111 protein-coding genes, 1 tRNA gene and 1 pseudogene (1 of these 113 only partly in view) are annotated in these 115,343 nt (G+C 33.3%); 44 read left to right on the forward strand and 69 right to left on the reverse strand.

Going from position 1 to position 115,343, the window contains the following annotated elements; translation table 11 throughout:
- Positions 1–118 precede the first annotated feature (118 nt).
- Both BMY96_RS08770 and BMY96_RS08775 read left to right on the forward strand, forming a co-directional pair.
- Positions 119–2,503 (forward strand): ABC transporter transmembrane domain-containing protein, encoded by a 2,385-nt coding sequence (locus tag BMY96_RS08770; protein WP_092851392.1) that lies wholly within the window; start codon positions 119–121, stop codon positions 2,501–2,503.
- A 2-nt stretch (positions 2,504–2,505) separates the two neighbouring features.
- Complete coding sequence (locus BMY96_RS08775) at positions 2,506–3,765, forward strand: HlyD family secretion protein (RefSeq protein ID WP_092851393.1); 1,260 nt, start codon at positions 2,506–2,508, stop codon at positions 3,763–3,765.
- A gap of 93 nt (positions 3,766–3,858) precedes the next feature.
- Here BMY96_RS08775 and BMY96_RS08780 read toward each other — a convergent pair whose 3' ends face one another.
- The gene (locus tag BMY96_RS08780) at positions 3,859–4,224 is read right to left on the reverse strand and encodes a winged helix-turn-helix transcriptional regulator (protein WP_092851394.1); all 366 of its coding nucleotides are present in this window, start codon (positions 4,222–4,224) and stop codon (positions 3,859–3,861) included.
- A gap of 112 nt (positions 4,225–4,336) precedes the next feature.
- On the opposite strand from BMY96_RS08780, the gene BMY96_RS08785 reads away from it, so the two are divergent.
- Positions 4,337–4,951 (forward strand): FMN-dependent NADH-azoreductase, encoded by a 615-nt coding sequence (locus BMY96_RS08785; RefSeq protein WP_092851395.1) that lies wholly within the window; start codon positions 4,337–4,339, stop codon positions 4,949–4,951.
- A gap of 138 nt (positions 4,952–5,089) precedes the next feature.
- Here BMY96_RS08785 and BMY96_RS08790 read toward each other — a convergent pair whose 3' ends face one another.
- The 5 genes from BMY96_RS08790 to tamL all read right to left on the reverse strand — a co-directional run bounded on the left by BMY96_RS08790 (position 5,090) and on the right by tamL (position 13,305).
- A complete protein-coding gene (locus BMY96_RS08790) occupies positions 5,090–7,348 on the reverse strand; it encodes a polyribonucleotide nucleotidyltransferase (protein ID WP_092851397.1) in 2,259 nt (752 codons plus the stop codon).
- 358 nt (positions 7,349–7,706) lie between these two features.
- Entirely contained in the window at positions 7,707–7,976 is a 270-nt protein-coding gene (rpsO, locus tag BMY96_RS08795; protein ID WP_092851398.1) for a 30S ribosomal protein S15, read from the reverse strand.
- Between the two features lie 442 nt (positions 7,977–8,418).
- Entirely contained in the window at positions 8,419–9,276 is an 858-nt protein-coding gene (accD, locus tag BMY96_RS08800) for an acetyl-CoA carboxylase, carboxyltransferase subunit beta (RefSeq protein ID WP_092851400.1), read from the reverse strand.
- A 319-nt stretch (positions 9,277–9,595) separates the two neighbouring features.
- Positions 9,596–10,663: a class II fructose-bisphosphate aldolase gene (gene fbaA / locus BMY96_RS08805; RefSeq protein ID WP_092851402.1), complete on the reverse strand. Its 1,068-nt coding sequence runs from the start codon at positions 10,661–10,663 to the stop codon at positions 9,596–9,598.
- Positions 10,664–10,797: 134 nt separating this feature from the next.
- Positions 10,798–13,305 carry a translocation and assembly module lipoprotein TamL gene (gene tamL, locus BMY96_RS08810; RefSeq protein WP_175473544.1) on the reverse strand — a complete coding sequence of 836 codons (2,508 nt, stop codon included), beginning with the start codon at positions 13,303–13,305 and terminating at the stop codon, positions 10,798–10,800.
- A gap of 215 nt (positions 13,306–13,520) precedes the next feature.
- Between tamL and BMY96_RS08815 the strand changes: the two genes are divergently transcribed.
- Positions 13,521–14,240: a TrmH family RNA methyltransferase gene (locus tag BMY96_RS08815; protein ID WP_092851404.1), complete on the forward strand. Its 720-nt coding sequence runs from the start codon at positions 13,521–13,523 to the stop codon at positions 14,238–14,240.
- A 68-nt stretch (positions 14,241–14,308) separates the two neighbouring features.
- Here BMY96_RS08815 and porT read toward each other — a convergent pair whose 3' ends face one another.
- On the reverse strand, positions 14,309–15,040 hold the full coding sequence (gene porT, locus BMY96_RS08820; protein ID WP_092851405.1) for a type IX secretion/gliding motility protein PorT/SprT: 732 nt from the start codon (positions 15,038–15,040) through the stop codon (positions 14,309–14,311).
- A gap of 4 nt (positions 15,041–15,044) precedes the next feature.
- Positions 15,045–15,770: a bifunctional demethylmenaquinone methyltransferase/2-methoxy-6-polyprenyl-1,4-benzoquinol methylase UbiE gene (gene ubiE / locus BMY96_RS08825; protein ID WP_092851406.1), complete on the reverse strand. Its 726-nt coding sequence runs from the start codon at positions 15,768–15,770 to the stop codon at positions 15,045–15,047.
- Positions 15,771–16,087: 317 nt separating this feature from the next.
- Here ubiE and trkA point away from each other — a divergent pair, with 317 nt between their 5' ends.
- The gene (gene trkA / locus BMY96_RS08830) at positions 16,088–17,437 is read left to right on the forward strand and encodes a Trk system potassium transporter TrkA (protein WP_092851408.1); all 1,350 of its coding nucleotides are present in this window, start codon (positions 16,088–16,090) and stop codon (positions 17,435–17,437) included.
- 16 nt (positions 17,438–17,453) lie between these two features.
- Entirely contained in the window at positions 17,454–18,947 is a 1,494-nt protein-coding gene (locus BMY96_RS08835) for a TrkH family potassium uptake protein (protein WP_092851409.1), read from the forward strand.
- Positions 18,948–19,087: 140 nt separating this feature from the next.
- On the opposite strand, the gene BMY96_RS08840 is transcribed toward BMY96_RS08835, so the two are convergent.
- Together BMY96_RS08840 and BMY96_RS08845 are read right to left on the reverse strand one after the other, a co-directional pair.
- Positions 19,088–20,272 (reverse strand): pyridoxal phosphate-dependent aminotransferase, encoded by a 1,185-nt coding sequence (locus BMY96_RS08840; protein ID WP_092851410.1) that lies wholly within the window; start codon positions 20,270–20,272, stop codon positions 19,088–19,090.
- A gap of 34 nt (positions 20,273–20,306) precedes the next feature.
- Entirely contained in the window at positions 20,307–21,404 is a 1,098-nt protein-coding gene (locus tag BMY96_RS08845; protein WP_092851411.1) for a fatty acid desaturase family protein, read from the reverse strand.
- A gap of 141 nt (positions 21,405–21,545) precedes the next feature.
- On the opposite strand from BMY96_RS08845, the gene rsmG reads away from it, so the two are divergent.
- Positions 21,546–22,175 (forward strand): 16S rRNA (guanine(527)-N(7))-methyltransferase RsmG, encoded by a 630-nt coding sequence (rsmG, locus tag BMY96_RS08850; protein WP_092851413.1) that lies wholly within the window; start codon positions 21,546–21,548, stop codon positions 22,173–22,175.
- A gap of 14 nt (positions 22,176–22,189) precedes the next feature.
- On the opposite strand, the gene BMY96_RS08855 is transcribed toward rsmG, so the two are convergent.
- The gene (locus BMY96_RS08855) at positions 22,190–23,149 is read right to left on the reverse strand and encodes a tetratricopeptide repeat protein (protein ID WP_092851414.1); all 960 of its coding nucleotides are present in this window, start codon (positions 23,147–23,149) and stop codon (positions 22,190–22,192) included.
- 515 nt (positions 23,150–23,664) lie between these two features.
- Between BMY96_RS08855 and BMY96_RS08860 the strand changes: the two genes are divergently transcribed.
- Positions 23,665–28,563, forward strand: a complete 4,899-nt coding sequence (locus BMY96_RS08860) for a DUF8202 domain-containing protein (RefSeq protein ID WP_175473545.1) — start codon at positions 23,665–23,667, stop codon at positions 28,561–28,563.
- 296 nt (positions 28,564–28,859) lie between these two features.
- Here BMY96_RS08860 and BMY96_RS08865 read toward each other — a convergent pair whose 3' ends face one another.
- From BMY96_RS08865 to pruA, 3 genes are all read right to left on the reverse strand, one after another.
- Positions 28,860–29,927 (reverse strand): DUF6090 family protein, encoded by a 1,068-nt coding sequence (locus tag BMY96_RS08865; protein ID WP_092851416.1) that lies wholly within the window; start codon positions 29,925–29,927, stop codon positions 28,860–28,862.
- A gap of 168 nt (positions 29,928–30,095) precedes the next feature.
- Entirely contained in the window at positions 30,096–30,467 is a 372-nt protein-coding gene (locus BMY96_RS08870) for a nuclear transport factor 2 family protein (RefSeq protein ID WP_092851674.1), read from the reverse strand.
- Positions 30,468–30,684: 217 nt separating this feature from the next.
- Entirely contained in the window at positions 30,685–32,313 is a 1,629-nt protein-coding gene (gene pruA / locus BMY96_RS08875; protein ID WP_092851417.1) for an L-glutamate gamma-semialdehyde dehydrogenase, read from the reverse strand.
- Between the two features lie 153 nt (positions 32,314–32,466).
- Between pruA and BMY96_RS08880 the strand changes: the two genes are divergently transcribed.
- Both BMY96_RS08880 and BMY96_RS08885 read left to right on the forward strand, forming a co-directional pair.
- Positions 32,467–33,180, forward strand: coding sequence for an NRDE family protein (locus BMY96_RS08880; protein WP_092851419.1), 714 nt, complete (start codon positions 32,467–32,469; stop codon positions 33,178–33,180).
- Complete coding sequence (locus tag BMY96_RS08885; RefSeq protein ID WP_245750585.1) at positions 33,113–34,180, forward strand: DUF6695 family protein; 1,068 nt, start codon at positions 33,113–33,115, stop codon at positions 34,178–34,180. Before BMY96_RS08880 ends, BMY96_RS08885 begins: the two co-directional genes overlap by 68 nt.
- Positions 34,181–34,225: 45 nt before the next feature.
- On the opposite strand, the gene apaG is transcribed toward BMY96_RS08885, so the two are convergent.
- Positions 34,226–34,612, reverse strand: coding sequence for a Co2+/Mg2+ efflux protein ApaG (gene apaG / locus BMY96_RS08890; protein WP_092851421.1), 387 nt, complete (start codon positions 34,610–34,612; stop codon positions 34,226–34,228).
- A 169-nt stretch (positions 34,613–34,781) separates the two neighbouring features.
- Positions 34,782–36,032 carry a type IX secretion system plug protein gene (locus BMY96_RS08895; RefSeq protein WP_092851422.1) on the reverse strand — a complete coding sequence of 417 codons (1,251 nt, stop codon included), beginning with the start codon at positions 36,030–36,032 and terminating at the stop codon, positions 34,782–34,784.
- A gap of 161 nt (positions 36,033–36,193) precedes the next feature.
- Between BMY96_RS08895 and BMY96_RS08900 the strand changes: the two genes are divergently transcribed.
- The 6 genes from BMY96_RS08900 (at position 36,194) to nqrF (ending at position 42,274) form a co-directional block, all read left to right on the forward strand.
- On the forward strand, positions 36,194–37,549 hold the full coding sequence (locus BMY96_RS08900) for a Na(+)-translocating NADH-quinone reductase subunit A (protein WP_092851423.1): 1,356 nt from the start codon (positions 36,194–36,196) through the stop codon (positions 37,547–37,549).
- On the forward strand, positions 37,549–38,775 hold the full coding sequence (locus BMY96_RS08905; RefSeq protein WP_092851425.1) for an NADH:ubiquinone reductase (Na(+)-transporting) subunit B: 1,227 nt from the start codon (positions 37,549–37,551) through the stop codon (positions 38,773–38,775). Before BMY96_RS08900 ends, BMY96_RS08905 begins: the two co-directional genes overlap by 1 nt.
- Before the next feature lie 2 nt (positions 38,776–38,777).
- The gene (locus BMY96_RS08910; protein ID WP_092851426.1) at positions 38,778–39,524 is read left to right on the forward strand and encodes a Na(+)-translocating NADH-quinone reductase subunit C; all 747 of its coding nucleotides are present in this window, start codon (positions 38,778–38,780) and stop codon (positions 39,522–39,524) included.
- 1 nt (position 39,525) lies between these two features.
- Positions 39,526–40,170 carry an NADH:ubiquinone reductase (Na(+)-transporting) subunit D gene (locus BMY96_RS08915; RefSeq protein ID WP_092851428.1) on the forward strand — a complete coding sequence of 215 codons (645 nt, stop codon included), beginning with the start codon at positions 39,526–39,528 and terminating at the stop codon, positions 40,168–40,170.
- A 75-nt stretch (positions 40,171–40,245) separates the two neighbouring features.
- Complete coding sequence (gene nqrE / locus BMY96_RS08920; protein ID WP_092851431.1) at positions 40,246–40,965, forward strand: NADH:ubiquinone reductase (Na(+)-transporting) subunit E; 720 nt, start codon at positions 40,246–40,248, stop codon at positions 40,963–40,965.
- 1 nt (position 40,966) lies between these two features.
- Positions 40,967–42,274, forward strand: a complete 1,308-nt coding sequence (gene nqrF / locus BMY96_RS08925; protein ID WP_092851432.1) for an NADH:ubiquinone reductase (Na(+)-transporting) subunit F — start codon at positions 40,967–40,969, stop codon at positions 42,272–42,274.
- 70 nt (positions 42,275–42,344) lie between these two features.
- Here nqrF and BMY96_RS08930 read toward each other — a convergent pair whose 3' ends face one another.
- Entirely contained in the window at positions 42,345–42,803 is a 459-nt protein-coding gene (locus BMY96_RS08930; RefSeq protein WP_092851433.1) for a Na(+)-translocating NADH-quinone reductase subunit F, read from the reverse strand.
- Positions 42,804–42,911: 108 nt separating this feature from the next.
- Between BMY96_RS08930 and BMY96_RS08935 the strand changes: the two genes are divergently transcribed.
- Entirely contained in the window at positions 42,912–43,784 is an 873-nt protein-coding gene (locus BMY96_RS08935) for a DUF4846 domain-containing protein (RefSeq protein WP_245750587.1), read from the forward strand.
- A 45-nt stretch (positions 43,785–43,829) separates the two neighbouring features.
- Here the strand turns inward: BMY96_RS08935 and BMY96_RS08940 are convergent, their stop codons facing one another.
- On the reverse strand, positions 43,830–44,564 hold the full coding sequence (locus BMY96_RS08940) for a tetratricopeptide repeat protein (protein ID WP_092851436.1): 735 nt from the start codon (positions 44,562–44,564) through the stop codon (positions 43,830–43,832).
- Positions 44,565–44,994: 430 nt separating this feature from the next.
- Here BMY96_RS08940 and BMY96_RS08945 point away from each other — a divergent pair, with 430 nt between their 5' ends.
- Together BMY96_RS08945 and BMY96_RS08950 are read left to right on the forward strand one after the other, a co-directional pair.
- Positions 44,995–45,372 carry a DUF8840 domain-containing protein gene (locus BMY96_RS08945; protein ID WP_092851437.1) on the forward strand — a complete coding sequence of 126 codons (378 nt, stop codon included), beginning with the start codon at positions 44,995–44,997 and terminating at the stop codon, positions 45,370–45,372.
- A 15-nt stretch (positions 45,373–45,387) separates the two neighbouring features.
- Positions 45,388–46,362 carry an FAD:protein FMN transferase gene (locus BMY96_RS08950; protein WP_092851438.1) on the forward strand — a complete coding sequence of 325 codons (975 nt, stop codon included), beginning with the start codon at positions 45,388–45,390 and terminating at the stop codon, positions 46,360–46,362.
- 8 nt (positions 46,363–46,370) lie between these two features.
- Here the strand turns inward: BMY96_RS08950 and BMY96_RS08955 are convergent, their stop codons facing one another.
- Genes BMY96_RS08955 through gpmI form a run of 6 tightly spaced genes read right to left on the reverse strand, consistent with a single transcriptional unit; the run spans position 46,371 to position 51,123 of the window.
- Complete coding sequence (locus BMY96_RS08955; protein ID WP_092851439.1) at positions 46,371–46,739, reverse strand: DUF423 domain-containing protein; 369 nt, start codon at positions 46,737–46,739, stop codon at positions 46,371–46,373.
- A gap of 23 nt (positions 46,740–46,762) precedes the next feature.
- Positions 46,763–47,527, reverse strand: a complete 765-nt coding sequence (locus tag BMY96_RS08960) for a class I SAM-dependent methyltransferase (protein WP_092851441.1) — start codon at positions 47,525–47,527, stop codon at positions 46,763–46,765.
- Between the two features lie 5 nt (positions 47,528–47,532).
- Complete coding sequence (locus BMY96_RS08965) at positions 47,533–48,312, reverse strand: DUF3050 domain-containing protein (protein ID WP_092851442.1); 780 nt, start codon at positions 48,310–48,312, stop codon at positions 47,533–47,535.
- A 5-nt stretch (positions 48,313–48,317) separates the two neighbouring features.
- Positions 48,318–49,136: a type I methionyl aminopeptidase gene (gene map / locus BMY96_RS08970; protein ID WP_092851444.1), complete on the reverse strand. Its 819-nt coding sequence runs from the start codon at positions 49,134–49,136 to the stop codon at positions 48,318–48,320.
- A 39-nt stretch (positions 49,137–49,175) separates the two neighbouring features.
- Complete coding sequence (locus BMY96_RS08975; protein WP_092851446.1) at positions 49,176–49,580, reverse strand: BT0820 family HAD-type phosphatase; 405 nt, start codon at positions 49,578–49,580, stop codon at positions 49,176–49,178.
- A 28-nt stretch (positions 49,581–49,608) separates the two neighbouring features.
- Positions 49,609–51,123 carry a 2,3-bisphosphoglycerate-independent phosphoglycerate mutase gene (gene gpmI / locus BMY96_RS08980; protein ID WP_092851447.1) on the reverse strand — a complete coding sequence of 505 codons (1,515 nt, stop codon included), beginning with the start codon at positions 51,121–51,123 and terminating at the stop codon, positions 49,609–49,611.
- 253 nt (positions 51,124–51,376) lie between these two features.
- Here gpmI and BMY96_RS08985 point away from each other — a divergent pair, with 253 nt between their 5' ends.
- A complete protein-coding gene (locus tag BMY96_RS08985) occupies positions 51,377–51,784 on the forward strand; it encodes an ankyrin repeat domain-containing protein (RefSeq protein WP_092851449.1) in 408 nt (135 codons plus the stop codon).
- Between the two features lie 126 nt (positions 51,785–51,910).
- Here the strand turns inward: BMY96_RS08985 and BMY96_RS08990 are convergent, their stop codons facing one another.
- Together BMY96_RS08990 and BMY96_RS16120 are read right to left on the reverse strand one after the other, a co-directional pair.
- The gene (locus BMY96_RS08990) at positions 51,911–52,678 is read right to left on the reverse strand and encodes a M48 family metalloprotease (RefSeq protein ID WP_092851452.1); all 768 of its coding nucleotides are present in this window, start codon (positions 52,676–52,678) and stop codon (positions 51,911–51,913) included.
- Between the two features lie 94 nt (positions 52,679–52,772).
- Positions 52,773–53,219, reverse strand: coding sequence for a GNAT family N-acetyltransferase (locus tag BMY96_RS16120; RefSeq protein WP_092851454.1), 447 nt, complete (start codon positions 53,217–53,219; stop codon positions 52,773–52,775).
- 78 nt (positions 53,220–53,297) lie between these two features.
- Here BMY96_RS16120 and BMY96_RS09000 point away from each other — a divergent pair, with 78 nt between their 5' ends.
- Together BMY96_RS09000 and BMY96_RS09005 are read left to right on the forward strand one after the other, a co-directional pair.
- Positions 53,298–53,723 (forward strand): GNAT family N-acetyltransferase, encoded by a 426-nt coding sequence (locus BMY96_RS09000; protein WP_092851455.1) that lies wholly within the window; start codon positions 53,298–53,300, stop codon positions 53,721–53,723.
- A 54-nt stretch (positions 53,724–53,777) separates the two neighbouring features.
- Positions 53,778–53,850 (forward strand) — tRNA-Gly (locus tag BMY96_RS09005).
- 175 nt (positions 53,851–54,025) lie between these two features.
- On the opposite strand, the gene pepE is transcribed toward BMY96_RS09005, so the two are convergent.
- Entirely contained in the window at positions 54,026–54,733 is a 708-nt protein-coding gene (pepE, locus tag BMY96_RS09010; protein ID WP_092851457.1) for a dipeptidase PepE, read from the reverse strand.
- A gap of 110 nt (positions 54,734–54,843) precedes the next feature.
- On the opposite strand from pepE, the gene BMY96_RS09015 reads away from it, so the two are divergent.
- From BMY96_RS09015 to BMY96_RS09045, 7 genes are all read left to right on the forward strand, one after another.
- The gene (locus BMY96_RS09015; protein WP_092851458.1) at positions 54,844–55,644 is read left to right on the forward strand and encodes a carboxypeptidase-like regulatory domain-containing protein; all 801 of its coding nucleotides are present in this window, start codon (positions 54,844–54,846) and stop codon (positions 55,642–55,644) included.
- A 91-nt stretch (positions 55,645–55,735) separates the two neighbouring features.
- Positions 55,736–56,548: a carboxypeptidase-like regulatory domain-containing protein gene (locus tag BMY96_RS09020; RefSeq protein ID WP_092851459.1), complete on the forward strand. Its 813-nt coding sequence runs from the start codon at positions 55,736–55,738 to the stop codon at positions 56,546–56,548.
- Positions 56,535–57,341 carry a carboxypeptidase-like regulatory domain-containing protein gene (locus BMY96_RS09025; protein WP_245750588.1) on the forward strand — a complete coding sequence of 269 codons (807 nt, stop codon included), beginning with the start codon at positions 56,535–56,537 and terminating at the stop codon, positions 57,339–57,341. The genes BMY96_RS09020 and BMY96_RS09025 overlap by 14 nt, the downstream gene beginning before the upstream one ends.
- 94 nt (positions 57,342–57,435) lie before the next feature.
- Positions 57,436–57,906, forward strand: a complete 471-nt coding sequence (locus BMY96_RS09030) for a DUF6702 family protein (protein ID WP_245750589.1) — start codon at positions 57,436–57,438, stop codon at positions 57,904–57,906.
- A 109-nt stretch (positions 57,907–58,015) separates the two neighbouring features.
- Positions 58,016–60,280 carry a M1 family metallopeptidase gene (locus BMY96_RS09035; RefSeq protein ID WP_092851462.1) on the forward strand — a complete coding sequence of 755 codons (2,265 nt, stop codon included), beginning with the start codon at positions 58,016–58,018 and terminating at the stop codon, positions 60,278–60,280.
- Between the two features lie 98 nt (positions 60,281–60,378).
- A complete protein-coding gene (locus BMY96_RS09040) occupies positions 60,379–60,666 on the forward strand; it encodes a Sec-independent protein translocase subunit TatA/TatB (protein ID WP_092851463.1) in 288 nt (95 codons plus the stop codon).
- Positions 60,667–60,785: 119 nt separating this feature from the next.
- Positions 60,786–63,083: a response regulator gene (locus BMY96_RS09045; protein ID WP_175473546.1), complete on the forward strand. Its 2,298-nt coding sequence runs from the start codon at positions 60,786–60,788 to the stop codon at positions 63,081–63,083.
- Positions 63,084–63,124: 41 nt separating this feature from the next.
- Here BMY96_RS09045 and BMY96_RS09050 read toward each other — a convergent pair whose 3' ends face one another.
- From BMY96_RS09050 to BMY96_RS09080, 7 genes are all read right to left on the reverse strand, one after another.
- A complete protein-coding gene (locus tag BMY96_RS09050) occupies positions 63,125–63,769 on the reverse strand; it encodes an O-methyltransferase (protein ID WP_092851466.1) in 645 nt (214 codons plus the stop codon).
- On the reverse strand, positions 63,769–64,851 hold the full coding sequence (locus BMY96_RS09055) for an amidohydrolase family protein (RefSeq protein WP_092851467.1): 1,083 nt from the start codon (positions 64,849–64,851) through the stop codon (positions 63,769–63,771). The genes BMY96_RS09050 and BMY96_RS09055 overlap by 1 nt, the downstream gene beginning before the upstream one ends.
- A 43-nt stretch (positions 64,852–64,894) precedes the next feature.
- Positions 64,895–65,428: a 3-hydroxyanthranilate 3,4-dioxygenase gene (locus BMY96_RS09060; RefSeq protein WP_092851468.1), complete on the reverse strand. Its 534-nt coding sequence runs from the start codon at positions 65,426–65,428 to the stop codon at positions 64,895–64,897.
- A 141-nt stretch (positions 65,429–65,569) separates the two neighbouring features.
- The gene (locus BMY96_RS09065) at positions 65,570–66,352 is read right to left on the reverse strand and encodes an SDR family oxidoreductase (protein ID WP_092851470.1); all 783 of its coding nucleotides are present in this window, start codon (positions 66,350–66,352) and stop codon (positions 65,570–65,572) included.
- Positions 66,353–66,384: 32 nt separating this feature from the next.
- Positions 66,385–67,824, reverse strand: coding sequence for an FAD-dependent oxidoreductase (locus BMY96_RS09070; RefSeq protein ID WP_092851471.1), 1,440 nt, complete (start codon positions 67,822–67,824; stop codon positions 66,385–66,387).
- A gap of 12 nt (positions 67,825–67,836) precedes the next feature.
- Positions 67,837–69,129 (reverse strand): kynureninase, encoded by a 1,293-nt coding sequence (kynU, locus tag BMY96_RS09075; RefSeq protein WP_092851676.1) that lies wholly within the window; start codon positions 69,127–69,129, stop codon positions 67,837–67,839.
- A gap of 214 nt (positions 69,130–69,343) precedes the next feature.
- Positions 69,344–69,985, reverse strand: a complete 642-nt coding sequence (locus tag BMY96_RS09080) for a hypothetical protein (RefSeq protein WP_092851472.1) — start codon at positions 69,983–69,985, stop codon at positions 69,344–69,346.
- Between the two features lie 33 nt (positions 69,986–70,018).
- Here BMY96_RS09080 and BMY96_RS09085 point away from each other — a divergent pair.
- Positions 70,019–70,819 (forward strand): annotated as a pseudogene (locus BMY96_RS09085) (class I SAM-dependent methyltransferase).
- A gap of 107 nt (positions 70,820–70,926) precedes the next feature.
- On the opposite strand, the gene BMY96_RS09090 reads toward BMY96_RS09085, so the two are convergent.
- The 4 genes from BMY96_RS09090 to BMY96_RS09105 all read right to left on the reverse strand — a co-directional run bounded on the left by BMY96_RS09090 (position 70,927) and on the right by BMY96_RS09105 (position 74,942).
- Positions 70,927–71,943 (reverse strand): acyltransferase, encoded by a 1,017-nt coding sequence (locus BMY96_RS09090; RefSeq protein WP_139205234.1) that lies wholly within the window; start codon positions 71,941–71,943, stop codon positions 70,927–70,929.
- 154 nt (positions 71,944–72,097) lie between these two features.
- Positions 72,098–72,760 carry a peptide-methionine (S)-S-oxide reductase MsrA gene (gene msrA / locus BMY96_RS09095; RefSeq protein ID WP_092851475.1) on the reverse strand — a complete coding sequence of 221 codons (663 nt, stop codon included), beginning with the start codon at positions 72,758–72,760 and terminating at the stop codon, positions 72,098–72,100.
- Positions 72,761–73,064: 304 nt separating this feature from the next.
- Positions 73,065–73,844: a zinc ribbon domain-containing protein gene (locus BMY96_RS09100; protein ID WP_092851477.1), complete on the reverse strand. Its 780-nt coding sequence runs from the start codon at positions 73,842–73,844 to the stop codon at positions 73,065–73,067.
- A gap of 3 nt (positions 73,845–73,847) precedes the next feature.
- Positions 73,848–74,942: a Nif3-like dinuclear metal center hexameric protein gene (locus BMY96_RS09105; RefSeq protein WP_092851479.1), complete on the reverse strand. Its 1,095-nt coding sequence runs from the start codon at positions 74,940–74,942 to the stop codon at positions 73,848–73,850.
- A 126-nt stretch (positions 74,943–75,068) separates the two neighbouring features.
- Here BMY96_RS09105 and lpxK point away from each other — a divergent pair, with 126 nt between their 5' ends.
- A complete protein-coding gene (lpxK, locus tag BMY96_RS09110) occupies positions 75,069–76,067 on the forward strand; it encodes a tetraacyldisaccharide 4'-kinase (RefSeq protein ID WP_092851480.1) in 999 nt (332 codons plus the stop codon).
- Here the strand turns inward: lpxK and BMY96_RS09115 are convergent.
- The 11 genes from BMY96_RS09115 to BMY96_RS09165 form a co-directional block, all read right to left on the reverse strand.
- Positions 76,057–78,297 carry an ATP-binding response regulator gene (locus BMY96_RS09115; protein ID WP_092851481.1) on the reverse strand — a complete coding sequence of 747 codons (2,241 nt, stop codon included), beginning with the start codon at positions 78,295–78,297 and terminating at the stop codon, positions 76,057–76,059. The genes lpxK and BMY96_RS09115 overlap by 11 nt on opposite strands.
- A gap of 28 nt (positions 78,298–78,325) precedes the next feature.
- Positions 78,326–79,342, reverse strand: coding sequence for a type I glyceraldehyde-3-phosphate dehydrogenase (gene gap, locus BMY96_RS09120; RefSeq protein WP_092851482.1), 1,017 nt, complete (start codon positions 79,340–79,342; stop codon positions 78,326–78,328).
- 3 nt (positions 79,343–79,345) lie between these two features.
- Positions 79,346–80,224 (reverse strand): lipoyl synthase, encoded by an 879-nt coding sequence (lipA, locus tag BMY96_RS09125; protein WP_092851484.1) that lies wholly within the window; start codon positions 80,222–80,224, stop codon positions 79,346–79,348.
- A 170-nt stretch (positions 80,225–80,394) separates the two neighbouring features.
- A complete protein-coding gene (locus tag BMY96_RS09130; RefSeq protein ID WP_092851485.1) occupies positions 80,395–80,940 on the reverse strand; it encodes an RNA polymerase sigma factor in 546 nt (181 codons plus the stop codon).
- Entirely contained in the window at positions 80,931–82,043 is a 1,113-nt protein-coding gene (locus BMY96_RS09135) for a glycosyltransferase (protein WP_092851486.1), read from the reverse strand. Before BMY96_RS09135 ends, BMY96_RS09130 begins: the two co-directional genes overlap by 10 nt.
- A gap of 6 nt (positions 82,044–82,049) precedes the next feature.
- Positions 82,050–82,253: a membrane or secreted protein gene (locus tag BMY96_RS09140; protein ID WP_092851487.1), complete on the reverse strand. Its 204-nt coding sequence runs from the start codon at positions 82,251–82,253 to the stop codon at positions 82,050–82,052.
- Between the two features lie 211 nt (positions 82,254–82,464).
- On the reverse strand, positions 82,465–83,253 hold the full coding sequence (locus BMY96_RS09145) for an anti-sigma factor (protein WP_092851489.1): 789 nt from the start codon (positions 83,251–83,253) through the stop codon (positions 82,465–82,467).
- Positions 83,254–83,261: 8 nt separating this feature from the next.
- Positions 83,262–83,795 (reverse strand): RNA polymerase sigma factor, encoded by a 534-nt coding sequence (locus BMY96_RS09150; protein ID WP_092851490.1) that lies wholly within the window; start codon positions 83,793–83,795, stop codon positions 83,262–83,264.
- A 66-nt stretch (positions 83,796–83,861) separates the two neighbouring features.
- A complete protein-coding gene (murB, locus tag BMY96_RS09155; protein WP_092851491.1) occupies positions 83,862–84,875 on the reverse strand; it encodes a UDP-N-acetylmuramate dehydrogenase in 1,014 nt (337 codons plus the stop codon).
- Positions 84,875–86,065, reverse strand: coding sequence for a pyridoxal phosphate-dependent aminotransferase (locus tag BMY96_RS09160; protein ID WP_092851492.1), 1,191 nt, complete (start codon positions 86,063–86,065; stop codon positions 84,875–84,877). Before BMY96_RS09160 ends, murB begins: the two co-directional genes overlap by 1 nt.
- A 430-nt stretch (positions 86,066–86,495) precedes the next feature.
- Positions 86,496–86,912 carry a DUF1573 domain-containing protein gene (locus BMY96_RS09165; RefSeq protein ID WP_092851493.1) on the reverse strand — a complete coding sequence of 139 codons (417 nt, stop codon included), beginning with the start codon at positions 86,910–86,912 and terminating at the stop codon, positions 86,496–86,498.
- Between the two features lie 306 nt (positions 86,913–87,218).
- Here BMY96_RS09165 and BMY96_RS09170 point away from each other — a divergent pair, with 306 nt between their 5' ends.
- Positions 87,219–89,852 carry a valine--tRNA ligase gene (locus tag BMY96_RS09170; protein WP_092851495.1) on the forward strand — a complete coding sequence of 878 codons (2,634 nt, stop codon included), beginning with the start codon at positions 87,219–87,221 and terminating at the stop codon, positions 89,850–89,852.
- Between the two features lie 75 nt (positions 89,853–89,927).
- On the opposite strand, the gene BMY96_RS09175 is transcribed toward BMY96_RS09170, so the two are convergent.
- From BMY96_RS09175 to rsfS, 7 genes are all read right to left on the reverse strand, one after another.
- On the reverse strand, positions 89,928–91,025 hold the full coding sequence (locus BMY96_RS09175) for a hypothetical protein (protein WP_139205235.1): 1,098 nt from the start codon (positions 91,023–91,025) through the stop codon (positions 89,928–89,930).
- 68 nt (positions 91,026–91,093) lie between these two features.
- Positions 91,094–91,360: an acyl-CoA-binding protein gene (locus tag BMY96_RS09180; RefSeq protein WP_092851500.1), complete on the reverse strand. Its 267-nt coding sequence runs from the start codon at positions 91,358–91,360 to the stop codon at positions 91,094–91,096.
- On the reverse strand, positions 91,353–92,009 hold the full coding sequence (locus tag BMY96_RS09185) for a phosphatidylserine decarboxylase family protein (protein ID WP_092851502.1): 657 nt from the start codon (positions 92,007–92,009) through the stop codon (positions 91,353–91,355). The genes BMY96_RS09180 and BMY96_RS09185 overlap by 8 nt, the downstream gene beginning before the upstream one ends.
- Entirely contained in the window at positions 91,999–92,820 is an 822-nt protein-coding gene (locus tag BMY96_RS09190; protein ID WP_092851504.1) for a phosphatidate cytidylyltransferase, read from the reverse strand. Before BMY96_RS09190 ends, BMY96_RS09185 begins: the two co-directional genes overlap by 11 nt.
- 1 nt (position 92,821) lies before the next feature.
- Positions 92,822–93,430, reverse strand: coding sequence for an LUD domain-containing protein (locus tag BMY96_RS09195; RefSeq protein WP_092851505.1), 609 nt, complete (start codon positions 93,428–93,430; stop codon positions 92,822–92,824).
- Between the two features lie 122 nt (positions 93,431–93,552).
- Positions 93,553–95,517 carry an ATP-dependent zinc metalloprotease FtsH gene (gene ftsH / locus BMY96_RS09200; RefSeq protein ID WP_092851506.1) on the reverse strand — a complete coding sequence of 655 codons (1,965 nt, stop codon included), beginning with the start codon at positions 95,515–95,517 and terminating at the stop codon, positions 93,553–93,555.
- Positions 95,518–95,526: 9 nt separating this feature from the next.
- Complete coding sequence (gene rsfS / locus BMY96_RS09205) at positions 95,527–95,898, reverse strand: ribosome silencing factor (RefSeq protein ID WP_092851508.1); 372 nt, start codon at positions 95,896–95,898, stop codon at positions 95,527–95,529.
- Positions 95,899–95,992: 94 nt separating this feature from the next.
- Here rsfS and BMY96_RS09210 point away from each other — a divergent pair, with 94 nt between their 5' ends.
- Positions 95,993–96,724 (forward strand): biotin--[acetyl-CoA-carboxylase] ligase, encoded by a 732-nt coding sequence (locus BMY96_RS09210; RefSeq protein ID WP_092851510.1) that lies wholly within the window; start codon positions 95,993–95,995, stop codon positions 96,722–96,724.
- Here the strand turns inward: BMY96_RS09210 and BMY96_RS09215 are convergent.
- Together BMY96_RS09215 and pyrE are read right to left on the reverse strand one after the other, a co-directional pair.
- Entirely contained in the window at positions 96,721–97,116 is a 396-nt protein-coding gene (locus BMY96_RS09215; protein WP_092851511.1) for an SRPBCC family protein, read from the reverse strand. The two genes, BMY96_RS09210 and BMY96_RS09215, sit on opposite strands and share 4 nt — an antisense overlap.
- A gap of 79 nt (positions 97,117–97,195) precedes the next feature.
- Positions 97,196–97,840 carry an orotate phosphoribosyltransferase gene (gene pyrE / locus BMY96_RS09220; protein WP_092851513.1) on the reverse strand — a complete coding sequence of 215 codons (645 nt, stop codon included), beginning with the start codon at positions 97,838–97,840 and terminating at the stop codon, positions 97,196–97,198.
- 131 nt (positions 97,841–97,971) lie between these two features.
- On the opposite strand from pyrE, the gene BMY96_RS09225 reads away from it, so the two are divergent.
- From BMY96_RS09225 to BMY96_RS09235, 3 genes are all read left to right on the forward strand, one after another.
- Positions 97,972–98,553, forward strand: a complete 582-nt coding sequence (locus tag BMY96_RS09225) for an NUDIX hydrolase (protein WP_092851514.1) — start codon at positions 97,972–97,974, stop codon at positions 98,551–98,553.
- Between the two features lie 122 nt (positions 98,554–98,675).
- Positions 98,676–99,047: a hypothetical protein gene (locus BMY96_RS09230; RefSeq protein ID WP_092851515.1), complete on the forward strand. Its 372-nt coding sequence runs from the start codon at positions 98,676–98,678 to the stop codon at positions 99,045–99,047.
- A gap of 101 nt (positions 99,048–99,148) precedes the next feature.
- Positions 99,149–100,813 carry a SulP family inorganic anion transporter gene (locus tag BMY96_RS09235; RefSeq protein ID WP_092851516.1) on the forward strand — a complete coding sequence of 555 codons (1,665 nt, stop codon included), beginning with the start codon at positions 99,149–99,151 and terminating at the stop codon, positions 100,811–100,813.
- 152 nt (positions 100,814–100,965) lie between these two features.
- Here BMY96_RS09235 and BMY96_RS09240 read toward each other — a convergent pair whose 3' ends face one another.
- Genes BMY96_RS09240 through BMY96_RS09255 form a run of 4 tightly spaced genes read right to left on the reverse strand, consistent with a single transcriptional unit; the run spans position 100,966 to position 104,662 of the window.
- On the reverse strand, positions 100,966–102,504 hold the full coding sequence (locus tag BMY96_RS09240) for a phospholipase D family protein (RefSeq protein ID WP_092851518.1): 1,539 nt from the start codon (positions 102,502–102,504) through the stop codon (positions 100,966–100,968).
- Positions 102,505–102,512: 8 nt separating this feature from the next.
- Complete coding sequence (coaD, locus tag BMY96_RS09245) at positions 102,513–102,971, reverse strand: pantetheine-phosphate adenylyltransferase (protein ID WP_092851519.1); 459 nt, start codon at positions 102,969–102,971, stop codon at positions 102,513–102,515.
- A 44-nt stretch (positions 102,972–103,015) separates the two neighbouring features.
- Entirely contained in the window at positions 103,016–103,621 is a 606-nt protein-coding gene (locus tag BMY96_RS09250; RefSeq protein WP_092851520.1) for a zinc-ribbon domain-containing protein, read from the reverse strand.
- 60 nt (positions 103,622–103,681) lie between these two features.
- Complete coding sequence (locus tag BMY96_RS09255) at positions 103,682–104,662, reverse strand: D-alanine--D-alanine ligase (protein WP_092851677.1); 981 nt, start codon at positions 104,660–104,662, stop codon at positions 103,682–103,684.
- A gap of 455 nt (positions 104,663–105,117) precedes the next feature.
- Here BMY96_RS09255 and BMY96_RS09265 point away from each other — a divergent pair, with 455 nt between their 5' ends.
- Together BMY96_RS09265 and BMY96_RS09270 are read left to right on the forward strand one after the other, a co-directional pair.
- Positions 105,118–105,675 (forward strand): PASTA domain-containing protein, encoded by a 558-nt coding sequence (locus BMY96_RS09265; RefSeq protein ID WP_092851524.1) that lies wholly within the window; start codon positions 105,118–105,120, stop codon positions 105,673–105,675.
- Positions 105,676–105,677: 2 nt separating this feature from the next.
- Positions 105,678–106,712 carry an RluA family pseudouridine synthase gene (locus BMY96_RS09270; RefSeq protein ID WP_092851526.1) on the forward strand — a complete coding sequence of 345 codons (1,035 nt, stop codon included), beginning with the start codon at positions 105,678–105,680 and terminating at the stop codon, positions 106,710–106,712.
- A gap of 219 nt (positions 106,713–106,931) precedes the next feature.
- Here the strand turns inward: BMY96_RS09270 and BMY96_RS09275 are convergent, their stop codons facing one another.
- The gene (locus BMY96_RS09275; protein ID WP_092851527.1) at positions 106,932–107,648 is read right to left on the reverse strand and encodes a 3-ketoacyl-ACP reductase; all 717 of its coding nucleotides are present in this window, start codon (positions 107,646–107,648) and stop codon (positions 106,932–106,934) included.
- A gap of 172 nt (positions 107,649–107,820) precedes the next feature.
- Between BMY96_RS09275 and yaaA the strand changes: the two genes are divergently transcribed.
- Positions 107,821–108,579: a peroxide stress protein YaaA gene (gene yaaA / locus BMY96_RS09280; protein WP_092851528.1), complete on the forward strand. Its 759-nt coding sequence runs from the start codon at positions 107,821–107,823 to the stop codon at positions 108,577–108,579.
- A 51-nt stretch (positions 108,580–108,630) separates the two neighbouring features.
- Complete coding sequence (locus BMY96_RS09285; RefSeq protein WP_092851530.1) at positions 108,631–109,353, forward strand: hypothetical protein; 723 nt, start codon at positions 108,631–108,633, stop codon at positions 109,351–109,353.
- Positions 109,354–109,356: 3 nt separating this feature from the next.
- Here the strand turns inward: BMY96_RS09285 and BMY96_RS09290 are convergent, their stop codons facing one another.
- A complete protein-coding gene (locus tag BMY96_RS09290; RefSeq protein WP_092851679.1) occupies positions 109,357–109,491 on the reverse strand; it encodes a 30S ribosomal protein THX in 135 nt (44 codons plus the stop codon).
- A 101-nt stretch (positions 109,492–109,592) separates the two neighbouring features.
- Between BMY96_RS09290 and BMY96_RS09295 the strand changes: the two genes are divergently transcribed.
- The 4 genes from BMY96_RS09295 to BMY96_RS09310 all read left to right on the forward strand — a co-directional run bounded on the left by BMY96_RS09295 (position 109,593) and on the right by BMY96_RS09310 (position 112,116).
- Entirely contained in the window at positions 109,593–110,273 is a 681-nt protein-coding gene (locus tag BMY96_RS09295) for a uracil-DNA glycosylase family protein (protein WP_092851531.1), read from the forward strand.
- A 126-nt stretch (positions 110,274–110,399) separates the two neighbouring features.
- A complete protein-coding gene (locus tag BMY96_RS09300; protein WP_092851532.1) occupies positions 110,400–111,671 on the forward strand; it encodes a DEAD/DEAH box helicase in 1,272 nt (423 codons plus the stop codon).
- A 5-nt stretch (positions 111,672–111,676) separates the two neighbouring features.
- Entirely contained in the window at positions 111,677–111,892 is a 216-nt protein-coding gene (locus BMY96_RS09305) for a DUF6500 family protein (RefSeq protein WP_092851534.1), read from the forward strand.
- The gene (locus tag BMY96_RS09310) at positions 111,892–112,116 is read left to right on the forward strand and encodes a VF530 family protein (protein ID WP_092851535.1); all 225 of its coding nucleotides are present in this window, start codon (positions 111,892–111,894) and stop codon (positions 112,114–112,116) included. Before BMY96_RS09305 ends, BMY96_RS09310 begins: the two co-directional genes overlap by 1 nt.
- 10 nt (positions 112,117–112,126) lie before the next feature.
- On the opposite strand, the gene BMY96_RS09315 is transcribed toward BMY96_RS09310, so the two are convergent.
- From BMY96_RS09315 to trpB, 5 genes are all read right to left on the reverse strand, one after another.
- The gene (locus BMY96_RS09315) at positions 112,127–112,576 is read right to left on the reverse strand and encodes a tRNA (cytidine(34)-2'-O)-methyltransferase (protein WP_092851537.1); all 450 of its coding nucleotides are present in this window, start codon (positions 112,574–112,576) and stop codon (positions 112,127–112,129) included.
- The gene (locus BMY96_RS09320; RefSeq protein WP_092851538.1) at positions 112,576–113,862 is read right to left on the reverse strand and encodes an NAD(P)/FAD-dependent oxidoreductase; all 1,287 of its coding nucleotides are present in this window, start codon (positions 113,860–113,862) and stop codon (positions 112,576–112,578) included. The genes BMY96_RS09315 and BMY96_RS09320 overlap by 1 nt, the downstream gene beginning before the upstream one ends.
- A 96-nt stretch (positions 113,863–113,958) precedes the next feature.
- Positions 113,959–114,180 (reverse strand): hypothetical protein, encoded by a 222-nt coding sequence (locus BMY96_RS09325; RefSeq protein WP_092851540.1) that lies wholly within the window; start codon positions 114,178–114,180, stop codon positions 113,959–113,961.
- A 6-nt stretch (positions 114,181–114,186) separates the two neighbouring features.
- A complete protein-coding gene (gene trpA, locus BMY96_RS09330; RefSeq protein ID WP_092851543.1) occupies positions 114,187–114,951 on the reverse strand; it encodes a tryptophan synthase subunit alpha in 765 nt (254 codons plus the stop codon).
- A 119-nt stretch (positions 114,952–115,070) separates the two neighbouring features.
- Positions 115,071–115,343, reverse strand: partial view of a tryptophan synthase subunit beta gene (trpB, locus tag BMY96_RS16205; RefSeq protein ID WP_349267206.1) — the final stretch only. Its footprint extends 909 nt past the window's final position; 273 of the gene's 1,182 nt are visible here — the last part of the coding sequence; the start codon falls outside the window, past its right edge; the stop codon is at positions 115,071–115,073.

Genomic DNA, 115,343 nt, shown 5'->3' on the forward strand with positions numbered 1-115,343 from the left:
TATTCTACTAAAATCATAGATACCATGTGGAGAGTTGTTGCTAAAAAAACTTAAATAAAAATAAATACAATATATTTGAGGTACTTAAAAAATCTTTAGAATATAACAGTAGTTTTACATGGTAGATCAACAAATAAGCAACAACGATTGTGGTATAAGTACTGTAAAAACGGTTTATAATATTCTGCTTAAAAATGTAAGCCGAGAATATATAAAAGATGAAATGTTTTTTAATCAAGAAGGCTCTAGAATGAGTGATTTAAAAACATTTTTTGATAATAATGGCTGTGAATCAAATTTAACCCTTTTAGATGTTAATACAACTAAAAATAATACGGCCTATTTTAAAAATCTATTCCCGTTTATAGTTCCAATAAAACAAAAAAAGGAGTTACAATTTATTGTTATAAATGGAATAAAAAGAGGGAAGCTTAAGGTGTACGACTCCAATAGGGCTAAAACGTATTATATTAGTCTGCAAAAACTTAAAAAGTTAGCTTACTATTCTAATAAAAATATAGAGCAAATATCTTTAAATCAGCGTTTAGATAGTGTAATTAATCTTGAGCTTGAAAGCTATAAAATAGATAAAAATAAAGCTTTAAGAGAAAATGATGTTACTACATTATTTAATAAGTTAATGTATTTTGGATATTACCAAGAAAATTATCCATTTAGTAGTAAAAAACTGGAAAAAAGATTTTTAGAAGATTTAATTTTTGATCAGGATTTATTAGCTATTCCGGAGCATTTTAAAACATTAGGCTTAGAAAAAGGTGAAATAAAGGTAAAAGCACCATTGGTTTTAAGTGTAAAGGCCAAGGATAAAAGGCCTATAGTAACCCCAAATTATTCCCTTAGAGAGGAGAGTATGTATATAAAGTTACTTAAGGGTTTAAAATCGGATAAGAATTTATGGTATATATATGTATTTACAGCCATTTTTACGGCGGGTGTTACGCAACTAGCTGTTTTTATAAACCAAATATTGATAGATAAAGTACTTCCTAGTTTTCAGATAAATATTTTAATTTTATTTATATTAGGTGTAAGTGTTTTTCAAGTTTTTAATATAGTGTTATTACTATATAAAAAGTTTATTAGTATCCACTTAGGAAACATTTTAGATAAATACTTTTTGGGTACCTTCGATAAGAAATTAAATAGTTTTTCTATTCGATTTATTCAAAACTTTAGGCGCGGAGATTTAACAGAGCGATTAAGTGATTCTAGAAAGCTAAAAGATTTCTTTTTAAGATTTTTTACAAGGATTTTGGTCGATATTGCAGTGTCTATATACGCTCTTTTACTTCTGCTTTTTATTGATTGGAAACTAACAGGTATAGTGTTAATTGTTATGGTGCTTTTTTATATTTGGTATAGAATCATGACACCAATTTTAAAAACTATCGAGATGAAGCGATTTGCAAGTAAAGCAAATTATTTTTCTACAATGATTGAAAAAATTGAAGGTATACACGTTATTAAAAGCTTAAAAATTGAAAATGTATTCTCAGAAAAGGTAAACACTAATATTGATGAGTTAATAGCAATCCAAACAAAAGAGAGATATTACAGTATTTTTAACACAGCTATAGTATCGATAATAACCTTTTTTGCAGGCCTTACCATACTAACCTTATTGTCTAAAGATGCCATTTTACACCAAAGCATTACGTTAGGGCAAATTATTACGTTTTTAGCATTGTCTTCTAAAATATTTGGCTCTTTAAGTCGAATATTAACTGAAAATTCAACGTTGCAAGAAAACTTAGTTATTTTAAAAAGATATTTCGATTTTAATGAAAAAGTTAAAGTTCAAACTACAGAGAAAAAAATAACCAACGTAGAAATAGAAACTGTAGATTTTAATCATGTTGGGTTTGAGTATTTGCCGGATAAACCTATACTTAGTCACGTAAACATAAATATTGGAATAGGAGAAAAAATTAAGATAGAAGGGAAAAATGGGTCTGGAAAATCTACGTTTTGTAAAATTTTAGCCTTGTTATATAGTCCAAGTAAAGGTACCATTAGTATTAACGATGTCGATATTAAGTTATATGATAAAAGTGTTATTAGAAATAATGTGCTATTAGTAAGTAACGAAGATGCTTTATTTAACGAAAGTTTACTTTATAATTTAACGTTTGGTAAAGCCGTAGATAATATCAAGATTATTGAAATGGCTAAAAAGGTCGATTTTTACGAATTTATAATATCTAATACTGAAGGTTTAGCCTATATTATAAGTGAAAATGGTAAAAACCTTTCAACAGGACAACGGAAAAAAATATTACTACTTCGGGCTTTACTTAGTGAGGCACGTATAATAATGTTAGATGAAATTTTATCTGGAATTGACGCTCAATCAAAAGTGGTTATAGAACAAACCTTGATGGATTCTAAAAAAGCGTTTTTAATTATTTCTCATGAGGCATCAAGTCATATAAAATTCGATAAAACCTACGTTTTGGATAACGGAAAACTAATGCTACAATAAAAATGAGTCGATATAGCTTAGACAATAAAAAAATATATGAAACCCGAGAAATTAATTTTATTAAATTGTTTTTTAGGATATTATTGGTATTTATAAGTTTTGTTGTAATAGGAATGTTTATAGTTCCTGTTAACGATGTAGTGTCTTATAATTATGGTGAAATTATATCAAAAAATCCAGAAATTAATTTTAAAGCTCCCTTTGAAATTATACCAAAAAAAACCTATGTAAGTAAGGGAGATCGCGTTTTTAAGGGTGATACCTTAATGGAAGTTGATAATGCAAGTGGTGAATTTGTTACCCTTTTTCAGCAGAATAAGTCTATTGATATAGATAAACTAAATATAGAAGAAAAGGTCGAGTTTTTAAAAAAACAAATTGAATTAGATTCCATTCAGTATATTAATGACCGTAAAAATATTACCAACGAGTTAAGGAATATAGGGCAGCAAGCTTACTTATTAAATCAACAAATTAAAATTAAAAGAAATAAGCTAAGATCAGATTCGATTATGTATAACAAAGAAGTTATAAGCTTAATTGAGCTTAGACAAGCCAACGATGATTATTTAACTTCTAAGAGTAGTTATGTGAAAATTAGGAATCTAAGGAGTCAACTAGATGCTCAATTTAACTCATTAGAAAACGAATATTTACAGAGTAAAAATACTTTAGAAATTCAAATTTCCGATTTAGTGGCTTCTCAAAATAGATTAGACCAACAAAAGGTAAATGTAAACTCTAAGTTAGAAGTTAGAGAAAAATCTATAGATATTGTTCAAGGATTAAATAATAGACAATTTTTAATATCGAATTTAAATGGTGTTATTGTAAATGTGTTTACACAAAATCAAAATTTAAGTTTTATAAATAAAGGCGAATCTTTAATTTCTATAACACCAGATTCTGAGAACTTTTATGCCAGAGCTCGGGTTAAAGAGCAAGATTTAAAATATTTAAAAGAAGGTCAAATTACACATTTAAAATTAGATGCCTATTATTACTATCAATATGGGCCTATAAAAGGAACCTTAAGTTTTATACCCAATAGGAAAGAGGCGGATAATAATTTTTACGTGCTAATTGATTTACCAAAAAACCAAAAACTAAATTTAAGATCTGGGTACTCATTTAATGGCGAAGTCATTTTAGAAAAAATGAAAATGGGAAAGTATATTTTAAAGAAGGTTTTTGAACAATATGATACCCAAATGAGTGTGCAAGAAGTCCCTGCGCCTAAGCCAAGTAGTATTAGTATTTAAATAATACAATTAACTTTTTTCTAGATATACGTTTTTTTTAGTTTTTTTAAAACTATTTTGTTTATTGACGGTAGCCACGCACTTTCTGCATAATTATTTGTTTATTATTTTTTGTCTATGTGTTAATCCCCACTCTCTAACAGTTTCAATTACTTTATCTAAAGATTTTCCATAATCTGTGAGGCTATATTCGACTGTAATAGGGGTGGTTTTAAATACATCTCTATTAACTAAGCCGTTTATTTCTAAGTCTTTTAGTACTTTGGAGAGCATTCTAGGGGTGATTCCTTCAATTTGTCGTTCTAGCTCTTTAAATCTATGGTTTTTAAATGATAGAGCAATGATGATAGGTAATCTCCACTTTCCACCTAATAGATCAATTACATCTCTAACAGGAAGAATAAAAGTCTTGCACTCCGTAACAGTATAGGGGTTTGAAATATTTTTTGTTGTATCCATGTTAATTGTCCTTATGTGGTATTGCTATATTTGAGTATACCAGTATACTCGAATATAGTAATATACAATGTATAGCAAATTAATATAAATTTGAATAATAAATAAATATAAAATGAAAAAAACACTAATTGTTAATTATACTCCCCGAGTTGATTCCAATACTAAAAAAATGGTAGATTACTTTATTGAAAGTAATAAAATGAAAACAGAAATTACATTTCTTGACTTAACAGAAGAAACTCCAGATTTATTGCTAAAAGATAACTTAAATCTTTACGTTGCTAGAAATTTTGGAGGGGTAGCACTTAGCAAAGATCAACAAAACGTTTTGTCTAAAAATGATAAGATGATGACCCAATTGTTAGATACAGATTTCGTTGTTTTAGCAAGTCCTATGTATAATTTTACCATTCCAGCAACAGTAAAAGCTTGGTTTGATGCGGTAATACAGGCAGGCAGGACTTTTGCATATACAGATACAGGTATTAAAGGCTTATGTGAAAATAAACAAGCGTTAATATTAATGACAAGTGGAAGCGATTTTGATAGCGAACCGTATAATAAGGTAAATTTTGCAACACCTTTGCTATTAACTAGTTTTGGTTTTATTGGGATCCCTGCCGAGGCAATCAACTCATTTGGGTTAGTTCAATATGCAGATAAAGTCGAAGAAATGCTGGCTAATTCAAAGCGTAAAATAGATCTTTTGAGTAAAAAATGGTATTAAAGCCTTGTCCTTCTGTATAACTAAAGTTTGACTTCGCTAAAAATTTACAAGCTGTTTTTATGTTGATTCTAATAAAATTAGCAAAAAAGCCTGTTTCTTAATTGAAACAGGCTTTAATATATAGATTAGTAAAAGAAATTAATCTTCCTTTTTATCTTCTCTAGGTTTACGATCATCACGACGGTTATCGCGTCCACGATTATCTCTACCTCTGTTATCGCGTCCACCACGATTATCTCTAGAGTTGTCTCTTGGTGGTCTTTCAACATAACCTTCTGGTTTTGGTAAAATAGCTTTTCTAGACACTTTCTCTTTACGAGTACGTTTATCTATACCAAAGTATTTTACATCAAAAACATCGCCCATGTTTACAACATCGCTAACATTTTCTGTACGTTCCCAAGCTAACTCGCTTACGTGTAATAAAACTTCGTTTCCTGGAGCTTCAACATATTCTACTACAGCACCAAAATCTAGCATTTTAATAACTTTTACTTCGTAAATGCTACCAACTTCAGGCTTAAATAATAAAGAATCTATTTTCGCCATTACAGCATCAATACCTTTTCTACCAACACCTAAAATTTCAACAATACCTTCTTCGGTAACAGGATCTTCGTTAATAACAATAGTTGTTTCAGTTTCTTTTTGCATTTCCTGAATCACTTTTCCACCAGGGCCAATTAAGGCACCAATAAATTCGTTAGGAATACGTCTAGATACCATTGTAGGAGCATGATCTTTAACATCTGCATTAGGCGTTTCAATAGTTTCGGTAATTTTACCTAAAATATGTAAACGACCCTCGCGTGCTTGTTTTAAAGCATTTACAAGAATCTCGTAAGATAATCCCTTAACTTTAATATCCATTTGGCAAGCCGTAATACCATCTGCAGTACCGGTTACTTTAAAATCCATATCTCCTAAGTGATCCTCATCACCTAAAATATCAGATAAAACAGCGTACTTTCCAGATTCAGTATCTGTAATTAATCCCATGGCAATACCAGAAACCGGTTTCTTTAACTGTACACCAGCATCCATCATAGCCATAGTACCAGCACAAACTGTTGCCATAGAAGACGAGCCGTTCGATTCTAAAATCTCAGAAACTACACGAACTGTGTATGGGCAATCATCAGGAACCATACCTTTTAAAGCACGTTGCGCTAAATTACCATGTCCTACCTCACGACGCGATGTTCCACGAATTGGTCTCGCTTCTCCCGTTGAAAAAGGAGGGAAGTTGTAGTGTAAATAAAAACGCTCTTCGCCTTCGTAAGATGGCATGTCAATTTGGTTGGCTTCTCTACTTGTACCTAAAGTTACTGTAGCTAATGCTTGAGTTTCCCCACGTGTAAAAATTGAAGAACCATGAGTAGATGGTAAATAATCTACCTCACACCAAATTGGTCTGATCTCGTCAGTTTTACGTCCATCTAAACGTAAACCTTCGTTTAATGTTAAATCTCTAACAGCTGCTTTTTCAGCTTTGCTGTAGTATTTAGAAATTAATCCACCGTAATCTGCTTGTTCCTCTTCAGAGAAAGATGCAATAATCTCTTCTTTTATTTCGCCAAATGCAGCACTACGCTCATGCTTAGCAGAACCTGCTTGGGCAACAGCATATACTTTATCATAAGCCATATCGTGAATTTTTGCAGCTAAATCTGCATCCTCACGTTCTGGTTCATACTCCCGAACTTCTTTTTTACCAAATGCCTCAGCTAATTTTACTTGAGCAGCACATTGTACTTTAATAGCTTCATGTGCAAACTTAATAGCTTCAGTCATTTCCTCTTCAGAAATTTCATCCATTTCACCCTCAACCATCATTACAGAATCAGCCGAAGCTCCAATCATCATATCAATGTCAGACTCCTCTAATTGAGCACGTGTTGGGTTAATAACAAACTCTCCGTTTACACGACCAACTCTAGCTTCAGAGATTGGGCATTCAAAAGGAAAATCAGATAATTGAATAGCTGCCGAAGCCGCTAAACCTGCCATAGCATCTGGCATAACATCATCATCATGAGACATTAACTGGATCATTACCTGTGTTTCAGAGTGGTAATCCTTAGGGAATAACGGACGTAAAACACGGTCCACTAAACGCATCGTTAAAACTTCACCATCACTTGGTCTTGCTTCTCTTTTAAAGAAACCACCAGGGTAACGTCCTGCAGCTGCAAATTTTTCTCTGTAATCTACCGTTAATGGTAAAAAGTCAACATCTGCTTGTTTGTAGTTGGAAACAACTGTACACAAAAGCATACATTTTCCAGATTGAACAACAACAGAACCATGTGCCTGTTTTGCTAATTTTCCGGTTTCGATAGTAATTTCTCTACCGTCTCCTAGGTCAATAACCTCTTTAAAAACTTTTGGAATCATAAATTTTTTCTTGTAATTCAAGCATATTTATGCTTAAATTATGTTAAACAATGGTCGTTGTGTTGTTGTGTGTAGTTGTTGTGTGCGACAATTAAATGTCTGTTTGACCAATGAAAAACCTTTAGTCCCGAACTCGTTTCAGGATCTAGCTTCTTCTAAATGCGTTATTTAAACTCTTACGCTCGAGTTATATTATAATTTGGGCGCCTGCCTGCCTACAGGCAGGTTACCCACAAGGGGTCGGGCTTTACGTTTCAAGTCCTCGCTCCTCCTGCGTCGGGCTGTGGGCTTTACTCTACAATCCCTAACGCAAAAACAAAAAACCACGTTATAAAAACGTGGTTCTTTATATTTAAGTTTATTTTCTTAAACCTAATTCCTTTACTATAGCACGATATCTTAAAATATCTTTCTTAGTTAAGTAATCAAGTAAAGCACGACGCTTTCCTACTAATTTTACTAACGAACGCTCTGTGTTAAAATCTTTACGATTCTTTTTTAAGTGTTCTGTTAAGTGGTTAATTCTTTGCGTAAATAACGCAATTTGTCCTTCTGCACTACCGGTATCGTTTTTACCTTTACCGTGCTTTGCAAACATTTCTTGTTTTGCTTCTTTTGATAAATACATGCTAATATTATTGTAAATGATTTTTATGTACACGAAAGTTTTTCTTTCGAGCGGCAAATATAGTGAATAATTTAATGTTTCGAATAATTTGTAAAAAATATTTTTGTAACGTGTGTAATTTATTATGTAAAGTAATAGCTGTATAAAAAGTTGTTTTTAGTACAAACAAATTTACCTATATTACTAATAAATTAACTATGTACCCATTAATATATATAAGCTTTTGTAAAGCCCACTACTAATACTGAAGCAACTATAGTAAAACGCAATAATTGTATTTTTTGGGAGCTTTGGAAGCCTAGATCATTTACTGAATACTATACCTATCCTATTTACCTAATAATAAATTTATTGCTTAACACTATAAATTGTGATTTGGAAGATTTATACGGTGGTTTCTATCTGTATTATAAATTAATAGTCTTTGATTACAATGGTTAAGTTAATCTCTTAGTGGTTGGTTTAATATTAAATCTATATATTGGTTAACCTTATCTTTTAAGTCTTTACGCAGGGTTATAAAGTCTAAGAATCCGTGCTCTAATAAAAACTCTGAAGTTTGGAATCCTTCTGGTAATTCTTTTCCAGTAGTATCTCTTACAATTCTGGGTCCTGCAAACCCAATCAAAGCTCCTGGTTCGCTAATGTTAATATCCCCTAACATAGCAAACGATGCTGTTGTTCCGCCTGTAGTTGGGTCGGTACAAAGAGATATGTAAGGTAATCCTGCGTCTGCCAATTGCGCTAATTTTACCGATGTTTTTGCTAATTGCATTAATGATAATGCCGCTTCCATCATTCTAGCTCCACCAGATTTTGAAATAACCATTAGGGGCAACTTATTTTTTAAAGCATAGTCTGCTGCTCGTGCAATTTTTTCACCTACAACACTACCCATAGAACCTCCAATAAAAGCAAAATCCATACAAGCCACTACTAAATCTTTTCCTTTAGATTTTCCAACGGCACAACGCACAGCGTCTTTTAGGTTAGTTTTCTTTTGAGCAGCCTTTAAACGCTCTGGATATTTTTTAGTATCCTCAAACTTTAACGGATCTTTAGATTCTAAATCGGCATCTAATTCTTTAAATTTATTATCGTCAAAAAGGATTTGAAAATACTCTCTACTACCAATTCTAACATGGTAGCCGTCTTCTGGACTTACATAAAAGTTTTTTTCTAACTCTTCTGTATCTACAATTTTACCTGTTGGAGATTTATACCACAGCCCTTTTGGGGTGTCTTTTTTCTCTTCGGTAGTTGTTGTTATTCCTTTTGTTTTTCTTTTAAACCAAGACATAGTGACTTATGATTTTTGTATTCCTACTTAATAGGAAAGCTTTTTAAAATTTAGTTTGCTTCATGATATTCCTACTTTTGCCGAAATACCAATTGCGTTAGGGATTGAGGCATTTGTTGAGGCTCGCCCGATTTTTATCGGGAAGCGACTGCCGAAAGCCTGACCACAAAATTAAACTTTTTTTTAATTTTGGGGTAACGCCCTTATACTTTTATTAATTTTAATGTTTTAATGGCTTCAATTTTAGGCTTGTAAACCTAAAAAAGGTTCTGTAATATACAGAACCTTTTTTATATGCTTCTTGTAAATGGACTTTAATCTATAAAGTGTTTACATTATTTAAATCTTCGAAAGCTTTTTTAAGTCTAGCTACAAAAGTTTTTTCGCCTTCGCGTAACCATACTCTTGGGTCGTAGTGCTTCTTGTTAGGAACATCTGCACCATCAGGGTTTCCTATTTGCGCTTTTAAATATTCAGATTTACTTCCCATGTAATCGCGAATACCTTCCATAAACGCATATTGTAAATCGGTATCGATATTCATTTTAACTACACCGTAGCTAATTCCTTCGCGAATTTCTTCAACTGTAGATCCAGATCCACCATGAAATACAAAGTCGATATGGTTATGCTCTACACCATACTTTTTAGAGATATGCTCTTGAGAGTTCTTTAAAATTTTTGGAGTTAATTTTACATTTCCTGGTTTGTAAACACCGTGTACATTACCAAATGCTGCTGCAATTGTAAATTGAGGACTTACTTTACTTAATTCTTCGTAAGCGTAAGCTACTTCTTCTGGTTGTGTGTATAATTTAGAATCGTCTACATCGGTATTATCTACACCATCTTCTTCACCACCTGTAATTCCTAATTCAATTTCTAGAGTCATGTCCATTTTAGACATTCTTTCTAAATATTGCTTACAAATTTCAATGTTTTCTTCAATTGGCTCTTCCGAAAGGTCAATCATATGAGAACTGAATAAAGATTTTCCAGTTTCTTTGTAGTGTACTTCACTAGCATCTAATAAACCATCAATCCAAGGTAAAAGTTTTTTTGCACAGTGGTCTGTATGTAAAATTACTGGAACACCGTAGGCCTCAGCTAATGTGTGTACATGTTTTGCACCAGCAACGGCACCTGCAATAGCGGCTTTTTGTCCGTCGTTACTTAGTCCTTTTCCTGCGTTAAATTGTGCGCCACCGTTTGAAAATTGTATAATTACTGGGGCATTTAAATCTCTAGCAGTTTCTAAAACGCCATTTATAGTGTCCGACCCTATAACATTTACTGCTGGTAAGGCATAGTTATTTGCTTTAGCATGGTTAAAGATTAATTGAACGTCTTTTCCTGTAGCTACTCCTGGTTTTATGTTGTGTCCCATTTTTATATTAATTATAATTTTGATTTAACTTAAGTATCAAAAGTAATCAAATTTTAAATGATTTATGGACGTTTTCTAATTTGAAACAGCAAAATTCACACTAAAACGTTATAGTGTAAAGTAGTGTAATTAGCTTAAAATGGATAGTTTATACCTATATTATATACGGCGTTAGCAAAGTTATAATCGTTAAACCACCTGTTTTGATCTGTATAGGATGGGTCGTAAGTTTTAAAACCAATATCAAAACGGAATACGAAAAAACTAAAATCGTAGCGCAAGCCAAATCCAGAACCCACAGCAATATCTTTTAAGGAACTAAGGCTGGTAAAGGTAGCATTATCGTCTTCTACATTATCTAATACATTCCATATGTTTCCGGCATCTACAAATAAGGCGCCGTTTAAATCGCCAAATAAGTTAAAGCGCTGTTCTGCACTTACAGCTAATTTTAGGTTAGCTTCGTTAAACTCATTTGTGCTTTCTGAACTTCCTGGGCCTAAACCATACGCTGCCCAGGCGCGGTTATCGTTAGGACCACCACCAAAAAAACTCTTGGAAAACGGAATACTGTTAGAGTTGCCATAGGGTATAGCTATACCAAAAAAGGCTCGTGTTGCTATAGTATTTTTCTTGCCTAAATCCCAGTGCTTAATGTAATCTAGTTCTGTTTTTATGTATTGTGAATAGGCTACGTTAAATAGCTCGTATCTGTCGTCGCTATCCTTATTAAGTCCAAGCAGTTTGGAGGTGCTTGCCAATAAATTACCTGCTAACTCCAATTTAAATCGGAAAATAGAGAAATCGTTATCCACTAGGTTGGTACGATTATCTTGCGTAAAACTAAAGGCCGAAGATAAAATAAGGTTGTTTTCTGTTAATCGTTTTTTACGCTCGTCAATATTACTTACGGTTAAGTAATCGCTAGCATTGGTGGCTTCGTAGTTGGTGTCGCTTAATACTAAGTCTATAAACTCATCGGCTTTTTCTTCTATTAGCTGTTCGTTTTCGTTACCATCCAATTCTATAAATTCAGCTGGTGTATTGTAGCTTTCTAGGGCTATATCTTCTAAGCTGTTAAACGAACTGGTGTATATACTAAAATAATTTTCGGTTCTTAGGTTTCTAACATATTGAATGTTAAAAAGATCTAGCCGGTTACTAACTTGTTTGTTTGGGTACCAATTGTAGCTAAAATTGCCGCTAAAGGTTTGTTTATCTAAACCAATATTGGTTTGGCTTGTGGTTGCTAGACCAATGCTAGTACTAGGCGACATGTATTTTGGTATAATATTTTCGGTGTAAAAAGGCGAAAATATTCTTGGTATGGTTAGTTTTAAATCGGCTCCAAACTCATTAATATCAAAAAATGGGTCGCCATCTTCCCTTAAGTCTTTTGATGCTCCAATAGATGCTATTCCGGAAATAGCTAGGGTTTCTGCACCGCCAAAAATATTTCTAATTTGTAAGCTCGGGTTTAATGAAAAGCCAACGGTTTGAATATCGCTTTGAGACACGTCGGCACTAAAATCTAAATTAAACTTTTTTAAAGGTGTTAATCTAATAACGCTTCTTAATGTGTTATCTGGATTTTCAAAATATTCAATATTTGGATATTTAAAGGTGCGAAGCTGATTGATATAACTGTAAGTACGCGTTCTGTCTATATCTCTAAATACTTTACCTGGAGAAATAAATACAGCATCGGTTAGTGCCTTTGGTCGAAAACGCATCTTGCCATAGCTAAATAGCTTAAAACCGCCGTATGAAATAGAATCTTGAAATGGTTTGTTTCTATTCTCGAAAGTATAATCGGTTATAATTTTAACATCGTCAATATGATATACTTTAAAGGGTTCTCGCCTAATGGAATCTGCAGTTCTTATAGCTCTATCTTGAATTTTAATACCAACGTTAACTTTTTTATTGGTGCCAATAGTATCCATTTCGAAAGTAACGTAATCTTGATTAAAATGGTAAACCCCTAGGTTTCGCAACCTACTAGAAATTCTTTCTCGCTCTTGCTCGAAACTGCTGGTTCGGTATTGTTCGCCTTGAACTATAAGGGCTTTATCTTGAATTTTTTTATAAAGTGAATCAATAATTGGCGATTTCACCGTTTTTACTATAGAATCTATTAAAAATGCAGGTCCAGTTTTTACGGTATAGTTAACTTGAGCATGTTTGTTATCGTTTCTTTCAATATCAAAGTTGGCCTTTACATTAAACCAACCGTTACTAAAGTAGTAATCTTCTAATCGCTTAGCAGAGCGTTTTGTTTTATCTTCACTTAAAATGGTAGGAGCTTCTCCAGTTCTTTTTAACCAATTATTAAACCCAATAGCAGATTCTTTTAGTTTATCAATTTGCTTTTTGGAGTACTTTTTCTCTAATCGAGCTCTACGATTCGGTTTTTTATCTAACCAAGCTTCAAAAAGGGAATCTCTATTAGGTCGTGCTGTGTTGTAAATATGTAATTTTAAAGGTATGCCTAAAATTTTTCTGTTGGTATGTTGGTATAAAAGGTTGTTTATCTCTTCGGTATTATTTTTTTTATCATTTACAACTATAGATGTTTCTGTAAGTAAATGTTCATCTTCAGCAACTCTTTTTGTGGCATCGCAGGAGTAAAGCAAACTCATAACAAGCGTAAGGTGTAAAATATTTAAGAGTTGTTTTTTCAAATGCGTAATAATTAAATTAAAAGTGATAGGTTAAACGTTTATATTCCATAAAGGAATCTTAGTTTAAGCATCAAAAATACATTATTTTAATCTTAAAAAATATTTAAATAAGTAGACTATTAACGTATCTTATTAATAATTTCTTTTCTTTATAAAAAAATTATGATACTGGCATGCTTTCTAAAAGTCAAATAAAATTAATAACGAGTTTAAAGCAAAAAAAATATAGACAACAACATGGTTTTTTTGTTGTTGAAGGTGTTAAAACGATAACCGAACTGTTACAATCTCATTTAGAGCTTTACAAATTATATACAACGAAGCCTTTCAATATTAATGCCAAAGATGAAGAGCTTGTGTCCGATCAAGAATTAAAACGCATTAGTTTTTTAACTACTCCAAATACAGCATTGGCCATATTTAAAATACCAGAGCCAAAACCCATTAGCACGACTGGTTTAATTGTGGTACTCGATGCGGTTAGAGATCCAGGGAATTTAGGTACCATTATTAGATTGTGTGATTGGTTTGGAGTTACAGAATTAGTTTGTAGTAAAGAAACTGTAGATCGATTTAACCCCAAGGTGGTGCAGGCTACTATGGGTTCTATAACACGTGTTAATGTGAATTATGTAGATTTGGTTCCGTTTTTAAAAACCAGTAGTTTACCTGTTTATGGTGCTTTTATGGACGGTGAAAATGTTTATAAAAGTACGTTGCCTAAAAATGGAATATTAGTTATGGGTAATGAAGCTAATGGCGTATCCAAGGAAGTAGAAGCGGTTATTACCGAAAAAATAGCTATTCCTAGATTTGGCGAATTACAAGCCACCGAAAGTTTAAATGTAGCTACAGCAACAGCAATTTTATTAAGTGAGTTTAGAAGAGGATAAAAAAGGGTACGACCTATAGTAGCAGCTTGCAGATAAGAGCGAAATGCCTATAAATTTAAACCAAGCTTTTATTGAAAAGTAAAATTAATAAACACACCACGCGTTTGCATCCCTGCAATATTGGAGGTCCAAGGGCTATTAGGATCTTCGTCTCTTACTAGTTCGTCATTAATTCCAAAAAGGCCACGTATAGAGGGTGTGAATTTAAAATTATACAAATAGAAATCTATACCGAAACCAAGCTCGTAAAACAATGAGTTTTTTGTCGTTCTAAATTGTCCGTTTTTATTATCCTCGGGGTTATCCTCGTTACTAGATAAGTTTAGCGCCGTAGAAATACCACCAACAATAAAAGGTTTAAAGTTGTTAATACGTTTGGTCGATACTTTTAGTAAAAGCGGCAAGTGTATGTAGGTTGATTTTACTTCTCTAATAAAATCGGAATCCTTAACATTTGGCTCACCTTGAAACCACTCTGCACCATAATAAAGCTCTCGAGTAGTAATTAATAGGCCTGGTTCTAAACGAAGATCTAAAAACTCGTTAATTCTAAGATTTCCAATTAAACCCACACTAAAACCGGGACTCTTTTTTACATAAATATCTCTTAAGTCGTTTTTGTAATCAAAATTAAAATCGTAGCTATTAATACCTAAAAAATAGCCCCAACGTAGTAGGTTGTTATCTGTAGATCCTCGACCTTGGTTGGCATCGTAACTAACTTTTTCTTTTTTAAAAAGTTGAGCGTTAGAGGTTTCAACGATACATAAAAATGATATTAATGCAAAAAGGTATTTCATATAATTACTTAGATGATTTATAAATTGTTGCCACACCTAAAGTTTGTGGAAAATCTTCAACATTTATAAACCCAATATTACGTAAAATATTGTTTAGAGCTTCTCCAAAAGGAAAAACAGATGCCGATTCGCATAAATACTTATAAGCACTTTTGTCTTTAGAAAAGGCTTTTCCTATTAATGGTAGTATGTTTTTTGTATAAAAATTGTAGCCTTGCTTAAAAGGCGTTTTTGTTGGCATAGAAGTTTCTAAAATAACAAAAGTACCGTTTGGTTTAAGTACTCTGTAAATTTCTTTTAAACCATTTTCTAAGGTTTCAAAGTTTCTAACACCAAAAGCTACGGTAATAGCATCAAAAGAATTATCATCAAAAGGCATGTTTTCAGAATCTCCTAAAACCATTTCAATTTTAGAATCTAATCCCTTCTTAGTTACTTTTTGCTTTCCTATTTCAAGCATGCCACTACTAATGTCGAAACCTACAATTCTAGAGGCATTAGTTTCGGCAAGATTTATGGCTAAATCTCCTGTTCCTGTAGCAATATCTAAAATAGAATCGGGGTTAGCCTCTTTTACCATTTTAACCACTTTTTTTCGCCACTTAATATCTATACCAAAAGAAATTACACGATTTAACCCATCATAATCTCCCGATATGGTATCAAACATTTTTGTAACCTGCTCTTTTTTTCCTAAGTCGCTGTCCTTGTATGGCTTTACTTTTGTCAAATCTTAAAAATTTTGATGCAAACCTACATAATTTATTTTTACTTTAATATATCAAATTAAGTCAAAATAAATAGTTTAGGTTATCCGAAGCAAAAATATAAAATAGAAACTCTTGAGGAAAAGATAAACTATTAGAAAAGTAAAAGATAACAGGATTATAAATAATTAAATTAATGCCCATTTATGATCGAAGTTCTATTTTGTAGTATATTTGTGGTACTTTTTTATGAATAAGAAAAAATAATAGAAGCACTTTAGTTTGATATATAAGGCTTTAGTTTTTTATTTGTAATCATACCATTTAAAAATTTAAACGAGTGAAAATAATTATTGCTGGTGCTGGTGAAGTTGGATTTCATTTAGCAAAATTATTGTCTTACGAGTCTCAAGAGATTACTTTAATTGATACCGACAAAGAAAGTTTAGCCTACGCCGATACGCATTTAGATATAAAAGTTATTCGAGGCGATTCTACCTCTATAGCTATTTTAAAAGAGGCACGTGTAGAAAATTGCGAGCTTTTTATTGCCGTTACGGCAAGCGAAACCACAAATATTACCATTTGTGTTTTAGCAAAACAATTGGGCGCTGCAAAAACCATTGCACGAATTACAAATACCGAGTTTATTCATCATAAAGATGAGGTTGGATTTACCAAATTTGGTATTGATGAGTTAATTTCGCCAGAATCTTTGGCTGCTGCCGAAATTGAGTTGTCTTTAAAACAATCGTCATTTAATGATACTTACGAGTTTGAAGATGGGGCATTAACCATGATTGGTTTAAACCTATCTAGGTCTGCGGCGTTTGTGGGTAAAACAGTAAAAGAGGCAGCTAAAATTTTCCCAGAAATTCATTTTGTTCCTATTGCCATTCAACGCTTTGGTACGCAGTATACTATAATTCCTAGGGGAGATACCAAATTTAAAAGAGGCGATAATGTTGTATTTATAACTTCGGAAGGCGGAGGCGAAGAGCTTTGTAAACTCACCGGAAAAGCCAATAACGAGATAAAAGACGTTATGATTTTGGGGGGAAGTAAAATTGGTTATAAAACAGCTAGAGATTTAAGTAATAAAGGGTTTAACGTAAAGCTTTTAGAAGCTAATAAAGAACGCGCTTTTGATATAGCCGACGATTTACCTAACGTTTTAGTAATACAAAGTGATGGTAGAAATGTAGACTTGCTAGACGAAGAAAATATTAGCGATATGGATGCTTTTATTGCTGTAGGGGCTAATTCTGAAACCAATATTATGTCTTGTTTAGTGGCAAAATCTAAAGGCGTAAAGAAAACGGTGGCGCTTGTAGAGAATATGGATTATTTCGAGTTGTCGCATTCGGTAGGTATTGAAACCCTTATCAATAAAAAGCTATTGGCGGCTAATAACATATTTAGGTACATTAGAAAGGGCCAAGTAGTTGCCATGACTAAGCTTAGTAATATGAATGCCGAATTATTAGAGTTTGAGGTTAAAGCCTCTTCTGCTATTTGTAACAAGTATATTAAAAAAATTGATTTTCCGCGTTCTGCAATTATTGGCGGTGTTGTTAGAAACGGTAAAGGTGAAATTGCTTTGGGTGATTTTAAAATACAAGAAGGCGATAGAGTGGTAGTTTGTAGTTTATTACAATCTATTAAAGGTGTCGAAAAATTATTCCGTTAAAATAGTGAGAAATTACATGAAGCTTAATTACAAAATCATTTTCCATTTTTTGGGGTTGCTCTTGCTGTTTAATGGTGGCTTTATGCTACTATCGGCCTTAGTAAGTCTAATTTATAAAGATGGTGTTACTTTTCAATTATTTCTTTCTGGTTTAGCCACTTTAATAGTTGGTGGTATTACCATGTTTTTTACTAGAGATCATTGCAAAGAAATGAATAAGCGCGAGGGTTATATAGTGGTTAGTTTTGGGTGGATTATCATGTCTTTATCGGGAGCTTTACCTTATATTTTTACAGGAAGTATTCCTGGTTTTACAGATGCATTTTTCGAGACTATGTCTGGCTTTACAACCACAGGTGCTTCTATTTTAAACGATATTGAGGCTGTGCCAAAAGGGGTCTTGTTTTGGCGTAGTATGACGCATTGGATTGGTGGTATGGGAATTATTGTTTTAGCTATTGCCATATTACCGCTTTTAGGTATTGGAGGTATGCAGCTTTTTGCAGCCGAAGCACCAGGGCCAAGTGCAGATAAATTACATCCTAGAATTACAGATACTGCCAAACGCTTATGGCTTATTTATTTTGGCTACACAGCAGCTGAAACCTTATTGTTAAAGCTTGCCGGTATGTCTTTTTTCGATGCTATAAACCATGCCTTGTGTACACTGTCTACAGGAGGGTTTTCTACTAAAAATGCTAGTGTTGCCTACTGGAATGGCGATCCCGTAATTCAATATATTATCATTCTTTTTATGTTTTTAGCAGGTACAAACTTTGTACTAAGTTACTTTGCATTTAAAGGCAAAGTGCAAAAAGCCATCCAAGACGAGGAGTTTAAACTCTACTTTAAGTTTGTGGCCATTTTTACAATAATAGCAGCAGTTATAATTTATTTCAGGGCAGATATATCGCAATCTAGCATTGCGCACCCAATGGTTTGGGGACGTGCAGAAAGTGCTTTTAGGCACGCGCTGTTTCAAGTATTATCGGTAATAACAACAACCGGTTTTGTAACGGCCGATTATACCTTATGGACACCCTTTTTAGTGGTTTTCTTTTTCGGGCTTATGTTTCTAGGAGGTTCTGCCGGAAGTACCTCCGGAGGTGTAAAAGTAGTACGCCATTTAATACTTATTAAAAACGGTTTTTTAGAGTTTAAGCGTACACTGCACCCAAGTGCTATTATTCCGGTGCGTTATAATAAACGTGCTATTTCTGGCGATATCGTTTTTAATATCCTAGGTTTTTTTATACTGTATATGTTATCGTTTATTATAGGTTCGTTGGTGTTCTCTATGATGGGAATCGACTTTAAATCTTCAGTAGGTTTAGCGGCCTCCACTTTAGGAAATGTAGGTCCTGCTTTAGGCGATTTTGGACCTGTAAATAATTATGCCGCATTACCAGCACTAGGTAAGTGGTGGGCCTCCTTTTTAATGCTTATTGGACGTTTAGAGCTGTTTACGGTACTTATTTTACTTACGCCTTTTTTCTGGCGTAATAGATAATAATTTGTCTTTAGTTATATGGGCGCCTGCATGCCGGCAGGTGCCCAAAAACTTTATGTTAACGTATTATCCAAAAAAAAAGACCTGTCAGTTTTTTAAAACTTAACAGGTCTGAATTAAATATTTAAAAAGGGGTGTGACTAGCTTACAACCTCTTTAATACGTTTAATAGCTTCGATAATTTGTTCTTGCGAAGCGGCGTACGAAATTCTAATACAATCTGGATTTCCAAAAGCTTCACCAGTTACAGTTGCAACAAGGGCTTCTTCCAATAAGTATAAAGAAAAGTCGGTAGCATTGTTTATTTTCTTACCACGTAATGTTTTTCCAAAAAAGTGAGTAACATCTGGGAAAATGTAAAACGCGCCATCTGGTGTGTTAGCTTTAAAGCCTTCAATATCGTTTACTAATCCTAATATTAAATCGCGACGCTCTTTAAACTCGTCTATCATGTATTGTACGCGAGAAGGCGGCTCGTTTAAAGCTGTAATTACTGCGCGTTGTGCAATACAGTTAGCACCACTTGTCATTTGTCCTTGTAATTTGTTGCAGGCTCTTGCAATTTTTTCTGGAGCACCAATATAACCAATACGCCATCCAGTCATTGCAAATGCTTTAGATACACCGTTTACTGTAATGGTATTGTTGTACATATCTTCAAATTCAGCCATACTAGCGTGTCCTTCGCCATAGTTAATGTGCTCATAAATTTCATCTGAAACCACATAGATATCTGGATGTTTTACAAGTACATCGGCTAAAGCTCTTAATTCTGCTTTAGTATAAACAGACCCACTTGGGTTGCAAGGTGAGCTTAACCAAATCATTTTTGTTTTTGGCGTAATAGCTGCTTCAAGTTGACTAGCAGTCATTTTAAAATCGGTATCTATAGATGTTTTTACTTCTACAGGTACACCATCGTAAAGCTTTACAATATCTGCGTAACTTACCCAGTACGGGCAAGGTAAAAGCACTTCGTCTCCTGCATTAAGCATAACGCCAGCAACGTTGGCTAAACATTGTTTTGCTCCCGTAGAAACTACAATTTGAGCTGGTGCGTACGTTAAATTGTTATCGCGCTTAAACTTAGTAATTATAGCATCTTTTAATTCGCCGTAACCATCAACAGGTGTGTACGAGTTGTAGTTGTCGTTAATGGCTTGTATAGCAGCGTCTTTTATAAAATCGGGAGTGTTAAAGTCAGGTTCTCCTAAACTTAAACCAATAATATCTTTTCCTTCGCCTCTAAGTTCTCTTGCTTTGGCTGCCATTGCTAAAGTAGCAGACGTTGCCATGTTTAAAATTCTATCAGATAGTAATTGCATTGTTAGTTATTTTGTTTAATCGGTAAGTGTATAATTAAGCTAAACTTGGTTTTTGTCCTAGCGTTTTTAATTGATTGTAATGTTCTGCAACCGCTTGCATAAACGTATTGTATTCATTGTAAGGTAAACTAAATTCTTGTGCAGTTTCCTTAACAATCTTTGCTAATTTACGGTAATGGATATGACTAATATTAGCAAATAAGTGGTGCTCTACTTGCCTGTTTAATCCGCCTGTATAAAACTCAACAATCCAACTTTTAGGAGAAAAATTAGATGTTGTAAATAATTGGTGAATGGCCCAAGTGTTTTTCATATTACCTTCAGCGTCTGGTAAGGGCATTTCTGTATTAGGCATAACGTGCGCCAATTGAAAAATAACACTTAAAATTATTCCAGCTGTATAGTGCATAGCAATAAAGCCTATTAAAACTTCCCACCATGCAAAACCAACAGAAATAGGTAAAACAACCCAAATACTATAATACACTATTTTACCTATAATTAGCTTTGTCCATTGCGTTGCAGGATGCGGTAATTTACCGTAGGCTAATTTGCGTTTAAGGTAGTTGTAAGTCTGAATAAAATCTGTTGTAATGGCCCAATTTGCAGTTAATAAACCATACAAAAAGAAGGCGTAATATTTTTGATATTTATGAAATCTAAACCATTTAGCATGTTTTGAAAAACGTATAATTCTGCCCGCATCAATATCCTCATCATGTCCTTGAATGTTAGTATAGGTGTGGTGTAAAACATTGTGCTGTACTTTCCAATTGTAGTCGTTACCGGCTAGAATATAAATGCTGCTTCCCATTAATTTATTAACCCATTTTTTACTAGAAAAAGAGCCGTGGTTAGCATCGTGCATAACATTCATGCCAACACCTGCCATTCCTATTCCAACAATTACCATTCCTAGTAATTGTGCCCAACCTGGTAGGCTATCTATGGTTAAAATTAAAACTGCAGGCACTATAAGTAATGCAAACATTACTATGGCTTTAATGTATAATTTCCAATTTCCGGTACGTTTTATTTCGTTTTCCTTAAAGTAGTTGTTAACCCGCTTATTAAGGGTCTTAAAAAACTTTGCTGGGTCTTTTCTTGAAAAAGAAAGCGCTTGTTTATTCATTGTATTGTTTTTAAATATGATAAAAATATAAAATGCTTCTCATACCTACGGCAAAGATAGGTATAAACCATTTGAAGTAATAACGTTTTTTTGTAAAAAAATGTGTGTAAAAAGTATACTTTTGTTTAAAATTTAACTTTCATGGAGCTTATATTAAAGTATTTTCCAAACCTTACGGAACACCAAATAGAACAATTTATAAAGCTTGAAGACTTATATCAAGATTGGAATTTGAAAATTAATGTGGTATCTCGAAAAGATATTGATGAGTTATACCTACGCCATGTGTTGCATAGTTTAGGTATAGCAAAAGTTATAGAATTTAAACCGGGTACTAAATTGTTAGATGTTGGTACAGGAGGTGGTTTTCCTGGTATTCCTTTGGCTATTTTATTTCCAGAATGTTCATTTCATTTAGTAGATAGTATAGCAAAAAAACTAAAAGTTGTCGATGAGGTTGTTGCTGGACTAGGCTTAACTAATGTTAAAACAACACATAGCAGGGTAGAGGAGATTAAAGATAATTACGATTTTATAATTAGTAGAGCCGTAGCTGCAATGCCAACTTTTGTGCATTGGATAAAAGGTAAAATAGCTAAGGACCAAAAGCACGATCTTAAAAACGGAATTTTATACCTAAAAGGAGGCGACTTAACCGAAGAGTTAAAAGATTATAGAACCACAACTATTTATAACCTAAGCGATTATTTTAAAGAAGATTTTTACGAAACCAAAAAAGTAGTGCACTTGCCACTTAAGTATAGAGGTTAGTTTTTTTAAGCTTTCTACTTAAGCTTAGCTAACTCCACCACTACATTATTAAAGTAATAATATTGGTTTTGAAACCAATACGTATTGGCGTATTGCTTGATATTATTAACATCATTAAGTGAAAGAATGGCGTTGGCCCTGTCGTAAGCTTTTTTAGCATTTACTAAATCATTATTTTTTAGATATGCCATGGCTAAACCTAAGTATGCATCAAAATCCATGGTGTCAAAAGAAATGGCTTTTGTGAAATCTGAAATGGAGTTGTTAAAAGCTCCTAAAAATAAGTTCGATGCCCCTCTATAAAAATATCCAAAAGCATTGTTTCTATTAAGTCGTAAGGATCTTGTTAAATCGCTCTGTGCTTCTTTATAATATTTAATATCCATTAAAAAAGCACCTCTATTATAATAGTTGTCGGCACTAGGATCTATAGCAATAGCCATGGAGTAATCTTCAATCGCGGCTGTGTTTTTTTCAATGGCCTTATAGGCTATGGCGCGTAGGGCATAAATATTAGGATTGTCTGGAACTTGTTTTATAATAGTAGTAAAATCTTCTATGGCTCTGTCAAATTCACCCAAATCCAATTTTACACAGGCTAAACTATATAAGGCATCAATAAAATTTTCATCTAGCATATAGGCCTTAGCATAATCTACTCTAGCGCCTGTAAAATCTTTTAAGCTGTATTTGGAGTTACCACGATTGTAATACGTATCGGCATCCGGTTCTATAACTATAATTTTAGAGTAGTCTACAATGGCTCCACTATAATCGCCCAAATCATTTTTGGCCGCAGCTCTATAGAAGTAAGCGTCTAAGTTTTTAGGCTCTTCGTCTATAACTTGATTAAGTAGTTTTATTTTTTCATTAAGATCCGTGGTTCTTAATGCTTTTCTCAATACCTTTTTAGCTTGTCCAAAATTAAGCAACGGTATTACGACAATAATAAGGAGTATTAGTTTTTTCATCATTAAATTTTAATCCACAAATAACATGCCGTTTTACTTGCTTCAAGAAATCTTAGTGAAGATAATTCAAATTTTATTCCTAAATAAAATTATTTACAAAAAATAGACAGATTGTTGTAACTCTTATTTTAAAAATAAGTATAGCTCTTTTAATTTTGAGTTTTTATTTTCACTACTAGTTTTTATTTTTTTACGGGTATAACATTTCAAATTATTCTACCAAAAATTTACAAAGTAAAAAGGCACAACGTTAAAAATTTTTAAATATTGTTTAATGTATAATTTAGACCATTAGACAGAAGTGTTTGTTTTTTGAAAAAGGTGGTTTTTAGATGTTTTACATTTTTAGTTGTAAATCGACGAAATGCAGATAATTAGAAGGTTTTAGCCTACAAAAAAAATATATTTTTGCATTTCATCGAAAATACTTACATAATATCGCAATTAAAATGTAAATTTGTTTAGCTGCTTTTTATAAGTTAGTTAGTCTCTCAGTATTACAATAACCTAAAATGTATATGATGATGAGATGCGAAAGACCAACCTATTTTCCTCAATTTACCTTATTGTTTGTTGTTTCTTTTTTAAGCTTAACTAGTAATGCTCAGGTAGCACAAGTTGAAGTTATTGGAGGTGCAATTGTAACAGAAGGATCCACTTTAACCATTACAGAAGGTAATAGTTTAGATTTTAGAATTACCAATGCAGAGTTGGCTAATTGCGATTATCTTAAAATTCAAGATGTAACGGTATCTAACACTGCAGATTTTGAGGTTTCTCCAAATAATCCTACAGCAAATATTAAGCCCTTAGCCTGCTTAGGAGGTTATAAATTTCTTGATTTTGAAATTAACACGACTAGTTTTGTATGTGGTACTAAAAGTACGGTCGTAACCATAGAAGTTAGTAACCAACCAAACTTTACATTTACGCTTCAAATAAATGCATCTCCCGAAATATTTGTGCTAGGAGGAAGTCCTTATGCAGATATATATCATGGTGATACAGTAACATCGGCTCTTAACGGAACTTTTTTTGGTATTGTAGATAAAGGAACTTCCGTTACTAGAACTTATGTTATATCTAATATAGGGAGTTGTAATTTAGATGTACTTTCTCTTGCTAGCTCTAATAGCGATTTTGTTGCTTCTGCAATAACGCCTATACCAGCAAACAATATTAACCCTTATAATTCCATTGCGTTTAATGTAACTTTTACAGCTCCTTTAGTTGGTTCTGGAACACAATCTAGTGTTATTAGTATTGGTAATACTGGAAATACGACATTCACATTTACGGTAAAGGCTGATTTATATGACCTTAGTATTCCTGGTCCTGGAGGTATTCTTGCCGAATTTAGACTTTGGTTAAAATCCACTCGTGGTGTAACTGAAACGGCATCCAAAGTATCTGTTTGGGCAGATTTAGGAACAAAAGGTAAAGATGCTACACAGCCAATAGCAGATAAGCAGCCCACTTATTTAGATACAGAGGCCGATAATATTAATTATAACCCGGTAATAAAGTTTGAAAATGATGGTGCTTTGTTAGAGCAGTATTTGCATAATTCTAGCGATGGGTTTTACAGTCAAGATATTTTTATCGTTATGGTGCCTGATACGCCTATAACAGCAGTCTCCTCAAGATGTACTATTTTTTCTGGTACCGTTGCAGGTTTGCCAGGAGATATAACGGGTGTTGGTTTTGGTGATTATTCCAATGAATTTGATAACGAAGTGTTATCTTATAATCAAGGTATTCCTCTAGCCTTACCTTTAGGTCTTTATAATGGTGTTGCAGATGAGGCTACAGTAACGTATGATAAACCCGGAATAATTAACGTTCGTAATAATTTAACAGCTTCAGCTCAAGAGCTTTTGTATAACTCCAATATTGTATCTACAAGTTCAGTTAATAATATTCCTTTTTTAAATATTGGAATTACCGAACTTGTTGCCCCTTTTACGGTTTATGGTTCCGAATATTGGATAGGTAGAAATATGGGGTCTCAAGGGAGTTTAAATGGACGAGTTGCCGAAATATTTACATTTGCCGAACGCGTTAATGATGCCGATAGACAAAAAATAGAATCTTATTTAGGTATAAAGTATGGTATTACTCTTGGCTCTAGTATGGAAGCAGAAAAAGATTATATAAATTCGTTTGGTAGCAAAACTTGGGATATTACAGCTAATTCTGGCTTTAATTATAATGTTGCAGGAATAGGTAAGGATTCTATATCAGATTTAAATCAAAAACAATCGAAATCTTTAAACCTAGACAACGAAGTAAGCATTAGTTTAGGAAACATTTTTGCTACAAACAACTTAAATAGTAATGAGTTTAAAAAGGATGGCGATTTTTTAGTTTGGGGAAATAATAATGCGCCATATACAGGTGCAAGTACTAATACCGTAACAGTAGCTACGGGTTTAACTACAGCAATAACAAGAATAGATAGAACCTGGAAAATAGTGGAATCTAACGAGCATGTTGATGGTGATGTGGAAACTGTTTATGTTTCAATACCAATGGCAGCCTTTAGTGGGTTTTCTAAAACTGATAACGAGGAATATGCTTTAATAGTAGCCGATAATGCAACTTTTGCCGATGGAGATATTATTGATGTTATTCCATTAAGACCATCAGATTCTGGTATAGACCTTAATACGTGGTATAATTTTGATGGAACTAAATATTTTACATTTGGTAAAGTTTCAAAATTAGAAGGAAAACAGGCCGTTAATATTGAAGCTGGCGATTATTTAGTTGGCGAGTCCGATATTAACTTAAATGTAGATGATTTTACAATTTCGGCATGGATTAAATGTGCAGCAAACGCTAGTAATAGAACTTTAATGGCTAAAGGCGAAAAACTTCAAATGCGTTTAAATAGTGCCGGAAAAATAGAAGTGTGTATGGATAATAATGCGTCACCTAAATATACATCTAATATGGTGGTTGATGATGGGAAGTGGCATCAAATTACTTATGTTTATGATAGCGGAACTATATTTATGTATATAGATGGAATTCTAGATAAATCGGTGCAAAATGTTATGCATCCAACACCTAATTTTAATAATTATTGCATTGGGGCATTATACATAGATAAGGATACTGTTATTAATCCCTTTTTAGGAAATATTGAAGAAGTTTATATATGGGATGTTGCATTATCTTATAGTCAGGTGCGCTTTTTAATGAATCAAGAAGTTGAGCGATTTAATGTTAGCGGAACGGACTGTGTTAATGGGAAAATTATTCCTCAAGCTTCAACCTGTAATGAAACGGCTTCGATTCCTTGGAGCAGGATAAGAGTATATTATGATTTTAACTCAATATATGGTTCTACTATTGAGGGGCTTACAGACCAGCGTTATTTTTTAAGATTAAAATACCTAAGCAAGGATAAAACTTTAATAGATGACCAAACGGCCCCACTGCCTTATGTTACTACTGCCGATGGAACATGGGATACTGCTGGGTGTTGGGCAAATAATGCTAATGTGGCCATTCCAAACTCTATTGGTTTAGATGGTGTTACCACTATAGATTGGAATATTGTTGAGAGCGCTCACAATATTTCTTCGGGAGATAGGGATGTTACACTTTTAGGGTTAGTACAAACCAATGGTATGATTACCATTGCAGACCCTAATGAGTTTCCAGATGAAACAAATTCTGGACAAAGTTTAACCATTTCTCATTATTTAGAATTGGATGGTGTAATTGATTTAATAGGGGAGTCTCAATTAATTCAGAAAGAAGGAAGTGTTGTTGATGCCGATAGCGGTGGTTATATTGAAAGAGATCAACAAGGTACAGCAAATGGTTATAATTATAATTATTGGTCATCATCAGTAGGCCCAATAACTGGTAATTCTGCAACCCGCGGTACAGGACTAACAGCTATTAATGGTAATTACGCTATATCTAATGTTTTAAATGACGGTTCTATTTCAGCATTTTATCAGAGCTTGCTTTACAGTAGTTCCCCAGATGGAAGTGGAACACCACCTCCGCCAGGGTTAGCGAAAACGATAAGTACCTATTGGTTGTATAAGTTTTATGGAACTACAGATTCATATAATTCATGGGCAAAAATTAGTGAAACAACCCCTTTAATCGCAGGCGAAGGCTTTACCATGAAAGGAACGTCTGGAAGTGTCCCTGTTACAACATTGCAAAACTATGTGTTTACAGGATTGCCAAACAACGGAGATATTACCTTACCATTAGATAATTCGTCCGAAGAAGTAGACCGATTAATAGGCAACCCGTATCCATCAGCTATAGATGCCAAGGCGTTTATTTTAGATAATTTAAGCATTGCCGATGGAGGCACTAACCCTAATGGAACTGTTATAAACGGAGCGCTATACTTCTGGGATCATTTTGGAGAAGAAAACTCGCACAACTTAGCACAATATGTTGGTGGTTACGCAACCAGAAATTTAATTGGTGGCGCCCCAGCAATAGCTAACGATAGTAGAATTAATGCCACTGGAGGTGTAGGTACAAAAGTACCAGGAGAATACATTCCTGTAAATCAAGGTTTTTTTGTAAGTACCTTGTTAGATGGTTTTGATAACGATAACGGAGCCACATTAACCACAGTAGATGGCGGAGACATTGTATTTAAGAATAGTCAGCGTGTTTTTGCTAAAGAAGACGCATCATCATCATTGTTTTTTAAATCGGAAAATACTAAAAATAACAAGGTGCATATCCATAAAGACAATACACCTCGTATAAAACTCAGGTATAACTCACCAATGGGATATAACCGGCAAATTATTTTAGGGGCTAATACTAATGCCTCTAAAAACTTCGATATTGGTTACGATGCTTTTATGGTCGATGTTTGTATAGAAGATATGTATTGGGTGTTACAAAACAAGAAGCTCGTTATACAAGGAGTCGATAAATTTGATGCTACGCAAGAGTTTGATTTAGGATTGAAAGTTAAACAAGCAGGTGTGGTAAAAATTGAATTAGAAGCTTTAGAGAATCTAGCTAAAAATACTCCAATCTATCTTAAAGATTTAACAACCAACGAAGCCTTTTCTATTAATAATAATGCTTTCGAGCTTTATTTAGAGGCAGGAGAATATACAGAACGCTTTAAACTAGTGTTTAATAATGCACTTTTAAGTGTAGAAAATAGTATTGAACAACCAGATGATATTTTAGTGTATTATGCCAACGAAACTAAGCAGCTAAATATTATAAATAAGCACAATTACCTTATTAAAGACCTTGCGGTTTATAATTTATTAGGGCAAGAGATTAAAACATTAAATATAAACACAACCGAAGATGAATCTATTAACTTACCATTAAGTACAGGTATGTATATTATAGATATTAATTCGGAAGTAGGGAGTATTAGCAAAAAGATAATAGCAGATTAATAGCAATGTTTGATTTTTGAAGAGAAGCGTTACTTATATCCCGAATATAATTTGGGATATAGGTTGGGCTTAAGCTTTTACCAGGTGCAGTTTAGGTTTAAGGAAGTCTTTAAAATTTATAAACCACATAGCTGGCAGTTTTATTTAGTAAAAAAAATGGTTTTTTGTGTGTTAAATGGTATAGAAAGTATTAAAGTTAGTAATAATAACTAAAAAAAATCTGTAAGCATAGATTATGCATAGGCTCGAGTTGGCTATTTATTATGTGCAGTGTTAGGCTTTTGTTGTTGCTTGGTTTAAAGTTTATTTAAGTGTGCTGTTCTTTCATTTTTCATAATAATTAAAGAGGTAACTTTATTCAAACTATCTCTTACAAACGCTCCTTTAAGGTAAATATCGGTCTGACCAAATATCTTATCTACTGTTTCAAAATAGAAATAATCCATATCTTCAAAATCTTCATCCATAACGCCTACTATATCATTGTTTTGTATCTCAATTTTATAGTTTAAATCTGGAATGGGGCCATCGTAACCTTCAAGTTTAACAACCTTATAAGTACCAACATAGTCATTTAGTTGTGCTGTGGTTAGGTTAACTAAATTATGCGGTATAAAATCGGGAAGCGGTTCATTACTTTCAATAAGAGTGTTTATTTGTTTGTATGCATTAATTGCGTTTTCTCTAAATAGTGTAACATGATATGCCAAATTTATCCAGCCGGCATTTTGGTATAGATATACATCATTTTTATAATAAGGGTCATTCAGGAAAAAATTAATCATGTCATCTTCTAGTTGAGCCCAATCTAATCTGTAATACCAATCTTTACTTTTGGCTAACTCGTCCCTCACTCTATCGGTAATAAAGTCCATTCGACTATCGAACTTGTCTATTTCGTATTTGTTATAAATATAGATCTCGTTTAATGGCTCAATAACTGCTTTTAGTTTTTTGGGAACATTATCAACGTTCTCTATGAGGTTAGTATATCCATTAGTGTGAATTTTTATATGAAAAGCATTCATAATAGCATATCTTAAAGCATATTGATAATCATTTTTATAATCATTATAGGTTAGTTTATCTGTCTGTATTAATTTGATGATTGAATCCTTTGTTTTGTAATAGGCAATTAGTTCGTCCGATTTTTGAATGTCTAGTCCTAAATCATGTTGTACTTCTTTTAAAATAGAAACAATTTTATTTTCGGTTTTTCGCTGTTCGTTTTTATTATTTATTTGAAGCGCGATAAGAATACCAATAATAACAAGTACAATCTCGCCTATAGCATACAACATGTATTTGCTAAATTTGTTTTCGGATAGCAGGTTTTTTCGAATTTTTCTAAAGAATTTTATCATGAGCCTTACAGTTGGTTACAACGAAATATTACGTTATGGTGTTAAAATAGTTGCGGGTTTGCACGAGAGGGTTTTTCGAAGAAAAAATTATACGTAGCAAACACACAACGAATTTTGATTAAGCACTAAGCCGCAATAATTTTAATAGATTGTTGTATGCAGGCTTTATTATAGCTGATCCACTAATTTTCTGGCGATAACAGTATCATATATAATTTTTAGTTTATTAATCTTATTTTGATTATCGAATTCAATAATGTCAACGACATCAAATTCTACTTTTTTATCATTTTTTAAAGTCCATTTATAGGTGAAATAAAGGGCTAAATTGTTGGAGCTATTTTCTTCAAAAATTCCTTTTAAGCTAAGTTCAGAATTTGAGGTATCACTATTTAATTCACGATAAAATTCATCTGCTTTTTTTATTCCATATAATGGTGAATCCACCATACCGTTTTGATTGAATAATGCAACTACTTGTTCAATATTTCCATTTTCAAGATGCATTATGTATTGCTTTGCTATATCCTGCTTTGTCATAATTTTATTAAGTTTAAATTTTAGAGTTTGTTTCTCAGGTTGTGTACAAAACATTATAATATTACATTTCTGTTTAATTTTCCAAAAACAACTTAGAATACAGCAACTTAATAGTTGTAGTTGTCCTGTAAATATAATTTATTTTTTTGTAAGAAAAACAAAACCCCAAGCCAAAGCTTAGAGTTTTAATATTTGTAAATGCCTTGTTTTAATACTTTTATTCTCCTAAAAAAGGATATCTGTAATCTGTTGGTGTAACAAAAGTTTCTTTTATCATTCTAGGCGATACCCAACGCAATAAGTTTTGTGCACTTCCTGCTTTATCGTTGGTTCCAGATGCTCTGGCTCCGCCAAACGGTTGCTGTCCTACAACGGCACCTGTTGGTTTATCGTTAATATAAAAGTTTCCGGCGGCATTTTGTAAAGCCTCGGTAGCCTGTGTTATGGCGTATCTATCTTTCGAAATAATAGCACCTGTTAAGGCGTATTCGCTAGTTTCGTCAATAAGTTTTAAGGTTTCGGCGTAAGCGTCATCTTCATAAACATAAATGGTAATTACAGGTCCAAAAAGTTCGGTACACATAGTTGTGTATTTTGGGTCTTTGGCTAGAATAACAGTAGGTTCAATAAAGTATCCTTTACTTTTATCATAATTACCACCAGCAATAATTTCGGCATCTGCATCGGCTTTAGCATCATCAATATATTTTGCGAGCTTATCAAAAGAGCCCTCATGAATTACAGCAGTAATAAAATTGCTCATATCCTCCGGCGATCCCATTTTTAAAGATTTTAAATCTTCAAGAACGAAATCTTTAACTGCACTCCATAAACTTTTTGGTATATAAGCTCTTGAAGCAGCACTACATTTTTGACCTTGAAACTCGAAGGCGCCACGTACAATTGCTGTAGCCACTTGTTTTGCATTGGCCGATTTATGGGCAACAATAAAATCTTTCCCACCAGTTTCACCAACAATACGTGGGTAGGTTTTATAGTTGTGTATGTTGTTTCCTATTTGTTTCCAAAGCTCTTTAAATATATATGTAGAACCCGTAAAGTGTAAACCTGAAAAATCTGGACTCGCCATAACCGTATTGGTAATCATTACAGGGTCTCCAAAAACAACGTTTATTACTCCAGGAGGTACACCGGCTTCTTCAAAAACATCCATAATAACTTTAGCAGAATATACTTGGCTATCACTAGGTTTCCAAACTACAACATTACCCATTAATGCCATACATGCAGGTAAGTTACCAGCAATAGCCGTAAAGTTAAATGGAGTAACAGCATAGGTGAAACCTTCTAACGGGCGGTATTCAATTTTGTTCCAAGCATCGCTTGTGCTTTCTGGTTGTTCCATGTAAATGTCCGTCATAAACTGAACATTAAAACGCAAGAAATCTATAAACTCACAGGCCGCATCGATTTCAGCTTGATGTATGGTTTTAGATTGTGCAATCATAGTTGCGGCGTTTATTTTAGCACGGTATGGTCCTGCAATTAATTCGGCAGCTTTTAAAAAGATACCTGCACGTTGTTCCCAAGGCATTAGTGCCCACGATTTTCTAGCCTCTAAAGCTGTAGAAATGGCATCGTCAATATGCTTTTGTTCTGCTATGTGGTACGTACCTACAATATGCTTGTGGTCGTGTGGTGGCGACATGGTTCTGGTGTTTCCAGACTCCACATGTTTACCGTTAATATATAGAGGCACATCAACTTTACTATTAAACATTGCCTTGTAAGTCTTTAGAACTGCATCACGCTCTTGCGATCCAGGAGCATAAGATTTTACCGGTTCGTTAACCGCTACTGGCACCTTAAAAAAGCCTTTTCCCATGATATTTGATTTTTTGTTGTTGAATTTTCAGTAAATCTAAAGCAAACTTAAGAATAATTAAAAGATTTATTTAAAGTTAACCTTCTTAAAAGCAAGTTAAATTTTATTTATATTTTGTAATTTGCAAATGTATTTTAAGACTACTCTTTATCTATGTGTACAGTTACAATATTTCCAATAGGAAAAAATGATTTTGTGTTAACCTCTAATCGAGATGAAGCACCAGATAGGCTACCGTTAATTCCAGATTTTTACGTTGTGAAAGATAATAGATTACTGTTTCCTAAAGATATTAAAGGAGGTACGTGGGTAGGTGTTAGTGAGAATAATCGGGTAGTTTGCTTGCTTAATGGTGGCTTTAAAAAACATGAAAGAGAGGATAATTACATAAAAAGTAGAGGTATTGTAGTTAATGATTTTTTAGTTTGCAATAAAATAGAATCTAGTATTAAAGCTTATAAATTTAATGGTATAGAGCCATTTACAATGGTAATTGCAGATTGGAATTCGGGGTTAAAGTTCTACGAACTGGTTTGGGATGGTATAAAAAAACATTTTAACGAATTGCCTTTAGAACCTAAAATTTGGTCGTCTTCAACTCTTTATACACAGGTTATGAAAAATAGCCGTAAAATGTGGTTTGATAAATTAGAGAATTATAATGTTGAGTCACTTCTAAAATTTCATGGTACAAAGGATGAAAGTAATTTAGATTACGGCATAGTAATGGATCGTGGTTTAGTGAAAACTACAAGTATTACTCAAATTGTTAAACAAGGAGCTAGGGTAATAATGCGCTATGAAAATCTTAGGGACAATAAGGTGTATACCAAAGCATTTAATCTTCCCGAAGTCGTTAATGGATAATACAGGTATTATTTTAACATTGGCTTATCCGGATACTATTGTTATGGTATCTGAAGAGTGGTTTTCTCCATTTTTAAAATATGTTGGGGTTGGTAAAACCAATTACCTCCGAGCAGGTCATGCCGCTTTGGTTTTAATTAATAAGGACACAGGTGTGTTAGAATATCATGATTTTGGGCGTTATATTACACCCGAGCCCAATGGTAGAGTTCGAGGTAGCAATACCGATAACGAATTGCATTTTCCAATAAAAGCCGATATTGATTCCGGTAGCCAAAGGGAAGGTCAGATAAAAAACTTAGATGCTATTTTAGAGTTTTTAGCAACGCATCCTAAACTTACTCATGGTGATGGTAAGTTGGTGGCTTCGGTTTGTAATGCTGTTAATTATAAAAAGGCGAGAGCACATATTACCAAAATGCAAAACAAGCATTTTATACGGTATGCCGCATTTATAAAAGATGCCTGTAATTGTGCCCGTTTTGTAACAGATACTTTAATAGCTTCGGTAACCGATGCTAAAATTAAGAAGCGTCTTGAAAAATCGAAATGGTTTACACCAAGTACAGTTGGTAACGTGTTGCTTGCTGATACGGAAGCGTTTCCTTACGAGGTTTCTGAAATCGGAGCAATTTCAGAATTTAAAGGCTCTCAAAAAAGCGAAAACATTCGCTGCTTTTTAGATAAATTGAAAGACCATAAAGTTAATTTAATAGGTACCCAAGATGCTAAATTTGTTGATGGTTTGCATAGTAAGGCGCAATGGTTATCTGGTATTGCTGCTGGTGCCTGGTTTGAGTTATATGATTTGGAAACTAAAAGCGACTATCGATTTAGGCGTATTTCGGCTTATGGTAATATAGATTGCGATGCCGTTTTTACTGTTGAAGATGATGGGTTTAATGCTAATTTAGATTATGAATTTATTCATTATTCAAATTGTAAATTTTTTCATATCAAGCAGCATGATGTTGTTTTTAGGTTTAGCCGTAAAATCTAATCGCTTTTTGGATATTTATTTAAACCCTAAGTTTAATACGATGGTTTAGTTTATAGCAAAAGGTGCGCTTAACTTAAATGTGGGTATAGTAACTTTAAATTTTTGAGTAGTTGTAAAGTTTACCATGCTGTACTGACCTTGCATAGCACCAAACGGCGATGTTAGTAAACAACCCGAGGAGTAGGTGTGCGATTCGCCTGGTTTTAATACTGGCTTTTTACCTATTACGCCTTCGCCAGAAACAGTTTCTACGTTGTTTAGTGCGTCTAAAATTTCCCAATGGCGCGCATAAAGTTGTACAGAGTCTTTACTCTGGTTTTCGATTGTAATCGTGTATCCAAAGGCGTATTGTATTTTATAGTTTTTATAAAATGAACCTTCAAAAGTGGTCTCGACCGAAATTTTTATTCCTTTTGTTACTTGTTGAACCATTGGTGTGCAAAGTGTTAACGGATGCTAAAATAATAAATATTAAGCGGTTAATGGAGATTTTAATGCGTTTGATGCAAAAATTAGATGAAATGCAATTTTGCACATCTAAATTTGTTAAATAACCATTTGTTATTTAAAATAGTAATGCATTTTGAGTGTTTTGTGTGTTCTAGTTGGTAATGTTGGTTGATGATACTTCGTTGTAACCAATAATGCGATCGTATCTAGCCCCCAAATCTCTATAGTAAACTAATACTTTATAGCTGTTTTCGGTTTGCCAAAAGTTGCCACTTATGGCGCCTTCATCTAATGTGCCATCTTTATTTACTACTACATATTTGTAGTTATAAAACCCTTGTTTTAGTCTCATGGTTTTTTTATAAATTTCTCTATCAAGATCGAAAGTCATTTTATTGGCTTCCTCTAAGGCGTAATTATTGTAATTGCCATAAATGTAAATGTGCTCGCCATTATACATTTCAGGGTACTTTAAAGTGAAATGTAGGTCTAGGTAATCGGCTTCAATGGAAACATCATCTTTATCTAAAGCCACAATTTTAAATTTACCATTAATATCTGGGTTGTAAGTATACGGTAAATCGGCTCGCGACACATCGGTAAATAAATAGGACTGGTAAAGATCTTCTAGTGCTATGGATTGTATGCGGTTTGTAGCGCCTCTAACGTCTTTAGTTTCTACAAATAAATATTCGTTTCCTCCAGGAAAAGCAGTTTCCTTGGTGTAACGATATATTAAGGTGTTGCCCAAAGTATATTGCGGTTTTAGGTTTGAAATAGCTGTGTTTAAGTTGCTGTTTTGAATAATTAAAGCTTTTACAGTTTGTTGTGGGTTGTTAAATTGCTGGCCTGTAGCAATTTCAATATCTACCGTTTGGGTGGTTTCTATATTGCTAATATCTCTAGATCTTTTTATGGCTATTCCAGGTGTAACCATATTTTCGTAAATCATGAATTTTCTTGAAAACACCAACTCATTGTAAGAGTCGTAAATAGAAATCATGTAGTTACCCGAAACTGTTAATTGCTTAGTTTGCTGGTTAGGAATGGATAACTTGTAATGCGAGTACATTTGAAAAGTATTAAACGAGTTGGTGTAGTCCTGAATTCTAAAATTATCGAACCCAAGCATAAATTCAGATTTTATGAGTACCGAAGGTTTCCAGTTGTAATCGAAATGCTCAATTTTATAGTAAAAATCGGGTTCGTCGTCTACCAAGGCATCAAACTCTAAATAAAACGTGCTTCCAAGTTCGATTATAGGAAGTTCGCCTAAATCGCTACTGCTACTTTTAAAAGTAATGGACTTTATGTGTTCTGGCGGATTAACTTCTGCCACTTGACTGTAAAGAGATCCGGCAGCAATAAAACAAAGGAATAATAAGGTGAATTTGAAAGACATTCTACGTGTTTTGTGTAAATATAAGCAAATTTTGTGCCTAAGATAAATCTTTTATTTAGAATAAGTATAAATAACATTCAGAGCTTAAATTACTTATCAAATTCGCTATTTATTCGTATTTTTGCACCGATTTTTAGACAACTAATTTCAATAAAATAAATATGTCAAACGACATTCGTATCAAAAAAGGTCTGGACATTAAACTTGTTGGTGAAGCTGAAAAAACTGTTGAACAGGCAGTTATTAGTAACTACTGCACCATAAGGCCAGAAGATTTTCACGGCGTAATACCAAAACTTGTTGCAAAAGAAGGAACTACAGTTAAGGCTGGAGGTGTCTTGTTTTTCGATAAATCTGAAGAAGCAATAAAATTTTTATCGCCAGTTTCAGGTAAAATAGTTGAGGTGGTTCGTGGACCAAAAAGGCGTATCGATGCCATTAAGATTCAAGCCGATAAAGCTCAGGCTTTTGAGGACTTTGGAGTGTTTAACGTGGATGCCGCAAAACCGGAAGCTGTTAAGGCACATTTGCTTGCTGCTGGCTGTTGGCCATTTGTAAAGCAAAGACCGTATGATGTTATTGCTAACCCTGCATCATCGCCAAAAGCGATATTTATTTCTGGGTATGCAAGTGCACCATTAGCTGCCGATTTGGACTTTACCTTAAAGGGTAAAGAAGCCGAATTGCAAGCTGCTGTTTCTGCTTTAGGAAAGTTAACCGAAGGTAAAGTACACGTGTCTGTTGGTAAGAATGCAAATTCGCCACTAGCAGGATTAAACGGTATAACTTTACATAAGGTTTCTGGACCACACCCATCTGGTAATGTTGGTACTCTAATTAATAAAGTAGATCCTGTTAATAAAGGAGAAGTAGTTTGGACGGTTAACGCTCAAGACCTTGTTATTATAGGAGAGTTGCTTTTAACTGGAAAATTTAATGCTGAGCGTATTGTGGCTTTAGTAGGATCTTCAGTGGAGAAACCAAGATACTTTAAAACAATTGCTGGTAGCGAAATTGCAACTTTAATTTACGATAAAGGCGTATCTAAAGGAGGTAACGATCGTATTATTTCTGGTAATGTTTTAACAGGAAAACAAATTCGTCCTGATGGAAGTTTAGATTTTTACAGCAACGTGGTTTCTGTAATCCCTGAAGGCGATGATTATGAGTTGTTTGGATGGAATAAGCCAGTATTTAATAAAGTGTCTACCTCTAGAGCATTAACATTTTCTTGGTTAAACCCAAAGAAAAAGTACGACCTAAATACCAATACAAATGGTGAGCATAGAGCGTTTGTAACTACAGGAACTTACGAAGAGGTTTTTCCTTTGGATATCTTCCCTATGCAAATATTAAAGGCTTGTATGTATCAAGATTTAGACGAAATGGAAGCTTTAGGAATGTACGAAGTAGCACCTGAAGATTTTGCTTTAACTGAGTTTGTATGTGTGTCTAAACAACCACATCAAAAAATTATACGAGAAGGTTTAGACTTAATGATTAAAGAGATAGGGTAATGAGTTTAAAAAATAAATTACACATATTAAAGAGAAAGTATAGAAGTAAAAAAATGGCTCCTGCCTTTAATGCGCTTCATACGTTTCTATACTTGCCAAACGAGACCACACATAATGGTACTCATATTAAGGCAGCCGACGATTTAAAGCGTACCATGAACACAGTAATTATGGCTATGGTGCCATGTTTATTATTTGGTATGTTTAATGCAGGATATCAGCATCACTTGGCTTTGGGCGAAATTCAATCTGTAACAGGAGGTCTTTTTAGCGCAGAGTTTTGGACACTAGATAATTTTATGGTTGGTTTCTGGAAAATCATTCCATTAGTAATTGTATCATACGGTGTTGGTTTACTTATCGAATTTATTTTCGCAATTATTAATAAACACGAAGTAGAAGAAGGGTATTTAGTAACAGGAATGTTAGTACCTCTTATTGTACCAATTGATATTCCTTTATGGATGTTAGCTGTTGCAGTTGTATTTGGTGTTGTTATTGGTAAAGAAGTTTTTGGAGGTACAGGAATGAATATTCTTAATCCAGCTTTAACCATTAGAGCCTTTTTATTCTTTGCTTATCCAACTTGGATGAGTGGTGATAAAGTGTGGGTACATGGTGCGGTTGAAAGAGATCAAGCTATTGCTGGGGGTCAAAACTTAGATGCTATTTCTGGAGAAACTATTTTAGGTGCTTTAGCTCAAAGTAAAGAAGTGGCTTACTCTACTGTCGATATGTTCTTAGGATTTATTCCTGGTTCTGTAGGAGAAACATCTACCTTACTTATTATACTTGGTGGTTTATTTTTAGTGTTTTCTAAAATTGGTAGCTGGAGAATCATGTTATCATCTGTAATTGGTGCTATTGTAATGGGATTAATCTTTAATCAAGTTGTAGCTTCAGGATGGATACCAGAAAGCAGTAATTTTTACGGATTAATGAGCGCTCCTTTTTGGGAACACTTAATAATTGGTGGTTTTGCTTTTGGTACCGTGTTTATGGCTACCGATCCTGTAACGGCTTCGCAAACAAACAAAGGAAAATGGATTTACGGTTTCTTGGTAGGATTTATTTCTATTATGATTCGTGTATTCAACCCAGCGTATCCAGAAGGTGTTATGTTAGCCATTCTATTAATGAATGTGTTTGCACCAACTATCGATCACTATGTGGTACAAGGTAACGTGAAGAAAAGAATGAAACGTGTAAAAGTTAAAACAGCATAATTATGGCAGTTAATACAGATAAAAACTCATATACTATAATCTTTGCTGTTGCAATGGTATTAGTTGTAGGTTCATTATTAGCGTTTACGGCATCATCGTTAAGACCTAATATTGACGAAAATAAACGTATGGAAAAGCAACAGAATATTCTGTATGCTATGGGCGTTAATGAAAATGAAGGTACTGGCGATATCGCTTTTATTGGAACAGATAAAGTAGCAGAACAATTTTCTAAATACATCACAAAACAATTAGTTATTGAAAACGGTGTAGCTAAAGAAGATGATAAAGCTTACTTAATTGATATTAAAAAAGAACAAGCAAAAGGTAAAAATGGAGGCACAAGACGTTTACCATTATTTGTTGGCGAAAAAGATGGTAAAACATTTTATATAGCACCAATAAGAGGAAAAGGACTTTGGGATGCTATTTGGGGTTATGTTGCTCTAAATAAGGATATGGTTGTTCAAGGTACGTTTTTTGATCACGCAGGTGAAACCCCTGGTTTAGGAGCAAACATAAAACAACGTTATTTTATGGACGATTTTTATGGAGAACATTTATTAACCGAAGCTGGAGTATTTAAAGGTATCTCGGTTGCTAAAGGTAATAACGATCCTAAAAACGAAATAAAAGACGATTATGAAGTTGATGCCTTAGCTGGTGCAACTATTACTGGTGATGGTGTTTCTGCCATGATCAAGAAAGATTTAAAATTGTATTTACCTTACTTTAAAACTTTAAAATAATATGGGACTACTTTCAAAAAAAGATGCGAAGTTAATAACAGACCCGTTAGCAGATAACAACCCAATTACTATTCAAGTATTAGGTATTTGTTCTGCGTTAGCAATTACTGCAGAGCTTAAAGCGTCTCTAGTAATGGGAATTGCGGTGTTATTTGTATTAAGTGTAGGTAATGTTGTAATCTCTTTAATGAGAAATATCATTCCATCAAAAATTAGAATTATTGTTCAACTTATTGTGGTTGCTGCTTTAGTAATTGTAGTCGATCAGGTACTAAAAGCATTTGCTTACGAATTAAGTAAAACACTTTCTGTATTTGTTGGTTTAATTATTACCAACTGTATAATTATGGGACGTTTTGAGGCTTTTGCTTTGGCTAATGGCCCATGGAAATCCTTCTTAGATGGTATTGGTAACGCTTTAGGATATGCAGTTATTCTAATAATTGTTGGTTTCTTTAGAGAGTTATTAGGTTCGGGAACTTTATTTGGTATTCCTGTACTTGGAGATCCTATCGAGAAAACGGGAGTGTACGCTATTGGTTACGAAAACAATGGATTTATGTTAATGCCTCCTATGGCTCTTATAGTAGTAGGATTAATTATCTGGGTTCAACGTAGTAAAAATAAAGCATTAATAGAAGATTAATCAGTAAGCAGTTTGCAGTCGGGGTAGGCAGTGAGTAATTGCAAACTAAGACTGAGACTGAAAACTTAAATATATATGGAACATATAGAATTATTTTTTAAATCGATTTTTATAGATAACATGGTATTTGCAGTATTCCTTGGAATGTGCTCGTACTTAGCCGTATCTAAAAAGGTAGCAACTGCCGTTGGTTTAGGAGCAGCAGTTATATTTGTATTAGCAATTACAGTACCATTGAACTGGTTATTAGATCAGTATTTATTACAGCCAGGAGCTTTAAAGTGGTTAGGTGAAGAATATGTAGATTACGATTTAAGTTTTCTTTCGTTCATCATGTTTATCGCTACTATTGCGACTATGGTACAATTAGTAGAGATTGTAGTAGAGAAGTTTTCTCCATCACTATATAATTCTTTAGGTATCTTTTTACCTCTTATTGCTGTAAACTGTGCCATTTTAGGTGGTTCGTTATTTATGCAATCTCGTGAAATTGAAACTTTAGGTTTAGCCTTTAACTACGGTATATCTTCAGGAATAGGATGGTTTTTAGCCATTTTAGCAATTGCTGCTATTCGTGAAAAAATTAGATATAGTAATGTGCCAGCACCTTTAAGAGGATTAGGAATTACCTTTATCATTACAGGTTTAATGGGTATTGGTTTTTTAAGTTTTGGTGGTATGTTAACAGGAGGTGATGAAGAAGAACAACCAGCAACCGAAACAGCTAAACAAGTTAACGAATTACAAACTGAAAAGGCTAAGGAATTAGCCGATAATACTAAAATAGTAAAGTAATATGATTTTAGCAGCAGGAACATCAGGAACAATTATAGTAACAGTAGCAGCGTTTTTAGTAATTACGTTGATACTTGTTAGTTTGTTACTTTTTGTAAAACAAAAATTATCGCCATCAGGACCAGTAAAAATTACAATTAATGGCGAACGTGAAATTGAAGTGGCATCGGGTGGTAGTTTATTATCTACTTTAGGAGCGCAAAAAATATTTTTGCCATCTGCTTGTGGTGGTGGTGGAACTTGTATACAATGTGAGTGTCATGTATTATCTGGTGGAGGCGAAGCTTTACCGACAGAAACGCCTCACTTTTCAAGAAAAGAGTTACAGCATGGGGCACGTTTATCTTGTCAGGTTAAAGTAAAACAGGACATGAATATTACCATTCCTGAAGAAGTATTTGGTATTAAAAAATGGGAAGCAACGGTAGTGCGTAATTATAACGTAGCCTCTTTTATTAAGGAGTTTGTTGTTGAAATTCCTGAAGATATGGGCTACAAAGCAGGTGGATATATTCAAATTGAAATCCCACCATGTGAAGTTAAATATTCAGATATGGATATTACAGCTCACCCGGAGGAACATGATACACCAGATAAGTTTCAAACAGAATGGGATAAATTTGGTTTATGGCCTTTAGTAATGAAAAACACCGAAACAGTAGAAAGAGCTTACTCCATGGCTTCTTATCCTGCTGAAGGACGTGAAATCATGTTAAACGTACGTGTGGCTTGTCCGCCATGGGATCGTGCTAAAAACGGTTGGATGGATGTAAACCCAGGTGTAGCATCGTCTTATATTTTTAATCAAAAACCAGGAGATAAAGTAACAATTTCAGGACCTTATGGGGAGTTCTTCATTAATGAGTCTGAAAGCGAAATGCTTTACGTTGGTGGTGGAGCAGGAATGGCGCCAATGCGTTCACACTTATATCACCTATTCAAAACCTTAAAAACAGGTAGAAAAGTGACTTATTGGTACGGAGGACGTTCTAAACGTGAGTTATTCTACTTAGATCATTTTGAACAATTAGAAAAGGAGTTTCCTAACTTTAAGTTCTACTTAGCGTTATCTGAACCTATGGAAGAAGATAACTGGCAAGTAAAAGCAGATATTGATTCTCCAGGTGATGGTTTCGTAGGGTTTATTCACAATTGTGTAATAGATAACTATTTAAGCAAACACGAATCGCCAGAAGATATAGAATTATATTTCTGTGGACCGCCATTAATGAATAAAGCGGTGCAAAAGATGGGAGAAGATTTTGGAATCCCAGATGAGCATATTCGATTTGATGACTTTGGAGGATAGTCGAAAGTATTTTGATATAAATAAAAACCAACACAATTTGTGTTGGTTTTTTTATGATTTAAATTTTGTTTTATAGGCCTTTACTTAAAGCATATTTAGGATTATCGTCTTTAATCTCGAATAGCTTTGTGTAGTCCATAACATTATCGACTTTATCTAATTCACATAAATAAGTTATTACTGCTGTAAGACCGTTAAACAAAATATCCTTATCTGTTGGGTTTACAGGTTTTTCATTTTTATAATGTAGCGGTAATTTATAGCCACAAGCATCTAGGAATATATGTTCAATTTTTAGTAATTCTGAGGGCGAATAACCATTAAATTTACGTCCTAAGGTTTCATGTATTTGGCCAACATAATTAAGCTTTAAATCGCCATGTGAATCTGATAAATGCTTCCAAAAATCCATATTGTTCAAAATGTTTCCAACGGCACATTGCCTGCAGCATTCTGGGTTTAGCGTGTTGTTATGAAAGGCATTGTATAGTTTTTTTAATGCCGATTCTAAACGAGCTGTAGTTTTCATAAAGCAGAGTTTTACCTAAAGTTAATAAAATATTACGATTCAATTATTAAATAACTCTTAAAATTTTATATACTTAATACGAAGTATTGTGTAAGCATCGTTATAGTAATGATGAAAAATATTGTTAGACTTTTTATTGTTTTAATTCTATTGTTTACTGTTTATATGCAGTTTAAACCGGTAAAGAAAACAATAAAAACTTTCGCTTTGGCAATTAAAAAGCCTACTTTAATTAACAAGGATAACTTAACTATAAAATCTAGAGTTAATGTACCTAAAGGCTATAAACGGGTACAATATCCTGAAGGATCGTTTCATGGATATCTACGTAATTTCCTACTAATGCCCTTTGGTACTAAAATTATTAATTACGACAATAGCACGTATTTCTGGCAAGGTGGACATATTGGAGTTTTAGAAATTCCTGTACCAAAAAATGGTTTGCAACAATGTGCTGATGCATTAATTAGAATTCGTAGCGAATACCTTTGGGAGCAAAACAGACAAGATGAAATTGGTTTTAATTTTACAAGCGGTCATTATTGCTCTTGGTCTAAATATGCTGATGGTTATAGGCCAAAAGTACAAGGTAACAAGGTATCGTTTCATAAAACAGCTTCAAAAAATAGTTCTAAGGCCAATTTTTATAAGTATTTGAATTTGATTTATATGTATTCTGGAACCTTATCCCTATTTAACGAACTTCCTAGAATTACTGATGCTACCAGTTTACAAATAGGCGATATGCTTATAAAAGGAGGCACTCCAGGGCATATTGTTATGATTTGCGACGAGGTAATAAATAATAAAGGGGAAAAGCTGTTTTTACTGGTTCAGGGCAACACGCCAGCGCAGAGTGTTCATTTGGTTAAAAACTTGGAGGATGCTTCGCGCTCACCATGGTATCAATTTAAAACTAATGCCATAATTCCTGTTTCTAATTATACCTTTACAGATTCTAAATTTGTAAGATTTAAATAATTTAAACCATCTAGTTTAGCAATAGAAAGGTATTGATAAAGAGTGTTAATTACTAAGTTTGTGGTTTTCTAAAATTATGTTTTTAGCAGCTTCTGTTTCACTAATTTTCAAAAATTTTTTAGCAAGTTCTATATTCCCCTCTTTTAAGTAAGCTAAGCCTAAATATAAATAGGCCTTATCCAAAAACGTAAAGTCATCTTCTGCTTCAATTGAATGTTCTAAGTAGGGTATTGCTTCAATTACATTTTTATTAGCTAATAGAGCCACACCAATATAATAGTTTAAAGTGTCGTTTTCATGTTTGCCTTCCTGTAAAGCACTCCAATGTTTTATGGCCAAATTGTAGTTGCTGTTGTTGTATTTTTTCATGCCATCGTAAAATGCTGTATTACCAGATGTTTTAAAACTTATGTTTAAACCGGGGGCAGGTTTAAAATGATTTTCATAAATTTTTTCATTTTCAGAGGTGCTAAAATACCAAATGCTAGATACGGCTACTAAAATAGCTACGGTAGCAGCCAATAGTCTAACCTTAGAAAATCTATTAGTTTTCTGGGGGGGATGTATAGTTTCCTTTTTGGTAGCCTCGTTAGCTGTATTTATATGGTCTTTTAAAGATTTTTGATTAATAGCCTTAAACTCTTCAACTTGCAGTTTAAATTCCGGATCTAGATCGACTAACTGATTAAAATCTTTGAGCTCTTGAATTGTTAAAGATCCATTTTGATAGCGCTGGATTATTTTTAATAAGTCTGGAGATATGTTACTCTTGTTTTTCAAATATTAATATTTTGCGCAGTCAAGATATTTAATAGTCTTTTTACATGTATGCCTATTCTAAATATAAGATAGCTAGTTTCGTGTTTTTTTGTATTCGTGTCTTTTATAAATTAACATTTTCGATAGAAATTCAATGCTAAATTATTAATTTATTAGGTACAGATTTTTCATTTTAATACAAATATTAAATTATTTATTTTTGTATGGTATTGTTGTGTGATTTAAAATTGCAATTTAAAATTGTTATACTGTTTTGTTAACTTTAAAACTATTGTTTTTATTAATTATTGTAGTAACTCTAAGTTGTTATTTTTAAGGATAAAGCAAAGTACACCTTTTTTCTACTTACGTTTTATAGAATTGAATTAACGCTATGCAGAAACTAAGTTAAATTTCGTTAACACTATAACAATTATATTATTTTTGTTAAATGAATAAGCCATTAACAAAACAAGAATTACATAACTTAGCAATGAACCATGTTGGTAAGGATTTAGAGCAACGAGGTTTCGAGTTTATTGCTATAAATAGTAAGCTAAAAAAGCACCCACAATTTATTTGTATGGATAAAAATAAACAGTATTTTTTTGTCATTGTGAGAGCTGTAATTTTACCTGAAAATCCAAATAATTACGATGTAGTTTGGATGGAATCTTTTAAAAAACATGCTAGGGACAAAGATGCTAAAGTGCTTTATGCGGGTGTAGGTATTGGTAATCCTCGTGGAGAAAAAGAACCGGTTTATTTAAATCAAGAATATTTACTTGAGTATAATGGTATTCAAGTTCTAGAAACCAATTTAAATTAGAAAGTACATTTTTATATGAATAAAATAATTATCATAATATTAATAAGTCTTATTACTTCATGTAACAATCAAAATAGTAGTGATAAATTAAAAGGATCTGTTTTTGGTACTAGTTATTTAATACAGTACGAAACTAGCAACATTTATAAAAAACAATTAGATAGTTTATTTAATGTTATAAACAAATCGCTGTCTACTTATCAAATCGATTCTGATATATCAAAATTAAATAGAAATGAATCTTTTGTAATTGACAAACATTTTATGAAGGTATATGATGCTTCTAAAGAGATTTTCGGTAAAACAGAGGGTGCTTTCGATCCTACTATTGGTAATTTGGTTAATGCTTGGAACTTTGGATCTGAAAGTATATTGCAAGAAGTTGATAGTTTAAAAATTGATAGTTTAATGCAGTATGTTGGTTACGATAAAACATATAGGTACGAAAACACTATACGAAAATCTAACCCGAACGTATATTTAGAGTTTAATGCTATTGCTAAGGGCTATGCGGTCGATGTAGTTAGTGAATTTCTTGAGTCTAAGAATATTGAAAACTATTTAGTTGAAATAGGTGGAGAGATAAGAGCTAAGGGTATTAATACAAAAAAACAAAGTGCTTGGAAAGTAGGGGTAGAGGAGCCTAATTTTGAAGGAGAACAAGTTATTTTAAGAGCCGTTACTTTAACAGACGAAGCCATGGCAACATCTGGTACTTATAGAAAATTTAAAATAGACGAAGCAGGTAATAGATATGCTCATATTATCGATACCGAAACGGGTTATCCCAGTAAAACAAACTTGCTTAGTATATCGGTAATAGCAAAATCTTGTATGATTGCTGATGCTTACGCTACGGCTTTTAAAGCTATGGGTATCGATAGAATAAAAACATTTTTAGAAAATCATCCAGAACTAAAAGTGTTTTTAATTTTTGAAAACGATGAGCATAAACTAGAAACTTTATCACTTAACGGATTTCCAGCGTAACTTGTTTTTTAAAGTGCATTAATTAGTAGTAGCAACCATCCGATGATTAATAACAAGCCGCCAATAGGTGTTATTGGTCCTAAAAAGCGCATTTTTTTACCTTTAGCATCCAATAGTATTAAACCATAAATACTAAAAGAAAAAAGGATGATTCCTAGTGTGAAGCACACATATATTGCGCTGGTGGTGTATTCAGGATTTAAACCTAAAGCAAGTAAAACTATGGCGTGATACATTTGGTATTTTACTCCAACCTCAAAACTTTGCAGTTGCTCGTTAGACAAAATTTTCTTTAAAGCATGAGCACCAAAAGCTCCAAAAATAACAGAGAGCATTCCAAAAATAGCTCCTGTAGCAAGTATGATGGGTTGTGTCATTTTATTTAGTTTTAAAAACTAGGTTATTTGTAAACTACTGGAATAATTTCGCCTTTAGCTAAGCAATATTTTGTTATCGCTTCCGCGGAAAGGGAAGCCGTATAATCCACCTCTTTAACATTAAAACCAATACTTCGAAGTTTATCAAAATAGTCGCGCCCGTAAACACGAACATGGTCATATTGTCCAAATATTTTTGCGCGTTCCTTTTTATCGGTTATAGAATCATCCTCAAACGTAGATGTTCTATTTAGATCTTGTGGAATTTGAAAAATGCCATAACCACCGGGTTTCATAACTCTATAGAGTTCCTGCATAGCTTTGGTATCATCTGGGATATGTTCTAAAACATGATTGCACAAAATAATATCATAACTATTATCTTCAAAAGGAAGGTTGCATATGTCCGCTTTTACATCTGCAATAGGAGACAGTAAATCTGTTGTGGTGTAATTTAAGTTTTTTAGTTTTCGAAAACGCTTTAAAAAACATTGCTCTGGAGCAAAATGCAGCACGCTTTGTTCAGCCGTAAAAAAATCAGTTTCATTTTTTAAATATAGCCATAGTAATCTATGGCGCTCTAAAGATAGGGTAGAAGGTGAAAGTACATTGTCTCGTTGCGTACCATAACCATAAGATAAAAAGGTTTTAAAACTTTTACCATCAATAGGGTCTGTAAATGTACTTCCTTTTAAAAAGACCGCTAAAATAGGACGCGCTACATAACTCAGCCTAATTAATAATGGTCTTGGAATAATATTTAATATTAATTTAAAAAGTTTTTTCAAGGAGGTTATGCTTCTACTGCAACGGTGTTAGAAATTAAATTATAAATGCTATCCCATAGAGCAATACGTTGTTTTAAAGCATTTTTAGCAACTTCTAAAACGTCTTCCCATTTTTGGGCATCCTTACCACATAACTCTTCAATCATTTTTAATGATAAAGGGCCATGTTCATCGCCATCTAATTCAATATGACGCTTTAAATAATACGTTAATTTACTATAGGAGTTTTCGTTTGTTTTAGATTGATTTATAATTTGAAAAAACATATCTGGAATTAAATCCTCTCGTCCAAATGTAAAAGCAGAAGCTGTTTTATGTGCCTCGTTACTGGCAATTATAGAAAAGGTAAACGAAATAAATTCTAGTGTTGCTTCACTTAAACCCGCTTTATGGCCTGCATTTTCAATGGTGTGTTTGTCTCGAATGTAGGAAACAAAATTTTCGATTTGAGATGTGTTTGCATCAATTTGGTGCATGGCATCTAAATACATTTCGAAATGACTTTTAGGTTCTCCTAATTCATTAACATCACTTTCTTCGCCTAATACTATTTCATTAATAAAACGTGCGGTTGAAGGGTTTGCTACGGGAACCCATGGTAACGTAGTGGTAGTTAAATTGTTTTGAAGCGCCTTTAATAGAGACATAAAATCCCAAACAGCAAATACGTGTTGCTGCATGAAAATTTTAATATCTTCAATGGAAGATAAAGCGCTATATAATTTATGATTGTTTAATTCTGCTCTTAATGGTGCTAACTCTTTTTCTAAAAGTTCTACGGTCATCTAGGTTATAAGATTAAGGCGTTTTGTCTAAATTCTTCTTCTTCATTACTTTCAATACCTAAAGCTTCATAGATATAAGCAAACGTTGAAAGTAGTTCTGGCTTACCGTCAACTAAGGCAACGTCATGCTCAAAATGAGCAGATGGTTTATTGTCTAAAGTCGTAATTGTCCAACCATCTCTATGTTGTTTAATGCGATGAGTACCCATGTTAATCATAGGTTCAATGGCAACCACCATACCTTCTACAAACTTTTTACCTCTACCGCGTTTACCATAGTTTGGCATTTCTGGGTCTTCATGCATTTTAGCTCCTAAACCATGACCTACAAGCTCTCGAACAACGCCATAACCATGATCTTCACAGTATTTTTGAATGGCATATCCAACATCGCCAACACGATTATTAGCTTTAAATTCTCGAATACCTACGTATAAAGATTCTTTGGTAACCTGTAAAAGTTTTTCGGTTTCAGCAGCAATCTCACCTACAGCAAAGGTGTAAGCATGATCGCCGTAAAAGCCGTTTTTTAGAGCACCACAATCAATGGATATAATATCGCCTTCAACCAATGGCGTTCCATTTGGAATACCATGTACCACTTGTTGATTAGGACTCATGCATAGCGTGTTAGGGAAATCATATAACCCTAAAAAACCAGGAATAGCACCGTGATCTCTAACGCAAGTTTCAGCTAATTTATCTAATTCTAGTGTGGTAACACCTGGCTTTATAGCTTTAGCTAATTCGCCTAAGGTTTTAGACACGATTAATGCACTTTCGCGCATTAACTCTATTTCTTCTTTGGTTTTAACAATAATCATAAATAAAATAAATAGGGTTCAAAGATACTTAAAGTGATGCTACTTAAATAAACCGAAAAATCCTTTCTTCTTTTCAGTAGCAGGAGGAGCAGAGTTTGTTAACGTTTGATAGACTTGACCCCAACCAGGAAAACCGCCAATGTTTCTATCGTCAATAAATAAATCGGCATTAATTTTTCTGCTCACATCATTAGTGTATTCCTCTTCGGCAAAACTTTTATTTACAGCATAAAAACGAATTCCATTATCTTCACAAAATTTAACAGCTTCATCAAGTTTACTGCCACATCTATACGTCCATAAAATGAGACGATGTCCATCCTCTTGCAATTTCTTTAAAGTCGCAAAAGCAAATAGCATAGGCTTGCCAATTCTTGGATAAGCATCTTCAACTATGGTTCCGTCAAAATCGACTGCGATAATAAGTTTTTCGTTAAAATTCATTTTTTAATTAATAAAATTCTTTGCTTTATTATATCAACGCATGCTGAGTCATAGCAGCAGGTTGTTCAACATTCATAAGTTTTAAAATGGTTGGAGCCATATCTCCTAAAACACCATCTTTAATCTGGGTAAGTTCGTTATCTATTAAAATAACAGGAACAGGGTTTGTTGTATGTGCTGTATTTGGAGATCCATCAGGGTTAATCATGGTTTCACAATTTCCATGATCTGCAATAAGTAGTGTCGTATACCCGTTTTCTAAACCGGTAGTTACCACATCCTTAACACAGGCATCTACAGCCTCACAGGCTTTTATTGCAGCTTCCATAACACCTGTATGTCCTACCATATCGCCGTTTGCAAAGTTTAGACAAACAAAATCAACATCTCCTTTTTTAAGTTCTGGTACAAGCGCGTCCTTTAATTCGTAAGCACTCATTTCTGGTTTTAAATCGTAAGTTGCTACTTTTGGCGAGTTTTTAAGAATACGAGATTCGCCCTCAAAAGGTGTTTCTTGTCCGCCAGAAAAGAAAAACGTTACATGTGGGTATTTTTCAGTTTCAGCAATTCTAATTTGTTTTTTACCAGCTTTTGAAAGTACCTCGCCAAGTGTTTCTGTAATATTATCTTTGTTGAAAATGACTTTAATTCCTTTAAAAGCATCACTATAATTTGTAATGGTTACATAGTATAAGTCAATTTTTTTCGTGTTGTATTCTGGAAAGTCTTTTTGATTTAACATTTCGGTCAATTCGCGACCTCTATCTGTTCTAAAGTTAAAAAAGATTACAACATCGTCCTTTTCTACTTTTGCTACCGGCTCGTTGTTGCTATCTGTTACAATAAGCGGTTTAATAAACTCGTCGGTTACATCGTTATCATAGTTAGCTTGGATGTTTTCTGTTGGGTTTGTAGTTTTAGTACCAACGCCATTTGCAATAGCATCGTAAGCTAATTGCACACGTTCCCAACGGTTATCTCTATCCATGGCATAATAACGACCAGTAATAGTTGCTATTTTGGTGTTTGTGCCCTCAATGTAGTTTTCTAAATCTTCAATATAACCTTTACCCGATTTAGGGTCTACATCTCTACCATCTGTAAAAGCATGTACAAAAGAATTAACACCAGCTTTATTGGCGGCGTCAATAAAACCTTTTAAGTGTTTGGTATGGGCATGAACACCACCATCACTCAATAAGCCTAAAAAGTGAACATTCTTATTGTTATCCGATGCATATTTTAAAGCGTCAACCAATACTTTTTCGTCTTTTAATGTATCCTTTTCAATAGCTAAATTAATTTTTGCTAAATCTTGATATACAATTCTACCGGCACCTAAATTCATGTGTCCAACTTCACTATTACCCATTTGTCCTTCGGGTAACCCAACATGTAAACCATCTGTTCGAAGGGTAGCATAAGGGTATTTAGTATATAAAGAATCTATAAATGGCGTATTGGCATGATCGATAGCAGAAACTTTTGGGTCTGGAGAGTTTCCCCAACCGTCAAGTATCATTAAAATAACTTTTTTGTTCATCTTTTTTCTTAAAATTTTAAAACTAGACAAAGATAAGAAACTTACTATTAATTGAACCTAAAGTATTCCTGAAAAGCCTTATTAATTAAGGTTTTTACAATTAATTATTTAAGAAAACGATTTCGTTAAAACTGTGTGAAACAAACGTTAAAATTTTTTTGAGCAGCTTTTTTTTGTAACAATTATTGTTTTACGTCGTCTCTTAAGTATATCAAAAAACATAAATCAATAATCAAAATTAAAATCTTTCATCATGAAAAAATCAATCATTATTTCCGCAATCGCATTATGCTTTTCAGTAGTAACAGTAAATGCAACACCAGTAGACACCCATGTAAGTTATGAGGCTGTACCTTATTTTAAAGTGAATTCATTTTGTGTATCGATAGCTAAAGGCGACTTAGAAACGGTACAAAAATTAATTAGCAGAGGTGCAGATGTTAATGAAAAATCAAACGGTATGACACCTATTATGTATGCCGCTAAGTTTAACAGAACTGATATTTTAGAGCTTCTTATTAAGCACGGCGCTAACTTAAAAGCCAAGTGCGATAAGAATAAAACCGCATTAAAATACGCCAAGTTACACGGTGCTGCAGATGCCGAAGCTATATTGGTTAAAGCATTGGATGATGCTAAAAAAGCTAAAAAGAGAAAATAATTATAAAGCATATAATTATTTGAGTTAGTCACTCGCAAAAAAAAGCCTCGATTTTTCGAGGCTTTTTTATTTATATTTTTTTTGACAAGATTAGATATGTTTCTAATTTCAATACCGTCTTTTTAGTTATTGAATTTTATATTTCTCGATAGCTTCTTCAATTTTTTCAATTCTGTTGTCTGGGTCTGGATGTGTACTTTGCATTTCGGGAACACGATTTGGTCCTGCGGCAGCTTTTAAAATTTCCATTACACCTATCATTTCTCTCGGGTTGTAACCCGCTTTAAGCATAAATTTTACACCTAGTTCGTCGCTTTCCAACTCGTCGTCTCTTCCGTTGGTTAATAGGGTGTTTTGTCCAATACCACTTACTAATCCGCCCATATCGGCACCAACAGATCCAGCTGTGGCTAAACCTTGCCAATATTCACTTTCGGCAATACGTTCTGCACTATGTCGTCCTAAAACGTGACCAATTTCATGACCTAAAACACCAGCAAGCTGATCTTCGTTTTCTAGTTTAGAAAAAAGCGCATGTGTTATAAATATTTGACCACCAGGTAAGGCAAAAGCATTAATGGTATTAGGGTCTGCTAATAAATGGAATTCGTATTTATATGGTGTTTGTCTTGCTATACTGTTGTTTACTAACTTGTTTCCAACATTATCGACTAATGCTTGGTATTGTGTGTTTGGGTGCAGGCCTCCATGTTGTTGTGCCATTTGCGGCGCACTTTGCAAGCCAATAGCAATTTCCTCGTCGGCTCCCATAGAAATGGTTTGCATGCGGCCTGTATATGGGTTTTCTTCCCTTTGGCTACATCTTTTAAATACAAAAAATAAAGCAATGGCGACACCAATAAGTAATCGGAATTTAAGGTTTTTACTTCTCATTATTAATTTATTTAGTAACTAAAAATACAAAATTTTGGTAGATAAGTTTATGACCCTAATTTTTTAGTTTCGTCACTTGGGTTGTTTTGTTATTTTATAAAATTTTATACATAACATAATGTAAACCAACATCTTTTATGTTAAACGCATTGCCTATTGGTACATAGTTATTGCTTTTGTAAAAAGGAACAGCCACTTCTCTAGCATTGCACCAAATGGTTTTTACGCTATTATTAGCAAGAAACTTTTCGCTATGGCTTAATATAATTTTACCCAAACCTTGTCCTTGGTAGGCTTTTAAAATAGCCATGCCACGCAATTGATATTGATTTGAAGAAGGGATATTAGGGTTTGAATTTTTTAAAAAAGAACAAACTCCAATTATAGTATTCTTATTAAAAAGCCCGAAGTGGAGTGTGGTTTTTAAATTATCGCCAGGGAGAATGCAAGACTCAATAGGTTTTCCTGTTCTTAAAACGGGATGACGAACAGCATGCGTTTCTTGGGCGCTTATTTGCTTTATGTTTAGGTTAGTATTGATGGTGTATTAAGTTTTTGTGTTAGCTTATCAAATTTAAAACTATTTTTGAAAACTATTACCTTAAAATAAATGTAGTATATGGCTTTTGAGTTTAAAATTTTAGAAAAAGAAAATATTAATTTAATAATCCCTTTGGTTTATAAGTTGAATGACTACAAGGTGTCCGAAGCTGTTTTAGAACAGCGTTTTAACGAAATGATTGGGCAAAACTATGAATGCGCAGTAATTTATGATGGCGATAAACTTGTTGGAGTTTGCGGATTGTGGTATTGCACCAGGCATTACTCTGGCAGAAGTGTAGAGCCAGATCATGTTTTTATTGATGATGCTTATAGAGGGCAGGGATTAGGGAAGCAGTTTTTTGAATGGATTTATAATTATGTGTCTGGTAAAGGTTTTGAAGCTATGGAGTTAAATACTTATGTTTCTAATTATCAGTCGCATAAATTTTATTTTAATGAGGGTTTTAAAATTTTAGGGTATCATTTTATAAAAAAGCTTTAAATTTTCTTGCAGAAGCGGAAACTGTTTATATATTTGCACTCGGAATTAAAAAAGGCGAGAGTAGCTCAGTTGGTAGAGCGTCAGCCTTCCAAGCTGAATGTCGCCAGTTCGAACCTGGTCTCTCGCTCAAAAAGCTTCATCATAACGATGAAGCTTTTTTTTATGCATTGGATTTGGCAGTTTTGCCCGCGTGAGGGATAGTAGTTTAAAGCCCACAGCCTGACGAAGGAAGTGCCAGGACTTGCAGCCTTTCGACTTTGCTCAAGACAGGCTTCAAGCCCGACCCTTGGGGCACGCCCAAATTATTTTAATTGTTTAAGCTCTGTTTCTGGGGTTACTTCGTAGGGTGTTTTGTTGTATTCGAAAATTCGTGCTGTTAGGTCGCCTTTTAATATAATGGAATCGTTTTTTACTTCTAACCAGCTGCCCTCTCTTAGTCCAATTACGGGTTGCGTGTTGTAGTGGTGGAATTCTTTTATGCGGGTTTCGCGCGTTTCGCCTTTGTGTTTACTGTTTGGATCGGGGTCCAAATAATGTGGGTTTATATTAAATGGTACTAAGCCTAGGGCCTTAAAATTTGGCGGATATACAATGGGCATATCGTTGGTGGTTTTTATGCTTAGTCCACAAATATTACTGCCAGCACTAGTGCCTAAATAGGGTGTGCCGTTTTGTACAACCTGTTTAAGTTGGGTTAACAAATGGTTTTTGTGGAGCTGGTTTGCAAGTACAAAGGTGTTGCCGCCGCCAACAAAAATAGCTTGGGCGTTGGTTACGGCCTCGATAGGGTTTTTAAATTCATGGATGCCTATTACTTGTTTATTTAGCTTGGTAAATGCTTGTTTTGCAATAGTTGTATAAGCATCGTGCGATATGCCTCCAGGTCGTGCATAGGGTATAAATAATATGGTTTTTGCGTTTTTAAAAAGGACGTTTAGGGGTTGGATAATATATTCTAAATATCCGCTACCGTAAATGGTAGATGTGCTTGCTATAATTATATTTCGCATGGCCTAATTGGTGTTTTGTGTAAAACTAATCAATAATTAGTTTTGGTAAAGATTTCGTTTAATTTGTTTTAAAAATTGAATTAAAAGTAGTATTTTCAAAGTAAAAAAATATGAAAAAATTTATTCTCTTTTTAACTTTTTTAAGTGCCCTAAACGTAGTGGCGCAAAATACAAATAGAATAGAAGTATCCGGAAAGCTTATTGTTGAGGGCAGTGATGTATCTGGTATTACTATTTTTAACGCGTCGGCAAATGTGGGGACCATTACAGATGATAAAGGAGAGTTTGTTTTAAAAGTAACGTTAAATGATAATATTGAAGTTAGTGCATTGCAGTACCAAAATATTAGTTTTAGGGTTAATGAGGCTATAATGAAATCTAGAAAAATGAAACTCTTTTTAATTGAAGAGATTAATAAACTGGATGAAGTTATTGTTATTAAAGACGGGCTTTCGGGTAATTTAAATAAAGATTTAGAAGATACAACGCCGTTTAAGCCACAATTAGATGCTTTGTATTTTGGTGTTAAAAACAGTAAAGCGTATAGTTTTGAAAAAGATTATAAAACCGAAGTTGAAAATATTACTGTAGACAGGCAGCACTTACCTATGGTTAATGGCTTAAACATTGTTAATGTTGTAGACCAATTGTTATTACCTTTATTTAGAAGCGGAGTTAAAGATAAGGAGAAGGCTGGTGTACCCGATGTGCCAATTGAGGCTGTTAAGTATTATTTTGGGTCGGAATTTTTAATTGATAATTTTAATATTCCAGAACATCGTGTTGAGGAGTTTATACAATACGTGGAGGCTGATAACTTTGATTATTCGTTACTTAATTACGGTAAGGAAATGGATTTTCTTGAGCTACTAAATAAGAAGAGTGTAGCTTTTTTAGATTCTAAAAACTAGATGCATCGTTTAGTTTTTAACAAAACATTAAAAGCTATTTGTATTTTATTTAAGAATTGATAGGCGTTCTTTATACTCTAATTAATTCAATTTGAGTAGATCATTACTTTTTCTATTTATTAATTTATTGGCACTTCCTGGTTATAGTCAAACTATTAATAGGGTAGAGGTTAGTGGCGTCTTGCTATCAAAAAATAACGATATTGAGGCGGTAACGGTTTTTAATAAATCGTCTAACAAAGGCACGATAACAGATGCTGAAGGACGTTTTAAGTTACATGTAGGTTTAAATGATGTAATAGAAATTTCGGCATTACAATTTCAAACGGTAAAGGTTAATATAGATGAAGATATAATAGCATCAAAAGCACTAAAAATACAGCTAGTAGAGCAAGTTAATCAGTTGGATGCCGTAACACTATCGTCCGGGTTATCAGGAAATATGGGTGCAGATATTGCTCAAGTTAAAACCGTAAAACCTATGATTCTCGATATGGGAAATATGGAAGTCGATTTTGAGTATAATGGAGATAAGGCATTCGATAATACCGTAATTCAAGATCATTTAACATCTGTAATAGATCCGGGGGCAAGAAAATACCAGCCCGATTTGTTAAAAATTTTAAAATTTTTAACAAAATCTAAAATAGATTTAAAGCTTACCAAAGAGGTGTTTGTTGGCGATAACTACCAAAAACCAAAGGATATACTTAGTGTGTATTCTTTAAACGACCTTAAAGAACTTTTTGAAATCCCTGAAGTTAAACTTAATGCCTATGTTGCATTTATAGAAAATAATGGTATCAAACCAGACCTTTTTAAAGACGAAAATAGAATTCTACTCATAGAGTTTTTAGTAAAGCAAAAAGAACAATTTTTAAAAACTCAGCATGTTAAAAATTAAAACGCTCTTGTTAGTTGTTGGCGTATTTGGGTTTCAAGAGGCATTTTCTCAAACCATAGAGTTATTGGGTAGGATAGAAAGTAATGGCGATATAGAAAACATTCATGTTATTAATAATACGGCTCAATCTTTTACCATAACAGATAAAGATGGTCACTTTAAAATTCCAGCAAAATTAAGCGATACTTTAATATTCTCTTCCATTCAATATAAACTAAAAGAGGTTGTTGTAACGCAAACCATTATAGATAACGAGGCTGTTTTTGTCACTTTAAATGAGCATATTAACGAACTAGACGAGGTTGTTGTAGGAAAAATATTAACTGGTGATTTGTTATCTGATATTAGAAATATGGACGCCAATGCACCAATAGATTTTTACGATGTTGGTATTCCGGGGTATACAGGAAAACCAGCTACACAAAGCGAGCGCCGTTTAAGCGAAGCCTCTAACTTTAGTCCAAAAGCAGGAGGTTCTTTAGGTGGAGCTGGAGGTTCGGTTTCCATTGCGCCTATAATAAATGCTATTACAGGCAGAACTAAAATGCTAAAAAATAGAGTTAAAATAGAAGAAAAAGAATCTTTAATGCAAACTATAAAAGGTAGATTGGCTGGCGATTTTTTTGCATCGAACCCTTTGGATGAAAGCTTACAAACCGATTTTTTCTATTTTTGTGCAGACGACCCTAATTTTGTTAAGCATTGTAAAAGTCAAACAGACTTTAAGGCTTTAATTTTTTTAAGAATGAAATACAAGCAATACCTAGCTAATTTAGAAGACAATAAAAATTAATTAACTTCGGAATGCTTTTTGATTTTCAATAAAGTAATTTAGTAGTCCATAAAATTTGCCCATGAAGATTTTTAGATTTTTAATCATTTTTTTTATGTTTCCGCTTTTTGCGTTTACTGCAATGCATAAATATTATATAAGTGTTACGCAAGTTAATTACGTAGAGGAAAAGGAATCACTTCAAATAGTTTCTAGAATTTTTATTGATGATTTTGAAAGTGTGTTACGTTCAAATTATGATGAAAAAATTGTTTTAGCAGGAAAAAATGAGTCTAAGGAGATCGATTCTTTAATGAATATCTATCTGCAATCTAAGTTAAAATTAAAAATTAATAATACCCCTGTTTTATTTAGTTTTATAGGAAAGGCCTATGATGGCGATATTGTAAGGTGTTATCTTGAAGTGGAACATGTAAAGTATATTGATGTGTTTTCAATTACCAATTCCATTTTATTAGATTATCAAGAGGATCAACAAAATATTGTAAAAACTAAAATTAATTCTAGAAATAAAAGTTTTATTTTGACTTCTAATAATACTAATGCTTTGTTAAAATTTAACTAAAACAAAGTAAATTGATTGTATAATTTAGTACTTTCGACGACATTTTGTGATAATCTTCTAATGAAAATCGCAAAACACGCATTTTTTTCTAATAAAACAAAAAAATAATATGAGAAAGCACACTTATCTATTCTTAACTTTTCTATTTCTTTTTTCGGGAGTTTTTGCTCAACAGCAAAACCAAGAAAAGCCACAAGGACACACAGACCAAAACAAGTTTAGACAAATGAAAGACCTATTGGCAACACCAAACGAAACAAGAACAGCTTCGGGTGCTCCAGGTCATGCTTACACGCAACAACAAGTAGATTACGTAATGAACATCCGTTTAGATGAAAATACAAATCAAATTTTTGGAGACGAAAAAATAACATATCACAACAACTCCAAAGACCATTTGGAGTATTTATGGATACAGTTAGACCAAAATATGCGTGCTAAAGACTCTAAAACACCAGATGCTAATCCTGAAAGTTTTAATGCGCCATTTAATGGTCCAACAATGTTTACTAAAAATAACTTAAAAGAACGTTTTGATGGTGGTTTTAATATTGATTATGTTAAAAACGACGATGGTTCACCTTTATCGCATTCTATAAACAGAACCATGATGCGTATTAATTTACCAAAACCTTTGGCACCAGGAGCTATATTTAAATTTGGTATTAAATGGCACTATAATATAAATGATATTAATGTTGATGGCGGTCGTTCTGGTTTAGAGACTTTTCCCGATGGAAACAATAATTACACGATTGCTCAATTTTTCCCAAGATTATGTGTTTATGATAATGTTGAAGGTTGGCAAAATATGCAATTCTGGGGGCGTAGTGAGTTTGCTTTAGAGTTTGGAAACTATGATGTAAAAATTACAGTACCTGCCGATCATATTTTAGAAGCAACAGGAGAATTACAAAACCCTAAAGATGTATTATCTAAAGAGCATCAAAAACGTTTAAAATTAGCAGAACAATCATTTAAAGATCCTGTGTTTATTGTTACTGAAGCAGAATCTGTTGAAGCAGGAAAATCAAGATCTACAAAAGAAAAAACATGGCATTTTAAAGCAGAAAAAGTTAGAGATTATGCTTTTGCTTCTTCAAGAAAATATATCTGGGATGCTATGGCAGTTAATATTAACGGTAAAACTGTAATGGCTATTTCGCTTTATCCAAAAGAAGGAAATCCGTTATGGGAGGAGCATTCTACACGTGTAGTTGCTAATACTCTAGAGGAGTATTCTAAACTAACTTTCGATTATCCTTATAGTAAAGCGGTTTCAGTACACTCAGAAAGACAAGGAATGGAATACCCTATGATTTGTTTTAACTACGGAAGACCAGATCCAGACGGAAGCTATTCTGAAAGATTAAAAAGAGGTATGATTGGTGTTATTACGCATGAGGTAGGGCACAACTTTTTTCCTATGATTGTAAATAGCGATGAGCGCCAATGGACATGGATGGACGAAGGCTTAAACTCCTTTGTTGAAACCCTTGCAGAGTTAGATTACGATCCTAATTTTATAACAGGAAACCTACCTAAAGATATTGTAGATTATATGGGAGGCGATCAAAGTTACCTGTCTCCAATTATGTCTCATGGCGATTATGTTTACCAATTTGGACCTAACGCTTATACGAAACCGGCAGCAGGTTTATATATGCTAAGACAAACTATAATGGGACCAGAATTGTTCGATTACGCGTTTAGAACCTATTCGCAACGTTGGATGTTTAAGCACCCAACACCAGCAGACTTTTTTAGAACCATGGAAGATGCCTCGGCAATGGATTTAGATTGGTTTTGGAGAGGTTGGTTCTATACTACAGATTACACAGATATTGGAATTAAAGAGGTTAAACAATTTTACTTAACCGATAAACCAACAGAAGAAGCTGTAGAAACAGCCAAAAAGTATAATATGAATTTAGACGATTTTAAAAATCGTTTAGTCTATTATGCAGAAGCTGAAAATGGAGATATTCCTCAAGATGCAAAAAGCGTATCGGATTTTAAATTTTTAACAGACTATATCGCTAGCTTACCAGAAACAGAAAAAACAAGGTTAAAAACCGAAACACCTAAGTATTTTTACGAAGTTGTTTTTGAGAAACCAGGAGGTTTGGTAATGCCTATTATTTTAGATGTAACCTATGAAGATGGTACAACCGAAAGAAAAACATATCCAGCTCAAATTTGGAGATATAACGATAAGGAGGTTAGTAAGGTATTTAAAACAAATAAACGCATTACTGGTTTAGCTATTGATCCAGACCTAGAAACGGCCGATGTAGATACCTCTAATAATTCTTGGCCTAAAAAAATAGAGGAAAATAAATTTGATACTTTTAAAAGTAAAGTAAATAATTAAAAGAAATTACATTTAGTAAAAGCCGGTTTTTTTTAATCGGCTTTTTTATTCCATTAATTTTAAATGGAATAATAAAAACAACTTAGTATATTTGTGTCGTGATATTACAAGTAACATTCTTATTTATTAGCGGCGGGGAAATAGCATTTATCCTGTTTATCGCTATTATGGTTTTTGGGGCAGATAAATTGCCCGAAATAGCGCGTGGCTTAGGCCAAGGTATGCGAACACTTAAGGATGCCACTAATGATATAAAACATGAAATATCAAAAACAGCCGAAAAAAACGGCATCGATACAAGTATTACCAAGGATGTTAAAAAGGAATTGGATAAGGTAAAAGATGATTTAGAAGAATTTACAGGTTCAATAAAACGTAAATTTTAGTATTTTATCGATCTTAAACATGTGTTTTATCGTGTTTTAATATTGTTTAAACGAGTTTTTAAACAATATCCTGTATTTAGGGGTATCTTGAAAATCCCAAATCGTTAATGTATTTCAAAATGAAAAAAAACCTATTATTGTTTTTTTGTTTGCTTACTTTTTTGGCGTTTAGTCAAAACGAAAGAGAGGCTATAAAGCAAATTGATAGTATTAATTCTTCGGCTTTAAAATCCTATAATAACAACAAAATAGTTAAAGCGTTTAATGGTTTTAATGTAGCAAAAAAAATAGCAGATTCTATAAATGATAACTATGGTATAGCGATATCAAATTTTAATCTTGGTAATATTTATCGCTTAATGCATGAAAAAAATAATGCTAAAGATTCTTACTCAATTATGCTAAAAGCCGCAAATGCAATTAAGGATAACTACTTAATTGCTAATGCTTATTTAAACTTGGCAACCTTAACCAAAGAAGATAATTCCTCGCAAGCTACCATAAGCTTGTTTAAAAATGCATTAAAACATATTTCTAAAAACCAATACTTGATTAATGAGAACTATAACCTTAGCCAATATGAAACTTTACTAGTCAAGATAAGGGTAGGTTTAGCAGAGTTTTATATAGAAAATGACTTATTAGAGGAAGGTCAAGTAAATCTATTACATGCCGAAGATATTATTAGTAAAGACTCTTTCTCAAATAACTACCAAAAGGCATCCCTGAATTATATATATGGCTTTTATTTTTTTAAAAAAGAACTTTATAATAACGCAAATGAAAAATTTAATAATGCTATTGTTTTTCTAAATAATGAGCAGTCTATTAACGATGATGATGAGGCACTACTTTTAAGTAAAATCTATAAAAGCTTATCCTTGTCTTATTCGGCAACGGGTCTAAAAGAGCAAGCTTATTTGGCTTTGTTAAAATATGACGAATTTAAGGACGAGTTTCTAAACCAAGAAAAGCTAAAAGAAAATGCTATTTATAAATCTAGATTTTTATTGGCTACCTATAAAAATGAGGCTCAATTGGCAAATAGTGAGAAGTTATATCAGTCAAAAATTGCCGATAAAGTTAAAAAGATAAACATTATAATTATCATTGCCTTAATTCTTTTGTTAGCTACTTTACTCATTTTATATAACTACTACATAGCCAAACGTAGACTATCGGATGCTTTGAAGAAACAAAATACAGAATTAGAAGTAGCTAAAAATGATGCTTTAAAATCGTCGGAATTAAAATCTAAATTTATCTCTAATGTATCTCACGAATTAAGAACACCCCTTTATGGCGTTGTAGGTTTAACATCAATAATGTTAGAAAATAGTAATTTAGATAAGGCTAATGTAAAATATTTAAAATCTCTTAAATACTCGGGCGATTATCTATTAAACCTAATAAACGATGTGTTACAGGTTAGTAAAATTGAATCTAAAAAGTTGGAAATTAATAACACAACGGTGCATTTAAAATCGCTTATTCAAAATGTAACAGATTCTTTCGATTATAGTTTAGGCGAGTCTAACAACCAAATGCATATTTTTATAGACGAGCGTATTCCGGAGTTTATCCTTTGCGATAAATTAAGATTGTCGCAGGTCTTATTTAATTTAATAGGTAATAGTATCAAGTTTACCCAAAATGGAAATATATCTATTAAAGCGAATTTAAAAGAAATAGATAGTGAAAATGTTTTAATATGTTTTGAGGTTGTCGATGATGGACCAGGAATATCTAAAGAGAAACAAGGCTCTATTTTCGATAATTTTATTCAACTAAACGAGAACTCTAATACCGGTTACCAAGGGGCAGGACTGGGGCTTTCTATAGCGAGTAAAATTGTAAAATTATTTAATAGTACTATTGAGCTTGACAGTGAGTTGGGTGTAGGTTCTACCTTTAGCTTTATTGTAAGTTTTAAAATAGATACCAATGCTATAGAGCAAATTAAAAGTGTTAAGGATGAGGATGTACTAACCTCTTATAATCCTGAAAGTTTAAGGATTTTAATAGCAGAGGATAATAAAATTAATCAAATTGTTACAAGTAATTTACTTAAAAAAGAAAACTTTCAATTTGACATTGTTGAGAATGGGTTAGAGGCTTTAAAAGCATTTAAAAATAAAACTTACGATTTAATTTTAATGGATATTAATATGCCGCTAATGGATGGTAACGAAGCTACTTTAAAGATTAGAGAGTTTAATAATCAAATTCCAATAATTGCATTAACAGCTTCGAGTAAAGATGAGTTAATGTTAAATAAACTCGATAAAGGTTTTGATGATATTATAACCAAACCATTTGATAACGATTTGTTCTTTAATACCATTAACAAATTAATTGAAATAAGTAAGACTAGAGGTAATAATGATGGAACTCGCGTTATAAAATTTTCATCATAATTAGCACTTTGGTTTTAATAGATGTTACGCACAACTTTTGTTTATAATTTTCTACTAATAGTCAAGCCATCTCTAATAGGTAATAAAACCGTTTCTACACGTTTATCGTCTTTTAAAAGCGCATTATACTTGATCAATTCTGGTGTAGATACATCGTCCTTTTTAAAGGTGGTGTCAAGCACTTTACCGCTCCATAATACGTTATCCGATAAAATAATACCGCCAGGATTTAGCTTATCTATTATAACATTAAAATAATTGGAGTAGTTTACCTTATCGGCATCAATAAAAACCAAATCGAAAGTAGCATCAAGTTTAGGAATAATGTCTAAAGCGTTTCCTAAATGCTGTTTAATTTGAGGTCCGTAATTAGATTTATCAAAATATTTTCGCTGAAAATCCACTAGTTCTTCATTAATATCAATAGTATGTAATTCTCCGTTATGTTGCATGCCTTCAGCTAAACATAATGCCGAATATCCAGTATATGTTCCAATTTCTAAAATGTTTTTAGGATTCACAAGTTTAGAAATAATGCTTAAAATCCTGCCTTGATAATGCCCACTTAACATTCTAGGTTGTAATATTTTCTGGTAGGTTTCTCGCGTAAGCTGTTGTAGTAATTCTGGTTCGTTTTCCGAATGGGCAACAACGTAATTGTCTAATTCTTCTGTTATAAAATGCATTAACTTAAAATTCTTTTAATCAATTTTTCTTTAGCGCTTTCATCATCGCCACACAGCCATTGTATAACGTTGTTTTCCCAAATATCATCGTACTCCGTTTTATTAATAATGTTTCTGTCAACAGCTAAATCTAATATTTTTCCTGGGTAAGATGATTGTTTATCGCTTTCCATTTCACCTAACGGGTAAGGGTCATCAAGCCCCATAATAACTTGTTTAGATCCATGATTTCTAATTAGCAACTCTAATCCACCTGTGTCGTGTACAAGTGTGTCGAAAAATATGTTTTTATGTCCTACGGCTTTTCTTGGGTGATGTTTGCCTTCAAATAAATCGGGTCTGCCATCAAAACCTTGAATACGTCTGCCTAAGTTAATTTGTGCTAACTGTCCACCATGTGCAAAACAAGTACGCATATTCGGGAATTTATCTTGGTAGCCATTAAGGGTAAAAAAATGATAGGCATCGCCACATTGTGCCAACATCCAAATAAGGTGAAAACGCCACGAGGTATTCTCTAATTTAATAAACTTTTCACCATCATAAGGGTGAATTTCAACAGCCAAATTATATTTATCTGCCAATTCAAAAATAGGCTCATTCTCTTCATCAAAAATACAACGCCATGTACCAATAGTATCCATGTAATGCGTGGGAAGACAAAGTAATTGAAGTCCTAACTGTTCTACACAACGTTCAATTTCCCAACATGCACTTCTTATAAACGCAGGGTGTACCACAAAACCGCAAGTAAATTTACTTGGGTTTTCTTGCTGCATTTTTGCATTAAAATCATTTTGAAAACGCAAGGCTTTTTTCATTTCCTCAACACGTAAGCCATTACCATAAAGTTGCGATAAATTTAAAACTACAGCATGATCTAGCTTGTTACGCTCCATCCATTCTAACTTTTCATCTAAGAAAAAACTAGAATCTGTAACAGGACGTTTCCAATCCTTTTGAAGCATAAATTTTCTATCCTTATCTACCCAAAAAATACCTTTTTCGCGCATAAATTCAGGAATTTGCTCCGGGTAAGGTAGTAAATGTGAATGACCGTTTATTCGTAATTTACGTTTCATGTATAGGTCCTGAGAGGTCAGGAATCTTTAATAGTTTATAATTTTAATCAATTTTAACCTTCTGTGGTGGTTGCATAACCTCACCACAATTAGGGCAGCTTCGTTTTTCTTTATTGCCATAATATTTATCGAATATTTTAGGCATATCGGTTTCAATATTTTCAACGGTAAAATCCTCTTCATAAAGTTTGGTTACGCAATTTTCGCAAAACCAAAGCAATGCATCACGCATACCTTCCGGCCGTTTGTATTCAATAACTAAACCCACAGTGTTAGCACCTCGTTGCGGAGAATGTGGCACTTTAGGCGGTAGCAAATAAATATCACCTTCCTTAATATGCACATCTTTAGGCGTGCCTTTGTCAATAATTTTTAATACAATATCACCTTCAACTTGGTAGAAAAACTCTGGCGTTTCATTATAATGATAATCCTTTCTATTGTTAGGTCCACCAACAACCATAACAATAAAATCGCCATCTTTCCACACCACTTTATTTCCAACTGGTGGTTTTAAAAGATGTCTGTTTTCTTCAATCCAAGCTTTAAAATTTATAGGCGATGTTAGGTTACTCATAATGGAAGCCCCTATTAATCTCCGCAAGGGGAGAAACTCAAAACGGGGATTTGAGTTAGTGTTAAAATTTCAATTTCAATTTTAGTTTAAAGATAAAAAAGATAAATTGATTACGCTAATTTCTCCCCCCTTTTGGGAGAGCTACAAAGATTTGGTTCGTCCACCATCAACAGGCACATTTACACCATTAATATAAGCAGCAGGCGTACTAGCTAAAAAGGTAATAACGCTAGCCGTTTCTTCAGGTTTAGCAAAACGTTTAGCAGGCGTGTAATTTTTCATTATTTCTGCCATATCTTCTAAAGAACGGTTTTCGAGGTTCGCTTTAATTTTAATTATTTCGTTTAAACGTTCGGTTTCTGTAAAACCAGGAAGGACGTTGTTTACTGTAATACCAAATTCAGCTACTTCGGTAGCTAAAGTTTTACTCCAATTGCCAACAGCACCTCTAATAGTATTGCTAACACCTAAACCAGGAATGGGCTCTTTTACCGACGTAGAAATCACATTAATAATACGACCAAAACCTTCTTCTTTCATAAACGGAATGGTGGCTTGAGCTATTAAATGATTGCATTTAAGATGCATGGTAAATGCATTTTCAAAAGCTTCTAAGCTAGCTGTTAAAATTTCGCCACTTCTAGGGCCTCCTGTATTGTTTATTACAATATGAAACCCGTGTTCTTTCTCAATACATTTAATTAGTTGCTCTTGTAACTCTCGTGGGTTTAAAAAATCGGCAACAATGTAATTATGGTTTCTATGGTTTGGTAATTCTTCTAAAACGGCTTTTAGTTTTTCTCTGTTTCTAGCTACAAGGGTTACATGAACACCTTCGTTGGCCAACGCTATTGCAGTGGCTTTACCTATGCCTCGTGTACTTCCGCAAACTAATGCGTATTTTTTGTTAAGTTTTAAATCCATAGAGTATACACTTTAATATTTTTATTAAGTTTCTAATTTAACCCTGCAATTCTATCGTCATCTAAAATAGATTTGGTTTCTTGCTTTACTCGATTTAAAACGAGCTTTAAATCGTCATTGCTAGTAATTAAGCCATCGGTTAATAAATTTAAAATAGCTTTGTCTTGTGCGCGTCCTTTTAACATAGCTTCTCTGTAACCTATATGTTCGTTAAAAGTTACTAAAGAGTATTTTGAAGCATATTCATTTGGAAATTCTTTTTCTAAAGCCATTTCCAATTTACGCTTTTCTTGAAAAATGGCCTGATTAACATGACCTTTCATTTCATGAAAATTATCGATAGCTAAATCTGCAATGGCATCGGTGTCTTTTTTACGGTTGCTTTCATAAGTTTTAAAAATGGTTTCCCAATCTTTTAAACCTTGATCTAGTACTTGGTCTAGCTCCACAACATCTTCAAAGGAAGCATTCATGCCTTGACCGTAAAACGGAACAATGGCATGGGCAGCATCGCCCATTAATAACGTATTGCCTTTGTAGTGCCATGGCGAACATTTTATAGTACCCAAAGGCGATGTTGGGTTAGTAAAAAAGTCGTCCAAGAGGTTTGGCATTAAAGCTAAGGCATCTGGAAATTCGTTTTGGAAAAATTTTAGAACACGTTCCTTGGTAGTTAAATTGTTAAAATTGTATTGGCCTTCTTCATAACTTAAAAATAGTGTTACGGTAAAACTGCCATCTAAATTGGGTAGGGCAATAAGCATAAAGCTACCACGAGGCCATATATGAAGCGCGTTTTTATAGGCTTTAAAATCGCCATTTGGTTGTGGTAAAATACTTAATTCCTTATAACCATGGGTTAAATAGGCTTGCGAGAAACTAAACAAGAATTTTTTTCCTAAATAATAACTTTTACGCAATGCAGAACCTGCGCCATCTGTGGCTATTATAACATCGGCATCCTCAATAAATTCTTTTTTTGAAATATAATCTTTAAAAAGAGCTGTTGTATTTTCAAAATTAACAGATTTACATTTACAATTAAATTGAATATTTACCTTGTCATGTTTTTCGGCTTCATTTAAAAGTAAAGCATTTAAATCGCCGCGTGAAATGGAATTGATGTATTCATACTCCCTACCGCTATAGTTCGATTGGAAGGTGTTGCCATGTGTATCATGAATCATGCGGCCATTCATGGGGATGCATAGTCCCTTTACTTTATCTTCTAAACCAACTAATTTCATGGCTTTATTGCCGCGATCTGAAAAAGCTAAATTAATAGAGCGTCCTGCAGAAATATCTACTTTACGTAAATCTGGACGCATTTCGTAAACGTTTACGTTAAAACCTCTTTGTGCCAAGCGTAAGGCTAGAAGTGAACCGCATAATCCGGCGCCTATAATTAATACGTTTTGAGCCTCTCCTAAACCCTCTCCAAAGGAGAGAACTTTTTTAGTCTGTTTATTCATTTCGTTTTTGTTTTATTCCTTCTCAGTTCCCTCTCTTTTGGATAGGGTTAGAGAGAGGTGTTCAACCAATCTATACACATCTTCAAATGAATTATAAAGCGGAACAGGAGCACACCTAATAACATCGGGTTCTCTCCAATCGCTAATTATACCCGCTTCGGTTAATTTATTATGTAACGTTTTATCTGCGTTTTTTACTTGGATAGATAGTTGGCAACCGCGTTCGTTTGGGCTAGTTGGCGTAATAATTTTAATAGTGTCCTCGCCTAATTGCTTGATTAAAAACTCGAAATAGCCTGTTAATTTTTTAGATTTTTTAATGAGGTTTTCAAAGCCAACTTCATTAAACATATCTAACGAGGCTCTTATTGCTGCCATCGATAAAATGGGCGGGTTACTTAATTGCCAACCTTCGGCACCAGGCATTTGGTCGAACTCATCGCGCATTCTAAAACGTGTTTGCTTATTATGGCTCCACCATCCTGTAAATCGGTTTAAGTCTTTTCTGTGAGCATGACGCTCATGTACAAAGCAGCCACCTAGACTTCCTGGTCCAGAATTTAAATATTTATAAGTACACCAAACGGCAAAATCCGCCCCAGAATCATGGAGGTTTAATGCCACGTTTCCTGCACCGTGGGCGCAATCAAAGCCTACATTACAACCATGTTTATGACCTAGGTTTGTTATGCGTTTTAAATCGAAAAACTGACCGGTGTAATAGTTAACACCGCCAATCATTATAAGGGCAATTTCATCGCCTTGTTCTTTAAGGATTTGTTCTAAATCCTCATAGTTTAGTAGGTCTTCACCTTGTCTTGGTTTCCATAATACAACACCTTCTTTATCATCGAACCCATGATGGCGAAGTTGCGACTCTACAGCATATTTATCAGAAGGAAAGGCATCACTTTCAATAAGAATTTTATATCGCGTTTTTGTAGGTTTATAAAACGACACCATCATAAAGTGTAAGTTGGCTGTTAGCGTATTCATAACAATCACTTCAATAGGTTTTGCGCCTACAACTTTAGCCATACTTTCGGTTAAAAACTCATGATAGGGTAGCCATGGGTTTTTAGCTTCAAAATGTCCTTCAACGCCTAAATTAGCCCAATCCTTCAACTCTTGGTTTACGTAAGTTGCGGTTTGCTTGGGTTGCAATCCTAGTGAGTTTCCAGTCATGTAAATCCATGACTTACCTTGTTTGTCTTTAGGAATATGAAACTGCTCTCGGTATGTTTTTAAAGCGTCGTTTTGGTCCTGTTCTAAAGCGTAATTAAGACCTAATTTGTAATCGGACAAAGTGTTTTGGTTTTGGGTTGCTAACAAAAATAAGAATTATAATGTTAGAAAAGAATAGCAAAACTAAATAGACTTAAAAAGGAAAAGCGCTTCAACCATTGATTGAAGCGCTTTAATATATATAGACGCATATAGCGGAAAAATAACTGTTATACTTTATATACGCCTTAAGTCGTTGTTTAGATGTTTTACTTACTAAAAAAGTGTAAAAAGATTAGTCTTTTTTAATTTTTATGTCTGTTAAAGTTAAATTCCAATCGCCATCGGCCTTTTTATGATCTAAGGCTATTTTTATACCATTAAAATCTTGGTAACTCTCAAACGTATTTATTAATCCGGCTGTAGTAGCGTTTCCTTTTCTAAAGGCCCATTCTTTAATTATAAAATCGTTATCATAATAAATATCGTAAGCATCACCTGGTGTATAACCGCCCGTGTCTGGATAGGTAACCGTTATTTTATTAAGCTGTTTTTTATGTATTGGAGATTCTTCGGTAGTTGGTTTAGACAGTGTGGTACCTTGGTCCCAAACCAATTGAAACGGTATAAGCAGCCAAAATTTATCATTAATAAAGGCTCTATCGGCTTTTATAGATGTACTATCTAAAGCGGTTCTGTTATAGTTAATGGTGTCTTTATCGGTAATTAGCGTAACAGCGTTAGTTTTTGGTTTCCAAACCCAACTTCTTTTATTAAAAAAGGTAAACTGAATTTCAGAAACAGCATTCCAGTTGTCAAACCCATGTGCATTAGCTATTTTTTGAGCTATACTTATTTCTTTTATAGCTTTTTCTTCCTTTTGTTTACAGGAAAGGCTAAATGCAATTAGGCAAACGGCTACTAATAATTTTTTCATAATTTAGAGTTTTTACAAAGATATCATTTGGAAATGAGTAACTACGATAATTATTTTAACACGAATAAAAGCACCTGGAATGAAAAAGTAAAAACTCATGCTAAAAGTGATATGTATGATTTGGAAACCTTTAAAAACGGAAAATCCTCTTTAATATCTTTTGAATTAGAAGCTTTAAGAGATGTAAAAGGAAAATCGCTATTGCATTTACAGTGTCATTTTGGGCAAGATACTTTGAGTTGGAGCAGGATGTGAGCCAAGTGCACAGGTGTAGATTTGAGTGATGAAGGTATAAAACTAGCACAACAATTAAATGATGAATTAAAGCTTGACGCAGAATTTGTTTGTTGTAATGTTTTGGATACTTCGGAATTTATAAAGGAAGAATTCGATATTGTTTATACCACGTATGGCGTTATAGGATGGTTGCCAGATTTAAAACCTTGGGGCAAAATGATTGCTGAACGTTTAAAAAAAGGAGGCACCTTTTTTATAGCTGAATTTCATCCGATAGTGTGGATGTTTGATTATTTGCACGATAAACCCGTAATGCGATATGGTTATATGCAAGACGAGGTTATTTATGAAGAATATGAAGGCACTTACGCTAACCAAAACTCTAAAATGATAAGCAAGGAATATGGTTGGAACCATGGTTTAAGTGAAGTGATTAATGCTTTAACCGATGCTGGATTGCAAATAGAATATCTAAAGGAGTTTTATGAAAGCCCTTATGATGTGTTGACTAATTTAACAAAGACGGATTCTGGTATGTTTGTAACAAAAGATAAATTGTATCCTTTAATTTTTATTTTGAAGGCTAGAATGATTTAGTATGTACAAGAATTTGAATGTTTACTCAATCTTTTTTTTAGATTCAATTGATTTTATAATATTTTTAAGAAACTTTAAGGATGGATTAATGACTTGGTTTTTAATAGTTAACCCGAAATGTATTTTCCATACTTGATTTTTCTGAGTAAATGAATCGTTAAGCTTGAGAGCAAAAAACAAATTATTGTTGTTATTGGAATGGCTATAATTGGATTAATAAAAGACCAATTAATACCAATAAAATTTAAAATGGTTAATATTAGTAAATGAAGTAAATAAATCCCGAAGCTTTGATCACTGAAAAAACAAATTATTTGTTTTGTTTTTTTATTTTTAATACTAGTGTTTTTAAGCATTAAAAACATACCAGCAGAGCTAAGTATTACATTTGGAGCTAAATATTTATAAAAATATTCCGAAAATTCATTTTTTGACACAGTTATACCATAAGTGCCGACAATGGTAATTATTAATCCTATTAAGAACATTGAAATTGGGATGTATTTGTTTTTAATTTTAAAGTTTGATAAGTAATAACCTAATACAATATATCCAATATATCCTGCAAAATTTGTTAAAGGAATTTTTGGTAAGTATAGTTTATAATTTTGAAGACTATAAATAATTGTTACCAACCAAATTATTAAAAAATATAAAATTTCATTGTTACTTGAGTTTTTCACCCATTTTCTTAAAATTGGTATAAATAAATATAGGCCAAGTAAAGTGTAAACAAACCACAAGTGATGTTGACTTCCATTGAAAATTTTTCTTATAACTAGTTTTGTGAAATCTATTAAAGTATATGATTTTTTTCCATTTAAAACATGATCATAGATTATGTAAACTAAACTCCAGAAAATGAAAGGAGGAATTATTCGCCAAAACCTCTTTTTTAAAAAAGAATTTAGGTTGTAATCTTTACTAAGTAATAATGCGCCACTAAGCATAAAAAATAACGGCACGCAAAATCTAACAGCGCCATTATAGATATTACCTATCATCCAAATATTGTCTGGGATATTTCCATATTTAGGGATAATAGGGGAGGCAACGTGTAACATGACGACGGCAAGTGTAGATATTACTCTAATATTATCTAGCCAAATTAGTTTTCCTTTCAATATATTTTTATGATTAGGTAACTCATTAAAGTTTCCAATAGTTAAACGAAAGTAGCTGAATATTTGTAGAATTCAAATTTTAGATAATCTATTTTAAGGATTTCAATTCACGTTTTAAAACCCCGAAGATGCCAAAAAAAAATTTAGTTAAATTTTAATGAGTTACTTCTTTTAAAAATTTTTTAGGGAATTTGGACTTAAATCGATTTAACCGAGGTACCGATACGTTTTTAATATATGGGTGGTTTGGGTGTAATTTCTCGTAATTTTGATGATAGTCTTCGGCTAACCAGAATTTTTGGAAAGGATACACTTCGGCCGCAATGGTTACATTTAACTTTTTTGCTAATGCTTCTTTTTTCTTTAATATGATTTGCTTTTGCGCTTCGTTTTGGTAAAAAAGTATAGAGCGGTATTGGGACCCGCGGTCGTTACCTTGTCCGTTTACTTGGGTTACGTTTTGCGATGCAAAATAAACATCTACCAAAGTTTCAAAACTTACTATGTTAGGGTCGTAAATAATTTCTACTGCTTCGGCATGTCCTGTTTTTCCTGTGTTGCTTGAGGCGTAGGTAGGGTTTTTGGTGTGTCCGCCGGAATATCCAGATATAGATTCCTCAACGCCTTTTACGCTTTCGTAAATGGCTTCTACGCACCAAAAGCATCCGCTAGCAAAGTAGGCTTTAGCTTTTCCGTTTTTTATAGGGACTTCAATGGGGTCTGCATTTATAACGGCGTCTTGTTTTTTTGATGTTTGTGCTGAATTTTGACAACTAAAAAATAAGGTTAAGGCTAATATTGATATGATATTTTTCATAAATTTTTCTTTGTTTAGACGTATAAATGTATGAAACCTTAAATGGTTGGTGTTAATGTTGTTTTAAAATTGTTTTTTGTTGGTGTGTGCCAGCCGTAAACTAAGGCGTGTTGCAGGCAAGCAAGCCCGCGTTAGGGATTGCAACGGAAAGTCCACAGCCCGACGAAGGAGGTGCGAGGACTTGTAGAGGAAAGCCCGACCCTTTAGGGTAACCTGCCTGCCTGCCGGCAGGCGCCCAAATTATGGGGTATAAAAAAAGCCTTCAAAATTAATTGAAGGCCTAATTATATGTAATTATAATGGATTATAGTTTAGAAAACAATTTTTCCATTTTTGCTTTTTGCTCTTCGGCTAGTTCTGCATCGACTAAAATACGTCCACTATGCTCGTCTGTAATTACTTTTTTACGTGAAGCAATTTCTACCTGTACTTGTGGCGGAATGGTGAAGAATGATCCTCCAGAGGCACCTCTTTCGATTGGCACAACTGCTAATCCATTCTTTACGTTTGTTCTAATTCTAGTGTATGCTTTAACTAAGCGCTCTTCGATTTGCTTTTTGTATTCTTCAGACTTACCAATTAAAGCTTGTTCTTCTTTTTCGGTTTCGGCTAAAATAGCATCTAACTCACTCTTTTTGTGTTTTAAGTGGTTTTCTCGCTCTTTTAAACGGTCTTTAGTTTCAGAAATAACAACTTTTTTCTGCTCTATTTGAGCTTTAAATTCTTTAATGTGTTTTTCTGCTAACTCAATTTCTAATTCTTGAAATTCTACTTCTTTGGTAAGAGAGTTGAATTCTCTGTTATTTCTAACGTTTTTTTGTTGCTCGCTATATTTTTTTATTAAAGCTTTAGATTCTTCAATTGAGTTTTTCTTGCTAACAATATCGTTATCTACAACTTCTAAATTGGCAACAAGTTTTTCTAATCTTATGTTTAATCCAGCAACTTCATCTTCTAAATCTCGAACTTCTAAAGGAAGTTCTCCACGAACATTTCTAATTTCATCAATTCGTGAATCGATGAGTTGTAAATCGTATAAAGCTCTTAAACGCTCTTCAACAGTTACTTCTTTCTTTTTAGCCATACTTTAAAAATACTTAACAGGATTGGTATTTATCTTTGATAAAATGATTGCAAAATTAGTAATTTTTTTTGTAAGATATGCTACTAAAAGGTTTTTTGTGTATTGTTCGCTTTCGTAATGTCCAATATCTGCCAAAAGTATGGTGTTTTCGGCTGTAAAAAAATCGTGATATTTTAAATCGGCCGTTATAAAAGCATCGGCACCAGCGCCTTTAGCAGCATTAATGGCAAAACTTCCGGAGCCGCCTAACACCGCCACGCGTTTTATGTTTTTATTTAATAATGCGGAATGCCTTACGCATTTGGTGTTCATTTTTGTTTTTAGATGGTTTAAAAACTGATTTTCGTCCATGGATTCGGCAAATTCGCCAATCATTCCCATACCAATATTCTGGTTTTTGTTTTCTATGGTAGTAATTTCATAGGCTACTTCTTCGTAAGAATGGGTTTTAAAAAGCGTGTTTAAAATGTTGTTTTGCAAATGTTTTGCAAAGGTTACCGTAACTTTTGTTTCCGGCTCGGTATGGGTTTCTCCTTTTTTGCCCAGTGTAGGTTTGGCATGCTCATTGGCTTTATAAGTGCCTTGGCCTTCTATATTAAAACTACAATTGGAGTAATTACCTATGTTACCGGCTCCTGCATTAAATAGAGCGTCTCTTAGTTGTTGGGCTTCATTTTTTGGCACGTAGGTGGTTAGTTTTTTTATGGTAGCGCTTTGTGGTATTAAAATGCGTTTATTGGTGAGTTGTAATTGGTTACAAATCATATCGTTTACACCTTGTTGTGCATTATCTAGAGCGGTATGAATGCTAAAAATTGCTATATCGTGTTTTATGGCCTTTAAAACAATACGCTCTACGTAATTGTTACCTGTTAGTTTTTTTAGGCCTTTAAATATAATAGGGTGGAAGCTTACAATCATGTTGCAGTTTGTTTCAATAGCCTCATCTACAACAGCTTCAAGAGTATCTAGAGTAACTAATATTCCTGTTACCTTGTTGTTTTTATTGCCTACTAAAAGGCCAACATTATCGAAATCTTCGGCGTAAGCTAATGGTGCTAACGCTTCTAAATGATTTATAACGTCTTGTATAATCATATTAATTGGTGTTTAATTTCAAAGATAAAATAATTACTTTCACCTTAACTAATTATTTTTAGCGTGTTATTACATGTTGTTTAATTTAATAATTATATTTCCAACCTAAAATGTAATTTCGCAGTAATGAATATTATTAGAAAACTATTATTTCCCATTGTACCCATTTATTTTTTGGTGACTTGGTTGCGAAATAAATTGTACGATTTTGGTATTAAAAAATCCAAGTCCTATGATTTGCCCATTATTTGCGTTGGTAATTTAAGCGCGGGTGGCACAGGAAAAACACCTATGATTGAGTATTTAATAAGGCTATTAAAGGACGATTATAAAGTAGCCACATTAAGTCGTGGTTATAAACGTAAAACGGAAGGCTTTCAGTTAGCAAATAAAGAGGCTACAGCAGATACCATTGGCGATGAGCCCTTTCAATTTTATACCAAATACAAGGGTTCTGTTTTAGTAGCCGTTGATGCGAATAGGCAACATGGTATTGAAATGCTACAAAATGATAAGCCGGATGTTATATTATTAGATGATGCTTACCAACACCGTAAGGTTAGTGCTGGATTTAAAATTTTATTAACCACTTATGCTAATCCTTTTTTTAAGGATATTGTTTTACCAACAGGTAATTTAAGAGAGCCACGAAGAGGAATGCTTAGGGCAGATGTTATTGTGGTTACCAAATGCCCTAAGGGCTTAAGTGCTAGCGAAAAAAGCAATATTATTAAGCGTATAAACCCCAAAACGCATCAGGATGTTTTTTTTAGTAGTATAGATTATGCTGAATTTGTTATTGCGGCCAATAAAACAGAAGTAATAGAGAGTTTAGGGCATTTTACTTTGGTTACTGGTATAGCAAATGCGAAACCATTGGTGAATTATTTGAATGAAAAAAACTTAAATTTTGAGCATTTAAATTTTAAAGATCATTACAATTTTACATTAAACGATATTGAGAATTTAGCGCAAAAGGAGCTTATTGTAACCACCGAAAAAGATTACATGCGGTTAAAACAATACGATAGTTTAAAAGAAAAATTGTTCTATTTACCTATTACGGTTCATGTTGATAATGCCGCAAAGTTAAATACCTTAGTTAAAACGTTTGTTACGCATTAGTTTCTGGTACCTTATTTTTGTTTGTTAAGGCGTTATAAAGTTTTTTCTCGAACTCTTCTTGCTTAAATGGTTTAGGGATAATATCGGTAAAGCCAGCTTCGTCAAATTCTTGCATTTTATCTTCTATAGTTACCGCGGTTAAAGCAAAAATGGTAAGGTCTTTATCAAACTCTCTTACACGCTTGGTAGCTTCCATACCACTTATACCTGGCATGTGAATATCCATAAGGATAATGTTATAGTCATTATTACGAATTCTTTCAACAGCTTCTTCACCATTGTCTACAATATCGCATTTAAGTTCCATTTTTGTTAAAATCTTTTTGGTAATCATTTGGTTAATTTTATTGTCTTCAACAACCAGTATTTTAACTTTAGATAAATCTATATCGTCTGTATTACCATCAAAATATGCTACTTTTGTTTCTTCAGCCTCAATAATGTTTGTTTGTTCAAGCGGAATTTCAAAGTAAAATGTTGTTCCTTTATTTAATTCACTTTTTACGTAAATTGTACCTTTTAGAATATCTATTAAGCCTTTAACGATGGATAGTCCTAGACCAGTACCACCGTACTTGCGGTTAATTTGAATAGATCCTTGAGAAAAGCTTTCGAACATGTGATCTTGCTTTTCTTGACTTATACCAATACCATTGTCCTCTATCTCAAAACGAAGGGTGTATATTTTGCCTTCTTCTTCAATTTTATAAACGCGAATCCAAATATCACCGTTTTTTGTAAATTTAATAGAGTTGCCTACTAAGTTTATCAAAATCTGTGAAATTTTTAACTGATCGGCAATAAAAAATTCAGGTAGTTCTTTTTCGTATTCTAAATGAATTTTAATGTTATTATCTAAGGCTGAATTGTTAAGAGCTAAAATTATGTTTTTTATTTTCTTTTTTAGGCTGAATGATTCTGGTTCTACATTAACCTTGTTGGCTTCTATTTTGTTTATTTGAAGGATGTCGTTAATAAACGTTAAAAGGTAGTCTCCAGAGAATTTAAGCGATTTTAAATGTTGTACTTGTTCTGGCCTCGGGTTTTCGTCTAGTAACATATTACTTAATCCGGTAACAGCATACAAAGGTGTTCGAAGCTCGTGTGTTACTGTTGATAAAAAATTGGCTTTGGTTTTTGATGCTAATTCTGCTTTTTCTTTGGCGATAATAAGTTCTCCATTTTTTTTATGAAGCATATTATTGGTTTTGAGTCTTATGTTGTTGTTTTTGTAAAGTGATAATGTTAAAAGTGCCAAAATAGTAATTAAAGCAACACTTAATATAGATATAAAAGCATTTAGGTTTTTATCGTCCTCAGCTTTTTCTAATTTTTGTATGATTTCATTATTTTTTTCAATTTCGGCATTTAGTCTAAATTCGGCTTTTTGGTTTCTTGATGATTTAATTTTGGTTAGACCTCTTATTGAATCTGATAAGTTTAAGTGTGCCTTTAAATAATCCCTAGATAGTTTGTATTGTTCTAGTTTATTATATAAGTCGCTAGCAATAAGTAAGCCTTGATTGCTAACATTTGTTTGTTTGTATAGTTTTGCAATTTGAAGCCCTTCCAAAACTGCTTGTAATGCTTTCTCGTTGTTACTAAGTTTGTTGTATACCTTAGCATGGTTAATTAAGGCTTCACTTTGTAAGTTGTAGTAGTCATACTTTTTAGCCATCGCTAAGGCTTGTTCAATAATGTCTCTAGCGTTTTTGTAATTTTTTAGCTGATAATATGTTTTACCCTCGGCTAATAGTGTTTCGGCTAATTCTTGATTTAATTCTTCTTCTTGAAATTTTGATTTTGCTGCGGTATAAGAATCTAGTGCAGAATAGTAATCTTTTTTTGCTAAATAGACATCACCAAAGGTTTTGTACGAGTTTCCAAGGTTGGCATTGTCGTTTATAATACGTTGTATTTCGATAGCTTTATTAAGGGATTTTATAGCGTTATCCTCTTCTTCTATAACCAATTCGATTTTACCTTTAACCGCATGTATAATACCAAGGCTTTTTTTGTTATCTGCTATAATTGCTAGTTCTAATGCGTTATCGAGATTTTTTTTTGCTTTAAAATAATTAAAGTTTTCCAACTCAAGTTTAGATTGTGCAATCCAATAATTAATATTGTTTTGCACTAACTCCGGGTCTTTTTCATGAGATTGCTGCGCATAAACAGCAGTACTAATGAGTAGGATAAATAGGAGTAATATTTTAATTAGTTTAAGCATTTTCAAATAATGATCCTGACAAATATAATTATTTTATCGATAAAACATGTCTTTTCATCGATAAATTACATATTAGGTCGATGATTCTTTGGGAATATCCTGTTTCATTGTCGTACCAACCTATAATTTTTACCATATTTCCTATTACTGAGGTCATTTGTGCATCAAAAATACAAGAGTGTGGGTTTCCAACTATATCAATTGAAACAATAGGGTCTTCGGTATATTCTATTATATCTTTATAGTTTATGTCTGCAGCCAATTTAAAGGCAGTATTAACATCTCCTATACTTACCGTTTTTTTTACATTAAATGTAATATCTGTTAACGAACCATTTATTACTGGAACTCTAATACCACAACCACCTATAACATTTGATAACGCCGGAAAAATTTTTGTTAATGCTTTTGCAGCACCTGTTGTTGTAGGTACTATAGATTGACTTGCAGCTCTAGCTCGTCTTAAATCTCTATGGGGTTGGTCGTGTAAACTTTGGTCGGTAGTGTAGGAGTGTACCGTTGTAATATACGCTTGATTTATACCGCACAATTTATTGATTACATCAATCATTGGAGCCGCATTATTTGTTGTGCACGATGCGTTTGATATTATAGTTTCTGTCCCATCAATACTGGAGTCATTTACACCTAGCACTATGGTTTTTATGTCATCTTCTAAAGGAGGTACACTTAAAACAACTTGTTTGGCGCCATTGGTTATATGACATTGCAAATCGGTAGTTGTTTTAAATTTCCCGGTTGCTTCTATTACAAAATCGATATTAAAAGGTTTCCAATTAATACGACTTGGGTGGTTCTCATTTAATAGCGTAATATGGTTTTGGTTTACCGTAATACTGTTTTCATTATGCGAGATATCTGCATTAAAAACGCCGTGTACACTATCATATTTAAGTAAATGGCTTAGCGTTTTAGCATCGGCTAAGTCGTTAATAGCAACAACCCGAATAGTTTCATGGTTTTGTAGTAGTTTAAAAACGCGTCTACCAATTCTGCCAAAACCATTTATGGCAACATTAATCATATTTTAATTTATGTGTTTTTGTGCCTTGTAAGACGACCTTACTAATGCGCTACTTTCAACATGACGGAACCCTAATTCTAATCCAATTTCTTCGTATTCTTTAAATTGGTCTGGATTAATAAATTGTTTTACGGGTAAATGCTTTTTACTAGGTTGTAAATATTGGCCAATCGTTACCACATCAACATCATTAGCTTTAAGGTCGTGAAGTGTTTCAATTACTTCTTCTCTCGTTTCGCCTAAACCAAGCATTATGCCAGATTTTGTTCTGCGCTGTCCTTGTTGTTTTAAATACTTTAACACGCCCATGCTACGATCGTATTGTGCTTGTATTCTAACCTCGCGTGTTAATCTGCGTACGGTTTCAATGTTATGAGATACCACTTCTGGAGCAACCTCTATAATTCTATCAATATGTTTTTCAATACCTTGAAAATCTGGAATAAGTGTTTCAAGTGTTGTTTTTGGGTTCATTCGTCTAACCGATTTAACAGTTTCGGCCCACATTATGCTTCCCATGTCTTTTAAATCATCACGATCAACACTTGTTAAAACAGCGTGTTTTATCTGCATGATTTTTATAGATCGTGCTACTTTTTCCGGCTCGTCCCAATCAACGGTTTCTGGTCGTCCTGTTTTTACACCGCAAAATCCGCAAGAGCGCGTACAAACGTTTCCTAAAATCATAAACGTGGCAGTACCTTCGCCCCAACACTCACCCATATTTGGGCAACTTCCCGAAGTACAAATGGTATTTAAGCTATATTTATCAACTAAACCTCTTAACTCGGTGTATTTTTTTCCTGTTGGAAGTTTTACACGTAGCCATTTTGGTTTGGCTATTCGTTCTGGTAATATATTCGATTTTGTTTCGGTATTCATATCTGTAAAATGTAGATAACAAAGATACAAAGTATTCTTTTAAATAATGGTCATATCTTGGCATGCTAACCCTAGGTGTTTAAATTTATATAAATGCCAAAAGGTGCTGAAGGATTCCTAAGTTTAAGCTTAATTATACTTAGGCAGTGTACTGTTGCATACGGGCTTTATTATTTACCTCTAATTATTTCGGCTAAAAGCTTTTTTGCCCTTAGTAATTTAACTTTTACATTACTCATGGGCTCGTTAAGTTCTGTCGAAATTTCCTTATAACTATACTCTTGGAAATACCGTAAGTTTATGATTTCTTGATAGTGAGGTTTCAACTTTTTAATGTCGCGTAATAATTTGGCTAAATTTTGGTCGGTAATTAATTTGTCTTCTGCGGAAGGTGTTTCATCTAAAACCTGAAATAGCTCTCGGTTATCTTTTGATATTATCTGTGAAATAGAGTTTTTTTCTTTTCGTAATAAATCGATATGAATATTCTTCGAAATGGTTATTAACCATGTTTTAAAGGTGTAGTTTTCATCGAAGGTATTAATCTTATCGAATGCTTTAGAGAAGGTTTGGATGGTAATATCCTCTGCATCATTTTCATTTTCTGTTCGCTTTAATTGAAAACCATAAACGTTATCCCAATAAGTATCTAATAAGTAATTAAATGCTTTTTGGTCATTATTTTTAGCTCGCAAGATAGCTTCCTCTATTTCCAATGATTAGGTTTTGATATTATATTAGTTATAAATATACTTAATTGTGCAATAATTAAAAAGATTTCTAAAAAAGGAAGTATTAGTAATAAATCTGTTTCTCCTAATTTTTTCGATGCCACTCCTAAAATTATATATTGAGTTACAATTCTAAAAAGCAATAAACCTAGTACAATTTGCCAATTAAATAATGGTATTAATAAAGTTAGTGCAAATAGCCAAAATAAAAAAGCCGATACGTATAAAAGTGTAAGCAACACTTTGTGTTTCATTTTATAATGTTTGGCGGTAGACACATGCCGTCTTTTTTGCTTAAACCAATTTTTAAAGGTTGTTTTTGGTATGGATTCTGTAAAACTATTTTTGTTAAAACTAATAGCTGTATTTTGTGATGTAGCGATTTGATTAATAAATAAATCGTCGTCTCCAGATCTAATTTTAATATGGTTTATAAAACCATTAGCATCAAAAAAAGATTTTTTTGTATATGCCAAGTTACGCCCAACGCCCATATAAGGTAATCCTATTTTTGCAAACGAAAAATAGTTTATAGCGGTACTAAAAGTTTCGAAACGTATAAGTTTGTTTAATAGGGAGTTTTTAATTTTTTTATAGGCGCCATAGCCTAAAACAATCGACTTTTTGCTGCTAAAATGAGCTGTCATGTCTTGTATCCAATATTTTGAAATCGGTTTGCAATCGGCATCGGTAAATAGTAGATAATCGTTTTTTGCAGCCTTTATGCCTAAGGTTAATGCATATTTTTTGTTTCCCCAAAAGGCTTCAATGCTTTTTACATTAACTATTTTAATATTGCTATGTAAGCTAGAAAAATGCTCGATTACATCTAGTGTGTTATCTGAGGAGGCATCATTAATTAAAACTATTTCAAAATCACTGTAGTTTTGATTTATGACCGATGGTAAATTTTTTTTTAAGTTTTCGGCTTCGTTTTTAGCACATATTATTACCGAAACCGCTAAGTTTTTAGTTGTGCTTTTATTTTGTTTAAGGAATGCAAATCTCCCAAATATAAAAAGGTAAAATATAACTTGAATAATTACTACGGTTGTAAAACCATAGAATACAAAATCAAGAACCCCCATAAAGTCTTATGAATGTTGAGGTTCGTTGCAATCGCCAAATTGGTCTGGGGTTTTTCCACAAAAACCACAAGATTCACCTTCTTTATTTAGCATAGGGTTTTGGCTAGCGCATGTTCCGGCAAATTTACCGTCTTTTTTAGCCCAAATTTTAATGGCTATTCCAGCTATTCCTAATCCTAAAAGTAAAATGGTTATTAATAAGAGTTTCATTGAGAGTGTTTATGTATAAATCTATGGACAAAGATAAGATTTTTGTTTAAAGTTTTAAGAAGAAACATTGTGTAAAATTAATATGATATCTAGCTATTAAAATTGTTAAACTATAGTTGGAGCAAAAACTATTTTTTAAATTTTAAGTATAATAGAAAAGCCTCATTTTAAAATATAAAATGAGGCTTAAGTATTTGCAATAAATTGTAATTTAGTGTAAACTAATTTGTGCTACAGAGTTTTCTGTTGATGCTACGGCATTACCGTCTTTAGGTTCAATGGTTATACTTAATGCAAGAGCATCCTCCATATACGGTATGTTTCTTAATTTTCTATCTGCTTTATCTAAAATACCTAGGCTTACCATTTTACCTTGTAGCTCTGCCCAAATTTGGTAGCACTGTTCTTCTGGTAATTCTGGTAAAGAAACCACATCTATCATCGATGTTTTTTCTTTAGGGTTGATATAAGCAACAGTTTTTAAGTCTTTAGCACGTTCATTCCCTTTAATAATATATTTTTCAGTTTCAGGGTTGTTAAGCTTTAAAAGTTGTCTCATTACTTTATCCAACATCTCATTGTTTTTTGCAATGTCGCTTCTTAAGTCTTCAATTTCTGCATCTACTACTACGCTGTCGTTTTGTAATTTTTGATTTTGATCGTAAAAGTAAGTTGCAGATCCTGCAAAAATTAATGCTGCAACGCTTGCTGCAATACTAAGCTTAAACCATGTTTTATGCTTTTTTGGACTATTTAATTTAACAACAGGTGTATCGTCTAGCTCATCTAGAATGGAATTTAGAAGGGCTTTAGGTGCTTCTACAGCATGCGTTTTTGCAACTACTTCTAGGTTATGCTGCATCATGTTGTAGTTGTTTTCGATTTCTGGGTATCTTGCGATAAAAGACTCCACCATTTCTGCTTCTGCAGGAGTGGTTTCACCTAATAGATATTTGTCTAATAGGCCAGAACTTAAAAAAGTATTTATTTTCTCATTCATGACTTTGGTTATTGAGGGTCGTAAATTTTCTTTAATTCACGTAACCCTATTTTTAATCTTGATTTTATGGTTCCCAATGGGATTTCTAATTCGTCGCTAGCTTCTTGCTGCGTCATGCCCTCAAAAAAGAGCGCGTTAATCACTATTTGGTATTTTGTATCTAAGCTACTTAAATGTTTTTTTATATCCAAAACATCCTGATTTAGTTCGTTGGATGTTACTTTATATACGGTTGAAGTTTCCATTTGGACTTCATTATTCGTTTTATTCTTTTGTGATCGAATTTTATCTATAGCAGAGTTATAGGCAATTCTATAAAGCCAGGTAAATAATTTTGCTTTACTAGCATCGTATTTTTTTGCGTAGCGCCAAATTTTCACAAAGGTTTCTTGAAGCACGTCTTGCGCCGTATCTTCATCCTCAATAACTTTTTTTATTACACCCAATAAGGCATCAGCATAGTTCTCGTAAAGCAAACTAATTGCTTTCTTGTCGCTATTTTGTAGTAAAGTAACTATTTGCTTTTCTATTGGTGAAATCAAGACGGCTGGTTTTTGTAAGTCCTTTTAGTGGCTAATTATTTATCAAAGTTAGAAATTTCTTTTGTATTATATGATATTTACTTCTGCTTCAATCGAAATTCCAAAAATTCGCAGTACGGTTTTCTGTATTAATTTAGAAAGATTTAATATATCTGTACCCTTTGCATCGCCATAATTAACAAGGACCAGTGCTTGTTTTTTATGTACACCATAGTTTCCAAACGATTTGCCTTTAAAACCTGCCTTTTCTATTAACCAGCCTGCAGGAACTTTAATTTCTTCTTCAGAAATAGGGTAACTTGGTATGTCTTTAAAATTTTCAAGCAACGTATTAAAATGGGCAGTTGAGATTACTGGGTTTTTAAAAAAGCTACCGCTATTACCAATCTCCTTTGGGTTTGGTAATTTGCTCTCTCTAATACTTATTACCGCTTTTGATACATCGTGTATGGTAGGTTTGCCAACCTCCATGGCTTCTAGTTGCGCTGTAATTGCGCCATAGTTAATACTTAAGTGGTGTTTTTTTTTAGAAAGTTTAAAATTAACATTAGTAATAACGTACTGTCCTTTGGCTTCCTGTTTAAATACCGAATTTCTATAACCAAAATTGCATTCTGATTTAGAAAAAGTTTTTAAGGTTTGTGTCCTTAGCTCTAAGGCTTCGCAAGACTGAAAAACATCTTTTAGTTCTACGCCATATGCTCCAATGTTTTGAATGGGAGCAGTACCTACATTACCTGGAATTAAAGATAGATTTTCAATACCACCAAAATTATTATTAATACACCAAAGTACAAATTCATGCCAGTTTTCTCCGGCATGGGCTTGCACTGTTACTGTATTTTCATTTTCAGAAATAATGGCGATACCTTTTAAATTAATATGAATAACAAGGCCATCAAAATCTTGAGTTAACAACATGTTGCTGCCTCCTCCTAAAAAAAGTTTGTTGAGGTGATTGTTTAAGGATAAAACTTCTTTTAAATCTTCTAAATTACTTACCGATACAAAGTGTTTTGCCTTAGCATCAATGCCAAAAGTATTGTACGGTTTTAATGATATGTTATTTTGTATTTGCACTAGTCTTTGTAAACTTTTAAAGCTTCCTTTAAAATATAAACAGCTTTAATTAAGCTCTCTTTATCAAGTACGTAAGCAATTCTAATTTGGTTTGCTCCTATACCTGGTGTAGAGTAAAATCCATCGGCAGGAGCTACCATTACGGTTTCATTATTTATATGGAACTCTTCTAAAAGCCATTTTGCAAAATGATCGGCGTTTTTAATAGGTAGTTCTACAATGCAATAAAAGGCCCCTTTAGGTTTGGCAACTTTTATGCCTTTAATGGTATTAAGTTCTTTAATAAGTAAATCTCTACGTCCTACATATTCTGCAATAACCTCATCAAAATAACTTTGTGGCGTATCTAGAGCAGCTTCACTAGCTATTTGTGCATAAGTTGGAGGGCTTAATCTAGCCTGAGCAAATTTAAGAAACGTTTCTCTAACCAGTTTGTTTTTAGTAACTAAGCAGCCCACACGAGCACCACACATACTGTAGCGTTTTGAAACCGAATCTATAACCACGGCATGTTCATCAATATTCGTTTCTTCCATTATAGAATGATGTTTGTGCCCATCATAAACGAACTCTCTATATACTTCGTCTGCAACTAAAAATAAATCGTGTTTAACAGCAAGCGCCGCAAGTTGTTCTATTTCTTCTTTGGAATATAAGTAACCAGTAGGGTTTCCAGGGTTACATATTAAAATGGCTTTTGTTTTTGGGGTAATTAATTTTTCAAAAGCCTTAACAGATGGTAAAGCAAAATTATCATTAATATCACACACAGCAGGAACTACTTTAACTCCAGAAGCCGTAGAAAAAGCTATATAGTTAGCGTAAAATGGTTCAGAAATAATAACTTCATCTCCCGGATCCATTGTGCTACTAAATAGGAAAAGTAAAGCTTCACTTGCTCCTGTGGTAACTATAATGTCTTCGTATGTAACGTTAATATTATGACCGTTATAGTATTTTGCTAATTTTTTTCTATAAGTGTCGGAACCCTCGGACCTTGAATACGATAAAATTTCAATATCGTTCTTTTTAACTGCATTTAATGCAACTTCTGGTGTTTTAATATCAGGCTGTCCAATATTTAAATGGTATATACTTTTACCATTTTTTATAGCTTCTTCTGCATAAGGAACAAGCTTTCGAATTGGTGAAGCAGGCATATCGTGCCCCTTTTTAGATATTGTTGGCATTTATTTTGTTTTTGAGTACAAATTTTATAAAAAAAATATTAATTTATTCAAAAAAATGTAGGTAAATAATGGTGCTAAGCTAAAGATTTGTAAATTGATTATGCTATTAATTGGTTTAATGATTAATAATAAATTTAAATTTGTAGTTTTTACCATTATATAAACCAAGTTTACCTATTCTTGTTTTAAATTAAAAGTCTCTTAAACAGTTATCTTAAGTGAGGTTTTAGGATTAAGAACTTCTTTTTTTAAATAGACCACTAGTTTTTTTTTAGTAATATAAAACGATACTGACTTTGATATGCTATTTTTAAGAATAGCTTTAAGTTTAGCTTTCCATTAGTAAATGTTTTTATTTTATTGTTAAAGTTATAGTAAAAAAAAAGCTTGAACCTATTAGGTTCAAGCTTTTTAAATAGTGTTTTAAGTTTTATTTTTCTACAATACTTTTTTCTGTTTTTTCAAGCACACTAGCTTTACTTGTGTCTACAACTAAACCTTTAATTTTTAAGGCTACAGTTGGTGTATCAGCGTTAGACATTACAGTAATGGTTTTTCTAATAGGGTTTACTCTATTAGTATCGTACTTAACTTTTATTTCACCTGTTTTTCCTGGCATTATTGGACCGTCTGGTTTAGAAGGTACTGTACAGCCACAAGATGATTTTACATTAGATATAATTAGTGGCTCATCTCCTGTATTTGTAAATTCAAATACACGAACTCCGTCTGCACCTTTCTCTATAGTTCCATAATCAATGGTTTCTGCTTTAAATTCAATTTTTGCTTGAGCATTTAAACCAAAACTTATTAATCCGATAAATAAAATTGTAATTAATTGTTTCATGATTTTATCTTTTTTTATGTGTTCTTAATTTTTAAAGCCTAATAATTAATTGGGCGTTGTGTTAATTTTAGTTCTAAAACCTTGCCAAACATACTTACTTTTACTATTATCTGCAAAAATAATAGACGTAATGCGTAAGTGTTAACATATTTAACAGGGTTAAAAGTACATATAACATTTTTATATCAATGTTTAATAAGTGTTAAAATTAGTTGATTTTCAACTTTTCAATTACCACATATAGTTTTTATAGAAAAAGAAATATGAGTACTTTTGCACATCAATATTCAAAAACTATTCCAAAGCATGCAAATCCCATCAAAATATGATGCAAATCAGGTAGAAAGTAAATGGTACGACTACTGGATGAAACACAATTATTTTCATTCAACACCAGATGAAAGAGAGCCTTACACTATAGTAATACCGCCACCAAACGTTACCGGTGTGCTGCACATGGGGCACATGCTTAACAATACCATACAGGATGTACTTATACGTCGTGCACGATTATTAGGTAAAAATGCATGTTGGGTTCCAGGTACAGATCATGCATCTATAGCCACAGAGGCCAAAGTAGTTGCTAAGTTAAAGGAGCAAGGTATTGATAAAAATGATTTGTCTCGCGATGAGTTTTTAAAACACGCCTGGGATTGGACCCACGAGTATGGCGGTGTTATTCTAGAACAGCTTAAAAAATTAGGATGTTCTTGCGATTGGGACAGAACAAAATTCACCATGGACGACGACATGAGTGAAGCTGTAATAAAGGTTTTTGTCGATTTATACGAAAAAGGCATGATTTATCGTGGTTACCGTATGGTAAACTGGGATCCTGAGGCTAAAACAACCTTGTCTGACGAGGAAGTAATACATGAAGAGCGTCAAGGTAACCTTTACTATTTAGAATATAAAATTGAGGGAAGTTCTGATACGCTAACCATTGCAACTACACGTCCTGAAACGATTTTTGGAGATACAGCAATATGTATTAATCCAGAAGACGAGCGTTTTTCTCACTTACGTGGAAAGAAAGCCATTGTACCTATTTGTAATCGTGTTATTCCTATTATTGAAGACGAATATGTAGATGTGGAGTTTGGTACAGGGTGTTTAAAAGTAACACCTGCACACGATGAAAACGATAAGAACCTTGGCGATAAGCATAAGTTAGAAGTTATAGATATTTTTAATGAAGATGCCTCTTTAAATAGCTTCGGGATGCATTATGAAGGTAAAGATCGTTTTGTAGTAAGAAAGGAAATAGCTAAAGAATTAGAAGACAATGGTGTTTTAATTAAAACGGAAACACATATAAATAAAGTAGGAACATCCGAAAGAACTAAGGCTGTTATTGAGCCACGCTTAAGCGACCAATGGTTTTTAAAAATGGAAGAGTTAGTAAAACCTGCCATTAAGTCGGTTTTAGAAGATCATGATATTAAATTGTTCCCAAAAAAGTTCGAGAATACCTATCGCCATTGGATGGAAAATATTCGCGACTGGAACATTTCGCGTCAGTTAATGTGGGGGCAACAAATTCCTGCATATTTCTATGGCGACGGAAAAGAAGATTTTGTAGTAGCCGAAAATATCCATATTGCGTTAGATTTAGCAAGAGTGAAAACAAAAAATCTTGCCTTAACCGAAAAAGATTTGCGACAAGACAGTGATGCACTCGATACGTGGTTCTCATCTTGGTTATGGCCAATGAGCGTTTTTGATGGTATTCGAAATCCTGAAAACGAAGAAATTAAATATTATTATCCAACCAACGATTTGGTAACAGGTCCAGACATTTTGTTTTTCTGGGTGGCACGTATGATTATTGCTGGATATGAATATAAAGATGAAAAGCCTTTTCAAAATGTTTACTTAACAGGTTTAGTTCGCGATAAGCAACGCCGTAAAATGAGTAAATCTTTAGGGAATTCTCCTGATGCTTTAAAACTTATAGAAGAATATGGTGCCGATGGTGTTCGTGTTGGATTATTATTAAGTTCTGCAGCAGGAAATGATTTAATGTTCGATGAGGCACTTTGCCAACAAGGAAAAGGTTTCGGGAATAAAATTTGGAATGCCTTCCGTTTAATTCAAGGTTGGGAAATTGATGAGGCTATACAGCAACCAGAAACAGCAAAAGTAGGGTTGGAGTGGTATGAAGCTAAGTTTCAAAAGGCTTTAGTTGATATTGAAGATCATTTTAGTAAATATAGACTTAGCGATGCTTTAATGTCTATTTATAAATTAATCATGGACGATTTTTCTTCATGGTTATTAGAAATTATTAAGCCAGCTTATCAAAAACCAATTGATGCAAAAACGTATGCATCGGTTATTGAAGCTTTCGAAAATAATTTGAAAGTATTGCATCCGTTTATGCCATTCCTTTCGGAAGAAATTTGGCAGTATATTTCTGAACGTACACCAGAAGAAGCTTTAATTGTTTCTAGATGGCCAGAAGCTAAACCAATTAACGAGGCCTTAATTACCGAGTTTGAATTTGCATCTGAAGTTATTTCGGGCATCAGAAACATTCGTAAACAAAAAAATATAGCTTTTAAAGATGCTATTTCTTTTTCAGTAATAAATAATGAAAAATCGAATACAACATTTAATGGTGTTATAGCTAAACTAGGAAATCTAGAAGGTATCGAAACTGTTTCTGAAGCTATTGAAGGTGCATTAACCTTTAGGGTAAAATCCAACGAATACTTTATTCCAATGGTTGGTGCTATTGATGTTGAGGCAGAAATCAAGAAATTAACCGAAGAGCTTAATTATACTGAAGGATTCTTAAAATCGGTACAAAAGAAACTTTCTAACGAGCGTTTTGTAGCCGGAGCACCAGAGCAAGTCGTAGCCAGCGAAAAAAAGAAAGAAGCCGATGCTTTAGCTAAAATAGAAACTTTAAAAACGAGTTTAGCTAGCTTAGGTTAGTTTTAAGCTTATACGTAAAAACTTAATTTTATATATATTGCAAACAGCCATGGTATTTTAAACACTATGGCTGTTTTAATTTAAAAGATTTAGTTTTAAATCTTCTCTTAAATTATAAGGTTGCTTATTAAATACGTTTTTAAAATAAGTTTCAAATAGTCCGCTGTATTTTAAATTAGATATGTTGGCATCAAATGTATTTGGGTAGTAATAATCCTTAATTTTATTAGTAAAACCTCCTTTTTTGTAGAGGTAAGAAAGCGAAGTGTTTAGGACCATAATTTCTTCAAAATTATTAAAGCTAGTTTTACCACGCATTTTATATAGCGCATTGTATTCTGGTAGGGCGGAGTGAGCATAATCAATATAGTTATGCAGCATTTCATGCAAAATACTTTCAACTAACCCCTCTTTTAAATATTCTATTCTGTTTTTATTGGCGGTACTATTACCATAAATAGGTTTGCTCCCTAAGTTTAAATGCCCTAAAATGTTTTCGCTATCAATATTTACAATAGCAATATTTCTGTATAAATCTATAGTTTTATTGGTGTCTGCATAGCCATCTAAAATTAAATACAATCTGTTTGATGCAATGGCCGAAGGATTTTTGTTAAAACCTATCCAAATAGCTTGGTTGGTATTTAAGTAATTAAAACCAGCACTTGGCATTGGCTTTGGACCAAACATAGTATTTTTAATTAATCGGTTATAGGCTTGGGGATATCTGTATTTTAGAATGTTAATGGCCCGTAATGCGTAGTATACATTTTGTTGACTAACGGTATCATTTGTTTCAGTTGAAATATAAAAGTAATCATACTTAAAAACGTGAAGCTTTTTGTTTAATTCCGGAGCTTTTTGGTTAGTAATTTGGTTTTTAGAAAAAAGCTTTAAGGTGTTAGGGTGTATGTATCCTAGATAATGTAATGTCTTTTCATTAAAAGGAACCTCCATATTAGTTACTAAAGCGCCGTTGTTTATTTGGGTTTGGATACTTGTATTTATTTTGGTTTCAATTTCTATTTCCGAAAAGTTTTGTTGTTCCATTACTTCTGGATTCAACTCATATAAGTTGTGGTTTTGCCATTGCTTTTCGGGTAGGCTTATTTTGTTTTTACACGATATTTGAAGGCATAAAATAGGGAGGAGTATGAATAGAATGTTTTTCAAAATCAAGTTGTAATAAAGTGTAGGGTTTTACTACGTTTAAAATCTAGTTTAAGAAGCTAGAAAAACTACTATTCTCTATATAAAAAGTAATTTGTTACTAAATCAATGTAGGCTTGTTTAGCTTCATCTTCAGCAAGACCCTTGGCCTGAAATAAAGCGTTTGTTTTAAACGCATTAATTATTTCTTTTTTGCTTTTTGGGCGTCCATAGTCGTTAGTCGCTTTTTTGTAATACGCGTATAACTTTAAAAGCGTATCCGCAGGAAAGGGCTCTTTATGTGCATTTACTCGAGCTACGGCTTCTTGAAATTCTATGTCTAAATTATTACTACTCATTAATTTCTGCAATAATACTTTCGCCTCCTTTAACTTTTTGGTTTAACGCTACCTTAATTTTAGTGTCTAAAGGTAAATATAAATCTACGCGCGACCCAAATTTTATAAATCCAGATTCACCACCTTGAACTGCATTGTCACCAACCTTGGCGTAATTTACTATACGTTTAGCTAAAGCTCCTGCTATTTGTCTGTGTAACACTTTACCGTATGTTTTATTTTCAACAACTACTGTGGTACGCTCGTTTTCTTCACTAGCTTTAGGATGCCACGCTACTAAATATTTACCAGGGTGATATTTGCTAAAAACGACGTTTCCTCCAATAGGGTATCGCGTAACGTGAACATTTATTGGAGACATAAATACGCTAACTTGTAATCGTTTTTCTTTAAAATATTCTTTTTCAAAAACTTCTTCAATAACAACTACTTTACCATCTACTGGCGAAATAACTTGGCCATCGTTAAGTTGTGTGTGTCTTTTTGGGTTTCTAAAAAACTGAAGAATTAGTATTAAAAACACCAATAAAGCAAGCATAATTATGGTTTTTAGCCACGTAATTTCTATAAAACTATCGGTTAACAAATAACCGCCTACAACAATAAGTAGGGTAATAACTATAATTTTATGACCTTCTTTATGAAACATAATTCAAAATTCTTAAAAATAAATATATAAATGGCGCTGCAAAAAATATACTGTCTAGTCTATCTAATAATCCACCATGACCGGGCATTATTACACCACTATCTTTAACGTTTGCTTGTCTTTTAAATTTAGATTCTATTAAATCGCCTAAAGTACCAAATACACTAATAATAATACTTAGTATTAACCAATTTGTAGTCCCTAATGTGTGTGTAAAGGTAGCAATAAAATAACTTGCTACACACGAAAAAAATAATCCACCAAGAAACCCTTCAACTGTTTTTTTAGGAGATATAACTTCAAAAAGTTTTTGTTTGCCAAAATTTTTACCAACTAGATATGCAAAGGAATCGTTAACCCAAACAAGAATAAATGTTCCTAAAACAATACTAGGGTTGTAATTTTCGTAATGGTTGGCTATTAAAATTAAAAAAACAAAGGCACTGGATACATAAAATGTGGTAAGTAAATAGCGTTTAGTAGCAAATAAAGGAATACTACGAGTTGAAAATAAATCTTTTATTAAAAACAGGTTTACAAATATTGAAAGTACCATAAGGATTTGTACCGCTTCGGTTAATCCTTCGTGTGTATTTAAAACGGGTTCCCAGTACGCGAAAACACCATAGAGTAAAACAAATATAAAATATGGGGTATAGCTTTTTAAATTAATTAGCTTTTTAAATTCGCCTAAGCAAATGATGCCAAACGCAAAGAAAAGACCAATTAAAGCTTGTTCGAAACATAAACAAATAAGTAACAATGAAACATAGATTATTCCAGAAATTGATCGTGTCAGTGTTTCTTTCATTCTATAAGTCTTCTAAAAGTAGTAGGTATAGGTTTTTTGCGCTACTTCCATAGCTTAAAAAATCTTTTTTATCTCCAGATTTAAAATGCTTTATTGTTGTAATGTTCGTTGGGATTTTTTGCTTGTTTTTAGACTTTATACCTCGTAAACCTTCTCCAATATTATCTACAATTTGACTTGTTGTAGCAAATACAATAAAGTTAAAAGGTAATTCAGGAAGTTTCTTTTCGAAAATTTGTTTTGATGAAATTAAAAGCGAACCATCATTAGCAATTAAGTTTTCGCAGGTTGTTAAGAAAAAAGTAGCCTCATTTAATTTTTTAGTAGGTAATAAATTAGAGTTTTTAAACTTAGCTGTTAATTCGGCGTCTAATAAAAGAACTTGTTCTTCTTGCCACTCATTTTCTTCAATAATATACTCTAAAGTTTTGTAAATTTCATTTAAGTTTTCGCAATACAGAAACTTACCGCCATTATCTTTAAAGTTTATAGTAAACCTTTCGTCTATTGGTAGTTTAATTTCGGGCATATATTTGCCTCTATTGTCAGATTTTAATTCTTCCTCTGATCGTGTAGATTTAGAACCAAAAATTTTTCTAAAAAGACTCATTTAATGTGTTGCTATTAACTTATATTTCGATGAGGTTCATCAAATATAAAAAATCTTAAATTAACCCTGCGATTAATTTAAGATTTTTACCAAATGCTTAACAATTCAAGATGTTTTGAGTGTTATTCCTCTTCGTCTTTAGTTGTTTCTATTGTATTTACAGCTACTTCTTTTTCAAAAGGTCGCTTTCCAAATATTTTTTCAAGATTGTCTTTAAAAATAACTTCTTTTTCTAGTAGGACTTCGGCAAGTTCTGTAAGCTTATCTTTATTTGCTTCTAGCAACTCTATGGCGCGTTGGTACTGCTTTTCAATGATATCTGAAATTTCTCTATCAATTAATTCTGCAGTTTGTTCGCTGTATGGTTTAGAAAAACCGTATTCATTTTGTCCCGAAGAATCGTAATAGGTAAGATTTCCAACCTTATCGCTAAGACCATAAATGGTAACCATGGCTCTAGCTTGTTTTGTTACTTTTTCTAAATCGCTTAATGCGCCAGTTGAAATTTTATTGAAAATCACTTTTTCGGCAGCACGACCACCTAAAGCAGCACACATTTCGTCTAGCATTTGCTCTGGGCGCACTATTAAACGTTCTTCTGGTAAATACCATGCAGCTCCTAATGAACGGCCACGAGGTACAATAGTTACCTTAACTAACGGAGCGGCATGCTCTAACATCCAACTTGTAACGGCGTGTCCAGCTTCGTGGAATGCCACAGCGCGTTTTTCGCTTGGCGTTATTATTTTGTTTTTCTTTTCTAAACCTCCAATAATTCTATCTACAGCGTCTAAGAAATCTTGTTTATCTACAGCTTTCTTTCCGTTTCTAGCGGCAATTAAGGCAGCCTCATTACAAACATTTGCTATATCTGCACCAGAGAAACCAGGCGTTTGTTTAGATAAGAAATCTAAATCTAAGTTTTTTGCCTTTTTTAAAGGGCGTAAATGCACTTCAAAAATTTCTTCACGTTCGCGAACATCTGGTAAATCAACAAAAATTTGTCTGTCAAAACGACCAGCACGCATTAGTGCTTTATCTAAAATATCGGCTCTGTTGGTAGCAGCAATTACAATAACATTGGTATTAGTACCAAAACCATCCATTTCGGTTAATAATTGGTTTAATGTGTTTTCGCGCTCGTCGTTACTTCCAGACATAGCATTTTTACCTCTTGCACGACCAATAGCATCAATTTCATCAATAAAAATGATTGACGGCGATTTTTCTTTAGCTTGCTTAAATAAATCTCTAACACGAGATGCACCAACACCCACAAACATTTCTACAAAATCTGAACCAGACAAAGAGAAGAAAGGTACTTTAGCTTCGCCTGCAACAGCTTTAGCCAATAAGGTTTTACCTGTTCCTGGAGGTCCTACAAGTAGGGCGCCTTTTGGAATTTTACCACCAAGAGTTGTGTATTTTTCTGGAAATTTAAGGAAGTCTACAATTTCTTGCACCTCTTCCTTAGCGCCTTCTAAACCAGCAACATCTTTAAAGCTTGTTTTAACTTCTGTGTTTTGGTCAAAAAGTTTTGCTTTAGATTTTCCAATGTTGAAAATCTGACCTCCCGTGCCTCCACCAGCACCACCAGACATTCGACGCATAATAAAGATCCAAACTCCAATTAATAGTATAAATGGTAGTATACCCATTAAAAAATTACCCCAGTCGTTTGTTTCGGTATCAAAAGTAACTATAGGTTTATTTGCTAGATTTGTAGTTTTTTCATTTAACTGATTTTCAAAGTTTTGAAGATCACCAAATTCAAATCTGTAATTAGGTAAAACTGTAGCAGAAGGAATAAATGTTTGAGGTTTAGAGTTTTTATGAATTTCTTTTTCTAAAGCTTCATTAGTTAGGTATACCTTAGCTACGCGGGTATTTTTAATAATATCAATACGCGATACATCGCCAGCTTCTAAATACTTAAAAAAGTCTGAGGGCGTGGTTTTATTTGCGTCTTGATAATTTGCGCCACTAAATAATTGATACCCTAGAAAAAGGGCTATTAGTATACCATAAATCCAGTATGGACTAAATTTTGGCTTTTTATCTTTTAAATTTTTCTTTTCGTTTGCCATTTGTTTTTTTTAGTAACTCGTTTCTATAACTGTAGTTTTTGCATCTCCCCATAGACTTTCAATATCATAATACTCTCTAATATGTTTTTGAAATACATGCACTACAACATTTACATAATCAATTAATACCCATTCTGCATTATCTGCACCTTCGGTATGCCAAGGATTATCTTTAAGAGTTTTACTTACTTTCTTTTGGATAGAATTTACAATAGCGTTTACCTGCGTATTTGAAGTTCCCTCGCAAATAATAAAGTAATCGCAAACCGTGTTTTCAATTTCCCTTAAATCTAGAATATTAATTTCTTTTCCTTTAACATCTTCAATCCCACTGATTATTACAGATATTAATTGGTCTGCGCTTATTTTTTCTTTCGCCATTAAATATAATTAATTTGTGCAAAGTTATTATTTTTTTAGTTCTTTATACTTTAAAATTTTCATAAGATTTTAGTGTATTGTTAATAACCTTTATATGCGTATAGTCAAACTTAATGCCATCGATTCAACTAATAACTATTTAAAGGCTTTAGGAAGCACTGAATTTATTAGTGATTTTACTGTAGTTACAGCAAAAAATCAAACAGAAGGAAAGGGGCAAAGAGGTTCTGTTTGGAGTTCTGAGGCTAGTAAGAATCTTATGTTTAGTGTATTTAAAGATTTATCGAGTATGCCTTTAGAGCATCCATTTTATATTAGTATGATAACGTCGTTGGCACTTTTAAACACTTTAAAATCCTTTGAAATTCCTAAATTAAGTGTGAAATGGCCTAACGACATTTTGTCAGCAAACAAGAAAATATGTGGCGTTTTAATAGAAAATGTCATAAAACAGAATAAAATTAATGCTTCAATTATAGGAATTGGGTTAAATGTGAATCAAACAAGCTTCGAAAATTTACCTAGAGCCTCGTCATTAAAAAACATTGCAAATAAAAATTTTGATATGGACGAGATCCTTAAGGTTATACTTAGTAACCTTAAAGCATATTTTTTGCTTTTAGAAGCAGGAAAATATGAAAGTATAAAAGAGGAGTATGAAGCGCAACTATTTAGAAAAAATAAACCTTCAACATTTAAAAATGCTGAAGGTCTTATGTTTTTAGGTGTTATTAAAAGTGTTTCTGATACTGGCTATCTTCAAGTGTTATTAGAAGATGATATATTGAAACCTTTCGATTTAAAAGAAATCACCCTTTTATATTAAATAGATTTCGGGATACTAGTTACCAATGTTTCAATAAATTTTGTAATAGGACTTTTAATCATCATAGCCATCATAGGATTAAAATCGCCGTTAAAATCTAGTTTAACCTCGCTAGTTTCGGGATCTATTTGTTCTATATTAGCTATTAGCGAAAAATCTATTTTTCCTCCAGCAGCACCTAAAACAATTTTATTAGGAGGTATTACTTCTTTCTTTTTTAGCACGATTTCTGGCATTCCTTTTAAGGCAAATAAGAATTTATCTTCGCTTAAAACCTCAAACTTACTTATGTTTTCAGGCATTAAAGATTCAAAGTTTTTTATATCGGATAGAAAGTTAAACACATCTTCTGGAGATTTTTTAACGCTTATTTTAGGGGATTCTAGATTCATAGTATATATTGATGTTATTGGTAAAGTTGCTTGGTTACTAATCTAAACGATTTTACAACTTAACAATATTAGTTTCATATCAAATAGCGTTCCATTCACTTGGGTTGGTATTCCATTCAGATAAGGTTTTAAGCTGTTTTTCAGAAATATAATTGGTTTCCAAAGCTTCTTCTAGTAAACTTTCGTAATTACTTAAGGTGTTTAAACGAATGTTTTCTTCTTTGAAGTTTGTTTCTGCTATTTCAAAGCCATAGGTAAAAATAGCAACCATCCCTTTTACATTAATGTTAGCTTCTTTTAAGGCTTTAACAGCGTTTAAACTACTTTTTCCTGTGCTAATTAAATCTTCGACAACCACTACGTTTTGTCCGCTTTCTACAAAACCTTCAATTTGATTTTTTCTGCCATGACCTTTAGCATCTGGTCTAACATATATAAAAGGTAAACCTAAATATTCTGCTACTAGCATACCTATGCCTATAGCACCAGTAGCAACACCAGCAATAACATCGGGTTTGCCATATTCTCTTTCAATATACTTTCCTATTGTTTCCCGTATATAATTTCGAATGGTAGGGAAAGAAAGTACAATGCGATTATCGCAATAAATTGGCGATTTCCATCCGGATGCCCATGTAAAAGGTTCTTGTGGACTCAGTTTTATGGCATTGATTTGCAATAAAACTTCCGCGGTTTTTTTAGCTGTGTCTTTGTCAAAAATCATAATACAAAATTACAATTAAATTTAAATTTAATTGACTTGTTGGATATTAATAAAATAAATTTTTCAACAATGGTTTATATGTAACTAAAAATTATATTTTTACAATACCAAATTATTAGATATTGCAAACCATGTACAAAATTTTTGTTGGCGACAAACCAATAATTTTAACCACCGTAGCTGAAGAGGAAACTAACTTTAAAAATTATTTGCTTAAAAATGTAAATATGTCTAAAGTTATAAAAAAGCTTAATAAAACAGAGTTGAGCGAGGTGAGACTTATTCATAAAAATCCTAAAAAAATCCTAAAAAAGTTTTTAAAAAAACTACCTAATGTGGTGGCCGGTGGCGGTAAAGTTTATAACGCTAATGGCGATATTCTTTTTATCTACAGAAATGATAAATGGGATTTACCTAAAGGAAAAACAGAAAAAAAGGAGAGTATTGAGCAAACATCAATACGCGAAGTAGAGGAGGAAACAGGTGTTAAGGGCTTAGAGATTGTTAAACAATTAGATACCACATACCATATTTTTAAGCGAAACGGTACTTATAAAATAAAAGTTACCTATTGGTTTGAAATGAAAACAACCTACGATGGCAAATTAAAAGCTCAACAAAACGAAGGCATTACAAAAGTGGCTTGGTTAAATGAAGAGTTAACTAAAGAAGCACTAAAAAATTCGTATGCAAATATAAAGTTACTCGTGTAATGGCCATTAACCTTAAGTAGTTTGCTGATTTAATAGTTGCAATGCAAATTTTATTACCTTAGTGCTTATATATTATTTAGTAATGACATGTTTTTAATTTAGTACTATTATATTTTGATGCGATGGGCATTTTTAAGTTATCATTTGGTACAATAACAATTCTTCAAAATAATTTAGCAGAAGTTATAGTTGATGAAGGTATCGTTATGGATGACTGTTCTGTGGCCGAATTTCATAAATTCATAGTTAATAAATTAGAAGCTCCGTGTGGACTAATGGTAAATAAAAAGTATTCTTATACATATACTTTTAGTGCTCAAAAAAGAATTGGTGTTTTAAAAGAAATAGAGCACGTGGCTGTAGTAACGCAAACTAGTGCAGGTATTATGTCTACTCAAACCTTGCTAAATGTTAGTGGTTTTATTGAGGAAACAACTAGGTTGTTTCAAGATAGGGAAGAGGCACTTATTTGGCTTAAAAAGAAATTGGCCTAAAATATAACGAAAACGATATAATTTTATAAAAGTAAATTATAGGTCTTCTCACTTGCCTACCATTATATTAAGCGTAAATTTGCAGCTTCAAAAAAAGAATTATGACCGAATTTTTTAGAAAGCGCTCTGCTAACGCAAAAAATGATATTTTAAGTGGTATTACTGTCTCTTTGGCAATGATTCCAGAGGTGGTTGCATTTGCCTTTGTAGCACAAATAGACCCTTTAATGGCTCTATCTGGAGCATTTATTATTGGCTTAATTACTGCCATTTTTGGAGGCAGACCCGGTTTAATTTCTGGAGCAGCAGGAGCAGTAGCAGTTATTTTTGTTAGTATGATAGCCGAAGGACATACCAAAGGTATGTTACTAGATACGCCTATTGAAAACATGGGCTTTTTCTACCTTATGGCCTGTGTTATTTTAATGGGAATTATACAAATTTTAGCAGGGGTTTTTAAGCTGGGGCGTTTTGTTCGTTTAATACCTCATCCAGTAATGATGGGGTTTGTTAACGGTTTATCTATTGTTATTTTTATGGCACAGGTAAAAATGTTTTCTCATAAATCCTTACAAGTATCTCCAGAAGGTGTTAACGAATATGTTAGTACCTATATGCAAGGAATAGAATTGTATACCATGATTGGTTTGGTGCTTTTAACCATGGGGATTATGTGGGGGCTACCAAAAGTTACAAAAAAATTACCGGCAGCACTAACAGCTATTATTGTAACCACGCTAATTGTTGTTGGTTTTAATATGGATGTTTCAACAGTTGGGTCTTATATTATTGAAGGTGGTGGTACCGGTTTAAAAGGCGAGTTTCCAACACCTAACATCGAGCTATGGCAAAACTTACCTTTTAATTTAGATACCTTAAAGTTTATTGCTTTACCTGCATTTTTAGCGGCTTCGGTAGGATTAATTGAAACTTTAATGACTATGAATTTAGTCGACGAGATAACCGATACCAGAGGTAACGGAAATAAAGAATGTGTAGCACAAGGTGCAGGAAATATAGTTTCTGGTTTATTTGGTGGTACCGGTGGTTGTGGTATGATTGGACAAACAGTAATTAACATTAACGCTGGTGGTCGTGGTCGTTTATCTGGAATCATGATGGCAGTAACCTTATTATCCTTTATTCTTTTTGCCGATAAATTAATCGAAATGGTACCTATTGCGGCCTTAATAGGTGTAATGTTCATGATGGTTATCGAAACCTTTGCATGGTCAAGTTTCAGGATTTTAAAGAAAATACCAATGTCCGATGCTATTGTACTTGTAACAGTATCTTTAGTAACCGTATTTGTCGATTTAGCCATTGCTGTATTCGTAGGTGTTATTATTTCAGCATTAGTGTTTTCTTGGGAAAATGCTAAAAAAATTAGAGCCAGAAAACGTCTGTCAGAAGATGGTAAAACAAAAACGTACGAAATATGGGGTCCATTATTCTTTGGGTCAATTCAGGCTTTTAACGAAAAATTCGATATTAAAAACGATCCAGATCATATCGAAATAGATTTTGTAGAGTCGCGAGTTAGCGATCATTCTGCCCTCGAAGCCATTTTCAATATCGTTAATAAATACGAAGCCGCGGGCAAAACCATTAAGTTAAAGCATTTAAGCGAAGACAGTAAAATTTTGCTTTACAAGGCAAGTCCAAAATTTAGAGAGGTAATTATCGAAGATGTCGACGATCCTCGCTACCATTTAGCTGCAAACCCAGAAGCCTTCCCAAAAGGGCTTTCGGAGTATGAATTTTAATGTTTATGTTACTTATTTTGTTAATTCGAAGTACACCTCAATTTAATAGAGGCAATAGAATAAAAGATTAATAAGAGGTAAGTAATATATTTGTAATGTTTTTCGTAATCGATTTTAAACTAAAAACTATTACTGAGACCGTATTTTGAGGTTTATAATATGGAATTAGGAATCACTTTTCGCGTCCAAGTTTTTAAGCGCTTATAATTACTAACCTCAGAATCCGGATTAAAATCTAAAGTCGTTTCCCATGAATTTTCAGGTTTAAACTCTATGTTCATGCCTTTTAAAACACCTTCCGATATTTTTTTAGATTCTACAACTACAATACATTCCGTATTTAAATTAGCACTTCTTGGATCTAAATTAAAAGTGCCAATAACTGTAGTTTTGCCATCAATAACCATCGATTTAGCATGTAGTCCAAAAATAGGCGCATACTCTAATGTAGCTTGCAGTTCTCCAGTCATGATTTTTTTACGTTCTTCGGCATCTGGTTTAAATTCAAATATTCTAACACCAGTTTTTAGCAAATCTTTTCTGCTGGATTGGTAGCCACTAAACGCTTCCACGTTATCGGTGCTAGATAAACTGTTGGTAAGGATTCTAATGTTTACACCACGATTTACGGCAGCTTTAAATAACGCTCGGGAGGTTTTCGAGGTAATTAAATACGGCGTTTGAATATCTATCGAAGATTTGGCATTTTTAACCAAATTTATAAGTGCCGTTGTAGAAATACCACCACCACTTAAACCGTTTTTGCCATCGTTTTTCCCTGGTAAATCCGAAATAAAACGAACCTGGTCTAGCCAAACCAAATCGCCAGAGTTTTTAATAGTATTAAATGTTTCTGGTAAATTTTCAATACGTGTTCTAACTTGTGGCCAAAAATTTTCTGGGTTACAAGCATATTCATGAAGATTGTCAAACCTGTTTTCTTCAAGTATGTTTTCAGGAATGTCCTTAATTACATTTGTAACATCTATACTTAATGCGCTATTCCAAAAGGTTTCAAAAGATGTTTTTACTGTTTTCGTTTCTTTTCCTATCAACAGGATATCTCTATCTCTAAAATTATATTCGTGGTCGTAATCAAAATACTCATCGGCTATATTTCTGCCTCCAGTAATAACCACCTTATCATCAACAATAAAAGTTTTGTTGTGCATGCGTTGGTTAGCGGCCTTAAAATTTATTGCAAATTTTCCTGTTTTCTGAAAAATGTTTTTACCTAAGTTTACACCAGGGTTATATATTTTAACCGATATGTTTGGGTGAGAATTAAAGGTTAAAATGTCTTGAGCATCGGCTTCAATCATAATATCATCAACTAGAATGCGGACTTGAACGCCTCTGTCGGCAGCTTTAATTAAATAGTCGCAAGCAATTAAACCTACATTATCTGTCGAGAATATAAAGTATTGAATATCGATAGTTTTTTCGGCATATTCGGTTAACCACGCTCTGGCTACCATGGATCCGCTGCCATCTTCAAGCACATAAACACCCGTTTTGTCTTGCATTATCGGTGTGAATTCTGCTAATGCTTTAGACAGAGATAGGCTATCGTTCCGTTGGAGTTTAGAACAAAAATCGGTTTTTGTTGTATCGGTTTTCTTGTTGTTACAAGACGTTAAAACCATTACAACGACTAATAAATAGTATTTTAATTTTAAAAAGACATTCATGTAACGGGTTATGGCTTTACACGAACACTATCGGGAACCAACTTGGTATAATCGCCGTTGTTTCTAATAACGTCTCGAACAATGGACGATGCTATAAACGAAGTTCTTGCCGCGGTTAAAAGAAATACGGTTTCAATGGTAGATAAATGTCTGTTTGTGTGAGCAATAGCTTTCTCGAACTCAAAATCGGCAGGATTTCGTAATCCTCTTAAAATAAATTCTGCACCTATTTTGTGACAAAAATCTACTGTTAAACCTTTGTATGTAACAACTTTAACCTTAGGTTCGTCTTTAAAAGTTTCCTCAATAAAGCGTTTTCTATCATCTAAAGAGAACATGTATTTTTTATCGGCGTTTACACCAATGGCTACAATAACTTCATCAAAAAGTGTAACACCGCGTGTAATAATATCTACGTGTCCTAAGGTTAAGGGATCAAAAGACCCTGGAAATAAAGCTCGTTTCATAAAATTGCTTTTAGTCTAGTTATTACCGCAAAGGCGGGCATATTTTAATCTCTATCTATATTATAAATAGTTTTTTCGGTATATAAAGATACTATTTCTTGTTTTGTGTAGCCATCAACTAAATCGCTGTAATTTTCGGCCTTATCAATTTTATAGATAGCACTGCGTTTATCAATTTCATAATTGTTAAAAATTACATAAACGCTATCGTTAGTTACTCCTGTTACTTTCATGGTTGTATACTGTCCTTTAGATTCCGATAAAACAGAATAAACATCGCCAATAGCTGGGTTTTTAACGTAATCTGCTTCGGCGTCTTTATGTTTAGAACTCGAATAGGTAAAATAGGCTATAATTAGTAAAATAATAGCTAAACCACTAAAATGTAAAATTGGAATACCGGTATGTTTTTCGGTTTCGAACTTACGCTGGATTTGCTCCGGAAGCTCTTTTAATTTATACGTACGTTTACACGAATTACACTCTAATACGTTTACTTTACCCATTGGGAAAATTGGTATCCAATATATGTAAGCGTATTTGCCAAACACACTATATGTCATGGATGTTTGAGTTTGACAATTAGGACAAGTAACATTTGGTAATTGACCATCTTTTAATCTGGAGGAATTTGTGCCGTAAAAAATCATGAGTTTTAGTTATATTGAATTAATTGTTTTTCGTGTTGTTTTCCTCCTGTTACAAAGGGCTTAAGAATGGCTTTTAAGGGCTTCTTCTATGGCGCTATCAAACAAATCGGCTAGCGATATGTTTGCCGCGGCTGCTTGTTGCGGTAAAATACTTTCTCTGGTTAACCCGGGAATGGTATTCATTTCTAATAGGTGCGGTTCACCGTTTTTAAATATAAATTCGCTTCGGCTAAAGCCTTTCATTTTTAAAACTTCGTATACTTTTTTAGCTTCTTGGGTTACTTTTTCTTCTTCCTCTGGTTTTAATCGCGCTGGTGTAATTTCTTGAGATTTACCAAGGTATTTAGCTTCGTAGTCGAAAAAATCATTTTCCGAAACAATTTCTGTTATAGGCAATACTTTGGTTTCGCCTTTATAGGTAATAACACCAACCGAAACCTCGGTACCTTCAAGAAAGGATTCAATAATAATTTCGTTGTCTTCTTTAAAGGCTACATCTATGGCGTTTTGTAAATCTTCCTTTTTATGTACTTTTGATACTCCAAAGCTGCTCCCAGCTTTATTGGCTTTTACAAAACAAGGGAGTCCCACTTTTGCAACAATGGCATCTGGATTAATGGTATCGCCAAGGTTTACATAAAACGATTCGGCTGTTTTTATACCGTAAGGTTTTAAAACGCTTAAACAATCGCGCTTATTAAAAGTTATACCAGCTTGATACATATCGCAACTGGTATGTGGTATGTTTAATAGTTTGAAATAGCCTTGCATAAACCCATCTTCTCCAGGAGAGCCATGAATGGCATTAAAAACACAATCGAAGGTAATTTTAAAGGCATCTACATTAATGGAGAAATCGTTTTTGTCTATTGGGAATTCTTCGTTTTCGTCGTTAACGTAAACCCATTTATCTTTAAAAATATGTATGCGATAGGCTTTGTATTTTGATTTGTCTAGCGTTTCGTAAACTACATTTCCGCTGGTTAAAGAGATTTTGTATTCGCTGGAATACCCACCCATAATTATGGCGATGTTTTTCATATATAGTATTTTGTTATTCCCTTGTAGCAGGGAGTCTCTTTTTTTATGTCTTTCTTGTTTTTTTGTTGTTAACACAAACTTTAGCTTTAATGTTTAACTTATGCACTACGCCCGCGTTAGGGATTGTAGTGGAAAGCCCGCAGCCCGACGGTAGGAGGTGCGAGGACTTGCAGCCTTTCGATTTCGCTCAAAACAGGCTTCAAGCCCAACCGCCTGCCCTGATCGAAGTTGAAGGGTGCGGTAACGCTCAAAATATTGATAGTATTCAGATAAAATATCGAAATCTATTGAAGCGGCTTAACATTAAAAAAACTAATTTTGTGAACTTACAACCAAAAACTAATAATAAAACGTACTTATTTTGAGTTACTATTAGTTAAGCTAAAATATCATATATATTGCAAAAGAAAAAACAGTTCTGTTTTTATATATTTGCCTAATCGAAAATTCTATTCATGAGCTTTATAAAATTTATAACCAGTAAAACTTTTTTTAAGCAGCTTTTACTTGCTTTAGTAGCTGTTGTCGTATTGTGTTTTATCATGTTAAAGTGGTTAAATATTACAACCAATCATGGCGATTTTGAAACTGTGCCGCAGCTTACAGGTAAATCTATTAGTGTGGCACAAATGGAATTGAAGGATAATAATTTGGTGATGAAAATTCAGGATTCGGCAAATTACAACCCGGATTACCCGAAGTATTCGGTAATAGAGCAAGACCCGCAAGTGGGAACACAAGTGAAAAAGGATAGAAAAATTTATATAACGCTTAACCCATCTGGCTACAGAAAAATGAACATACCAGAGGGCTTAATAGATAAAACATTTAGACAGGTTAAACCAAATTTAGAGGCCTTAGGGTTTAAAATTGGTAAAATAACTTATGTTGATAATATTGGAAAAGACATGGTTTTAAAGCTTAGTCACAAAGGAAAAACACTTAATGCTGGCGATAAATTAGCCAAAACTTCGGTTATAGATTTAGTGCTTGGTAATGGAAACCGACCGTAACTATGGACGACTATACACCGCAATTACCAGACGAAAATGATCTTTACGAACATCATGCATTTACTGTAGATAAAGGGCAAACGCCCCTTCGTATTGATAAATATTTAATGAATTTTGTTGAAAACGCTACCCGAAATAAAATACAAGCTGCTGCCAAAGAAGGAAGCATTTTTGTTAACGATGTGGCTGTTAAAGCAAACTACAAAGTAAAACCCCTAGATAAGATTAGAGTATTGTTATCGCACCCACCATTTGAGAACTTATTGGTAGGTGAGGATATTGATATAGATGTCGTTTACGAAGACGACGACCTGTTGGTGGTTAATAAAGAAGCCGGTATTGTTGTGCATCCAGGGCATGGTAATTATTCGGGTACGCTTATAAATGCTTTAATTTACAGATTCGATAATTTACCAAACAACTCTAGCGAACGCCCGGGATTAGTGCACCGCATTGATAAAGATACTAGCGGACTTTTAGTGGTTGCCAAAACCGAAAAAGCTATGGCACATTTATCGGCACAGTTTGCTAATAAAACTAGCGAGCGCGAATATGTGGCTATTGTTTGGGGAAACATGAGCGAAGATGAAGGCACTATTGAGGGCAACATTGGACGCCACCCTAAAAACAGACTACAAAACACCGTGTTTCTTGATGATGAGGCCGATAAAGGCAAACCAGCCGTTACGCATTACAAAGTTTTAGAGCGTTTGGGTTATGTAACCTTGGTGTCCTGTAAACTAGAAACTGGCCGTACGCATCAAATACGTGTGCACATGAAACATATTGGACACACCTTGTTTAACGACGAGCGTTATGGTGGCGAAAAAGTGCTAAAAGGTACCACGTTTACTAAATACAAGCAGTTTGTAGATAATTGTTTTAAGGTATTACCAAGGCAAGCGCTGCATGCTAAAACTTTAGGTTTCGAGCATCCAACCACGGGAGAATTTATGCGTTTTGAAACTCCGGTGCCAGACGATATGCAACAGTGTATCGAGAAATGGCGTAATTATACTAAAAACCAAGCTTTATAATAGTTATGTTATTTCTGTTAAGGGAATAAGGCTTATAAGTTTTCTTTAATAATTAACATTTTTGAGCACTAATCTATTTTTTACTAGGAATTAATGACACCTTAAGCCTTCTATATGTGTGGCTTGTTTTTAGCATTTTTTAAGGGTAATAAAACCGCTTTATTTAAATCTTAATTAATTTATAAAAAGCTAACTTTGGTGTTAGCCTATAAATTTATATTAAGGGTTGGTAGACCATAAAGAAGCCCCTTTTAACATGGCTCTTCTAGGTAATTTTAAACTAGCCACAATTAATTCGGCAAAATCTTCGGGTTGCAAAACTTTTTCTTCGTTGCCATCAGTTATTCCTAAATCTAGGGCCATATCTGTTGCAATGGTACTTGGTGTTAAAGTACACACACGAATATTGTTTTTACGAACTTCTTTCATTAGCGATTCAGACATGCCAATTACAGCAAATTTAGAAGCTGAATATGCCGATGTTTGCGCATTTCCCGTTAAACCAGCTGTTGAGGATACATTTAAAATATCACCTTCATTTTTTTCTATTAAATTCGGCAATACTTCTTTGGTAACATAATACATGCCCATAACATTTACTTGAATGATTTGTGTCCAATCTTCAACTGTCATGTCGTTAAAAGTTCCAAAAGCAGCAATACCAGCATTGTTTACTAAAATATCAACAGTGCCTAAGTCAGTTATAAGTTTATTAATTCCTTTTTGTACATCTTGATAGTTGCTTACATCAAAAACTGCGTAAAAGGCATTAACGCCTAAAGCTTTTAGCTCTGTTACTGTTTCTTTTAAGGTGTTTTCATTTCGGCCTGTAATAGCAACATCAACACCTTCTTTAGCTAAAGCAATAGCTGTTGCTTTTCCTAGTCCTCGACTACCACCTGTAATAATTGCTTTTTTTCCTTTTATAACTTCCATAATATTTTAGATTAAGTTTTAAGTAAAGATAAAAACATCAATTCTATTTATAGTCGTATCATAAATAATTTTAAGACCAAAACATATAAATGAATTAGTAGTTGTAAATTTGAAAATGAAGAAAAATTGAGAGTTCTACTTTTAGCAGAACTAAAAAAAAATAGCATTAATTATGAAATTAGTATTATCACCAGCAAAGTCTTTAAATTTTGAAAGTCCGTTACCAACGGCAAAACATACAACGCCAGAATTTTTGAAGCAGTCTGAACGTTTAAATAAACTGCTTAAAACCAAATCGGCTAAAAGTTTGTCTAAGCTTATGAGTATTTCTGATGCTTTAGGACAGTTAAATTACGAGCGTAATCAAGATTGGGAAACCCCTTTTACTCCAGAAAATGCGCGACCAGCAGTGTATGCTTTTAACGGCGATGTGTACCGAGGTTTAGATGCCTACACCATTCCGGAAGAAAAATTAGAAACCCTACAAAGTACGGTGCGCATACTTTCGGGTTTATATGGTGTTTTGAAACCAACCGATTTAATGCAACCCTATAGATTAGAAATGGGAACAAAATTAAAAGTTGGGCAAAATAAGAATCTTTATGAGTTTTGGAAAAAAGACATTACAAAAGCCTTAAATGAAGAGCTTGAAGACGATGAGCTGTTCTTAAACTTAGCGAGTAACGAGTATTTTAAAGCCATAGATACCAAAACATTAAAAGTACCAGTTGTAACTGCTAATTTTAAAGATTTTAAAAATGGTAAGTATAAAGTTATATCATTTTTTGCAAAGGAAGCTCGTGGTGCCATGGCGCGTTATATTGTAGATACTAATGCACAAACTATAGACGATTTAAAAGGCTTTAATTATATGGATTACGGTTTTAGCGATGAGCTATCTAAAGCTAACGATTTAGTTTTTACAAGGTAGTTTTAGTAAAACTATGTCACAGCAATCCAATTTTATAAGTTTAAAAATTTAATGTATTACTACTTAATAATTGCACTTCAGGCGTATTGTTTATACCATCTCTATACCAATAGAAATGCCTTTTATTGGTGGTTTATTATTCTGTTTTTAGGACCTATTGGATGTGCAATCTATTTACTAACCCAAGTTTATAATAAGCGTGATGCCGAAAAAATAACGGAAAATCTGGCTCATGTAATTAATCCTTCAAAAAAGATTACGGATTTAGAAAATCGATTAGAATTTTCGGACTCGTACCAAAACCGTGTAAATCTGGCCGATGCGTATTTAGAAATTAAAGATTTTGATAAGGCAATTGCGCAATACCAAGAAGCTTTAAAGGATACATCTCAAAATAATTCTTACGTTACCAAGCAACTTATTGAAGCGTATTTTAATATTCAGGATTTTAATCAGGTTGTTTTTTATGCTGAAACCATTAAAAATCATTCCGAATTTAAAAAATCTAGAACACAGTTTTTATACGGATTAGCCTTAGAACAATTAGGCAAATTGGAAGCTGCCGAAGCTAATTTAAGAACTATTGATGTTAGATATTCCTTTTATGAAGAGCGCCTAATATTAGCTAAATTTTTGATAAGTAATCAAAAAACAGAGGATGCTAAAGCGATTTTGAATGCTATTTCTACCGAGTCTAGTCACATGACAAAACAAAACCAAAAACTTTATAGAACAACCATACTAGAGGTTGAGAAGCTATTAAAAGAGCTGTAGTTGTTATTTTGCTTCGGCTTTAGCACCAACGCTAATTTTGTTTTCAATAGATTGTTTCTTTTTAATTCGTGGTCGTCTTGCCCCAAAAGTACCTCTGTTTATTTTACCTCGTTTTGTTTTTTTATCTCCTTTTCCCATATCAAGTAATTGTTTTTTCATTTCCGCGACGGCGGAAATCTCATTATTTTTAACCAATTATAGAATATAGCCATTTTAAAGCAGAAATACAAGTTAAATAGATGTTCATTCATAAACACCCCTACAAACCATTTATCGAAAAAGACACAACAAAATTGATAGTTGGCACCTTACCACCTCCAAGGTTTTCAACGGGAGATCTTTTAGAAAAGGATGTCGATTTTTGCTACGGAAGTTATTACAACTCGCTTTGGCTATTTATCGATAAAATCCATAATTTAGGTTTGCGATACGATGGTTCGAGTGAAGCTATTGAACAACGAAAAACATTTTTAAAAAAGCATAAAATTGGCGTTTGTGATATTGTGGCTAGTGCAGAACGCGAAAAAGTTGATGCTTCAGATTTAGGTATGACAAATATTAAACTTCGGGATATTGTGGGTTATTTAAAACAATATCCAAATATTAATACATTATTGTTTACCGGTGGAAATAGTAAAAATGGGCCCGAATATTTTTTCCGAAGGCATTTAAAGACTTATAATTTAAAGTTAGATGTAGTTGAAAATGAAGTGCCACGAATTCATGAATTTGTCATGCCGAATAACACACAGGATGCTGTTAATGGTAAACGTATTATTAAAACGGTTTCGTTAACCTCAAGTTCTGGAGCAGCAAATATTTCAATAAGTAGACTACCACTTTATAAACAGTTAAAGGCTAAAAATCCGGAGTTTAATACCTTCGATTTTCGAGTGATGCAGTATAGTGAGTTTTTTTGAGCCTTTAATTGAAAGCTAGCGAGAAAATTAGCTGTACCTTTGTCGCTTAATAATAAGAAGGAGGTAAAATGCATTTATGTTTTGTTATCTCAAATGCCCAAGAAAGGGTCTTCATAAAAACACTATATGTCATTTCAATCTTTAGGCTTATCCGAAGCCTTGCTAAAAGCAATTAGCAAAAAAGGATACACAACCCCAAGTCCAATTCAACAAAAAGCAATTCCTCCAGTTTTAGAAGGGCACGATGTATTAGCATCTGCACAAACAGGAACCGGAAAAACAGCTGGTTTTACATTACCATTGTTACATATACTTTCTGAAAATCCGAAAGAAAAATATAGACCCATTCGTGCTTTAATATTAACACCAACAAGAGAGTTGGCGGCACAAGTTTATGCTAATGTTAGAGAATATAGTGAGTTTTTAAACTTACGTAGTGCTGTAATTTTTGGTGGCGTAAACCAAAAACCACAAGCAGCAACTATTCGTCAAGGTGTCGATGTTTTAGTTGCTACTCCCGGACGTTTATTAGATTTACAGAGTCAAGGTATTATATCGCTTAAACGCGTAGAAATATTTGTTTTAGATGAAGCAGATAGAATGCTTGACATGGGATTTTTAAGAGATATTGAAAAGGTTATAAAATCTATGCCTGAAAAGCGTCAGAATTTGATGTTTTCGGCTACGTTTTCAAAAGATATTAAGAAATTAGCACATGGTATTTTAAACCATCCTGTGCAAGTTGAAGCTACTCCCGAAAATACTACCGTTGAAGCGATTTCGCAAAAAGTATATCGAGTTGCCAAAGGCTTAAAAACAGGCTTAATTATTAAGTTAATTTCCGATGGAAATTGGAAACAAGTTTTGGTTTTTAACCGAACAAAACATGGTGCGAATAAGCTTTGTGAAAAGATGATTAAATCTGGAATAACAGCAGCAGCTATTCATGGAAATAAAAGTCAAGGCGCAAGAACAAAAGCTTTGGCTGGTTTTAAAAGTGGACGAGTACGTGTTTTAGTGGCAACAGATATTGCAGCACGTGGTTTAGATATTCCATTATTACCTCATGTTATTAATTTTGAATTACCTAATATTTCTGAAGATTATGTGCACCGTATAGGTAGAACGGGTAGAGCAGGAGCTAAAGGTGAAGCTATATCCTTAGTAAGTGCCGATGAAACTAGTTTTTTAAGAGATATTGAAAAGCTTATTGATATGAAATTGCCAGTGCAAATTGTAGAAGGTTTCGAACCTGACCCAAATGCATCAACGCAACCTATAAAACAAGGTCAAGGGCGTCAAAATAGAAAACCTAGAAATAGCAATTCTGGTGGTTCTAATAAAAACTCAGGAAGAAGTAATAAGTCTAGAAGCGGCAATAGTGCAAGACGTAAATAGTATACATGAACAAGATTCTTAAAGCTAAAATCATAGAAGTTTGCGACAAAAAAATTGCCTCGAAAGGAGACGGTGTTGGCGTATCCTTCTATGCTTTTTTCAAGAATAAAAATGATAACCCAGAACTATTAATGGAAGCTGCAACATGGTGGATTAAAACCCATAAATTAGACCATTTTGAAAAGGCCGTTAAAATTAAAAAATTAGTCGAAAATTTGTAATGGAATCACAACCAAATAATCCGCTTCATGGCATAAAGCTAGAACAAATTATTAATGATTTGGTAGCGCATTATGGATGGGAATATATGGGAACTGTTGTGAAAATTAAATGTTTTACAGATAATCCTACTGTAAAATCTAGCTTAAAATTTTTACGTAGAATGCCTTGGGCTAGAACTAAGGTTGAAAATATGTATTTAAATATGCTAAAGCAAAAACGATAATGCTATTATTTTATATGTTTTTCAACCCCTCATAAACAGTAATGCTAACCGCATTAGCTAAATTTAAGCTTCTAATATGCTCGCTATAGAGTGGGATTTTAAAAAGCTGATCTTTATGTTTTTCTATTAATGGTTTAGGTAAGCCAACAGACTCTTTTCCAAATATTAAAAATATATCATCTTCAAAAGGAATATCCCAATGATTTTTGGAGCCATGGCTAGACAGAAACGCCATGTTTTTATCTTTATTGATGTTAAAGAATTCATCAATATTTTCGTAGTAAGTAATTTGTATATGTTGCCAATAATCTAACCCTGCACGTTTTAAACGCGCATCGGTAATTTCAAAACCAAAAGGCTTAACTAAATGCAAGTGCGACCCAGAAGCTAATGCTAAACGGCCAATGTTTCCTGTGTTATTAGGTATTTCTGGTTCTATTAAAACAATGTTTAAAGGCATTATTCTGTTTTGGTTTTAACCTTTACTTTGGTAGCTGCAGGTTTCATTATAATTCTTAAAGTACTGTCGTTATTAAAATAACTAATCATCCAGTTCATGAAAATAAGGAGCTTGTTTTTTATGCTTAAAATTAGCATTAAGTGAATAAACATCCATGTAAACCAAGCTAACCTACCTTGAAAACTAAATTTTGGTAAATCTACAACAGCCTTACGTTTTCCTATAGTTGCCATAGAGCCTTTGTCTTTATATTTAAAGTCTTTTAGAGGTTTACCTGTAATGCGGTTGGATAAGTTTTTGGCTAAAACATCGGCTTGCTGCAAAGCTACTCCGGCAACTTGCGGATGTCCATGCTCGTAATTTGGTGTACTCATAAATGCAATATCTCCCAAAGCATAAACTTGGTTTAAGCCTTCAACTTCGCTATGTCTGTTAACAATTAACCTGTTGCCACGGGTAACGCAAGCTTCTGGAAACCCTTTTATTATATTTCCTGTTACACCAGCTGCCCAAATCACATTTCTAGATGGAATTAGTTCTCCAGAATTTAGTGTTACCGTTCGTCCATCATAATCACTAACAAAAGTGTTGGTTTTAACTTCAACACCAAGTTCTTCTAGGTATTTTTGAGACATGGTTTGAGAACCTTCACTCATAGGACTTAGCGTATTCGGGCTTCCTTCTAGCAGGTAAATAACCAATTTAGAAAAATCTTTATCTGGGTAATCTTTAGGTAAAATGTTTTTCTTCATTTCCGCCAAAGCCCCTGCTAATTCTACTCCGGTGGCGCCACCACCAACAACAACAAAGTTTAGTAGGGCCTGTAGTTTGGTGGGGTCTGTAGTGTTTAAAGCATCTTCAAAGGTTTGTAAAATCCTATTTCTAAGCTGTATAGCTTCTGGAATAGTTTTCATGGGGTAGGCAAATTTTTTAATGCTCTTATTGCCAAAATAGTTTGTAGAGCAACCTATGGATAATACCAAATGATCGTAATCAAAATTACCTATAGGTGTGCTTACAAATTTATCCTCAAAATTAATTTCAGAAACCTTTGTTATTCTAATTCGTACATTTTTTGCCTTTTGAAACACCTTTCTTAAAGGAAAAGAAATACTTGCGGGTTCCAGTCTGGCAGTCGCAACCTGATACATTAAAGGTTGAAATTGGTGGTAGTTTTGCTTATCAATTAGCCATACTTCATAGTTGGGGTGGTTAATTAATTCTTGAGCAAGCCTTAAGCCTGCAAATCCAGCACCAATTATTACTATTTTTTCCGGTTGTATCATTTTTATTTTAATATAGATTCAACAAAGTTATTTAATGTAGCAACTCTTCTCTATAAGGTGTTATTACGTATTTCTAATGCTAGTAAAACCTTAGTTCTAGGATGCAGTATTTAATAGTTTTAAAGCAATTATCCTCACTAAGAGTAAAAAAGGAAATGCATGCATTAGTAAATCAAACCAATCTTTAATCTCCATACCATGTGCTCCTCCAAAAACCCATTTTAACTTTCCCCAAACATGCGGTTCTGGATAAAAAGGGGCTAGTCCTAAAGTAAAACAAAGTAGTATGGCAATTCTAAGATCCTTAAGTGGTTTCAAATAGGTTTAATTTAAAATTGAATTTACAAATGTATCAATGCTATTTACCCCATTATTAGTAACATGTTTTACAAAAGCACTACCAATAATAGCCCCTTTGGCATATTGCGTGGCTTGTGTAAAAGTCTCGTTATTACTAATCCCAAAACCAATAACCTGCGGGTTATTTAAGTTCATTTTTCCAATACGCTCAAAATATTCGGTTTGCACGGTTCCAAAACCAGATTGCGCTCCGGTAGTACTCGCACTACTCACCATATAAATAAATCCGTTAGAAATAGAATCGATATAATGAATACGCTCATCGCTAGTTTGCGGTGTAATTAAAAATACATTTATAAGGCCGTATTTTTCAAAAATAGCTTGATATTCTTCATGGTAAACATCAACAGGTAAATCCGGAATAATTAAACCATCAATACCAATTTCTTGGCATTTTTTGCAAAAAGCTTCAACCCCATATTGAAACATTGGGTTAAAGTATCCCATAATAATTAAAGGAATATTTACTGTTTTTCTAATGTCTTTTAGCTGTTCAAAAAGCACTTCGGTGGTCATGCCGTTTTTTAAAGCAGCTGTAGAACTTGCTTGAATAGTTGGTCCATCGGCCAATGGGTCGCTAAACGGTAGGCCAATTTCAATCATATCGACACCGTTTTTTTCTAAATTCTCGATAATGGTCACGGTATCGTCAATATTTGGATATCCTGCTGTAAAGTAAATAGATAGTAATTTTTTGTCTTCGTTTAGCTTTTTATTTATTCTGTTCATTGTCGTTTTTATTTTGGGCGTTACCACAAGGGTCGGGCTTTCACTACTCGCTCCCTCCTAAAAAGTCGGGGAGCTCAAACATGCCGTTCAATCCCTAACGCGGTAATAACGTCATCTATTTATATTTTAAAATACTCAATATAGTTGTTTAAATCCTTATCACCACGACCAGATAAACTAACCACAACAACATCATTTGGTTTAAATTGTCTCTGTTCAAAAATGGCTAAAGCATGCGAACTTTCAATAGCCGGAATAATACCTTCTAGTTTACAAAGTTCTAACCCAGCATTCATAGCATCTTCATCTGTAATAGCCATAAATTCTGCACGCCCTGTTTTCGCTAAATGCGCATGCATTGGGCCAACACCAGGATAGTCTAATCCTGCCGA

This window comes from Algibacter pectinivorans, assembly GCF_900112595.1.
In the GTDB taxonomy this organism is placed as follows: domain Bacteria; phylum Bacteroidota; class Bacteroidia; order Flavobacteriales; family Flavobacteriaceae; genus Algibacter_B; species Algibacter_B pectinivorans.

Excerpts from the sequence above, each read along its gene's own strand:
- nqrE (WP_092851431.1), top strand. The coding sequence starts at position 40,246 with ATGGAACATATAGAATTATTTTTTAAATCGATTTTTATAGATAACATG.
- BMY96_RS08860 (WP_175473545.1), top strand. The coding sequence starts at position 23,665 with ATGATGATGAGATGCGAAAGACCAACCTATTTTCCTCAATTTACCTTA.
- BMY96_RS08775 (WP_092851393.1), top strand. The coding sequence starts at position 2,506 with ATGAGTCGATATAGCTTAGACAATAAAAAAATATATGAAACCCGAGAA.
- lipA (WP_092851484.1), bottom strand. The coding sequence starts at position 80,224 with ATGAATACCGAAACAAAATCGAATATATTACCAGAACGAATAGCCAAA.
- BMY96_RS09015 (WP_092851458.1), top strand. The coding sequence starts at position 54,844 with ATGAAAAAATTTATTCTCTTTTTAACTTTTTTAAGTGCCCTAAACGTA.
- BMY96_RS08975 (WP_092851446.1), bottom strand. The coding sequence starts at position 49,580 with ATGAATTTTAACGAAAAACTTATTATCGCAGTCGATTTTGACGGAACC.
- pyrE (WP_092851513.1), bottom strand. The coding sequence starts at position 97,840 with ATGATTTTTGACAAAGACACAGCTAAAAAAACCGCGGAAGTTTTATTG.
- BMY96_RS09080 (WP_092851472.1), bottom strand. The coding sequence starts at position 69,985 with ATGAAAAAATTATTAGTAGCCGTTTGCCTAATTGCATTTAGCCTTTCC.
- gap (WP_092851482.1), bottom strand. The coding sequence starts at position 79,342 with ATGATTAATGTTGCCATAAATGGTTTTGGCAGAATTGGTAGACGCGTT.
- BMY96_RS09305 (WP_092851534.1), top strand. The coding sequence starts at position 111,677 with ATGAACAAGATTCTTAAAGCTAAAATCATAGAAGTTTGCGACAAAAAA.
- BMY96_RS09255 (WP_092851677.1), bottom strand. The coding sequence starts at position 104,662 with ATGAAAAACATCGCCATAATTATGGGTGGGTATTCCAGCGAATACAAA.
- BMY96_RS08780 (WP_092851394.1), bottom strand. The coding sequence starts at position 4,224 with ATGGATACAACAAAAAATATTTCAAACCCCTATACTGTTACGGAGTGC.
- map (WP_092851444.1), bottom strand. The coding sequence starts at position 49,136 with ATGATTATTGTTAAAACCAAAGAAGAAATAGAGTTAATGCGCGAAAGT.
- lpxK (WP_092851480.1), top strand. The coding sequence starts at position 75,069 with ATGAATATTATTAGAAAACTATTATTTCCCATTGTACCCATTTATTTT.
- msrA (WP_092851475.1), bottom strand. The coding sequence starts at position 72,760 with ATGAAAAATATCATATCAATATTAGCCTTAACCTTATTTTTTAGTTGT.
- BMY96_RS09170 (WP_092851495.1), top strand. The coding sequence starts at position 87,219 with ATGCAAATCCCATCAAAATATGATGCAAATCAGGTAGAAAGTAAATGG.
- BMY96_RS08965 (WP_092851442.1), bottom strand. The coding sequence starts at position 48,312 with ATGACCGTAGAACTTTTAGAAAAAGAGTTAGCACCATTAAGAGCAGAA.
- BMY96_RS09265 (WP_092851524.1), top strand. The coding sequence starts at position 105,118 with ATGAGCTTTATAAAATTTATAACCAGTAAAACTTTTTTTAAGCAGCTT.
- porT (WP_092851405.1), bottom strand. The coding sequence starts at position 15,040 with ATGAAATACCTTTTTGCATTAATATCATTTTTATGTATCGTTGAAACC.
- BMY96_RS09165 (WP_092851493.1), bottom strand. The coding sequence starts at position 86,912 with ATGAAACAATTAATTACAATTTTATTTATCGGATTAATAAGTTTTGGT.
- BMY96_RS09250 (WP_092851520.1), bottom strand. The coding sequence starts at position 103,621 with ATGATTTTTTACGGCACAAATTCCTCCAGATTAAAAGATGGTCAATTA.
- BMY96_RS09180 (WP_092851500.1), bottom strand. The coding sequence starts at position 91,360 with ATGAGTAGTAATAATTTAGACATAGAATTTCAAGAAGCCGTAGCTCGA.
- BMY96_RS09275 (WP_092851527.1), bottom strand. The coding sequence starts at position 107,648 with ATGGAAGTTATAAAAGGAAAAAAAGCAATTATTACAGGTGGTAGTCGA.
- BMY96_RS08945 (WP_092851437.1), top strand. The coding sequence starts at position 44,995 with ATGAATAAGCCATTAACAAAACAAGAATTACATAACTTAGCAATGAAC.
- BMY96_RS09195 (WP_092851505.1), bottom strand. The coding sequence starts at position 93,430 with ATGAGTCTTTTTAGAAAAATTTTTGGTTCTAAATCTACACGATCAGAG.
- rpsO (WP_092851398.1), bottom strand. The coding sequence starts at position 7,976 with ATGTATTTATCAAAAGAAGCAAAACAAGAAATGTTTGCAAAGCACGGT.
- BMY96_RS08885 (WP_245750585.1), top strand. The coding sequence starts at position 33,113 with ATGAAAATCTTAGGGACAATAAGGTGTATACCAAAGCATTTAATCTTC.
- BMY96_RS09135 (WP_092851486.1), bottom strand. The coding sequence starts at position 82,043 with ATGGGGGTTCTTGATTTTGTATTCTATGGTTTTACAACCGTAGTAATT.
- BMY96_RS08950 (WP_092851438.1), top strand. The coding sequence starts at position 45,388 with ATGAATAAAATAATTATCATAATATTAATAAGTCTTATTACTTCATGT.
- BMY96_RS09050 (WP_092851466.1), bottom strand. The coding sequence starts at position 63,769 with ATGCATTTTATAACAGAAGAATTAGACAATTACGTTGTTGCCCATTCG.
- BMY96_RS09295 (WP_092851531.1), top strand. The coding sequence starts at position 109,593 with ATGTTCATTCATAAACACCCCTACAAACCATTTATCGAAAAAGACACA.
- BMY96_RS08815 (WP_092851404.1), top strand. The coding sequence starts at position 13,521 with ATGCTTTCTAAAAGTCAAATAAAATTAATAACGAGTTTAAAGCAAAAA.
- BMY96_RS09235 (WP_092851516.1), top strand. The coding sequence starts at position 99,149 with ATGACCGAATTTTTTAGAAAGCGCTCTGCTAACGCAAAAAATGATATT.
- BMY96_RS09230 (WP_092851515.1), top strand. The coding sequence starts at position 98,676 with ATGGGCATTTTTAAGTTATCATTTGGTACAATAACAATTCTTCAAAAT.
- BMY96_RS09160 (WP_092851492.1), bottom strand. The coding sequence starts at position 86,065 with ATGCCAACAATATCTAAAAAGGGGCACGATATGCCTGCTTCACCAATT.
- BMY96_RS08870 (WP_092851674.1), bottom strand. The coding sequence starts at position 30,467 with ATGACAAAGCAGGATATAGCAAAGCAATACATAATGCATCTTGAAAAT.
- fbaA (WP_092851402.1), bottom strand. The coding sequence starts at position 10,663 with ATGGGACACAACATAAAACCAGGAGTAGCTACAGGAAAAGACGTTCAA.
- BMY96_RS09100 (WP_092851477.1), bottom strand. The coding sequence starts at position 73,844 with ATGGCTAAAAAGAAAGAAGTAACTGTTGAAGAGCGTTTAAGAGCTTTA.
- BMY96_RS08880 (WP_092851419.1), top strand. The coding sequence starts at position 32,467 with ATGTGTACAGTTACAATATTTCCAATAGGAAAAAATGATTTTGTGTTA.
- BMY96_RS09310 (WP_092851535.1), top strand. The coding sequence starts at position 111,892 with ATGGAATCACAACCAAATAATCCGCTTCATGGCATAAAGCTAGAACAA.
- apaG (WP_092851421.1), bottom strand. The coding sequence starts at position 34,612 with ATGGTTCAACAAGTAACAAAAGGAATAAAAATTTCGGTCGAGACCACT.
- BMY96_RS09055 (WP_092851467.1), bottom strand. The coding sequence starts at position 64,851 with ATGAAACGTAAATTACGAATAAACGGTCATTCACATTTACTACCTTAC.
- BMY96_RS08990 (WP_092851452.1), bottom strand. The coding sequence starts at position 52,678 with ATGAGAAGTAAAAACCTTAAATTCCGATTACTTATTGGTGTCGCCATT.
- BMY96_RS09140 (WP_092851487.1), bottom strand. The coding sequence starts at position 82,253 with ATGAAACTCTTATTAATAACCATTTTACTTTTAGGATTAGGAATAGCT.
- BMY96_RS08865 (WP_092851416.1), bottom strand. The coding sequence starts at position 29,927 with ATGATAAAATTCTTTAGAAAAATTCGAAAAAACCTGCTATCCGAAAAC.
- gpmI (WP_092851447.1), bottom strand. The coding sequence starts at position 51,123 with ATGAACAAAAAAGTTATTTTAATGATACTTGACGGTTGGGGAAACTCT.
- BMY96_RS09000 (WP_092851455.1), top strand. The coding sequence starts at position 53,298 with ATGGCTTTTGAGTTTAAAATTTTAGAAAAAGAAAATATTAATTTAATA.
- BMY96_RS09070 (WP_092851471.1), bottom strand. The coding sequence starts at position 67,824 with ATGAATAAACAGACTAAAAAAGTTCTCTCCTTTGGAGAGGGTTTAGGA.
- BMY96_RS08895 (WP_092851422.1), bottom strand. The coding sequence starts at position 36,032 with ATGTCTTTCAAATTCACCTTATTATTCCTTTGTTTTATTGCTGCCGGA.
- BMY96_RS08855 (WP_092851414.1), bottom strand. The coding sequence starts at position 23,149 with ATGATGAAAAAACTAATACTCCTTATTATTGTCGTAATACCGTTGCTT.
- BMY96_RS09320 (WP_092851538.1), bottom strand. The coding sequence starts at position 113,862 with ATGATACAACCGGAAAAAATAGTAATAATTGGTGCTGGATTTGCAGGC.
- rsfS (WP_092851508.1), bottom strand. The coding sequence starts at position 95,898 with ATGGCGAAAGAAAAAATAAGCGCAGACCAATTAATATCTGTAATAATC.
- tamL (WP_175473544.1), bottom strand. The coding sequence starts at position 13,305 with ATGAGTTTGCTTTACTCCTGCGATGCCACAAAAAGAGTTGCTGAAGAT.
- BMY96_RS08910 (WP_092851426.1), top strand. The coding sequence starts at position 38,778 with ATGGCAGTTAATACAGATAAAAACTCATATACTATAATCTTTGCTGTT.
- BMY96_RS09145 (WP_092851489.1), bottom strand. The coding sequence starts at position 83,253 with ATGAATGAGAAAATAAATACTTTTTTAAGTTCTGGCCTATTAGACAAA.
- BMY96_RS08985 (WP_092851449.1), top strand. The coding sequence starts at position 51,377 with ATGAAAAAATCAATCATTATTTCCGCAATCGCATTATGCTTTTCAGTA.
- BMY96_RS09215 (WP_092851511.1), bottom strand. The coding sequence starts at position 97,116 with ATGAATCTAGAATCCCCTAAAATAAGCGTTAAAAAATCTCCAGAAGAT.
- BMY96_RS08835 (WP_092851409.1), top strand. The coding sequence starts at position 17,454 with ATGAAGCTTAATTACAAAATCATTTTCCATTTTTTGGGGTTGCTCTTG.
- BMY96_RS09315 (WP_092851537.1), bottom strand. The coding sequence starts at position 112,576 with ATGCCTTTAAACATTGTTTTAATAGAACCAGAAATACCTAATAACACA.
- coaD (WP_092851519.1), bottom strand. The coding sequence starts at position 102,971 with ATGAAACGAGCTTTATTTCCAGGGTCTTTTGATCCCTTAACCTTAGGA.
- BMY96_RS08790 (WP_092851397.1), bottom strand. The coding sequence starts at position 7,348 with ATGATTCCAAAAGTTTTTAAAGAGGTTATTGACCTAGGAGACGGTAGA.
- BMY96_RS09025 (WP_245750588.1), top strand. The coding sequence starts at position 56,535 with ATGTTAAAAATTAAAACGCTCTTGTTAGTTGTTGGCGTATTTGGGTTT.
- BMY96_RS08845 (WP_092851411.1), bottom strand. The coding sequence starts at position 21,404 with ATGAATAAACAAGCGCTTTCTTTTTCAAGAAAAGACCCAGCAAAGTTT.
- BMY96_RS09225 (WP_092851514.1), top strand. The coding sequence starts at position 97,972 with ATGTACAAAATTTTTGTTGGCGACAAACCAATAATTTTAACCACCGTA.
- BMY96_RS09285 (WP_092851530.1), top strand. The coding sequence starts at position 108,631 with ATGTATTACTACTTAATAATTGCACTTCAGGCGTATTGTTTATACCAT.
- BMY96_RS08955 (WP_092851439.1), bottom strand. The coding sequence starts at position 46,739 with ATGACACAACCCATCATACTTGCTACAGGAGCTATTTTTGGAATGCTC.
- BMY96_RS09185 (WP_092851502.1), bottom strand. The coding sequence starts at position 92,009 with ATGTTTCATAAAGAAGGTCATAAAATTATAGTTATTACCCTACTTATT.
- BMY96_RS09060 (WP_092851468.1), bottom strand. The coding sequence starts at position 65,428 with ATGAGTAACCTAACATCGCCTATAAATTTTAAAGCTTGGATTGAAGAA.
- BMY96_RS09190 (WP_092851504.1), bottom strand. The coding sequence starts at position 92,820 with ATGAAAGAAACACTGACACGATCAATTTCTGGAATAATCTATGTTTCA.
- accD (WP_092851400.1), bottom strand. The coding sequence starts at position 9,276 with ATGTCTTGGTTTAAAAGAAAAACAAAAGGAATAACAACAACTACCGAA.
- BMY96_RS09240 (WP_092851518.1), bottom strand. The coding sequence starts at position 102,504 with ATGAATGTCTTTTTAAAATTAAAATACTATTTATTAGTCGTTGTAATG.
- trpA (WP_092851543.1), bottom strand. The coding sequence starts at position 114,951 with ATGAACAGAATAAATAAAAAGCTAAACGAAGACAAAAAATTACTATCT.
- BMY96_RS09035 (WP_092851462.1), top strand. The coding sequence starts at position 58,016 with ATGAGAAAGCACACTTATCTATTCTTAACTTTTCTATTTCTTTTTTCG.
- BMY96_RS09065 (WP_092851470.1), bottom strand. The coding sequence starts at position 66,352 with ATGGATTTAAAACTTAACAAAAAATACGCATTAGTTTGCGGAAGTACA.
- BMY96_RS08935 (WP_245750587.1), top strand. The coding sequence starts at position 42,912 with ATGATGAAAAATATTGTTAGACTTTTTATTGTTTTAATTCTATTGTTT.
- BMY96_RS08785 (WP_092851395.1), top strand. The coding sequence starts at position 4,337 with ATGAAAAAAACACTAATTGTTAATTATACTCCCCGAGTTGATTCCAAT.
- BMY96_RS09270 (WP_092851526.1), top strand. The coding sequence starts at position 105,678 with ATGGACGACTATACACCGCAATTACCAGACGAAAATGATCTTTACGAA.
- BMY96_RS09210 (WP_092851510.1), top strand. The coding sequence starts at position 95,993 with ATGCGTATAGTCAAACTTAATGCCATCGATTCAACTAATAACTATTTA.
- BMY96_RS08905 (WP_092851425.1), top strand. The coding sequence starts at position 37,549 with ATGAGTTTAAAAAATAAATTACACATATTAAAGAGAAAGTATAGAAGT.
- BMY96_RS09030 (WP_245750589.1), top strand. The coding sequence starts at position 57,436 with ATGTTTCCGCTTTTTGCGTTTACTGCAATGCATAAATATTATATAAGT.
- BMY96_RS09105 (WP_092851479.1), bottom strand. The coding sequence starts at position 74,942 with ATGATTATACAAGACGTTATAAATCATTTAGAAGCGTTAGCACCATTA.
- pepE (WP_092851457.1), bottom strand. The coding sequence starts at position 54,733 with ATGCGAAATATAATTATAGCAAGCACATCTACCATTTACGGTAGCGGA.
- yaaA (WP_092851528.1), top strand. The coding sequence starts at position 107,821 with ATGAAATTAGTATTATCACCAGCAAAGTCTTTAAATTTTGAAAGTCCG.
- BMY96_RS08915 (WP_092851428.1), top strand. The coding sequence starts at position 39,526 with ATGGGACTACTTTCAAAAAAAGATGCGAAGTTAATAACAGACCCGTTA.
- BMY96_RS08900 (WP_092851423.1), top strand. The coding sequence starts at position 36,194 with ATGTCAAACGACATTCGTATCAAAAAAGGTCTGGACATTAAACTTGTT.
- BMY96_RS08930 (WP_092851433.1), bottom strand. The coding sequence starts at position 42,803 with ATGAAAACTACAGCTCGTTTAGAATCGGCATTAAAAAAACTATACAAT.
- BMY96_RS08840 (WP_092851410.1), bottom strand. The coding sequence starts at position 20,272 with ATGCAATTACTATCTGATAGAATTTTAAACATGGCAACGTCTGCTACT.
- BMY96_RS08770 (WP_092851392.1), top strand. The coding sequence starts at position 119 with ATGGTAGATCAACAAATAAGCAACAACGATTGTGGTATAAGTACTGTA.
- BMY96_RS09290 (WP_092851679.1), bottom strand. The coding sequence starts at position 109,491 with ATGGGAAAAGGAGATAAAAAAACAAAACGAGGTAAAATAAACAGAGGT.
- ftsH (WP_092851506.1), bottom strand. The coding sequence starts at position 95,517 with ATGGCAAACGAAAAGAAAAATTTAAAAGATAAAAAGCCAAAATTTAGT.
- rsmG (WP_092851413.1), top strand. The coding sequence starts at position 21,546 with ATGGAGCTTATATTAAAGTATTTTCCAAACCTTACGGAACACCAAATA.
- BMY96_RS09300 (WP_092851532.1), top strand. The coding sequence starts at position 110,400 with ATGTCATTTCAATCTTTAGGCTTATCCGAAGCCTTGCTAAAAGCAATT.
- BMY96_RS09115 (WP_092851481.1), bottom strand. The coding sequence starts at position 78,297 with ATGCTTAAACTAATTAAAATATTACTCCTATTTATCCTACTCATTAGT.
- pruA (WP_092851417.1), bottom strand. The coding sequence starts at position 32,313 with ATGGGAAAAGGCTTTTTTAAGGTGCCAGTAGCGGTTAACGAACCGGTA.
- BMY96_RS09045 (WP_175473546.1), top strand. The coding sequence starts at position 60,786 with ATGAAAAAAAACCTATTATTGTTTTTTTGTTTGCTTACTTTTTTGGCG.
- nqrF (WP_092851432.1), top strand. The coding sequence starts at position 40,967 with ATGATTTTAGCAGCAGGAACATCAGGAACAATTATAGTAACAGTAGCA.